101 protein-coding genes and 1 pseudogene (1 of these 102 cut by a window edge) are annotated in these 115,343 nt (G+C 42.0%); 55 read left to right on the forward strand and 47 right to left on the reverse strand.

The annotated features are described in order from the left end of the window. From E3D81_RS10750 to E3D81_RS10795, 10 genes are all read left to right on the forward strand, one after another. Positions 1–1,155: the 3' portion of an alpha/beta hydrolase family protein gene (locus tag E3D81_RS10750; RefSeq protein WP_245153201.1), read on the forward strand. It extends 690 nt beyond the left edge of the window; 1,155 of the gene's 1,845 nt are visible here — the last part of the coding sequence; its start codon lies beyond the left edge, outside the window; it ends in the stop codon at positions 1,153–1,155. A gap of 10 nt (positions 1,156–1,165) precedes the next feature. Next, complete coding sequence (locus tag E3D81_RS10755) at positions 1,166–2,824, forward strand: sensor histidine kinase (RefSeq protein ID WP_099366167.1); 1,659 nt, start codon at positions 1,166–1,168, stop codon at positions 2,822–2,824. A gap of 13 nt (positions 2,825–2,837) precedes the next feature. Then, on the forward strand, positions 2,838–3,545 hold the full coding sequence (locus E3D81_RS10760; protein WP_099366166.1) for a response regulator transcription factor: 708 nt from the start codon (positions 2,838–2,840) through the stop codon (positions 3,543–3,545). Positions 3,546–3,682: 137 nt separating this feature from the next. Further along, complete coding sequence (greA, locus tag E3D81_RS10765; RefSeq protein ID WP_099366165.1) at positions 3,683–4,156, forward strand: transcription elongation factor GreA; 474 nt, start codon at positions 3,683–3,685, stop codon at positions 4,154–4,156. Positions 4,157–4,306: 150 nt separating this feature from the next. Continuing rightward, positions 4,307–4,720: an HIT family protein gene (locus tag E3D81_RS10770; protein WP_134777372.1), complete on the forward strand. Its 414-nt coding sequence runs from the start codon at positions 4,307–4,309 to the stop codon at positions 4,718–4,720. Positions 4,721–4,730: 10 nt separating this feature from the next. Next, positions 4,731–5,387 (forward strand): DedA family protein, encoded by a 657-nt coding sequence (locus E3D81_RS10775; protein ID WP_099366163.1) that lies wholly within the window; start codon positions 4,731–4,733, stop codon positions 5,385–5,387. 8 nt (positions 5,388–5,395) lie between these two features. Next, on the forward strand, positions 5,396–5,938 hold the full coding sequence (locus E3D81_RS10780; protein ID WP_099366162.1) for an inorganic diphosphatase: 543 nt from the start codon (positions 5,396–5,398) through the stop codon (positions 5,936–5,938). Between the two features lie 7 nt (positions 5,939–5,945). Next, a complete protein-coding gene (locus E3D81_RS10785; RefSeq protein ID WP_134777373.1) occupies positions 5,946–6,566 on the forward strand; it encodes an inorganic diphosphatase in 621 nt (206 codons plus the stop codon). Beyond that, positions 6,556–7,869 carry a hemolysin family protein gene (locus E3D81_RS10790; RefSeq protein ID WP_099366160.1) on the forward strand — a complete coding sequence of 438 codons (1,314 nt, stop codon included), beginning with the start codon at positions 6,556–6,558 and terminating at the stop codon, positions 7,867–7,869. The genes E3D81_RS10785 and E3D81_RS10790 overlap by 11 nt, the downstream gene beginning before the upstream one ends. A 10-nt stretch (positions 7,870–7,879) precedes the next feature. Continuing rightward, the gene (locus E3D81_RS10795; protein ID WP_134777374.1) at positions 7,880–8,602 is read left to right on the forward strand and encodes a 16S rRNA (uracil(1498)-N(3))-methyltransferase; all 723 of its coding nucleotides are present in this window, start codon (positions 7,880–7,882) and stop codon (positions 8,600–8,602) included. 33 nt (positions 8,603–8,635) lie between these two features. Here E3D81_RS10795 and E3D81_RS10800 read toward each other — a convergent pair whose 3' ends face one another. From E3D81_RS10800 to E3D81_RS10810, 3 genes are read right to left on the reverse strand one after another with little or no spacing between them, the layout of a single operon-like run. Continuing rightward, the gene (locus tag E3D81_RS10800) at positions 8,636–9,118 is read right to left on the reverse strand and encodes a hypothetical protein (RefSeq protein ID WP_134777375.1); all 483 of its coding nucleotides are present in this window, start codon (positions 9,116–9,118) and stop codon (positions 8,636–8,638) included. Between the two features lies 1 nt (position 9,119). Beyond that, the gene (locus E3D81_RS10805) at positions 9,120–10,595 is read right to left on the reverse strand and encodes an ABC transporter permease (protein WP_134777376.1); all 1,476 of its coding nucleotides are present in this window, start codon (positions 10,593–10,595) and stop codon (positions 9,120–9,122) included. A 1-nt stretch (position 10,596) separates the two neighbouring features. Further along, entirely contained in the window at positions 10,597–11,244 is a 648-nt protein-coding gene (locus E3D81_RS10810) for an ABC transporter ATP-binding protein (RefSeq protein WP_099366156.1), read from the reverse strand. A gap of 255 nt (positions 11,245–11,499) precedes the next feature. Here E3D81_RS10810 and E3D81_RS10815 point away from each other — a divergent pair, with 255 nt between their 5' ends. From E3D81_RS10815 to E3D81_RS10825, 3 genes and pseudogenes are all read left to right on the forward strand, one after another. After that, positions 11,500–12,720, forward strand: a complete 1,221-nt coding sequence (locus tag E3D81_RS10815; RefSeq protein WP_099366155.1) for a hypothetical protein — start codon at positions 11,500–11,502, stop codon at positions 12,718–12,720. Between the two features lie 77 nt (positions 12,721–12,797). Continuing rightward, positions 12,798–15,626, forward strand: coding sequence for a TonB-dependent receptor (locus tag E3D81_RS10820; protein WP_134777377.1), 2,829 nt, complete (start codon positions 12,798–12,800; stop codon positions 15,624–15,626). A 140-nt stretch (positions 15,627–15,766) separates the two neighbouring features. After that, positions 15,767–17,287, forward strand: a pseudogene (locus E3D81_RS10825) (IS1182 family transposase); the annotation flags it as partial. Between the two features lie 220 nt (positions 17,288–17,507). On the opposite strand, the gene E3D81_RS10830 reads toward E3D81_RS10825, so the two are convergent. From E3D81_RS10830 to E3D81_RS10845, 4 genes are all read right to left on the reverse strand, one after another. Beyond that, complete coding sequence (locus E3D81_RS10830) at positions 17,508–18,890, reverse strand: nucleoside permease (protein ID WP_099365759.1); 1,383 nt, start codon at positions 18,888–18,890, stop codon at positions 17,508–17,510. A 31-nt stretch (positions 18,891–18,921) separates the two neighbouring features. Further along, on the reverse strand, positions 18,922–19,572 hold the full coding sequence (locus E3D81_RS10835; protein ID WP_099365760.1) for a bifunctional nuclease family protein: 651 nt from the start codon (positions 19,570–19,572) through the stop codon (positions 18,922–18,924). A gap of 104 nt (positions 19,573–19,676) precedes the next feature. Beyond that, positions 19,677–20,651 carry an electron transfer flavoprotein subunit alpha/FixB family protein gene (locus E3D81_RS10840; protein ID WP_134777378.1) on the reverse strand — a complete coding sequence of 325 codons (975 nt, stop codon included), beginning with the start codon at positions 20,649–20,651 and terminating at the stop codon, positions 19,677–19,679. 19 nt (positions 20,652–20,670) lie between these two features. Further along, on the reverse strand, positions 20,671–21,402 hold the full coding sequence (locus E3D81_RS10845) for an electron transfer flavoprotein subunit beta/FixA family protein (protein WP_099365762.1): 732 nt from the start codon (positions 21,400–21,402) through the stop codon (positions 20,671–20,673). Positions 21,403–21,558: 156 nt separating this feature from the next. On the opposite strand from E3D81_RS10845, the gene E3D81_RS10850 reads away from it, so the two are divergent. Together E3D81_RS10850 and E3D81_RS10855 are read left to right on the forward strand one after the other, a co-directional pair. Beyond that, complete coding sequence (locus tag E3D81_RS10850; RefSeq protein ID WP_134777379.1) at positions 21,559–21,891, forward strand: tetratricopeptide repeat protein; 333 nt, start codon at positions 21,559–21,561, stop codon at positions 21,889–21,891. A 102-nt stretch (positions 21,892–21,993) separates the two neighbouring features. Further along, positions 21,994–22,410, forward strand: coding sequence for a copper resistance protein NlpE (locus E3D81_RS10855; protein ID WP_099365764.1), 417 nt, complete (start codon positions 21,994–21,996; stop codon positions 22,408–22,410). Positions 22,411–22,634: 224 nt separating this feature from the next. Here the strand turns inward: E3D81_RS10855 and E3D81_RS10860 are convergent, their stop codons facing one another. Genes E3D81_RS10860 through E3D81_RS10880 form a run of 5 tightly spaced genes read right to left on the reverse strand, consistent with a single transcriptional unit; the run spans position 22,635 to position 27,319 of the window. Next, positions 22,635–23,768: a cysteine desulfurase family protein gene (locus tag E3D81_RS10860; protein WP_134777380.1), complete on the reverse strand. Its 1,134-nt coding sequence runs from the start codon at positions 23,766–23,768 to the stop codon at positions 22,635–22,637. A 14-nt stretch (positions 23,769–23,782) separates the two neighbouring features. Continuing rightward, entirely contained in the window at positions 23,783–25,414 is a 1,632-nt protein-coding gene (lnt, locus tag E3D81_RS10865; RefSeq protein ID WP_134777381.1) for an apolipoprotein N-acyltransferase, read from the reverse strand. 3 nt (positions 25,415–25,417) lie between these two features. Continuing rightward, positions 25,418–26,164: a PH domain-containing protein gene (locus tag E3D81_RS10870; RefSeq protein WP_134777382.1), complete on the reverse strand. Its 747-nt coding sequence runs from the start codon at positions 26,162–26,164 to the stop codon at positions 25,418–25,420. 29 nt (positions 26,165–26,193) lie between these two features. Then, positions 26,194–26,859 (reverse strand): 16S rRNA (cytidine(1402)-2'-O)-methyltransferase, encoded by a 666-nt coding sequence (gene rsmI, locus E3D81_RS10875; protein ID WP_134777383.1) that lies wholly within the window; start codon positions 26,857–26,859, stop codon positions 26,194–26,196. A gap of 16 nt (positions 26,860–26,875) precedes the next feature. Further along, positions 26,876–27,319 carry an acyl-CoA thioesterase gene (locus E3D81_RS10880; protein WP_134777384.1) on the reverse strand — a complete coding sequence of 148 codons (444 nt, stop codon included), beginning with the start codon at positions 27,317–27,319 and terminating at the stop codon, positions 26,876–26,878. Between the two features lie 342 nt (positions 27,320–27,661). Between E3D81_RS10880 and E3D81_RS10885 the strand changes: the two genes are divergently transcribed. Together E3D81_RS10885 and E3D81_RS10890 are read left to right on the forward strand one after the other, a co-directional pair. Then, on the forward strand, positions 27,662–30,451 hold the full coding sequence (locus tag E3D81_RS10885) for a TonB-dependent receptor (RefSeq protein ID WP_134777385.1): 2,790 nt from the start codon (positions 27,662–27,664) through the stop codon (positions 30,449–30,451). Between the two features lie 22 nt (positions 30,452–30,473). Continuing rightward, positions 30,474–31,532 (forward strand): phytase, encoded by a 1,059-nt coding sequence (locus tag E3D81_RS10890; protein WP_134777386.1) that lies wholly within the window; start codon positions 30,474–30,476, stop codon positions 31,530–31,532. Positions 31,533–31,703: 171 nt separating this feature from the next. On the opposite strand, the gene E3D81_RS10895 is transcribed toward E3D81_RS10890, so the two are convergent. Then, positions 31,704–32,969, reverse strand: coding sequence for a DUF819 domain-containing protein (locus E3D81_RS10895; protein ID WP_099365772.1), 1,266 nt, complete (start codon positions 32,967–32,969; stop codon positions 31,704–31,706). Between the two features lie 114 nt (positions 32,970–33,083). On the opposite strand from E3D81_RS10895, the gene E3D81_RS10900 reads away from it, so the two are divergent. Continuing rightward, positions 33,084–34,346, forward strand: coding sequence for a Gfo/Idh/MocA family protein (locus E3D81_RS10900; protein ID WP_134777387.1), 1,263 nt, complete (start codon positions 33,084–33,086; stop codon positions 34,344–34,346). Between the two features lie 49 nt (positions 34,347–34,395). Then, complete coding sequence (locus E3D81_RS10905) at positions 34,396–35,469, forward strand: Gfo/Idh/MocA family protein (RefSeq protein ID WP_134777388.1); 1,074 nt, start codon at positions 34,396–34,398, stop codon at positions 35,467–35,469. 194 nt (positions 35,470–35,663) lie between these two features. On the opposite strand, the gene E3D81_RS10910 is transcribed toward E3D81_RS10905, so the two are convergent. After that, the gene (locus E3D81_RS10910) at positions 35,664–39,713 is read right to left on the reverse strand and encodes a glycoside hydrolase family 2 TIM barrel-domain containing protein (RefSeq protein ID WP_209023056.1); all 4,050 of its coding nucleotides are present in this window, start codon (positions 39,711–39,713) and stop codon (positions 35,664–35,666) included. A 134-nt stretch (positions 39,714–39,847) separates the two neighbouring features. Continuing rightward, positions 39,848–40,471, reverse strand: coding sequence for a 7-carboxy-7-deazaguanine synthase QueE (locus tag E3D81_RS10915; RefSeq protein ID WP_134777390.1), 624 nt, complete (start codon positions 40,469–40,471; stop codon positions 39,848–39,850). A gap of 84 nt (positions 40,472–40,555) precedes the next feature. Between E3D81_RS10915 and E3D81_RS10920 the strand changes: the two genes are divergently transcribed. From E3D81_RS10920 to rplT, 6 genes are all read left to right on the forward strand, one after another. Next, complete coding sequence (locus E3D81_RS10920; RefSeq protein ID WP_167554275.1) at positions 40,556–41,131, forward strand: Crp/Fnr family transcriptional regulator; 576 nt, start codon at positions 40,556–40,558, stop codon at positions 41,129–41,131. 81 nt (positions 41,132–41,212) lie between these two features. After that, positions 41,213–41,737 (forward strand): cupin domain-containing protein, encoded by a 525-nt coding sequence (locus tag E3D81_RS10925; protein WP_134777392.1) that lies wholly within the window; start codon positions 41,213–41,215, stop codon positions 41,735–41,737. A gap of 156 nt (positions 41,738–41,893) precedes the next feature. After that, positions 41,894–43,819: a threonine--tRNA ligase gene (gene thrS, locus E3D81_RS10930; protein WP_134777393.1), complete on the forward strand. Its 1,926-nt coding sequence runs from the start codon at positions 41,894–41,896 to the stop codon at positions 43,817–43,819. Positions 43,820–43,836: 17 nt separating this feature from the next. Next, positions 43,837–44,400: a translation initiation factor IF-3 gene (gene infC, locus E3D81_RS10935; protein ID WP_245153202.1), complete on the forward strand. Its 564-nt coding sequence runs from the start codon at positions 43,837–43,839 to the stop codon at positions 44,398–44,400. A 38-nt stretch (positions 44,401–44,438) separates the two neighbouring features. Continuing rightward, on the forward strand, positions 44,439–44,639 hold the full coding sequence (rpmI, locus tag E3D81_RS10940) for a 50S ribosomal protein L35 (RefSeq protein WP_099365780.1): 201 nt from the start codon (positions 44,439–44,441) through the stop codon (positions 44,637–44,639). Between the two features lie 104 nt (positions 44,640–44,743). Then, entirely contained in the window at positions 44,744–45,088 is a 345-nt protein-coding gene (gene rplT, locus E3D81_RS10945) for a 50S ribosomal protein L20 (protein ID WP_099365781.1), read from the forward strand. A 433-nt stretch (positions 45,089–45,521) separates the two neighbouring features. On the opposite strand, the gene E3D81_RS10950 is transcribed toward rplT, so the two are convergent. Beyond that, the gene (locus E3D81_RS10950) at positions 45,522–46,286 is read right to left on the reverse strand and encodes a DeoR/GlpR family DNA-binding transcription regulator (protein ID WP_209023057.1); all 765 of its coding nucleotides are present in this window, start codon (positions 46,284–46,286) and stop codon (positions 45,522–45,524) included. Between the two features lie 144 nt (positions 46,287–46,430). Here E3D81_RS10950 and E3D81_RS10955 point away from each other — a divergent pair, with 144 nt between their 5' ends. The 10 genes from E3D81_RS10955 (at position 46,431) to E3D81_RS11000 (ending at position 59,872) form a co-directional block, all read left to right on the forward strand. Next, positions 46,431–47,711, forward strand: a complete 1,281-nt coding sequence (locus E3D81_RS10955) for an MFS transporter (RefSeq protein ID WP_134777394.1) — start codon at positions 46,431–46,433, stop codon at positions 47,709–47,711. Positions 47,712–47,787: 76 nt separating this feature from the next. Further along, positions 47,788–49,194: an FAD-dependent oxidoreductase gene (locus tag E3D81_RS10960; protein WP_134777395.1), complete on the forward strand. Its 1,407-nt coding sequence runs from the start codon at positions 47,788–47,790 to the stop codon at positions 49,192–49,194. 67 nt (positions 49,195–49,261) lie between these two features. Beyond that, positions 49,262–50,332: an endonuclease/exonuclease/phosphatase family protein gene (locus tag E3D81_RS10965; RefSeq protein WP_134777396.1), complete on the forward strand. Its 1,071-nt coding sequence runs from the start codon at positions 49,262–49,264 to the stop codon at positions 50,330–50,332. A gap of 256 nt (positions 50,333–50,588) precedes the next feature. Then, positions 50,589–51,860: an MFS transporter gene (locus E3D81_RS10970; RefSeq protein WP_209023058.1), complete on the forward strand. Its 1,272-nt coding sequence runs from the start codon at positions 50,589–50,591 to the stop codon at positions 51,858–51,860. 2 nt (positions 51,861–51,862) lie between these two features. Further along, positions 51,863–52,873, forward strand: coding sequence for a 2-hydroxyacid dehydrogenase (locus tag E3D81_RS10975; protein ID WP_134777397.1), 1,011 nt, complete (start codon positions 51,863–51,865; stop codon positions 52,871–52,873). A gap of 2 nt (positions 52,874–52,875) precedes the next feature. Further along, positions 52,876–54,324 (forward strand): FGGY-family carbohydrate kinase, encoded by a 1,449-nt coding sequence (locus E3D81_RS10980; protein WP_134777398.1) that lies wholly within the window; start codon positions 52,876–52,878, stop codon positions 54,322–54,324. Further along, positions 54,324–55,760: an FGGY-family carbohydrate kinase gene (locus tag E3D81_RS10985; RefSeq protein WP_134777399.1), complete on the forward strand. Its 1,437-nt coding sequence runs from the start codon at positions 54,324–54,326 to the stop codon at positions 55,758–55,760. Before E3D81_RS10980 ends, E3D81_RS10985 begins: the two co-directional genes overlap by 1 nt. After that, positions 55,757–56,353, forward strand: a complete 597-nt coding sequence (locus tag E3D81_RS10990; RefSeq protein ID WP_134777400.1) for a histidine phosphatase family protein — start codon at positions 55,757–55,759, stop codon at positions 56,351–56,353. Before E3D81_RS10985 ends, E3D81_RS10990 begins: the two co-directional genes overlap by 4 nt. 22 nt (positions 56,354–56,375) lie before the next feature. After that, a complete protein-coding gene (locus tag E3D81_RS10995; protein ID WP_134777401.1) occupies positions 56,376–57,251 on the forward strand; it encodes a glycerophosphodiester phosphodiesterase family protein in 876 nt (291 codons plus the stop codon). Positions 57,252–57,310: 59 nt separating this feature from the next. Then, entirely contained in the window at positions 57,311–59,872 is a 2,562-nt protein-coding gene (locus E3D81_RS11000) for a DUF3857 domain-containing protein (protein ID WP_134777402.1), read from the forward strand. Here the strand turns inward: E3D81_RS11000 and rimK are convergent. The 7 genes from rimK to purH form a co-directional block, all read right to left on the reverse strand. After that, positions 59,869–60,804, reverse strand: coding sequence for a 30S ribosomal protein S6--L-glutamate ligase (rimK, locus tag E3D81_RS11005; RefSeq protein ID WP_099365790.1), 936 nt, complete (start codon positions 60,802–60,804; stop codon positions 59,869–59,871). The two genes, E3D81_RS11000 and rimK, sit on opposite strands and share 4 nt — an antisense overlap. Before the next feature lie 29 nt (positions 60,805–60,833). Beyond that, the gene (locus E3D81_RS11010) at positions 60,834–61,265 is read right to left on the reverse strand and encodes an ATP-dependent zinc protease (protein ID WP_099365791.1); all 432 of its coding nucleotides are present in this window, start codon (positions 61,263–61,265) and stop codon (positions 60,834–60,836) included. A gap of 11 nt (positions 61,266–61,276) precedes the next feature. After that, complete coding sequence (locus E3D81_RS11015) at positions 61,277–62,455, reverse strand: AIR synthase related protein (protein WP_099365792.1); 1,179 nt, start codon at positions 62,453–62,455, stop codon at positions 61,277–61,279. Between the two features lie 56 nt (positions 62,456–62,511). Next, positions 62,512–63,243 (reverse strand): helix-turn-helix transcriptional regulator, encoded by a 732-nt coding sequence (locus tag E3D81_RS11020; protein ID WP_134777403.1) that lies wholly within the window; start codon positions 63,241–63,243, stop codon positions 62,512–62,514. A 102-nt stretch (positions 63,244–63,345) separates the two neighbouring features. Continuing rightward, on the reverse strand, positions 63,346–63,828 hold the full coding sequence (locus E3D81_RS11025; protein WP_134777404.1) for a DNA-deoxyinosine glycosylase: 483 nt from the start codon (positions 63,826–63,828) through the stop codon (positions 63,346–63,348). Positions 63,829–63,882: 54 nt separating this feature from the next. Continuing rightward, a complete protein-coding gene (locus E3D81_RS11030) occupies positions 63,883–64,539 on the reverse strand; it encodes a hypothetical protein (RefSeq protein WP_134777405.1) in 657 nt (218 codons plus the stop codon). Between the two features lie 384 nt (positions 64,540–64,923). Further along, positions 64,924–66,450, reverse strand: coding sequence for a bifunctional phosphoribosylaminoimidazolecarboxamide formyltransferase/IMP cyclohydrolase (purH, locus tag E3D81_RS11035; protein ID WP_099365796.1), 1,527 nt, complete (start codon positions 66,448–66,450; stop codon positions 64,924–64,926). Between the two features lie 69 nt (positions 66,451–66,519). Between purH and E3D81_RS11040 the strand changes: the two genes are divergently transcribed. Beyond that, positions 66,520–67,713 carry an alpha/beta hydrolase-fold protein gene (locus E3D81_RS11040; RefSeq protein ID WP_134777406.1) on the forward strand — a complete coding sequence of 398 codons (1,194 nt, stop codon included), beginning with the start codon at positions 66,520–66,522 and terminating at the stop codon, positions 67,711–67,713. A 24-nt stretch (positions 67,714–67,737) separates the two neighbouring features. On the opposite strand, the gene purN is transcribed toward E3D81_RS11040, so the two are convergent. After that, positions 67,738–68,313 carry a phosphoribosylglycinamide formyltransferase gene (purN, locus tag E3D81_RS11045; RefSeq protein ID WP_099365797.1) on the reverse strand — a complete coding sequence of 192 codons (576 nt, stop codon included), beginning with the start codon at positions 68,311–68,313 and terminating at the stop codon, positions 67,738–67,740. Between the two features lie 117 nt (positions 68,314–68,430). On the opposite strand from purN, the gene E3D81_RS11050 reads away from it, so the two are divergent. From E3D81_RS11050 to E3D81_RS11060, 3 genes are all read left to right on the forward strand, one after another. After that, positions 68,431–68,934: a hypothetical protein gene (locus E3D81_RS11050; protein WP_134777407.1), complete on the forward strand. Its 504-nt coding sequence runs from the start codon at positions 68,431–68,433 to the stop codon at positions 68,932–68,934. 254 nt (positions 68,935–69,188) lie between these two features. Further along, the gene (locus E3D81_RS11055) at positions 69,189–69,623 is read left to right on the forward strand and encodes a helix-turn-helix domain-containing protein (RefSeq protein WP_134777408.1); all 435 of its coding nucleotides are present in this window, start codon (positions 69,189–69,191) and stop codon (positions 69,621–69,623) included. Positions 69,624–69,704: 81 nt separating this feature from the next. Continuing rightward, the gene (locus tag E3D81_RS11060; RefSeq protein WP_134777409.1) at positions 69,705–70,079 is read left to right on the forward strand and encodes a RidA family protein; all 375 of its coding nucleotides are present in this window, start codon (positions 69,705–69,707) and stop codon (positions 70,077–70,079) included. Positions 70,080–70,187: 108 nt separating this feature from the next. On the opposite strand, the gene E3D81_RS11065 is transcribed toward E3D81_RS11060, so the two are convergent. The 4 genes from E3D81_RS11065 to E3D81_RS11080 are packed head-to-tail and all read right to left on the reverse strand — an operon-like array spanning position 70,188 to position 74,312. Then, positions 70,188–71,639: a serine hydrolase domain-containing protein gene (locus E3D81_RS11065; protein ID WP_134777410.1), complete on the reverse strand. Its 1,452-nt coding sequence runs from the start codon at positions 71,637–71,639 to the stop codon at positions 70,188–70,190. A 20-nt stretch (positions 71,640–71,659) separates the two neighbouring features. Further along, a complete protein-coding gene (locus tag E3D81_RS11070; RefSeq protein ID WP_134777411.1) occupies positions 71,660–72,403 on the reverse strand; it encodes a LytR/AlgR family response regulator transcription factor in 744 nt (247 codons plus the stop codon). Next, a complete protein-coding gene (locus E3D81_RS11075) occupies positions 72,396–73,439 on the reverse strand; it encodes a sensor histidine kinase (RefSeq protein WP_134777412.1) in 1,044 nt (347 codons plus the stop codon). Before E3D81_RS11075 ends, E3D81_RS11070 begins: the two co-directional genes overlap by 8 nt. Positions 73,440–73,442: 3 nt before the next feature. Beyond that, positions 73,443–74,312, reverse strand: a complete 870-nt coding sequence (locus tag E3D81_RS11080) for a LiaF transmembrane domain-containing protein (RefSeq protein ID WP_099365804.1) — start codon at positions 74,310–74,312, stop codon at positions 73,443–73,445. 269 nt (positions 74,313–74,581) lie between these two features. Between E3D81_RS11080 and E3D81_RS11085 the strand changes: the two genes are divergently transcribed. Then, the gene (locus tag E3D81_RS11085) at positions 74,582–74,920 is read left to right on the forward strand and encodes a DUF3276 family protein (RefSeq protein WP_099365805.1); all 339 of its coding nucleotides are present in this window, start codon (positions 74,582–74,584) and stop codon (positions 74,918–74,920) included. A 94-nt stretch (positions 74,921–75,014) separates the two neighbouring features. Next, entirely contained in the window at positions 75,015–77,144 is a 2,130-nt protein-coding gene (locus tag E3D81_RS11090) for a DPP IV N-terminal domain-containing protein (RefSeq protein WP_134777413.1), read from the forward strand. A gap of 231 nt (positions 77,145–77,375) precedes the next feature. Here E3D81_RS11090 and E3D81_RS11095 read toward each other — a convergent pair whose 3' ends face one another. Beyond that, positions 77,376–78,824: an IS1182 family transposase gene (locus E3D81_RS11095; RefSeq protein WP_134776850.1), complete on the reverse strand. Its 1,449-nt coding sequence runs from the start codon at positions 78,822–78,824 to the stop codon at positions 77,376–77,378. 190 nt (positions 78,825–79,014) lie between these two features. Here E3D81_RS11095 and E3D81_RS11100 point away from each other — a divergent pair, with 190 nt between their 5' ends. From E3D81_RS11100 to E3D81_RS11125, 6 genes are all read left to right on the forward strand, one after another. Next, the gene (locus tag E3D81_RS11100) at positions 79,015–79,815 is read left to right on the forward strand and encodes a hypothetical protein (RefSeq protein WP_134777414.1); all 801 of its coding nucleotides are present in this window, start codon (positions 79,015–79,017) and stop codon (positions 79,813–79,815) included. Positions 79,816–79,826: 11 nt separating this feature from the next. Next, positions 79,827–80,996 carry a 1-deoxy-D-xylulose-5-phosphate reductoisomerase gene (locus E3D81_RS11105; protein WP_134777415.1) on the forward strand — a complete coding sequence of 390 codons (1,170 nt, stop codon included), beginning with the start codon at positions 79,827–79,829 and terminating at the stop codon, positions 80,994–80,996. Positions 80,997–81,021: 25 nt separating this feature from the next. Further along, positions 81,022–82,332, forward strand: coding sequence for an RIP metalloprotease RseP (gene rseP / locus E3D81_RS11110; protein ID WP_134777416.1), 1,311 nt, complete (start codon positions 81,022–81,024; stop codon positions 82,330–82,332). A gap of 311 nt (positions 82,333–82,643) precedes the next feature. After that, a complete protein-coding gene (gene carA / locus E3D81_RS11115; RefSeq protein WP_134777417.1) occupies positions 82,644–83,744 on the forward strand; it encodes a glutamine-hydrolyzing carbamoyl-phosphate synthase small subunit in 1,101 nt (366 codons plus the stop codon). 140 nt (positions 83,745–83,884) lie between these two features. Next, complete coding sequence (gene eno, locus E3D81_RS11120; protein ID WP_099367863.1) at positions 83,885–85,183, forward strand: phosphopyruvate hydratase; 1,299 nt, start codon at positions 83,885–83,887, stop codon at positions 85,181–85,183. A gap of 144 nt (positions 85,184–85,327) precedes the next feature. After that, positions 85,328–85,636, forward strand: a complete 309-nt coding sequence (locus tag E3D81_RS11125) for an FtsB family cell division protein (RefSeq protein ID WP_134777418.1) — start codon at positions 85,328–85,330, stop codon at positions 85,634–85,636. Positions 85,637–85,873: 237 nt separating this feature from the next. Here E3D81_RS11125 and E3D81_RS11130 read toward each other — a convergent pair whose 3' ends face one another. The 3 genes from E3D81_RS11130 to holA all read right to left on the reverse strand — a co-directional run bounded on the left by E3D81_RS11130 (position 85,874) and on the right by holA (position 88,767). After that, the gene (locus E3D81_RS11130) at positions 85,874–86,821 is read right to left on the reverse strand and encodes an IS110 family transposase (protein WP_134776418.1); all 948 of its coding nucleotides are present in this window, start codon (positions 86,819–86,821) and stop codon (positions 85,874–85,876) included. Between the two features lie 326 nt (positions 86,822–87,147). Beyond that, positions 87,148–87,711, reverse strand: coding sequence for a hypothetical protein (locus E3D81_RS11135; protein WP_134777419.1), 564 nt, complete (start codon positions 87,709–87,711; stop codon positions 87,148–87,150). A gap of 48 nt (positions 87,712–87,759) precedes the next feature. Beyond that, positions 87,760–88,767 (reverse strand): DNA polymerase III subunit delta, encoded by a 1,008-nt coding sequence (holA, locus tag E3D81_RS11140; RefSeq protein WP_134777420.1) that lies wholly within the window; start codon positions 88,765–88,767, stop codon positions 87,760–87,762. Between the two features lie 72 nt (positions 88,768–88,839). On the opposite strand from holA, the gene E3D81_RS11145 reads away from it, so the two are divergent. The 6 genes from E3D81_RS11145 (at position 88,840) to E3D81_RS11170 (ending at position 94,371) form a co-directional block, all read left to right on the forward strand. Next, complete coding sequence (locus tag E3D81_RS11145) at positions 88,840–89,292, forward strand: type I restriction enzyme HsdR N-terminal domain-containing protein (protein ID WP_134777421.1); 453 nt, start codon at positions 88,840–88,842, stop codon at positions 89,290–89,292. A gap of 57 nt (positions 89,293–89,349) precedes the next feature. Next, entirely contained in the window at positions 89,350–90,048 is a 699-nt protein-coding gene (clpP, locus tag E3D81_RS11150; RefSeq protein WP_134777422.1) for an ATP-dependent Clp endopeptidase proteolytic subunit ClpP, read from the forward strand. A gap of 2 nt (positions 90,049–90,050) precedes the next feature. Next, positions 90,051–91,301 (forward strand): ATP-dependent Clp protease ATP-binding subunit ClpX, encoded by a 1,251-nt coding sequence (gene clpX / locus E3D81_RS11155; protein WP_099367608.1) that lies wholly within the window; start codon positions 90,051–90,053, stop codon positions 91,299–91,301. Between the two features lie 66 nt (positions 91,302–91,367). After that, the gene (locus E3D81_RS11160) at positions 91,368–92,186 is read left to right on the forward strand and encodes an AMP nucleosidase (RefSeq protein ID WP_099367609.1); all 819 of its coding nucleotides are present in this window, start codon (positions 91,368–91,370) and stop codon (positions 92,184–92,186) included. Positions 92,187–92,257: 71 nt separating this feature from the next. Further along, positions 92,258–93,622, forward strand: coding sequence for a pyridoxal-phosphate dependent enzyme (locus E3D81_RS11165; protein WP_134777423.1), 1,365 nt, complete (start codon positions 92,258–92,260; stop codon positions 93,620–93,622). A gap of 44 nt (positions 93,623–93,666) precedes the next feature. Then, entirely contained in the window at positions 93,667–94,371 is a 705-nt protein-coding gene (locus tag E3D81_RS11170) for an FkbM family methyltransferase (RefSeq protein ID WP_134777424.1), read from the forward strand. 360 nt (positions 94,372–94,731) lie between these two features. On the opposite strand, the gene E3D81_RS11175 is transcribed toward E3D81_RS11170, so the two are convergent. The 10 genes from E3D81_RS11175 to E3D81_RS11220 all read right to left on the reverse strand — a co-directional run bounded on the left by E3D81_RS11175 (position 94,732) and on the right by E3D81_RS11220 (position 106,868). After that, positions 94,732–97,902: an efflux RND transporter permease subunit gene (locus tag E3D81_RS11175; protein ID WP_134777425.1), complete on the reverse strand. Its 3,171-nt coding sequence runs from the start codon at positions 97,900–97,902 to the stop codon at positions 94,732–94,734. A 29-nt stretch (positions 97,903–97,931) separates the two neighbouring features. Then, positions 97,932–99,083 (reverse strand): efflux RND transporter periplasmic adaptor subunit, encoded by a 1,152-nt coding sequence (locus tag E3D81_RS11180; protein ID WP_099367613.1) that lies wholly within the window; start codon positions 99,081–99,083, stop codon positions 97,932–97,934. A gap of 32 nt (positions 99,084–99,115) precedes the next feature. Then, positions 99,116–100,447, reverse strand: coding sequence for a TolC family protein (locus E3D81_RS11185; protein WP_099367614.1), 1,332 nt, complete (start codon positions 100,445–100,447; stop codon positions 99,116–99,118). 5 nt (positions 100,448–100,452) lie between these two features. Beyond that, positions 100,453–101,031: a TetR/AcrR family transcriptional regulator gene (locus E3D81_RS11190; RefSeq protein ID WP_134777426.1), complete on the reverse strand. Its 579-nt coding sequence runs from the start codon at positions 101,029–101,031 to the stop codon at positions 100,453–100,455. A 533-nt stretch (positions 101,032–101,564) separates the two neighbouring features. Then, the gene (locus E3D81_RS11195; protein ID WP_134777043.1) at positions 101,565–102,860 is read right to left on the reverse strand and encodes an IS110 family transposase; all 1,296 of its coding nucleotides are present in this window, start codon (positions 102,858–102,860) and stop codon (positions 101,565–101,567) included. A 310-nt stretch (positions 102,861–103,170) separates the two neighbouring features. Beyond that, complete coding sequence (locus E3D81_RS11200) at positions 103,171–104,466, reverse strand: IS110 family transposase (RefSeq protein ID WP_134777043.1); 1,296 nt, start codon at positions 104,464–104,466, stop codon at positions 103,171–103,173. A 357-nt stretch (positions 104,467–104,823) separates the two neighbouring features. Further along, positions 104,824–105,249 carry a c-type cytochrome gene (locus E3D81_RS11205; protein ID WP_099366565.1) on the reverse strand — a complete coding sequence of 142 codons (426 nt, stop codon included), beginning with the start codon at positions 105,247–105,249 and terminating at the stop codon, positions 104,824–104,826. A 5-nt stretch (positions 105,250–105,254) separates the two neighbouring features. Beyond that, complete coding sequence (locus tag E3D81_RS11210) at positions 105,255–105,899, reverse strand: SCO family protein (protein WP_134777427.1); 645 nt, start codon at positions 105,897–105,899, stop codon at positions 105,255–105,257. Between the two features lie 2 nt (positions 105,900–105,901). Beyond that, entirely contained in the window at positions 105,902–106,336 is a 435-nt protein-coding gene (locus E3D81_RS11215; protein ID WP_134777428.1) for a transposase, read from the reverse strand. Between the two features lies 1 nt (position 106,337). Beyond that, the gene (locus tag E3D81_RS11220) at positions 106,338–106,868 is read right to left on the reverse strand and encodes a DUF4442 domain-containing protein (RefSeq protein WP_099366568.1); all 531 of its coding nucleotides are present in this window, start codon (positions 106,866–106,868) and stop codon (positions 106,338–106,340) included. 92 nt (positions 106,869–106,960) lie between these two features. On the opposite strand from E3D81_RS11220, the gene E3D81_RS11225 reads away from it, so the two are divergent. Next, positions 106,961–108,184 (forward strand): MFS transporter, encoded by a 1,224-nt coding sequence (locus tag E3D81_RS11225; protein ID WP_134777429.1) that lies wholly within the window; start codon positions 106,961–106,963, stop codon positions 108,182–108,184. Positions 108,185–108,430: 246 nt separating this feature from the next. Here the strand turns inward: E3D81_RS11225 and E3D81_RS11230 are convergent, their stop codons facing one another. From E3D81_RS11230 to E3D81_RS11240, 3 genes are read right to left on the reverse strand one after another with little or no spacing between them, the layout of a single operon-like run. Further along, entirely contained in the window at positions 108,431–109,069 is a 639-nt protein-coding gene (locus E3D81_RS11230) for a uridine kinase (protein WP_099366570.1), read from the reverse strand. A 13-nt stretch (positions 109,070–109,082) separates the two neighbouring features. Continuing rightward, positions 109,083–109,985 carry a LysM peptidoglycan-binding domain-containing protein gene (locus tag E3D81_RS11235; RefSeq protein WP_134777430.1) on the reverse strand — a complete coding sequence of 301 codons (903 nt, stop codon included), beginning with the start codon at positions 109,983–109,985 and terminating at the stop codon, positions 109,083–109,085. Between the two features lie 8 nt (positions 109,986–109,993). After that, the gene (locus tag E3D81_RS11240; RefSeq protein ID WP_134777431.1) at positions 109,994–110,743 is read right to left on the reverse strand and encodes a DUF4905 domain-containing protein; all 750 of its coding nucleotides are present in this window, start codon (positions 110,741–110,743) and stop codon (positions 109,994–109,996) included. 38 nt (positions 110,744–110,781) lie between these two features. On the opposite strand from E3D81_RS11240, the gene E3D81_RS11245 reads away from it, so the two are divergent. Continuing rightward, positions 110,782–112,134 (forward strand): NfeD family protein, encoded by a 1,353-nt coding sequence (locus E3D81_RS11245; RefSeq protein ID WP_134777432.1) that lies wholly within the window; start codon positions 110,782–110,784, stop codon positions 112,132–112,134. A 297-nt stretch (positions 112,135–112,431) separates the two neighbouring features. On the opposite strand, the gene E3D81_RS11250 is transcribed toward E3D81_RS11245, so the two are convergent. Further along, positions 112,432–113,988: an OmpP1/FadL family transporter gene (locus tag E3D81_RS11250; protein WP_134777433.1), complete on the reverse strand. Its 1,557-nt coding sequence runs from the start codon at positions 113,986–113,988 to the stop codon at positions 112,432–112,434. A gap of 103 nt (positions 113,989–114,091) precedes the next feature. Further along, positions 114,092–115,336 (reverse strand): hypothetical protein, encoded by a 1,245-nt coding sequence (locus E3D81_RS11255; RefSeq protein WP_134777434.1) that lies wholly within the window; start codon positions 115,334–115,336, stop codon positions 114,092–114,094. Positions 115,337–115,343 lie beyond the last annotated feature (7 nt).

Genomic DNA, 115,343 nt, shown 5'->3' on the forward strand with positions numbered 1-115,343 from the left:
AACAGAGATAAACTTGCTTTGGTCGAATTTGATGCAAGTCAAGGAAAAGAGGATAAATTACTGTTCATGGAAGAAAAGGGAGATCTATCCTCCGAAGGATATTCCCATCAGGTTCAAGAAATGGCTTTCACCTCTTCTTTTACCAATAAATATGAAAAGCGCTTCTTCAATCCCGTGTACGAAGATGTGTATAAAGACCTGAAAAAGAAATTCGATGATTCGGAAATTGGTTTTGTGGATGCAGATCAGAAACTGGAAGGTTTCATTGTACGTGTTTATAGCGACATCCATCCAGGGGAGATCTACTATTATAACCGCTTGTCCAAAACCTACAAATTATTGACAGAGGATAATCCGAAATTGAAGGATAAAGACTTCAATAAAATGGAGGAACTGGTTTATCAGACCCGTGATAATAAAACCATCCATGCCTACATTACCTATCCAGGGAATAAAACGAAAGATGTACCTGTTGTGGTATTGGTCCATGATGGACCGAACCGACGCAGCGATTGGGGCTTTGACCAGGAGGTGCAATTTTTGACCAATAGGGGATATGCAGTCTTCCAGATCAATTATAGAGGTTCTATGGGTTACGGTAAGGAATTCTGGACCGCTGGTTTTAAGGAATGGGGTGGTAAGATCCAATCGGATATCTCCGAAGGGGTAACCTGGTTGATCCATCAGGGGATTGCCGATAAGAACCGTATTGCCATTATGGGCTCCGGTTTTGGGGGTTATTCGGCGCTCTACGCTGCAGCCTTCAATCCAGGATTGTATAAATGTGCGATTTCATCCTCCGGATACAGTAATCTATTTACCTATTTTAGGGAAATCCCAGCCCATTTACAGCATTATGTGCAGTTGTATTATCGGATCATCGGAAATCCGGAAAAGGAATCCGAACTCTTCCAGGCGATCTCACCTGTTTTCCATGCGGATAAAGTAAGAATGCCGGTCCTGTTTTTCCAAGGCGGAAAAGATAAATACAGCTCCGTGACCGATGCGAACCAATTTGTGGGCAAGTTGAAAGCCAACAATGTGCCTGTACGCTATGTTTTCAAGAAGGATGAAGGGAAACGCTTTAGAAACGAGGAGAACGTAGTGGAATACTACCAGGAAATAGAGCGTTTTTTGGCTGAGAATTTGCGTTAATTAACTTAACATGATCAATAGGACCAGTAAATATCGTAAGAACTTAGGTTTATTGATAACCTTTTTCTCCTTTCTGACGATCCTATACATCGTTTCGGTCTTTGTGGCGCGACGGACCATGACGAATTTCGTGGAATCTGAATTCTTTAATAGAAAGGCCGATGTCTTTGATAGCAGCCTAAAAGCCTATAATAATTTCTTCAATAACGATATTCCGGAAGTCTCCAACTACCAAGGTTACCTAGACTCTGTACATGCCATCACCTATGCTGAAAAAATCTTAAGAAAAACCCCTTTCCTGGAGGAAGTGGTCTTCTATGATGTGTTGTTCAGTAATTTAAATGAAGGGGTACGTGGTGTGCGGTTTCAGAACCTATTGATCTATCCTCGATCTATCTTTTCCTTCCACCTGAATGAAGAGAACAAATTGATCAAGAACAGTCTGACCGAAAGCACAAACAGGCCATCTTCGGATGATTTCAACAATATGGCCATCAAAATGGTGAATTTTTTGGAGGTTTTGGATGATTCAACTTCCCTTTCCGAAAATGATATCTATCGGATTTTTTATAATACGATGCCCGGGAAGATCACCTTTTTGAACATCCCTCGGGTAAATGCCCTCCGTGCCTATAAGGGTTTGATGGAGGATACCAGCAACATCTCCCAAGCTTATGACCAGGATTTCTTTGTGTACAAGGTAAATCCGCAGAAGATAAAAATCGTCAATACCCAAGAGCGCTTGTACGAGAAGGTAAGGATTCTGCCGATCGCCAATCCAAACCTGACCGAAGAACCCTCTTATCTTACTACCGATATGCCCTTGCCAAACGCCTTATCGGATTATAAACTGCAGTTTGACTCCTCCGAACAACATCTCCGGGGCGAGATCAACCGCCGATTTTTCCCTGTAGTGTTAGGGATATCTTTAGTTTATTTTATTTTATTGTTAATAATTTACTTGATTTACCGTAATATATCCATCAACAGCAGGCTGTTTCAGCTGCAGTACGACTTCATCAATAACCTGACGCATGAGTTCAAGACCCCGGTGAGCGTGATCAAGATTGCAGGGAATAATATCAAAAGTGCGGAGAAAATATCCGATCAGGAAAGGAATATGTATGGAAGGATCTTGGATCAGGAAGCGGATAAGTTAAATAATTTGATGAATAAACTACTGTCTTTCACGCAGATAGAAAATAAATCCTTAAAATTTAAGGGAGAATACGTGGATTTGAACAGTTTTTGCGAGGAAATATTTGATGCAACACGTTTGAAGTATCCCGATTTAAACCTGAGTTATCGAATTCAGGTGGTGAATCAAATGTATACCGATCCAGTTTTATTGAATTCCGTGTTTCAGAATTTAATCGATAATGCTTATAAATATTCCGAAGTTTCGAGAAAATTTATTGATATTAGTGTTGAGCAAATCAAAAGTAATTTTGTGATCGTGTTTGCCGACAAAGGAATCGGGATTGAAAAACAAGAATTAAAGAATATATTTAAAAAGTTTTACAGAGTAAAGAATCAATTTAATCAGGGTGGCAGTGTTGGATTAGGCTTGGCATTTTGTAAAGAGATTACTGAATTTATGGGTGGAGAGATCAAGGTAAGCAGTGTAAAAGGTGAAGGAACGACATTTACCCTGGTTTTTCCAAAATAATTCGAAGCAAACTATGAATAAAGATATAAAAATTGCAGTTGTTGAAGATGATGATAACTTACGCTTCTTGGTAAGTCATCGCCTCCAGACAGAGAATTTTCAGGTTATTCAATCAAATAATGGTATAGAAGCCGAGAAGATCATCTTGGATGAGCGTCCAGACATCGTTCTGTTGGATTGGATGTTGCCGGGGAAGGAAGGTATTGATGTGTGTGAATCGGTTAGGAAGGCAGGGTTTGAGAACATCATCATCATGATGACGGCAAAATCACAGGACATTGATAAGATTGATGCCTACAGCTTCGGAGTTACCGACTACATCACGAAACCTTTCAACATGGACGTGCTGGTTGCCATGATCGAGAATAAGGTACGCTTTTTCGTGCCGAAATCGCAGAATGAAGTATACCACTTTGGCAATACCGAGCACCATCCGAATGTGCATTCCCTGATCAGGGATGGCAAGAAGATTGAGTTGACCATCTTAGAGAACCGTATCCTACTTCATTTCCTTCAGAATAAGGGCCGTGATATCACGAGGGAAGAATTAATGGAAGTGGTATGGGGCTATAGTTCCAATGTGAATACCAGGACCTTAGATATGCACGTGGTGCGTTTGCGTAAGAAAATCGAGACCAATCCGGACAAACCATTCTACCTACAGACGGTGCGTGGATTAGGATATAAATTTATCAACGACGAGGGCGAGGAAACCGCCTAAAAATTTGTTTTATTAAAATATTTTATATATCTTCGTCAGAAGAGCAAGACCATGTTGTCCTTATTTGGATAGTGTGGTCTTGTCTTTTTTTTGTTAATTAAAATTATTCATTAAAGATCGCGTAAAGGGTTAATATTATGGCAGAAGTAACGTATTACACCGAAGAAGGTTTGACCAAATTAAAGGAAGAACTTCAATACTTAAAAACAGAAGGAAGAGCAAATATTGCGAAGGCAATTGCAGAAGCTCGTGATAAGGGAGATTTGTCGGAAAATGCAGAGTATGATGCTGCAAAAGAAGCTCAAGGGCTTCACGAGGCGAAGATCGCGAAATTGGAAGAGGTTTTGGCCTCTGCACGAATCATCGATGAGTCCAATCTGGACACGTCGAAGGTGCTTGCTCTATCTTTCGTAAAGATTAAAAACAAGAAGACCGGGGCGGTGATGTCCTATCAGTTGGTTTCCGAAACGGAGGCTGACCTGAAGGCAGGGCGTATTTCGGTGAAGTCGCCAATTGCACAGGGTCTTTTAGGCCTGCAGGTAGGTGACGTCGCGAAGGTGGATGTGCCTGCTGGTCAAATGGAATTGGAAGTCTTAGAGATTTCCCGATAAATTTATTCAGGTTATGTGCGGTTTGCCATAACCGTATGTAATTTATGAGAATGCCTCCAAATCTTGGAGGCATTTTTTTTAGCGGTCAAAAAGGCAGTCGAGATGTAGAGAAAATTCTTATCTTTGTTACTCACGAAAAACGAGTAGTTTATGTCTACAATATTTTCAAAAATTATAGCTGGGGAGATCCCAGCGCATAAGGTTGCCGAAAGTAATGATTACCTAGCCTTTTTAGATGTTAATCCATTGGCCGAAGGTCATGTGCTAGTGATACCGAAAAAGGAAACAGATTATATATTCGATATCGCGGATGAAGAATATATGGGTATGTGGGTTTTTGCTAAGATCGTTGCCCAAGGAATCAAGAATGCCTTTCCATGTAAGAAAGTCGGGGTAGCGGTAGTAGGATTGGAAGTGGCACATGCGCACATCCATCTGATCCCTTTGAACAATGTTCATGACATGAACTTTGAAAAACCCAAGTTGAAACTGGAAGATCAATTGATGTCGGATATCGCTGAGAAGATTCGTGAATCAATCTCTTCCATCACAAATCCTGCTTAACTAAAAACATATGCAAGAATACTTGTTGTCTTTTCAACAATTACTAGATGCTGAATATTTATTAAGCCACGGTGGATTTTACATCGTTTGCCTTATTGTATTTGCTGAGACTGGACTCTTTTTTGGATTCTTCCTACCTGGTGATTACCTCCTGTTCCTAGCGGGCCTATTCTGTGCCCTGAATAAAATTGATGTTGACATCGTAACCCTTTATTTTGGTATCCTGGGGGCGGGGATACTCGGTAATTTCACGGGCTATTGGTTCGGTCATCGAACGGGGCCCATGCTATTTAAACGAAAGGATAGCTTCTTGTTCAAGCGCAAATATGTGATCATGGCCGAGGAGTTTTTCCAGAAATATGGCGGAACTGCATTAATCATAGGTCGTTTTGTACCTATTATTCGTACATTTGCCCCGATATTTGCTGGAGTAGTGCAACTTAACTTCAAAAAATTCGTAATCTATAATGTATTAGGGGCGCTTTTATGGGTATCCTTATTGACATTGACAGGTTATTATTTAGGAATAGAATTCCCTTCCATCATTAATTATGTGGAATATATCATCGTAGGATTGATTGCTATTGCATTTTTACCGATTGCGATCGCCCTATTGAAGAAATGGTTGAAGAATCGAAAAACGAAAGACGAAATAAACAAACAGTAGAAAATTAAATGAGTACACAACATCCTTGGCATCAAGTGTCTCCTGGTGAGGACTTACCAAATTCCGTTAATGCCATTATTGAAATCCCAAAAGGTTCAAAAGCGAAATACGAAATCGATAAAGACAGTGGTTTAATCAAATTGGACCGCGTTCTATTTTCATCCGTGATGTATCCAGCAAACTATGGATTCATTCCTCAAACGTATTGTGATGACAAGGATCCATTGGATATCTTGGTGTTATGTTCGGTAGATGTTTATCCAATGAGCTTGATCGAAGCGAAAGTGGTTGGTGTTATGCACATGATCGATAATGGTGAACAAGACGATAAGATCATCGCTGTTGCGAAACACGATATGTCGGTAAACCACATCAACGATCTTTCTGAACTTCCTCCGCATACCATGAAGGAGATTGTTCGTTTCTTCCAAGATTACAAAGCTTTGGAAGGTAAAAACGTATCGATTGAAAATCTTTACGGACGTTCATATGCTCAAAAAGTAATCATGGAGAGCGTAGAACTTTACAATACCGAGATTAGAAACAAATAATATTTTTATGAATCTTAACCTACTTTGGTCTATATGCCTAGTATTGTCAAATAGTGTTGGGATTACAGATATTCAGCAACATCCTTGGCACAGGGTTTCTCCTGGCAAGGATGTTCCTCGTTCTGTAACCGCTGTGATCGAGATCAAACAGGGAAGCAAAACGAAATATGAGATTGATAAAGAATCGGGGATGTTAAAGCTTGATCGAATATTGAAGACAAGCATGGTATACCCCACCAATTATGGATTTATCCCGCAATCTTACTGTGGCGATAAGGATCCATTGGATATTTTGGTGATCTGCTCCGAAGGATTACAGCCTGCCAGTTTGGTGGATGCACAGGTAATCGGCGTGATGCGAATGACCGATTCTGGTGATCAGGACGACAAGATTATTGCTGTCGCCAAACATGATGCCGCTGTAAACCATTACAAGGATATCAAAGATTTACCAGAACAAACCATGAAGGAAATTGTTCATTTCTTTCAGAACTATAAAACCTTGGAAGGAAAAACCGTAAAAATCGAAAAAATAAGTGGGCGAGACTCCGCACAAACTATTATCTTAGAGAGTTTAGAATTATATAAGAAAGAATTTGGTCAAATAAAACCTCATCATGGCAATTGATATATTTTGGACTATTTTTCTTGTGCTGGCTAACGGATTCTTCGTTGCCGCCGAATTCGCTATTGTAAAGGTTCGTGCCTCCCAGATCGAGTTACAGGCTAAATCGGGCTCTAAAGTGGCTCAGATCGCCAAGAATATCACCGAACATCTTGATGGTTACCTGGCTGCTACGCAATTGGGTATTACCTTGGCTTCCCTAGCCCTGGGTTGGGTCGGTGAAGCAGTGATGACCCAGATCGTTAACCAGATCTTTGGGTTCTTTAATGTGGAACTATCCGGTAAATTAGCGACTAACCTTGGCCACGTATTGGCATTTAGTATCATTACCTTTTTACATATTGTTTTTGGTGAATTGGCTCCTAAGTCGATCGCGATCCAGAAACCTGTGGCCACCACGATGAAGATTGCCCTTCCTTTGCAATTCTTCTATTATATCTTCCGCCCGATCATTTGGTGTCTGAATGGTTTTGCCAACTTCCTGTTACGCCTGATCGGTATACAGGTCAGTGGCCATGAATCAAGCCATTCCTCCGAAGAGTTACAATATTTATTGGAGAAGGGTAAGGAAAGTGGTGCGTTGAATTTTTCTGAGCACGAGTTGATCAAGAATGTATTTGATTTCAACGAACGTATCGTAAAGAACATTATGGTTCCCAGAACGAAGATCATCGCTGTTGAACAGCATGATACGGCAGAGGACTTTATCAATACCGTGACGGAAGAGGGCTATTCCCGTATTCCGATCTATGACGATAATATTGATCAGATCATTGGAGTTGTCCACACCAAGGACATTCTGCCCTTGGTCGTGAAAGGCAAGGAAGTGGTGCTGCGTAACATCATGCGGAAACCTTATTTCATCCCGGAGACCAAGAAGATCAATGATTTGATGACCGAGTTCCAGTTGAAGCGTATCCAGATCGCTTTTGTATTGGATGAATTTGGTGGTACAGCCGGAATGGTGACATTGGAGGATATTGTGGAAGAGTTGGTAGGTGAGATCCAGGATGAATACGATGAGGAGACTCCAGTTGTGGAGCAGATCTCTGAAACGGAATTCATGGTGGATGCCGGTTCCAGTGTTCATGATGCGAATGGCTATTTGCCTTTGGAACTTCCCGAAAGCTCGGATTATGACACGGTTGCGGGATTGGTGAGCCATCTGTTCGAAAAGATCCCTGATGTGGGCGATAGTACGGAAGAATTGGGTTACCGATTTACCATCATCAAAAAGACCCAACAGAATATTGAATTTGTGAAGTTGGATCTGATCGAGACGGCCAACGACGACGAAGAAGATTAATTGAATACCCGTGCATTTATTTTACACCGCAGATATACAAACTGATCAAAAGCAGTATCAGCTTTCTGAGGAAGAAAGTAAGCATGCTGTTCGGGTGCTTCGTATGCAGGTTGGAGATCAGGTGCAATTGGTAGATGGTAGGGGCGGTTTGTTCCTTGCCGAAATTTTAGACGCACATCCAAAACGAACGTTATTAACCATTCTTTCTTATACAGGAGATTTCCAGAAACCTGCTTATCATCTGCATATTGCTGTAGGACCAACGAAGAACATCGATCGTATCGAATGGTTCTTGGAGAAGGCCGGAGAGATCGGCATCCAGGAAATTACGCCATTGATCTCGGAGCATTCCGAGCGGAAGGACGTCAAGATAGATCGCTTGAACAAAGTATTGGTATCCGCCATGAAGCAGTCGCAAAAGGCTTATTTGCCTTTGATAAACGAGTCTGTAGCCTTTGATGTGTTTGTAAGGAAGATGGGGGCTGTAGAGGGCCTTTTTAAAGCTATAGCACACTGTGAGGAGGATGAGGCGAAGAAATACCTGAATCAGGAATTTCCTGCCGGAAAAGATTACTTGATTTTGATTGGTCCTGAGGGCGATTTCTCGCCATCTGAAATAGAAACAGCCCTTTCTGTAGGTTTTGTTCCGGTTTCTCTTGGAGAAGCCCGATTACGCACAGAAACGGCTGCCTTATATGCTTGTACGGAGATCGCGCTCCTGAACCGGGGTTAATTCCTCAACCGTAGGTTCTTTTTCTTGTCTTTTCTAGTTGACTAACACAGCATCCACGATCTGGATTTCTGCATTTCCTTTTAATGGTTCCGGATTGAAGACCATTTTTCCTTTTATTTTGATCGGTTCATCCGTGAACTTCACTGTTCCTTTTTTCATGAAGATCTCCACCATTGGCGGAATACCATTAGTTCCACAGAATTGGCATTGGGTGATCGGTAAGACCGAAAGCATGAAGGTGCTATGGTTTCTACCTGAAACCAAGGGAACGATATAGCCCGGAAGATCGACAATGGTGTTTTCCAGTTTCTTCAATACCGGTGGGTAGGTTGGGGTATACACCTTTTTATTACCTTGGGTGGATACCTTATACATCATTTTATCGATTGCTTCCCAGGTTTTGTTCATCATCGGGGTATGGTCAGGGATCTGTTCCCCACCAAAATTTCCGATCTGTGCTTTTGCGAATGTTACTGTTATGGTCAGCAACAAGAAACTCAATATGATTTTTTTCATGTTATTTACTTCCTAAAATACTTGATATGGTGGTACCATACGCCTTGATAGCTGGAATGATCGATGCAACTACACCAATCAGACAGGCTGTCAACAAAATTAACCATTCTTTGCTATAAATCTGGAAAGCCTGGATAAAATCAGCACTTTGACTGGTCTGCGTACTGATGAAATATAGTCCGAGATGACCTAAGATCAAGCCCAGCAAGCCTCCAATCGCGGTAATCACTAAGCCTTCGACAATCAATAAGGTGAATAGTTTAATTTTACTTGCTCCCATGGCACGCATGATGGCTAGGTCGTATTTACGGTCTTTCAACGCATTGTACAAACTGATAAAGACGCTAAGACCGGCAATGATCATGATGACATAGGCTAGGATTTCCAAAGAATCTATTCCTACGCCTAAAAGGGAGAACAATCGCGCGGTTTCCAATGCAGGAGATGCTGCCTGCATACTGGTGGATTGGTTGATCATTTTAGGGATCACGCCGATTGCGGCTGGCGTGCGGTATTTGACCAATAGCGCAGTGATCTCTAATCCTGAATCTTTCACTACATCATCTGCGATGCTTTTTACGAAGACATTCGGCCTAGGTCTTTCAGAAACGATGCTATCGTCTGCTGGAGCGGATTGAGTTGCTTCAGATGTGTGGTTATGGTCTGCGTGGTCATGTCCTTCATGACTATCTGCTGCATGGTCGTGATCCTCATGGCTATGTGCTGCGTGGTCGTGGTCATGATCTTCTTCCCTATGTGCATGGTCATGTTCCGCATGATCGTGTCCTTCATGATTGTCTGCATCATGATTATGTCCTTCATGGTCATGATGTTCGTGGTCATGGTCATGATCATCATGTTTTATGCCGTGAACATCCCATACACTTTCCAGGTTGGATAATAATAAATTATCTACTATCGATCCTGAAGGTTTCAAGATCCCTACAATCGTAAAGGGATGCTCATCATGAATATGTGCATTTTCCGCCAATCCATGTGCGCCATGAATTTGATCGCCGATTTTAAGTTTGTTCTTTCGGGCAGTTTCACTTCCGATGACCACCTCATAGCTTTTGCTCCAGATTTTTCCTTCTGCGATGGAAAGCTCATACATGGTCATAAAACTGGTGTCTGTACCGACTATTCGGTGGCCCTTGAAATTATCTCCAAGGGAGATGGGCACCGCCATATCAATCATCGGGTTATCCTTTAGTTTTTCTGCTTCGGATAAAAGGATATTGCCGGTTGGATTGTCAATATGGTAAAGTGCAGATAGAATCAATTGCAATGGACTCCCTTTTGCGCCCACAACCAGGTCGACCTGTTTACTGTTATTGTCCAATTGCTTTTCGAACGTATCACTGGTAATATATATACTGCAAAGAATCGCAACTCCAAAAGCTGTTAGGATGATACTTAACAAAGTGGAGCCCCATTGTTGGGAAATGTTTTTCCAGACTAATTGTAATGTGTTCATCTTATTGGGCTGCTAATAAATAATTATGTTGGAATTCGTCTTTTAATCTTTTGTCATGCGTGGATATCAATAAAGTACTTCCCTGCTCAGAAGCCAAAGCTTTCAAGAGCTCGATGACCAAATAGGTGTTTTTATCGTCCAAGGATGCGGTGGGTTCATCGGCCAAAAGGATAGCCGGTTTATTGATCAGTGCCCGTGCAATCGCCACTCTTTGCACCTGTCCTCGACTTAATTCATTTGGCAGCCTGGTTGAAAATGATCCTAATTGAAGTTTATCCAATAACAACATGATCGCATGTTCATCTACTTTTTCTCCTGCTAGCGATTGGGCAAGCTTGATGTTCTCCATCACGGTAAGATTTTTCAGCAGATGAGCTTCCTGAAAAATAAATCCGAGATGCTTCGCCCGGAATCTATCCAAGCTACTTTCAGAAAGTTGATAGAGGTTTTGACCTTTAATTGTTACAGAACCGGTGCTTGGATAAGAAAATCCTCCGATAAGATTCAAAAGAGTTGATTTACCGGAACCGGATTCGCCAAGGATTAAAGTATGTTGCTGATTGGAAATCTGCAGATCTTCAAAGGCAAGATTTGCTCCTTTTGGATAGGAAAAGGAAAGATCAGCAGTTTGTAGGACGATTTCGCTCATAAAATAAACTTTGTTGCAATTTAACAATTCTACTCTTTTTAAGCGAATTAATATTATTGTTGGCAATTTGCTGCTTCTTGTTACAAAAGCTATATAAAGGTTAATCGATGTAATGTGTTTTTAACAATTTTTTAGCTTTAACGACCTTATTACCGTAAACAAATCTCTTGTTAATAATAAGATAATATATCCTTAACTGTGTTGTAACACTTTGTCTCAATATTTGCCCCAACAAAAAACATAAATTTGAGATAAATGAAAAAGAAATTATTTTTTGCTCTAGCAATTGTTTCATTAGGAGTAACATTAAGCTGTTCAACAAGTGATGATCCAACTCCAAAACCTGAACCTGGGAAAGATGTAGAAAAAAGTGGATTGCTTACAGCAAATGAGACTTGGACTGCTGGGAATATCTATATCTTAAAAGGAAAAGTAGTTGTAGCAGAAGGAACTACATTAACAATTGAGCCAGGAACAATTATTAAAGGTGCTCAAGGTACTGAAGCTAACGCATCTGCATTAGTAGTTGACCAAGGCGCAAAATTAATTGCAAATGGTACTGCTGACAAGCCAATCATCTTTACATCGATTGATGATAACATCAAAGTTGGTCAAAAAGCTGGAACTAACCTTACAGAAGCGAACACTGGTCTTTGGGGTGGTGTAATTGTTTTAGGTAATGCGCCTATTTCTGTAGCGGGTGATGTGAAAACTAAACAAATCGAAGGTATCCCTGCAAACGAATCTTATGGCCAATATGGTGGTACAAATGCAGCTGATAACTCTGGTTCATTAAAATATATCTCTATCCGTCACGGTGGTATCACTATCGGACAAGATAACGAAATCAATGGTTTAACTCTTGGAGGAGTAGGTTCAGGAACTGTAATCGAAAATATCGAGATTGTTGGTAACCAAGATGATGGTATCGAGTGGTTCGGTGGATCTGTAAACGCAACTAACTTGTTGACTTGGGCAGCTGGTGATGACGGTTTAGACGTTGACCAATCTTACTCAGGTACTATCAAAAATGCCTTAGTAATTAAAGGTAAAGATAGCGATTCAGCGTTAGAGTTAGATGGTCCAGAAGGTTCTAAAGCTACAGAAAAAGGCTTTACCATGGAAAATATCACTATCAATAATAACAATAATACTAGCAAGATCGCTGATTTAAGAGACGGGTTAATTGCTAACCTTAAAAATATCCTTGTTTATAATATTGGTACTGGTTCTACAGTAAAAGTAAATGGAGCAGATTCTCAAGCTGAATTGAAAGCTGGAAGAATTACTTTCTCTAACTGGGAAGCAGTTTTACCTCAAGGGTTAACACTTGATAAATTTATCGATGGTGCAAATGGTGAAGAAGCTAAATTTGTTTCTAACGCTAAAGCCATCACTGCAGTTGCAGACGCTAAAACTGGAGCTAATGTTTCCGTATTTGGTTGGACTTACGCCAAATCAAAAAACGCATTCTAATACCCTAATAAAAAATTACATATCCGCTTTCTCTTCTGAAAGCGGATTTTTTTAAAATCCTTTTTTTAATCATTCAAATGTTTAAAGTTACTAAACTTACTTTTTTAATATCATTCTTTATTTTCATTGCGGCAGCAGCACATGCCCAATCTGGAAAAGTAAGCGGAACAATTAGAGATGATGCTGGTAATGCCCCTTTAGCAAATGCTACGATTTCGGTACCAAACCTATCATCCACCAATTCTGATTTCGAAGGTGATTATACGTTAGAATTACCAGCTGGAAATCATACCTTAACGGTAAAATATCTTGGGTATGCCCCAAAAGAAATTAAAGATGTTGTTGTAAAACAAGGTCAAGTCGTGCAAGTGGATGTAACCTTATCCGGTGAATCCAATGCGATCAGTGAGGTTGTAGTAACTGTGTCTGCTCGTAAAAATACGGAAGCATCGGTATTAAATATGCAGAAAAACGCTGGAGTCTTAATGGACGGTCTTTCTTCACAATCTATCAAAAGAAGTGGTTCTTCAGATATTGCTGCGGCAGTTAAGGCTGTTCCAGGAGTATCTGTTCAAGATGGCAAATACGTCTTTGTTAGGGGGTTAGGAGATCGATATTCAAAATCCATTCTAAATGGTGTAGATATTCCAGGATTGGATCCAGATAAGAACACAGTTCAAATGGATATCTTCCCTACTAATATTTTGGAAAATGTTATCGTTTATAAATCAGCTTCTGCTGAGCTACCTGCTGATTTTACAGGTGGGGTAGTAGATATTGTAACAAAAGATTTTCCATCACAAAAACAAATGGGAGTTAGCTTCTCGCTAGGAGTCAACCCTGATATGAGTTTTAATGATAATTACTTAAATTACAAAGGTGGTAAAACTGATTTTCTAGGTTTTGATGATGGTAATAGAAAACTACATGTAAACCCAAAAGAAGATCTTCCAAGACCAACTTCAGCAGATAATAGTGGTATTGAAGCTATTACAAAAACCTTTAATCCTTTAATGGCCCCAAAAACAAGTACTAGCTTACCTAATTTTTCATTAGGTTACTATTTTGGAAACCAATACCAGGTAGGTGAAAACAAGTTGGGTTTAATTGCTTCTATCGATTATCGTAACTCTACGGAATTCTATCAAAATTTTAGGAATGGAATCTATCAAAAACCTCAAGAACGTACAGAGTTCGAGATCTTACCTGATAGAACGCAATTCGGTAATTTAGGTTCTAATAATGTTTTATTATCTGGATTACTGGGATTAACTTATAAAACGGAAAAATCTAAATATTCCCTTAACCTTTTGAGCATTACCAATGGACAATCAAGTGCCGCGGTTTTTGACCAAGAAACTAGAATTTCTAATGTGATCAATACACAAAAGCAGAATTTGGAATATACCCAAAGAAACGTTACGAATTTGTTGTTGAGTGGAAAGCATAGTAATGAAGATGCTAGCTTTTTAACGGAATGGAAAGTTTCTCCAACCATCTCACATGTGAATGACAAAGATATTCGTTCGACTACTTTTGTGAAAAATTCAGATGGTTCCATGTCCATCAATACGGATGCTGGATTGCCTAATAGAATTTGGAGAAACCTAAAAGAAGTAAATCTTGTCAACAAAGTTGATTTTATCAAAAAACATCAACTGTTCGATAATGCTGCCCAATTGAAATTTGGTGGATTATATAGCTTTAAGAAAAGAGATTATAGTATCCCTACCTACCAGATCATGAATCTGAATGTGAACACCAGGGATTTGAATGGAGATCCAAACCAAATCTTAACACCAGAGAATATCTGGACCGTGGATTCTAATTCAGGATACTATTTTAGTGGAAGGTCACAACCACAAAACCAGTTTGATGCTACGCAACATACGTTAGCGGCTTATGTGTCATCTGAATTCAAACCAATGGAAAAATTAAGAGCCATTGTAGGTTTAAGAGGTGAAAAATATTTGACCTTATTTAATGGTACAAACAGCATGGCTTCTGAAGTTTATGATAATAAAAAAACCATTGATAAACTTGATTTATTTCCATCTGTTAACTTGATTTATGGGGTTCAAGAGAACCAAAACCTAAGGGTTTCTTACTCTAGAACAACCGCTCGTCCTTCATTCAAAGAACTTTCTGTTGTACAGATCCCAGATTTATTAACAGGAGTTATGTTTTTAGGTAACATCAATTTAGTTCCTACTTATATCAACAATTTGGATTTAAGATATGAGATGTTTGGGAATGCCGCACAGATGTTTGCCGTAAGTGCATTCTACAAAAAGTTCAAAGATCCTATTGAATTAGTGGCTTATTCATTCGAGTCTCCAGAAAACTTTACACCAAGAAATGCTCCTAGTGCAGAAGTATATGGTTTGGAATTTGAAGCTAGAAAAAACTTTGGATTTATTTCTGAAGACCTTACAGGCCTAAGCTTAAATGCGAACGTATCTATCATCAAATCTAAAATTGATATGAGCAAGGTTGAAGGCGGTGAATACCAATCAAGGCAACAATTTGCTAGAGAAGGTGAAACCATCGAAGATAGCCGCGTATTGCAAGGACAGTCTCCATATTTGATCAATGCTGGATTGAACTACAACAGCACCACATTAGGTTTGGAAACTGGAATCTTTTACAATGTTCAAGGAAAGACATTAGAAGTGGTTGGTTTTGGAAAGAACTCCGATGTATATGTTCAACCGTTTCACAGTCTGAATTTCAATTTGTCGAAAAAACTAGGTCAAGCTCAAAGAAACGTCCTAAGAGTAAGTGCAGAAAATATCTTAGGAGCTGAGAAGAAAAGTATCTATGAGTCCTATGGATCTGCTGATAAGGAGTTTTTATTTAGAGCTCCAGGAAGAACATTCACTGTAGGATATTCTTACAATTTCTAAGAAGACGAAAATAATATCGCATAAAAAAGAGGCTGTCTAAAAAGGTCTCTTAAAAGAGAACCCCGTCATTAAAAAATGGCGGGGTTTTTCTGTTTTTTGTCCTCAAGATTTTGTATCTTAAGGTGCAACCAAAAAACAATATGGCAAACATACAATTCAAAGCGCTTCCATCCAATAGTCCTAGTCTTTTTCCTGAGAATATTTTAGACCGTATCCCCTTGCACCATCCTGTTCGGTTGGTGAGCCAGGTTGTTGACCAGTTGGATCTGGAACATATCATCCGTCAGTATAAAGGAGGGGGAACGACCAGTTTCCATCCCAGGATGCTCATTAAGGTACTGTTCTACGCGTATCTGAGCAATATCTATTCTTGCCGCAAGATCGAGCGCGCCCTGCACGAGAACATCCATTTCATGTGGCTTTCGGGCAACAGTACACCGGATTACCGTACGATCAATTATTTCAGGGGAAAGCGTCTTAAGGGACAGATACAGGAGCTGTTTGCCAGTATCGTTCGGATGCTGCATGATATGGAGTATGTCAGCCTGAAAGTCCAGTATGTAGATGGTACCAAGATCGAATCGGCCGCCGGTCGTTATACCTTCGTTTGGAAGAAATCGATCGAGAAGAACAAGATAAAGCTGGAGGCGAACATCGCTTCGGTCCTTTCGGATATCGATGCACAGATCAGCCGGGACCAATCTTCATTAGGGGATCAGCAGGTCAGCAAGGCCATCGATAGTGCCCAGCTGAGGGAAAAGATCAAATCGATCAATGCCAAGCTCAAAGGAGTGGATAGATCTACCGATAGGCAGCTGAGGAAGCTTGAAGACGACTATCTGCCCCGACTGGAGAAATATGAGGAGCAACTGGAAGTACTGGGAGATCGCAATAGTTATAGCAAGACCGATACCGATGCCGTGTTTATGCGGATGAAAGAGGACCACATGAAAAATGGCCAGCTTAAACCGGCCTACAATACCCAGATCAGCACCGAAGAGCAGTTCATCACCCATTATAGCATCCATCAAACGGCCGCAGATACCACAACCCTGCCCGAACACCTGGAAGGCTTTGAGTCCCATTACGGAAAACAGAGTGAATCCATCGTCGCAGATGCCGGATATGGTAGCGAGCAGAACTACGAGCTGATGGAAGGACAGGGTATAACCGCTTTTGTGAAGTACAATTACTTCCATATGGAACAGAAGCGCAAGGATAAACAGGATCCTTTTTCGGTACAGAACCTATATTACAACCAGCAGGAGGACTTTTATGTGTGTCCGGCAGGACAGAAGCTCAGCTTTATCGGTCATGCAACCAGAGTCAGTGCCAACGGATACACTGCCCAGGTCAGCTGTTACCAGGCTCGGCGATGTGAGGGCTGCCCGATGCGCAGTGGGTGCCATAAAGCTAAAGGCGATCGGCTCATTGAAGTGAACCACAGGCTCAATAAGCTCAAGGATAAAGCCCGGGAAAGACTGCTGTCGGAAGAGGGAATGTACCATCGGAGCAAGCGACCCATAGAAGTGGAAGCTGTATTTGGTCAGATGAAAAGCAACAACAGGTTTACCCGGTTCACAATGAAAGGACTGGATAAAGTCGCTGTGGAATTCGGTTTGATGGCCATTGCCCATAACCTCAGAAAATGGGCAAAAAAGTGGAAAGACAAAGCTTTTATCGGTAAACCAGGTGGCAAAAACTCCCTATTTGCGATAAATCAAGCCATCAACATGCTGAAAAGTACAAAACATCGACTTGCAGCCTAATATTGCTCATGAAATTATAATGGAGCTCCAGAAAGCTATAAAACAGAAGAAGGTGCCTTTTTAGACACCTTCTTTTTTTATATCTATAAAATAATAAAGATTCTTAAAACCCTTAATGCCCTTTGAATTCCTCGGCTGCACTTTCCACCTCATGCTTATGCCTAAACAAAACCGCAAATAATATCGCAACAATCAAAGTATAAATCGCAAAAGCGATCCAGATATTCTGCCAATCCTTCAATTGGATAACCTGATTAAAAATCCCATTAGAAACCTCAACCCCTTTTTCCTTGATCACATTTAGCAGGGAAGGGTTATCAGGTGTAGTATCCAAAAATGAAGCTAAACTAGCGCTGTCATTAAAAGATTTTGTATAATACTTATCAATGGCCCATCCGGAAACGCGAGAGCCTAGAATCGCCCCAAAACCGTTCGTCATCATCATGAACAAACCCTGCGCCGATGAACGGATCTTATTATCCGTATTGGTCTCCACAAAAAGAGAACCCGAGATATTGAAAAAATCGAAAGCCATACCATAAACGATACAGGACAGAACGATCATCCAAAGGCCGGAAGAAGGGTTTCCATAAGCGAACAAGCCAAAACGAAGCACCCAGGCAAACATCGCAATCAACATCACCTGCTTGATCCCGAATTTCTTCAAGAAGAAAGGTATAGCCAGGATAAATACCGTTTCAGATATCTGGGAAATGGACATGATGATCGTTGAATATTTGATCACAAAAGAGTCCACATATTTGGGGAAGTACTTGAATTCGTCCAGGAATACATCTCCATAAGCATTGGTCAGCTGCAGGGCAGCACCCAAGAACATGGAGAAGATAAAGAACAAGGCCATTTTATAATTGGCAAAAAGCTTGAAGGATTCCAGTCCCAACATTTGGGTCCAGGAAGCATTCTCCCGGATATGATGCTGTGGAGGACATTTTGGTAGATTAAAAATGGAATATACCGCCAATAAGATGGATCCGCCCGCCGCAATATAGAACTGTCCTTCCGTGGCTTTGCTACCCGTTAGGTTGGTTAGCCACATAGCCACAATAAATCCGATCGTTCCCCATACCCGGATAGGAGGGAAGGCCTTGATCAGGTCGTAGTTGGCTTGATTCAATGCGGTATAGGCAATGGAATTGGATAGTGCCAAGGTTGGCATATAGCAGCACATCGCCAATAAGATCACGGTGAAAAAGCTGTCCGGATCGGGAACATGCGCCAGGGAAATCAAACAAATGGCATACAAGAAATGCAGGATAATGTAGAGTTTCTCGGCGTTTACCCATCGATCGGCAATAATCCCGATGATGGTAGGCATGAACAAGGAGGCAATCCCCATAGTGGAGAAAATGGCTCCAAATTCAGTTCCGTCCCAGTTTTTGGTGCCAAACCAATAATTGGCAATAGTGATTAACCATGCTCCCCAAACAAAGAATTGCAGGAAGTTCATAATGGTCAACCTATGTTTGATAGACATATCGGTAGATGATATTAGGTTATCGAAAAGATTATGATTTTCGTTTTTCTATTTCGTCCCTGATCTTGGCCGCCGTTTCGTACTGTTCGTTTTCGATGGCTTTTTCCAGGGTATTTTCCAATTGCTCCAAGGTAAGGGAAGCATAAGGGGATGGTTTGTTTTTGATGGGTTCGGCAGCTGCAGGAGGCTCAGGGTCCTTTTCTGCTTTAGCTGGCTCATCCTGTTTGTAGTTGCCTACATTTTCGATATTCTCCAAAAAAGCGAAATCATTGCCTTCGATCACGATTCCAGCACTGTTCATGATAAAATCGTAGGTAAAGATCGGACATTCAAAACGGACGGCCAATGCTACGGCATCCGAAGTACGTGCATCGATCTCCGTCGTGGTAGTACCATCCGAACAGATCAATTTGGCAAAGAATATCCCGTCGATCAGGTTATAGATGAGCACTTCTTCCAGTTTGATTTTAAAGGTCTCGGCAAATGTTTTGAACAGATCATGTGTCAGCGGCCTGCTGGGCGTCATTTTTTCGATCTCCACCGCGATGGATTGCGCCTCGAATCCGCCAATGATAACCGGTAACCTTCTGTTTCCTCCTACTTCTCCCAAAACCAATGCATAGGCCCCAGACTGCGTCTGGCTATAGGAGAGACCGACAATATCTAACTTGATTTTCTTCATTAATAACGCGTTAACGGAAATACAAAGATGCTAATATTAAAAGCAAAAAAAAAGTGACCTTGCGTTTTTTTGAGCAAGGCCACTCGTTCATTGTTTAGTTTGTTTTAGTTGTTTTTCAAGTTTTTGATCGCCTGAGTCAATTTAGGGACGATTTCAAAGGCATCTCCAACGATTCCATAATCGGCAACCTTGAAGAATGGTGCCTCCGGATCTTTGTTGATCACCACGATGGTTTTCGATGAACTCACCCCGGCCAAGTGCTGGATAGCACCGGAAATACCGATAGCGATGTAAAGGTTCGGGCTTACCACGATACCTGTTTGGCCTACGTGTTCGGAATGAGGTCTCCAACCGGCATCAGAAACGGGCTTCGAACATGCCGTAGCAGCACCCAATACATCCGCCAATTCCTCGATCATGCCCCAGTTTTCTGGTCCTTTCATTCCTCTTCCTGCAGAAACAACGATCTCTGCTTCCGGAAGCGTCACTTTATCCGTTGCGCGAACGATATCCTTCACTAATACATTGAAATCTGTTGCTTCGATGTTTGGCGTGAAATCCACGATTTCGGCCGAACCTCCAACTTCCTTGACCTCAAATGCATTAGGATTGACCGCAATAACTTTAACCGCCGATTTGATAACTTCAGTCGCAAAAGCCTTATTGGAAAAAGCGGTCTTTTTAATCTCCATGCTATCGCCTTGGAAGCTTGGAAGATTGATAGCGCCATCCGCCAATCCAGCATCCAATTTAGCCGCTACACGTGGTGCCAAGCCTTTTCCACTGAAGGAATTCGACAAAACCACCACTTTCGATGATTCTTGCTGTGCAGCTGATGCGATGATCGATGCATAGGCTTTGTTCACAAAATTCTTTAGGTTCTCTTGATTAGCGTTCAATACCTTGCTAACCCCATATTTCCCTAATTTTTCCAATTCCGCAGCATCCACGTTTCCAATGGAAAGTGCGGTTACCGAATCCCCTAATTGATCAGCGATTGCTTTAGCATAGGATGCTGCTTCAAAAGCCGATTTTTTTAAGGTTCCGTCTGTATTTTCGATATATACTAAAATTGCCATGATAATTTCTTTTTAAGGATTAGATAACTTTTGCCTCGTTGTGTAATAATTGAACCAATTGATCGACTTCATCTACCAATTTCACGGCTCCGCGAGGAGCAGGAGATTCAAATTTACTGATGCTCGACAATTCGGCTACTTCAATAGGCTCTACAACCTGCAAAGGCTTTGATCTTGCACCCATGATGCCGCGCATATTCGGGATTTTTGGCTCTGCAACACCTTCTGCTGTTCCCACAACAACCGGAAGAGAAACGGTCAAAACCTCTTTTCCGCCTTCGATCTCGCGATCGATGGTTGCTTCCGTACCTTGTATATCTAATTTTTTGGCGATGGATACCGATGGAAGATTCAATAATTCACCCAATAATGCCGCCACCTGCGCTCCATTGAAATCAATGGATTCACGACCGGTTAAGATCAGGTCAAATCCTTGCTCTTTGGCATATTTAGCGATCTGATTGGCTACGAACCAAGCATCACGCGGTTGGGCGTTGATGCGAACTGCATCATCTGCGCCAATGGCCAACGCCTTACGGATCGTAGGTTCTGTGGAGGCATCTCCAACATTGATCACCGTTACGGTACCTTTGCCACCTTCTGCCAGCTCCACTGCTTTCGATAAAGCAATCTCATCGTATGGATTGATGATGTATTGAACACCGTTGGTATTAAATACCGTGTTATCATTCGTGAATGTTATTTTGGAAGTGGTGTCAGGGACATTACTGATACATACTAATATTCTCATAATTCTAACGTTTTACACAAACCTACTTTTTTTTGTAAGCATTTCAAAACCTTTCCAAAACCAGAGGTCATGGAATTGTCATTTTCTATGCTAGCATAGTAATTTTATTCCTTCTTATAGCGCTCCCACGCAATTATTATTTGCTTAACTTTGGGGATGCAAACGCGATTAGATCAACTTAAAGAGTTTTTAAAGGAGTCTCCACAGGACCCTTTTTTGAAGTATGCCCTGACGATGGAGTACGTGAAAATGCAGGATAACAGCCTAGCTTTAGCCGGATTTGAGGATCTGGTAGCCGAACATGGGGATTATGTAGGGACTTATTATCATTTCGGGAAGTTTATGGAAGGGCAGGGGGAAAAGGATAAGGCTATTGAAATCTATGAAAAAGGGATCGCTGTAGCGCAATCTAAGCGGAATTTCCATGCCTTAGGGGAGCTGAAGAATGCTTTGTTGATGGCACAAGGTCTTCTGGATGAAGACGAGTAAATGAGGATGTGTTAATGTTCAAGGGGAAACGGAAATGTTAAATTTTCCTAAACAACCATTTATGGTATCTTTTTTGTTTTTTAAAAGTATATCATAAAAATCATGCGCAGGCTTACTTACATATTATTCAGTATTATCCTCTTGGTTTTTGGTTTTAGTTGTATCAATAACAAAACCAATGTAAACCAGTTGGTGGGTAATGAGGGTAATGCGTTAAAGGGTACTGGCGTGGTTGGAACCTATGAAGGAAAGCTTCCCTGTGCGGATTGCACCACGATTTCAACGGTTTTGAGCTTGGATAACAATAAGAACTACCTGATGCGGTATATGTATGTTGGGAAGAGCGAAGAGGTGTTTGAACATAAAGGAAAGTGGCAATTGGATAATGATATTCTGAGTTTGGAGAATATTGATTATAATTTCAGGATATCGAATAATCAATTGCAGCAGTTGGATTTGTCCGGAAAAGAGATCAAAGGCGACCTCGCCGAGAAGTATGTGCTCTTAAAGATTAAGTAAGGTTTTTTATTAGGAATGTAAGGTATTGCGGTTTTGCTTTTGTGCGTTTGCGCGTCATTGCGAGGAGGTACGACGAAGCAATCTTTACATTAGTAGAAAGATTGCTTCGTTCCTCGCAATGACGGGGTGAAGATTGCTTCGTTCCTCGCAATGACGGGGTGAAGATTGCTTCGTTCCTCGCAATGACGGACGCCTCGCAATGACGAATATCCTCGCAATAACGGTTATTTATGCTCGCAAATCTCCTTCAAAACACCTACCACAAAATCCACTTCCTCCTTCGTATTATACTTACAGAAAGAAAATCTCACTGATGGTCTTTTCGGATCAGCACAGATCCCCCTCAACACATGCGAACCAATATCCGAGCCCGAGCTACAAGCCGAACCACCAGAAGCCGAAACCCCTTTGATATCCAAATTGAACAATAACATATCGCCCATATTCGTACATGGCAAGGACACATTCAATACCGTATACAAAGCCTTTTCCGCATCTGTCTCCCCATTGAACTGTACCCCAGGAATCTCCTGTACCAATTTATCCTTCATATAATCCTTCAGTCCTTGAATATGCGACTGATGCTCTTCCATCTCCTCATAAGCCAATTCCAACGCTTTCGCCAAGCCCACAATACCATACACATTCTCTGTTCCTCCGCGCATATTCCGTTCCTGTGCACCCCCATAAATCAACGGCTTGATCTTATTCTTTCCATTGATATATAAAAATCCCACCCCTTTCGGGCCATGGAATTTATGCGCTGCACCCGTAATAAAATCGATCTTCAGATCAGAAAGGTCATGCTTATAATGCCCCATGGTCTGCACGGTATCCGAATGGAAAACCGCATCATACTGCTCGCATAACTCACTAACCCGTTTGATATCCGTCAAATTCCCCAGTTCATTGTTTGCATGCATAATGGAAACAAAAGTCTTTGGGTTCTTCGCCAATAATTCCTCCAAATGGTTCAGGTCGATATTTCCTTTCGCGTCCACCTTCAACAGATCCAGCTGGATCTTTCCGGCATGTGCCAGTTCTTCCAAAGTATGTAGCACTGCATGGTGTTCGATAGGAGAGGTAATGGCATGGGTAATCCCATAACATTCAATGGCACGCACGATGGCCATATTATCCGCTTCAGTACCACCAGAAGTAAAGAAAATCTCCGATGGGGAAGCATTAAGTAATTTAGCTACTGTTCTTCTTGCCTTTTCCACAATGGTCTTGGTCTCACGGCCGTGCGCATGAATAGAAGAAGGGTTCCCGAAGTTCTCGTTCAGGGTTTTAACCATTGCTTCGATAACTTGTTTATCTAAAGCTGTGGTCGCGGCATTGTCAAAATAAACTTGCATAAAGGCAAATATAATTAATCGTTAGGAGAATCGTTTGTAATTTTCTTATTTCTGACCATCATCAAACCTATTGATATCAAGCCCGTTAATAAAGCCAAATAAACGATCAAATCCTTGTTCTTCGTATAAAATGTTAATTCTTCGTTCAGGTTGATTTCCTGGGATAGGGCGGTTGGAACCCACCAGCTCGAACGCTGAACAATATCCCCACGTTGGTTGATAAAGGCCGATATACCTGTATTGGCCGAACGCACCACCCATCTTCTGTTCTCTATGGCTCTTAATTTGGCATAGAGCAGGTGTTGATCCTTGCCCGAGGTGTCGCCCCACCAGCCATCGTTGGTGATCACGGCAATGAATTGTGCCCCTTTGGCTACATATTCCGCCACGTAATTTCCCCAGATGGATTCATAGCAGATCACCGGAGCCGCGCCAATTCCGCTAGCGGAATAGAAAACCGAAGGCTCTTCCTGACTGCCATAACCCCCTGTTGTTCCGCCAAAATGTTGGAACAAGGGTTTCATAAAGGCGAGTTTAGATCCAAATGGCATCAATTCGGCACCAGGTACCAATTTTGATTTATGGTAGAACTGCAGTTTGCTGGATCCGTCGATCAGTACCGCTGCATTAAAATGGTCCTTGAATAGATTTCCGACAGGTCTCGCCGTAAAAGTACGTTGGTCATCATAAAACTGATAGCTTTCGATTCCTGAGAGTACATTTCCATTGTGGTAGGGTTCCAGGAAATCAATCACCGCGCGATACTGTGGATATTCTCGGAATTCTTCCTCGTTGATACCACCATAATTGGAAATGGCCGTTTCTGGCCATATAAAAAATTCCGTATTCAATTTCGCCACTTTCTGCGAAAGATCCATCAGCACCCTCATTTGTTCCTCAGGTGTAATCGGTCCCCATTTTCCAAATGGATCGATGTTCGGTTGAACCGTTACGACTTCGGACGGATTGATGTGTTCTTCATATTGGCTGTAGGCGATGATCGAACCTACGGAAGGGATCAATACTAATGCTGCAGTAACCGATAAAAGGATCTTATTGCTGTAAACTTCTACCTGCTCTCTTCTTTGCCAGTACCATAGGAAAACAACAACATTGACCAGCCAGATCCATAAGGTTCCTCCATAAACTCCTGTCACACTGTACCATTGTACCAATTGATGGAAATTTGAAAAACCGTTTCCAAGGGTCATCCAAGGAAAGGAAAGTTCCCAAAATTGGTGCAGGTATTCATAGGCGATCCAAAAGGAAATCAGCCCCATAAAGCTTAAAAGGATGGAGTTTCTTTTCCGCATTTGATAATACAGCCGAAACGCCAGTGCCATGAGCAATGGCCCGAGGGTATAAGGGATCAGCGCTACAAAAAGGGATGGTAGGGCTGGTAAGAATGCGTTCATCGCATTGTACACCCAATAAATGGAAGCGGTATTCCAAACAAAACCGGTAAAAAAAGCCAATCCAAAAACCTTGCTTCCTTTCCGCTTGTAGTTCCCGCGCATCACCTGTTCTATGGCAACCAAAAGTGGTACAAAACCAATGAACAGCAAAACGCTGGAATAAGGAATAGGAGGCCAAGCCAACCACAATAAAAAAGCACTTAACAGCGCCAAAAGGTAATTATTGCGCATGACTTATAACTGGCTTAGGATTTCTGCCTTCTTGGTTTCGTATTCCGCTTGGGTGATCAATTGCTTATCATACAAGCTCTTTAATTTTTTTAGTTTAGCCGTGATCTCATCTTCTTCTTCCTGCTCCACTTTAACAGGCTCCGGTCTTGCCGGTTCAGGTCTAAAAGGCTCCGACCTTACAGGCTCCGGTCTGTTAGCTTCAGGTTTAGTCTCTTCAGCCACCGTACTCGGTGTGGTATTAAAGCCTTGGAAAGTTTTCGGTGATTCTTCTTCCTTAACCTCTGGTTTAGGTGCCGAATAGACTGGCTTATTCTCAATTACAATTTTATTTTCCTTTGCTTCCAGTTTCTGGTTCTGTAGATTATCCAAAGCCGCCTTGATCAATTGGTATAATTTCCTGGCCTGCGTTTTAGGAATATAATCTATGGTCAGATTTTCTCCTGTAAAGGGAATAACGGTTACCTTCGATCCGAAGATTTCCTCTTTGAAAGCGATATCCTTCACATCCTGCCAAGAAAAGATTTCAAAGTTCGTCGCCAGTCCCAACTTGGTGAATTCGCATAAGAAGATGCGCTTGTTACTAACGGTTATCGAATCCGGTAAAAGCGTTACGGCCGGTTTCTTCTGCAGGGCAATATAATTGATGGATTCGCCAGGCGTCAGCATATCGAGGATCTTTCCGTGGATTTTCTCTACGACCTTTGGGTCCTGACCATCCTGTACATATTTGTCGATTTGATAATTTTCCATGTTCAAATTCTTTTTTAACGTCTATTTAATTAATCAAGACCAGCCACGCAGCATACAAACTCGCCTTTGATGGGATTGGTCTCGAAATGGGTCTTTAGTTCTTGCAGGGTTCCACGTACGGTCTCCTCATATAATTTACTGATCTCTCTGGAAAAGGAAGCCTGTCTATCTGGTCCAAAAACCCCAATAAATTCATCAATGGATTTGAGGATCCGATGGGGCGATTCGTAAAAGATCATGGTACGCTTCTCTTCTGCCAAGGCTTTCAACCGGGTCTGTCTGCCTTTCTTGACAGGAAGGAAACCTTCGAAACAGAAACGGTCGTTCGGAAGGCCAGAATTGACCAAAGCGGGTACAAAAGCGGTCGCACCTGGTAGACATTGCACTTCCAATCCTTCCTTTATGGCTTCGCGAACCAATAGAAATCCAGGATCAGAAATAGCTGGCGTACCGGCATCCGAGATCAATGCGATCTGATTTCCCTCCTTCAGTAATCGGATGATTTCATTGACGGCCTTGTGCTCATTATGTTGATGATGGGCAAACACCTTTTTATCGATTCCAAAATGTTTCAAGAGGGGGGCCGATGTCCGGGTATCCTCTGCAAGGATGATATCCACTGCTTTCAGCACATTGATGGCCCTAAAGGTCATATCTTCTAAATTTCCTATCGGAGTAGGTACGATATACAGCATAGGTCAAAGATAATTATTATTCATTGATTTCGAGGTAATCTGCTGCACGTGGAATTTTATGGATGATGCTCATCCATTCTTCGGGGATGTTCGTTAATTTTCGGGCTACAATATTCATCCATGCACCATCAACCACCACAACAGCTGCTTTCACGCCGTTTTCCTTGAAGATCTCATGTCGAAAGGAGAACCTGGAGTTTTTTACATTGAACTTGATGATCTCAACACTGACCTTGATGCGTTCATCCAAGCCGATTTCGCGCAGGTAGTTCAATTCCTCCCGAAAAAGAATCGGACCTATTTTCTTCTGGTTGAATTCGGAGAGGGAAAGCCCCAATTTGTTCAACATATTGCTCCTGGCCTGCGCACAGAAATCGGCATAGGCCGAGTGGCGTAAGTGTACATTGGCATCAATCTGAGACCATAAAACCTGTCCTTCGTAAAATATATTGTTTTCCATTTGTTTCGATTTATCAATATGCCTAAATTAAGCAAAAGCTCACAGAATTTCCCAATTTAGTTCGCTATGAAACTAAGGTGAAAGCATGGTGAAAGTATGTAAAATGTATGCTAAGGTTATAAAATCATGCTTTATGTATACTTAAACCTTGGTTTTGCCTCGAAAACATAGGGTTTACATAGGAAAAACATCGATTTTACACTTAATTGATAATCTTATTTGTTAATATCGAATTAATTTAATTTCTTTAAAAAGTTATCTACTTAACAAATTGATAACATTGCCTTAATTCTGGTTTTAATTATCTGCAATAGTTTTGCAAAAAAATAAAACCATTATTATATGAGATTTTCTTTACTTATTATTTTTCAATTGATTTGTTGTTTAGGATTTGCCCAGAATACGATTCTGAAAGGTAAGGTCATGGACAGCAATGATAAATTCTCCATGCCGGGAGCTACCCTTCGCATTACAGAAGGTAATAGATATACGGTTTCTGATGGAAACGGTAATTTCGAATTCTTAAACCTACCAACAGGAACCTATACATTATCTGTTGATTATTTGGGATATGAACATTACGAGCAGAAAGTGAATGTTTCTGCGAAATTGGGAACTTTAGAAATTCTTTTGGAACCTGCTTCCAGAACTTTGGATGAGATCCAGGTGATCGGAGACCAGGCAAAAGGACAGGCAAAGGCCCTTAACCAACAAAAGAACAACAGTAACATTACGAATGTAATTTCTTCCGATCAGGTAGGTCGTTTTCCGGATCAGAATATCGGGGATGCCTTAAAACGTGTACCGGGTATCACCATGCAGAATGACCAAGGTGAGGCGCGAAACATTATTGTTCGTGGTTTATCGCCGGAGTTGAACTCCGTGACCTTGAACGGTGACCGTATCCCATCGGCTGAAGGGGACAACCGTAATGTGCAAATGGACTTAATTCCATCGGATATGATTTCTTCTATTGAAGTGAACAAAACATTGACTCCCGATATGGATGCAGATGCGATTGGTGGTTCTGTGAACTTAGTGACCAGGGCTGTTCCAAATAGACAGCGTATTTCTGCGACATTGAGTGGAGGTTATGCCCCTATCCGTGAGAAAGGTGTCTACAATGGAACACTAATCTATGGTAACCGTTTCATGGACAATAAAATGGGTCTTGTATTATCGGGAACTTTACAGAGCCAGAATTTTGGTTCGAACAATATCGAAGCAGTATGGGATAAGCAAGGTGAAAACCTTTTCATCAACGAAATGGATATCCGTAAATATGATGTGAGCCGTATCCGTCGTAGCGTTTCTGCGGCTTGGGATTATGATTTCAATTCCAGAAACCGAATCGCCATCAATGCCATGTACAATTGGAGAGATGATTTGGAAAACCGTTACAGATTACGTTATAAAACCAAGTATGACGATAAAACCAATGTTTTTAATACAGAATTATCCCGTCAGACAAAAGGTGGTATTGACAACAATACAAACGAAAATACCCGTCTTGAAAGACAGAGCGTGATGAATTTCTCGATTGTAGGAGAGCATCTTTTGGCGCCAAAATTGGATTTTGATTGGTCTGCGTCGTATTCCAGAGCAGAGGAAGATCGTCCGAATGAAAGATATATCAATTATGTGTTGAAGAAACAACAGGTTTCTCAAGATCTTTCTGACACGTACCTGCCATATTTCAACGATACATTCAAGGATTATTCTAAGTTTAAGTTTGATGAATTATCGGAGAACAACGATAATACGAATGAACAGGAAATCGGTGGAAAGCTTAATTTCCGTATGCCTTTGAGTTTGATCGATGGACAAAAAGGTAGATTACGTTTTGGTGGTAGAGTGCGTTTAAAAACCAAAGAGAGAGAGAATATCTGGAATGAATATACGCCAACTACGGATTTTGGGGTATTGAGTGCTATGCCTAATGTGCAATGGGACGCTAGAACTTGGGAACAAGGAGATCGTTACGCGCCGGGAATGTTTGTGGACAAAGCTTACTTAGGTGGATTGGACTTGAACGATGCGACAAAATTCGAATCGGAGTTGAAGCCAAAAGAATATTTGGCAGTAAATTACAGCGCAAAAGAACAGATCTATGCAGGATACCTGCGTTTTGATCAGAACCTAACTGAAAATACAGCCTTGATTTTAGGAGCTCGTTTGGAGCATACCCGTATTGATTACAAAGGAAATAACGTGGTAAATGAAGAAGATTTGGAAGGGGTGATCAATACCAAGAATTCGTATACGAATATTTTACCTAACTTAACCTTGAAACATAATTTCACGGAAGATTTCTTGCTTCGCGCAGCCTATTCAACCGCTTTGGCAAGACCGAACTATTATGCCTTGGCTCCATACATCAACAGTATTCCGGAAGAAGAGGAAATCACTGCTGGTAATCCAGACCTAAAGGCTACTTATTCCCATAATTTTGATGTGATGTTGGAGAAATATTACCGTAATATCGGTTTGATCTCCGGAGGTGTATTCTATAAGAACTTAAATAACTTTATTTACAGATATAGTAATACAGCCTATAAAACCGCTGATTTTGAAAGAGACTTCCCTGGAAAACCGAATCCGATCGAAGCAGGTAAATCCTTTGACTTCTTCCAGGATAGAAATGGTGATAAAGTGAACCTTTATGGATTTGAAGTTGCATTCCAAAGACAGTTGGATTTCCTACCTGGAAAATTCCTTCAAGGATTTGGGGTATATGCCAACTATACCTATACGAAATCAAAAGCTAAAGGTATCGCTGGTGAGGACGGTGTGTTGCGTGAAGGTTTAGGTCTTCCAAGAACGGCTCCTCACATGTTGAACGGTTCCCTATCTTGGGAAAACAATAAATTTTCCGCACGTGTATCTGCTAACTATACGGCAGCCTATTTGGATGAAATCGGTAAAGATGCATTCAATGATGCCTACTATGATAAACAATTCTTCTTGGATGCCAATGCATCTTACAAAATCACACCACAGTTACGCGTATTTGCGGAAGCAAACAACCTAACCGACCAACCTTTACGTTATTACCAAGGTGATGTAGCTCGCATGAAACAATTGGAGTACTACAAGCCTAGATATACGTTAGGTGTTAAATTCGATTTGTAAAATTTAAAAAGAAGGAAAACACATGATTAAACAATTCATCTTTATATGCGGTACAGCCCTGATTTTCGGGGCTTGTACTAGCAAATTGGCTCCTGTGGCGGAGAATGCAGTAAAGCCGACCGTCGTTACGGAACAAGTTCCGAACGATACGGATGACCCAGCTATCTGGGTGAACCCGAATGATAGTACGGAAGTTATTATCGTTGGAACGGATAAGCATGAGAAGACCGGTGGTCTGTATGCTTATGATATGGATGGCAAGATTATTAATAAAGTAACGCCATTGGATAGACCAAACAACGTGGATATTGCGTACGGTTTGGAGATTGATGGGAAATTGGTGGATATTGCAGTGCTTACCGAAAGAGGTACCAATAAGATCCGCGTCTTCAGTATGCCGGAACTAAAGCCATTGGATAATGGTGGGATTGATGTTTTTGTAGGAGAGACTGAAAGATCGCCAATGGGTATTGCTTTGTATACGAAAAAGGATTCTACTGGAAATAAGATCTATGCTGTTGTAGGCCGTAAATCTGGAGGCGCTGATAATTATCTTTTCCAATATGAGTTGTCGGTTGATGCTGGTGTTGTGAAAGGAAAGAAGGTTCGTGAATTTGGGAAGTTCCAAGGTGGAAAAGAAATTGAAGCCATTGCCGTGGATAATGAGTTAGGGTATATCTATTACTCGGATGAAGGCTTTGGGATTCATAAGTATTATGCAGATCCTGCAAAAGGAAATGAGGAATTGGCCTTATTTGGACAGAAGGATTTCAAATCTGATCATGAAGGGATTGCGCTGTATAAAAGCGCGGATTCTACTGGTTATATCGTGATTTCAAATCAGCAGAACAATTCTTTTAATATTTATCCAAGGGAAGGTGCTGCTGGGAATGCGCATTTACATGAGATCTTGGCGGAAGTGCCGGTTTCAGCGGTGGAATGTGATGGTGCGGATGCTATTTCCATGCCGATCGGAACGAAGTTTCCGAAAGGGATGTTGGTGGCCATGAGTAATGGGATGGTTTTTCATTACTATGATTGGAGGATTTTTCAGGAGGCAGTGGATAAGGGGAGAATGTAGATTATAGACGATAGACCCGTCAATTTTTCAAGCCCTCATGGCGAGGAACTTTACCCGTCATTGCGAGGAACGAAGCAATCTTTACACTAATCGAAAGATTGCTTCGTTCCTCGCAATGACGGTTTTTTTGGCTACATCCAATGACGGGTTTTTCTTACCATTAATTTCCCCCTACATCGGCGCTACCATCTGCATCAGCATCGCTGTAAACCAGCCTGCATAAGTACCAACCGCATACCCAAACACCGCCAAGATAACCCCAACGGAAATCAAGGAAGGGTGGAAAGCGGCCGAAGTCACAGAAGCCGAAGCCACACCACCTACATTCGCCATACTACCTACAGCAAAATAAAAGAATGGCACTTTAAAAATCTTACCGACGATGAGTAACAATAAAGCATGCACACTCATCCAGATCAATCCAACTACCAATAATCCAGGATTTCCAGCAATCGCCGTAATATCCATCTGCATACCAATCGTCGTAATCAAAATATATAAAAACACGGTAGCTACTTTAGAAGCACCAACATATTCCAATTTCTTGGCAGGCGTAAAGGAAAGAATAATACCAATTACCGAAGCAATGAATATCACCCAGAAGAAATTACTGGTCAACGAGAATTTTGCTAGTTCTGGATGGTTGTTAGCCATATAAGCAGACAATGGCTCGGCTATCAAAGCCGATAAAGCTGTTCCTCCAAATGCCAAGGCAACAATATAGATCAAATCTTTTGTTTCTGGTGTTTTACTGTTTGCTTTAACCTTAGCATCCATTTTTTCCTTTAAAGCTTCCACGTCCGAAGACTCCGCCTTAAAGAATTTATCAAACTGCTTGGATTTACTAGCTCCATATAATAAGAATGCCATCCATAAATAGGCGACAAATACATCCACAGCAATGATGGAAGAAAAAACCTCTGGAGAGGGTTGTAGGATTTCCTTAAGGGCCACCTGGTTTGCCGAACCACCGATCCAAGATCCCGCCAAAGAACCCAGACCTTTCCAAACCTCATGTGGAGTAGCACCACCCACAACCTCTGGCGCAACCATGGAAGTCAACCAAACTGCCAAAGGACCACCAATCATAATGCCGACCGTTCCTGTTACAAACATCAATCCTGCCCTTTTCCGTAATGCCCACATCTCTTTTAAGTCCAGGTTGATCACAAACAAAATCAAACAGGCAGGCAATAAATAATTGCTTCCAATGCCTGTTAATGGGGAATTCGCGCCATCGATGATGTTTAAGGAATTGAGCAAGCCCGGTAAGAAATAACAGAGCAATAGGGGTGGGATGATATTGAAAAATCCCTTAACATATTTATTCGATAAGTTCGATGTATAGAACACCAAACCTAAAATTACCATTAGTAATCCCAATACAACAGAAGTGTTACTGATCAAAGGGAGGTTTTCGGTTTCTGGTATTTGCATAAACTTGTAATAATTGTTAATTTGCTGTGAAAATAGTTATTTCCATTGACTAATTTTTAATAATTACCCAAATTGCATGGGTAAATTCAAACTAAATCGAAATAATAACAGGTAATGGACCGCAGAGATTTTATTAAAAGTAGTGGCATTCTGGTAGGAGCCAGCACATTGGATATGCCCGATTACAGCATGGATGCAAAGAAGAAGATCAAGGTAGGATTGATAGGATGTGGCGGTCGAGGGACTGGTGCTGCCTTCCAGGCATTAAACGCTGATCCGGATGTGGAAATTGTAGCGTTGGCGGATATTTTCCAGGCACAATTGGATACCGCTTTGGCATCCTTGATGGAGGCGCACAAGGAACGAGTAAAAGTTTCGGACAAACGCAAATACGTTGGTTTCGATGCCTACCAAAAGCTGATCAACAGCGATGTGGATGTCGTGTTGTTGGCTACACCACCATGTTTTCGTCCGGACCATCTCGCTGCTGCAGTGAAAAAGGGAAAGCATGTTTTCTGTGAAAAACCAATGGCAGTGGATATTCCTGGTGTACTTAAAGTAAGGGAAGCGGTTCAACTGGCTAAAGATAAAAAATTGAATATCGTTTCAGGTTTCTGTTTCAGGTATACCAATCCTAACCGTGAATTGGCTAAGTTGATCCATGGCGGAGCCATCGGTGATATCTACTCGATCAGTACCTTCCGTTTAGGTGGTGAGCTGACCGAAAAGGTTAGACAGCCACAATGGGATGATCTGACCTACCAACTGTATAACTGGTTCTATTATCAGCGCTATTCGGGCGATATCATTGTGGAACAAACCGTACACAGTATCGATTTTATGAACTGGATGTTGAATCGTGGATTGCCAAAAGCCGTTTCGGGTACCGGTGGCCGACAAAGTAGACCTTGGGATAAATATGGAAATGTATTTGACCATTTTGCCATAGAATTCGATTATGGGGATGGGGTGAAAGGTTACCATTTCGGTCGTCAACAGAATGGAACGCAATCTCGGAACTCGGTGGAAGCTATCGGAACGAAAGGAGCAATGAATGTGAGTGTATTGAGTAAATATGAAATAACGGGTCAGAATCCTTGGAAATTCGCAGGAAAGACTGATAATATGTACCAGACACAACATAATGAGCTTTTTGCGGCAATAAAAAATAAGCAGGTGATCAATGATGGTGACTTCATGGCAGATTCTACTTTATTGGGAATCTGGGCGCGCGAAGCTGCCTATTCCGGTAAGATCATCAGTTTAGATGAGATCCAGAACTCGACCAAGGTTTATGGGCCAAGTGCCGATGAATACAGTTGGCAGATGGAAATTGATAAGGCATTGATCCCAAGACCAGGTTTGGCAAGTTCTTAAAGCCATAAATAGATATTACTTTGCTTAAACATTGTATCCTTAATTAATAATGAATCAAAAAATTAAGATTTTGGTGGTGGGTTGTGGCAATATGGGAGCATCCCATGCACAGGCCTATCATGATATGGATGGTTTTGAAATTGTAGGCTTGGTTTCCCGTGGAGCGAGCAAAGAGATTTTAAATGTGCGGCTGGAAGCCGATTATCCTTTATTCGATGATTATGCGACCGCATTGAAGGAAACTCAACCTGACTCGGTTTGTATTTCTACTTATCCGGATACCCATGAAGCCTATGCCATTCAGGCTTTTGAGGCCGGAGCGCATGTGTTTATCGAAAAACCATTGGCGGATACCGTGTTGGGTGCGCAGAAGGTGGTTGAAGCAGCAAGAAGGGCCAATAAAAAACTGGTCGTTGGATATATCTTAAGGCATCATCCTTCTTGGATCAAATTTATTGAGGTTGGAAAAACCATGGGCTATCCTTTGGTTATGCGCATGAACCTCAATCAGCAGAGCCATGGGTACATGTGGGATGTGCATAAAAATTTGATGAAGAGTTTGAGCCCGATTGTGGATTGCGGGGTGCATTATATTGATGTGATGTGCCAGATGACAGTGGCCAAACCATTGTCCGTTTCGGCTATTGGAGCGCGGCTGACGAATGAAATTCCGGAAGATAATTATAATTATGGGCAGTTGCAGATCCGGTTTGATGATGGGAGTGTGGGTTGGTATGAAGCAGGTTGGGGACCAATGATCAGTGAAACGGCATTTTTTATTAAGGATGTGATTGGACCGAAGGGTTGTGTTTCCATCGTAGCGAATGATGCTGGGAAGGCTGGGAATTCGGATTCCGTGGAAGCCCATACCAAAACGGAGTCGTTGAAGGTGCATTATGCGGATATTGATGAGGAAAATGAATTCCTTAAAAAGGATGAATGGATTGATTTAACGGATGAGCCGGATCATCAGGAACTGTGTAATCGGGAGCAGGCATTCTTTTTAAAAGCGATAGAGGAGGATTTGGATTTGGAGAAATCTATGCAGGATGCGGTGAATAGTTTGAGGATCGCAATTGCATGTGATGAGTCGGTGAAGACTGGGGAGATTGTGAGGTTGTAATTTTTCGCGTCATTGCGAGGAACGAAGCAATCTTCCCGCATGTCATGCTGAGCGCAGTCGAAGCATCTGCTCGTTTATATTCGTACAGATCCTTCGGCGATGCTCAGGATGACAAAGTTCAAAGATTGCTTCGTCGTACCTCCTCGCAATGACGCGAAGCCTACCTCCTCGCAATGACGCAGAAACTACCAATCCTAATCCGCTAAAACCGAAAACTCTGCTCCAGAGGCGAAATCCTGTCCGTTTTGCGAACTCAAAGCCGTAAAACGAATATACCTCGCCAATACAGGTTTTGTCAATATGATCGTCTTCAATTTACTGCTTCGATCAAATTCCCCTTCAGCCACAGGTTCTGACCAATTCTCCCCATCCAAACTCACCTGAATTCTATACCCTTTAACATTTCCATTCGATCCATTCTGTCTTGGCAAATACGTAAAGCCCTTGATTTTCTTCGCCATGCTGGCATCAAAGTCAATCCAATGCGGATATTGCGCGACAGTTACTGAATACATCGTATGCCAGATCGTCGATGGGTCCCCATCAATTATATGCTCGGCATTTCCTTCACCAATCTCCTGGCTGGATACAGATTTGATTTCCATCTGAATACTTTCAATCTTTGGAAAATCAACACTTGCTTTCAGTTTTTCTTTTCCTTGGTACCATGCCGTTACCTTGCCACCTTCACGTAGGTTAAAAGCGCCCTTATAAACAGAAGCTTTGCTTTGCCCAATCTGTACCATCAACGGGGAACCATTCGAATCCGTACGAACTTCCACCTTTCCAGAACGATCGCGGGTGATTGATAATGGCATATCCCCAGCCACAGCCGCTTTTGCTTGTGTTGCAGCATTATTATTTGCCACAGGACGAATAATAAATCCAAAATCATGCGCACCAGCTTTCACACGGTCCTGCTCTAATGGAGGGCCCTGTCCACAACTGTTACCACCCAATCCAGTTACCTCAGCCATCAGGTACAAATGCGTGCCAGAGCTTTTCGGTAATTGATATCCATGGGGTGCCAAGGTCATTTCCAATTCCGACCAAGGCAATGCAGAAGCAGAAAAGGTATTCTTCGCAATAAAAATAGCACCAGCGCCAGTGGCATTGGTTAATGCACACCACCTCAATTCCTCCCTGTTACCGGTAGACTGTGGTTTCGGCCAATTGACCATCTGGTCCTTTACCGAGCTTTGGTATTGTTCAATGAATTGTCCCGTTTTCCGATCCGCATAATTATTGATCGGTCCACGGCCATAATATTGGTAATTGCTATATTTCTCAGGTACCTGCATGGCAAAGCCTAAATGCGGTAATACAAAGGAACTATTGTTGGAAGTAATGTTACTTTCCAGTTCGATCGACCCATCTTTATAGATCGTCCATATATAATTGCTGGAGAATTTAAAGTCGTTCTCCCCAAATGGACGGTCTTTATGGTCTTCTATCGTATATGTTCCTGAACTTCCTCCACGGATGGTTCCGCCATTTTTCGCTTGGGATTCTACTTGGTAGATCAACACATAAGCCCCATCCTCTCGCTGATAGCTGTTTTTGGATTTTACCCTATGCTGCAATTGATGCAATCCTTTTTCGAACCACTGTTGATATGCCCAGTTATCATTGTCCAACGGAGCACGTAAAGCATCCAATTTAGGGCCTTCACCAGCACGAATTACTTCCTCTCCCTGGTAACTCAATTGATAAATTGTTCCTGTTTTATTATCAAATTTCACATTAAACCCATCACCTTTGATCTCTTGAACATCTCCATCCTCGCCTATCATCAGCTTACTTCCTTTGGCCAGATCCGCAATGGATGGAAGGAAAGTCATCGGTTTAACCAATATTTGTTCTTCCATCTGCACCTGACCTTGTTTTGCCCAAGGCATATCCTTTTTATGTACAAATTGCACCTTTAAGAAATATTCCGAGCTGGCCTCCAATTTATCGTATGCATATGGAACCTGGAATTCTTTATGCTGTCTTGCCGCAATAGCATTGGTCCCTTCCGTTGCGAAAGTACCTTTCTCCATTTCCTTACCATCTTTCCATAAAGACCAATTGATTTGATAATCATCCAAAGAGCTGAAGTAATTCTTGTTGAATACATCAATCTTACCATTTTTTATATCTACTGCCTTTACACCCACATTCTGGTAAACTTTGCGAACCTCATAGTATTGGGGTTTTGGTTCCATGTTAGCAAAGATCAGCCCGTTCATCACAAAGGTTCCATCATTTGGTTTGTCTCCAAAATCTCCACCATAGGCCAGGAATTTCTCACCTGTTTTCTTGTCGTAATAATACATGGATTGATCGATCCAGTCCCAAATTGCACCTCCCATAAAGAAATTGGTAGATTCGATGGCTTCCCAATAATCGATCAGGTTACCCGATGCATTGCCCATGGAATGGGAATATTCGGAGATATGGAATGGATATTTAAGGTTGTATTTTCCTTTTACAGCACCACGAACCCATTCAATGGAAGGGTATTGGTTGGAGCCGATATCCACGATGCTGTTGTTCCTTTCGTATTGAACCGGTCTGGAGTCATCCACTTTTTTGATCGCATCATACGCATGGACAAAATTCTTGCCCGGTCCAGCCTCATTTCCTAAGGACCAGATTACGATGGAAGGATGGTTAATGGTCGCATGTACCATTTCCAGATTTCTCGCCACGTGTGCATTTTTCCATTCCACAGGATGGGAAAGTGAAGCATCGCCATAATAATATTGATGGCTTTCGATATTGGCCTCATCCTCGAGATAGATACCATATTTATCACATAGATAATACCAATAAGGATCATCTGGATAATGCGAGTTTCTAACATGGTTGATGTTTGCCCTTTTCAATAACATGATCTCTTTTTCCATCTGATCGTGGGAAACGACCTTTCCCGTTTCCGGGTTGGTCTCATGTCGGTTCACCCCTTTAAGTTTTACCGTTTTTCCATTTACATAGAAATAACGGCCTGCCAATCCAAACTCATCATCTGCAGCTTTGGTGTCTTTCAATTCTACTTTTCTGAAACCAATATAGCTGGAAACAACCTCGATAAGCCTGCCTCTATTGTCCAACAATTCGGCAAGAAGCGTGTATCGGATTGGCTCTTCTGCTGACCATTTTTTTGGATTGCTGATTTTCAAGGTCTGTTCTACGATGCTGGTAGAATCTTTGGCAATAGGATCAATGGATCGCTGAAGATCTATTTCCTTCACCTTGGAAGAGGCATCACTGTATAAAACATTTTCGTATAGGGAATACCTTATTTTATAGCCTTTGACCGATTTTCCTTGGCTGTTTTTAACCTCGGCAGTCACTTTTAGCGTCGCATCTTTGTATTCCTGATCCAGATCAGGGATGGCAACCAAGTTTCTGATCTGCACTTTTGGCTTCGCTGTTAGGGATACGGTTCGGAAGATACCTGGCAAGCGGAACATATCCTGCGCTTCCAAATAGGAAGCATCGGAGCTGCGGTAAACTTCCACAGCTACTTGGTTCTCGCCTTTTGGATTCAGGTAGCTACTGATATTGAAAGAGGCTAGGTTCCTCGAGTTTTTGGAAAAGCCTACATATTTTCCATTGATCCATAGGTAGAAGAAGGAGTCTACGCCATCGAAATTGATGTAGATTTCTTTTCCTTTCCAATCTTTTGGAACAGAGAATGTGCGTTTATAGGAGCCCACTTCATTGCGATAGATATAGGTTGTCCAATTTTGGGGCGGCGTACGCATAACCCCGCCGCGCCAATCATCCACCTTTACCTGATGTTGGAAAATCACCGGTTGGTTCACATAGATTGGGACGCCATATTTCAACGAACCATCCTTCTGAATGCCCAGGATGTTCCAGCTCATCGGTACTGGCACATCATCCCATTTACTTACATCGAAGTTGTTCTGGTAAAAATCTTGGGGTCTTTCCTCTGGAGTCTTTACCCAATGGAATTTCCAGGTGCCATCCAAGGACATCCAATTGCTGGAGTTCGTTGGCAACACTTTTTGGGCGGAGTTGATATCATTGAAGGAAAAATGGTAGGCATGGGGAAGTTCTTTGTTCAAGGACAGTTCCTGCGGCGATTCCCATTCTTTTCCGGTAGGCGCCTGGACCTGACCATAGGCAAATCCTTCTATATTCCTGGTTACAGGTGTTTGGGCAAATAAGTGGGTTGGTTGACTAAAAATCAGCAAACCAAAACAGAGTGCTTGCGCTAGGCTACGATTCATAAATTTGGAATTAGGTAAAACAAATTTAGGAATCTTTAACCCCATTTTCCGATATTTTAATCGGTAGGAGAAGGTTAAGCGATGAAATCAAGCCTTTTCGATAAAAACAATCGTTTGTGTATTTTATATTTTACCTAAGGGATATTTAGGTATTTATGGGTTTGGAGAGAAATCTCCCACTTTGGATTATCCTTGACGTAGTCAATGATCAAAGGAGTCATCTCCGCTGCTTTGGACCATTCGGGCTGTAGGTACAGCTTGCAGGTAGAACCTACGAATTTGGCATGTTCTTCTGCCCAGGTAAAATCGCTCTTGTTGAAAACAATCACTTTCAATTCACCTGCCGCACTCAGGACATCTGGCCGAGGACCCTTGAATTTCTTTGGTGAAAGACAGATCCAATCCCAGTAACCGGTTAATGGATAGGCGCCTGATGTTTCCAAAAAGATTTGAATTCCCGCCTCCTTTAACTTTTGGGTCAAGTAGGAGAGGTTGTACAATAATGGCTCACCGCCGGTAATAACCACTGTTTTTGCCGGGAATTTCTTGGCATTTTCTACGATCGTTTCTGCCGAAGTCAATGGATGCAGGTCAGCATCCCAACTTTCCTTCACATCACACCAATGACAGCCCACATCACATCCTCCAAGACGGATGAAATAAGCCGCCTTTCCGGTGTGGTATCCTTCGCCTTGTATGGTGTAAAATTCTTCCATCAAGGGAAGCATTGATCCGTCTGCTGGAACTTGATTTGACATAACGATTAAAATAGAGCTGCAAAGGTATGGAATTTATTGTTTGAGAATTGTTATTTTTAAGTGAAAAATCTAAAAAACAAGATATTGGATTCATTGATTCGTAAGATTTCTGCCTATGTAGCTTTGACCGATGAAGATGTTGAAATCATTCAGTCGTTGTTTAAAGTGAAGCAGTTGAAAAAAAAGGAATTCTTTCTTCAGGAAGGAGAGATCGCTCGGTATGTCGGGTTTTTGGACACAGGCATTGTGCGTTATTTTGTTGATGTTGATGGCGTTTGTAAAACCTATGAATTTGGTAGGGAAGGGGATTTTTTTAGTGAATATGAAAGTTTTATAGGATTAATACCCACTACGAAAAATATTCAGGCCTTGGAGGATTGTACCTATTATGAAATCGGAAGGGCAGATCTTGACAAGCTATACGGGCTGTTGAGCCAAGGGGAACGATTGGGCCGGTTGGTGATCCAACAATTGTTTATTGATGGAATGAAAAAGCTGGCCTCCCTATATTCGGATGGTCCAGAAGAAAGGTACCTGAAATTTCGGGCGATGTTTCCCGATCTGGAGCAAAGGGTATCCCAATACCATATTGCAAATTTTGTAGGCGTAGAGCCCTCTTCGCTGAGTCGGATTAGAAGAAGGATGATCGGGTCGAAGTAAGCGTTTATGAAATGAATTTATTGACTTAGGTATATCATTTACGGATTTTGGAGCCGGAACTTTGCTGAAAACCAAATAGCAATGGGAAAAGTTCAAATCCGAAAAGTAAAGATTCTTAAATCTGTTTCAAAACATCCTTACAGTGAGATTTTGTTGCGTATTTTTCCTGGAGAAAAAACGCCTAGGCATTTCCATCGGGAATTTTCTGAAAGTTTCCGGATAATTTCTGGTGCATTGGAACTGGGTGTGGGTGATAAAACATACATCCTTCGAACAGGTGATGAAATGACCATACCAGCGGATGAGATCCATTATTTCCATAATATCTGGGGCGAGGAATGTATGGTGCAGGTAAGGGTGGAAATGGGAAATAAAAATTTTGAAAAGGCTTTATTGCTGTTGTCTTCCCTGCATGCTTCTGGATGGATCGCCAAAGATGGAAGCCCGAGACGATTCAAGGATTTGGCCTTGTTTGTTTATTTGAATAATTCTTTCAGTATTGGGGTAAGGTCTTGGTTCGAGCCGTTCTTGTGGTATGTTGCTAAGCGAGCTATCGCGAAGGGGTATCTGGAAGAACAGTTGAAAGCTCATGATGATGTTGTTTAATAATTTCAATGGATTTGGTGGGGGATTTGATTTCATTATGCGGTAATTTTTCCGTATTTTTGTAGCCGAATTAATTAAGGTGATTCCCGAAAATCAAGGTACTTGTAGACCTTGATCGGAATCATGATTTATGAACAAACACCAATCATGTTGTAAATGATTAATATTACACTACCTGACGGCTCCGTACGTCAGTATGAAAAAGGCACTACGGCCATGCAGGTTGCATTGTCAATCTCCGAAGGATTAGCAAGAAATGTATTGGCTGCCGAAGTAAATGGCGAGGTATGGGATGCCTCTAGACCTATCGAATCCGACTCTTCCATTAAGTTATTGACTTGGAATGATGACAAAGGGAAAAATACCTTTTGGCATTCCTCCGCACACTTACTGGCAGAAGCATTGGAAGCATTGTACCCAGGTATTAAATTCGGTATTGGTCCTGCCATCGAAACTGGATTCTACTATGATGTAGATTTCGGAGATCGTGAGTTTTCATCTGATGATTTCAAACAGATCGAAGACAAAATGGTAGAATTAGCTAAACAAAAGGAAACTTTTGAGCGTAAAGCGGTTTCTAAAGCTGAAGCATTGGCTTATTTCACCGAAAAAGGAGATGAATATAAACTGGACCTGATCAAAGATCTTGAGGATGGTAAGATCACCTTCTATACGCAAGGTAATTTCACTGACCTATGTCGTGGTCCACATATTCCACATACTGGAGTAATCAAAGCCGTTAAATTGACCAATGTAGCTGGTGCTTATTGGCGCGGTGATGAAACCCGTAAGCAGTTGACACGTATCTATGGGGTGACTTTCCCTAAAGCTTCTGAATTGACAGAATACCTGAAATTCATCGAAGAAGCGAAGAAACGTGATCACCGTAAATTGGGAAGAGAATTGGAATTGTTCGCTTTCTCTGAAAAAGTAGGGATGGGTTTGCCTTTGTGGTTGCCTAAAGGAACTGCTTTGAGACAGAAATTGCAGGACTTCCTACAGAAAGCACAGATTGCTGCTGGATATGAGCCGGTGATCACCCCTCATATCGGGCATAAGCAATTGTACATTACTTCTGGGCACTACGAAAAGTACGGTGCGGATTCTTTCCAACCGATCAATACTCCGGTTGATGGCGAAGAGTTCTTGTTAAAACCGATGAACTGTCCGCATCACTGTGAGATCTACAAAACGAAACCTCGCTCTTATAAAGAATTACCGGTTCGTTTTGCAGAGTTTGGAACGGTTTATCGTTACGAACAATCGGGAGAATTGCACGGTTTGACTCGTGTAAGAGGGTTTACACAGGATGATGCGCACTTATTCTGCCGACCTGATCAGGTAAAAGAGGAGTTCAAAAAAGTGATCGACCTAGTGCTTTACGTTTTTGGAGCTTTAGGTTTCGACAATTTTACCGCTCAGATTTCTTTGCGTGATCCGGAGAACAAGACGAAATACATCGGTTCGGATGAAAATTGGGCTTTAGCTGAAGCAGCGATCATCGAATCGGCAGCTGAAAAAGGCTTACCGACCGTTGTTGAATTGGGTGAAGCAGCTTTTTATGGTCCAAAATTAGACTTCATGGTGAAGGATGCTTTGGGACGTAAATGGCAGTTAGGAACCATCCAAGTGGATTATAACCTTCCAGAGCGTTTTGAACTGGAATATACAGGAAGTGATAATCAAAAGCATAGACCGGTGATGATACACCGTGCACCATTCGGTTCCTTGGAACGTTTTGTTGCCGTATTGATCGAGCATTGTGGTGGACAATTTCCGTTATGGCTTGCGCCTGAGCAGTTTATCGTCTTGCCAGTGTCAGAAAAATATGAAGAATATGCGCAAAAACTTTTGGAATCACTAAATAATTCCGATATTCGCGGTCTGATTGACTTACGTGACGAGAAAGTAGGGCGGAAAATCCGTGATGCGGAGGTGAAGAAAATACCTTATATGCTGATCGTAGGGGAGAAGGAAGTCGAAAGTGGAGCAATCTCCGTTCGTAAACATGGTGGTACCGACTTAGGGTCGATGACATCAGAAGAATTTAAAGATTTATTAATAAAAGAAATTACTGTTTAATTTAATTAAGGAAACATTTGGCAAAAAGTAACAATTTCGGCAATAGAGGCCCAATTAGAAAGAAGGAACCTGAGCACCGTATCAACGAGCATATCCGAGTTCCAGAAGTGCGTTTAGTAGGTGATAATGTAGAACAAGGAGTTTTCCCTACGCGACAAGCTTTAGCGCTCGCTGATGAATTGGAATTGGATTTGGTGGAAATTTCTCCAAACGCTACGCCTCCTGTTTGTAAGATTATCGATTACAGTAAATTCGTATACGAACAAAAGAAAAAGCAAAAAGAAATCAAGGCTAATGCTAAGCAAACCGTGATCAAGGAGATCCGTTTCGGACCTAACACGAGTGAGCACGACTTTGAATTTAAGTTGAAGCATGCCATGCGTTTCTTGGAAAGTGGTGAGAAGGTTCGTGCCTATGTACACTTTAAAGGCCGTGCGATCGTATTTAAGGAACAAGGTGAAATCTTGTTGCTACGTTTCGCTCAAGCTTTGGAAGAATACGGAAAAGTGGAATTGCTACCTAAATTGGAAGGTAAGCGTATGTTCCTGACCTTGGCTCCGAAAGCCGCCGCTAAGAAATAACAAAGTATCTAACAGATTGATATAAAATTTATAGTATTATGCCAAAAATTAAAACCAATTCCAGCGCGAAAAAACGTTTCAAATTGACTGGAACCGGTAAAATTGCAAGAAAAAACGCTTACAAAAGCCACATCTTGACTAAAAAAACAACCAAACAGAAACGTAACTTAACTACAACTAGTTATGTATCTGATGGTGATACAGGCAACGTAAAACGTATGCTTGGTATCGGTAAATAAGTTTTATACAATTTTTTTTTAAATAACAATATTTTTAACCGGGTATCGGGTAGTAAGTTTACTGAAACACGTAACACCTTATACCAAACTAAAATTTAATCATTATGCCACGTTCGGTTAACGCAGTTGCTTCTAGAAGAAGACGTAAAAGAATCCTAAAATTAGCTAAAGGCTATTACGGATCTCGTAGCAAAGTTTATACTATTGCTAAAAATACAGTAGAAAAAGGTTTACAGTACGCTTACCGCGACCGTAAAACCAAAAAACGCGAGTTTAGAGCTTTATGGATCCAACGTATTAACGCTGGAGCTCGTCAACACGGAATTTCTTATTCTCAGTTGATCGGTAAATTAAACGCTAAAAACGTAGGTTTGAACCGTAAGGTTTTGGCTGACTTAGCTTTAAATAACCCAGAGGCTTTCAAAGCAGTTATAGACGCAGTAAAATAAAGATTTTTAAACCGCTGTCAATTTGTTAGGTATTTGAAAAGCCACCCGTTAGGGTGGCTTTTTTAGTATTAAGTAGTTAGTATTTAGTAGTTAGACCTGTGGTTTGATAACCTTGTTGGATTAGGATATGATAGACTTGTTGGATAAGATAACCTTAAAAGATTTGTATATTACATCCTTATTGGGGTTAAGAATTGATTGATGTTTAAAAAGGTTTTAAATTATTTTGAGTATTAAAATTGATTCTTGGAAATGGAATTATTTAATGCATTTTAATTATTAAATTTTCAAAGAATTATAAAGATGCTATTTGTTCATAAAATGGTAACACTAAATTATTTTCTTTTAAAGCACTTATAAAACAAAAAAAAGATTTTTAAACATGGAAATGTTCAAAATCTTTTTTTAAAAAGTTAAAGAAGTAGGGTAGGTGTTAGGCGATAATGATTTTTATGCCTAAGTCTTCAATAGTTTTAACAGTGCTTTGTGATACCTTGCTGTCGGTGATGATGTAATCCACATCGACGAGTTCACAGATTTTGCCGAGTCCGCGTTTTCCGAACTTGCTGCTATCTGCCAGGATAGCGACTTTCTGGGCGGTGTTCAACATTTTTTGGTTAAGTGTTGCTTCTGGAAGGTTGCTGATGGAAATCCCGAAATCCAGATCGATGCCGTCGGCTCCTAAGAACAGGATGCCACAGCTGATCTCATCAAGGATCCGCATGGCGTATTGCCCAGCGACAGAGGAAGAGTTCGGGCGGATCAAGCCACCAAGTTGTAGCACCTCTATGTTTGGTTTGTTACTGAGTTCCAAACTTACCTTAAGTGCTGGTGTTATGACAGTTAAACCGTGTGTCACTTCCAGATTTTTAGCCAATGCAAAAACAGTCGTGCCAGATCCAATCATTATGGAATCGTTGTTTTTGATCAATTTTAAAGCTTCCTGAGCAATTCTTTGCTTCTCCTCATTGTTAATAGTTTCTTTTACGAGGATGGGCCGGTCTATGGCGTATGGGTTGCTGTTTGATGCGCCGCCCTTTATCCTGAACAACAGGTTTTTGTCCTCAAGTACCTTCAAGTCCTTGCGGATCGTGACGCTGGAAACCTTCATGGTTTCGCATAACCAATCGATACTGATCTTTCCTTTGTCTTTTAGTGTCTTGAGGATGAATTCGTGTCTGTCCGTTATATTCATCATAATTCATTTATAAGTTAACTTATGACAAATATAGCCACCTTTTAGCAAGTAATGAATTCTTTTTTTTTATTTAAAAATCTTTTTTTCTATTATTTTCCATACATTTGATTAGGCATTAGCAAATATTATAACCTAATCTTAAATATGTCCAAGTTTACTTTGTCCATCCCCGCTGAAAAGAGGCGTTGGTTCATCATTTTTGTGATTTTCCTAGCCATCGTTTTCAACTATTACGATAGACAGATCGTTTCCATATTAAAACCGATGTTGAAAGAGGAGTTCTCACTAGGTGATGATGGGTATGCGATGGTGCTGAATGTATTTACCATTTTTTATGCGTTGATGTATCCTGTTTCGGGTTGGTTGGTCGATAAGTTTGGAGAAAGAAAGGTGATGCTATGGGGTATTTTAGGTTGGTCGACAGCCTGTCTGGGGGGAGGACTTTCCCGTACATTTGGCTCTTTTCTATTTTTCAGGGGGATGTTAGGTGCTGCGGAACCGACCAATTTCCCTGCTCAATTGAAGGTGGTCACGGTTTGGTTCTCCGGAAAGTTAAGGGCAACCGCCAATAGTCTTTGTGTTGCAGGAAGCAGTATTGGGGCGATCATCGCTCCGCCTTTGGTTGCCTGGCTCGCGATGCAGTATGATTTCCATACGGTTTTCATCGTTGCGGGTATCGTAGGATTAATCATTGCGCTTTTTTGGTTTCTGATCTATACCGAACCGCCGGCTGCAATCAAGCAGGAAGCGGTAGGTCAGGATGCGGCTAAAGGAAATGAGATCGGATTTACCTGGGGGCAGCTCTGGAAAACCAAGTCATTATATGGCATCTTATTGATTCGCTTTGTGAGCGATCCGGTCTGGTATTTTTGCCTTTTCTGGTTACCTGGATATCTACAGGAGGAGAGCGGATTGACATTGGCTCAGATCGGTATGTTCGGTTGGATTCCTTTTCTAGTGGCAGATCTCGGAGCGATTGCTACATCTGCCTGGTCAGATAAAATGGTTAGAAATGGGAAAGAACCGTTGCTTGCCAGGAAGATCATGTTGAGTACGATTGCCGTTCTTGCACCCTTATGTTGTTTAACGACCTATGTCAATAGCCCCTACCTAACGATAGCTATTTTTGCTTTGGTGGCCGTTGCCTGTCTGAGCTGGCTGTTCACAATCTCTGTAGTAATTGCAGAGGCTTTTCCTGTAAAGAATGTGGCTTCGGTATTAGGAATAGCCGGTGGATTTGGTGCCTTAGGCGCGGTTCTGTTCAATTATTTTGTCGGGCAGATGATGGGGTCCTTGGGTGCTGGAACCATCTTTATCGCCATGGCGTTTATGCATCCCGTGGCTGTATTGATATTATGGACCATGGTCCGTAAAGAAAAACCTTCTGATAATGCCCATAAAACACAAGGCTTCCAGGTGAATTAACCAAGACTACAGCATAATTGATAAGAAATCCAGATAAATTAAGATTGAAAAAATAAGTCACATTTAGTTAGCAGATATGAAAGATGTTAAGACCATTTTGGAGCCTGCAAGGGAAACTCCGGTTCGTATGGAAGTGGATGTACTCGTTGTAGGCGGAGGACCAGCAGGAATTATTGCAGCACAAGCGGCTGCATCCGACGGATTGAAAGTCGCATTGATCGATAACCGCAGTTTTGTAGGGGGGAATATGACCATTGGTTTACCTATTCTAGGCTTTTTAGGCCAAAAGGGAAACCAGATCATTAAGGGATTGCCACAAAAATTTATTGATCGCCTGAAAGAAGTCGATGCTGCATCGGAACACAGACCATGCCCGCTGCACATGAGTTTGACTTTGGTCGAACCCGAAGCCGTTAAAAATATCGGTTTAAAAGTATTGGAAGAATCGGGTGTAAAAGTGCTGTTGTATGTTTTCTCTGCAGGAGTGGTGATGGATGGAGATGAGCTGAAAGGCGTGATTATCGAAAGCAAATCAGGAAGGGAAGTGATCCTGGCCAAGACAGTGATCGATTGTACTGGCGATGCGGATGTCGCCTACAAAGCGGGGGTAGCATGTGAGCAAGGGAATGATGTTGGAGGTGCTCAGCCACCGACCTTGATGTTCTGCATGGCCAATGTGGATACCGATAAATTAAGGATGTCCATTGCGGAGGAGCCTAGGACCTATCTTACCGATTTTATTCCTGCGGAATATTTCGGGCAGAACCATCAGTTTATTGTGGTTGGATTGCGCAGTGTGATGGAGAAAGCAAGGGCAGCGGGATATGAATTGCCGGTTGAGCGAACGATTTTGATCACGGGCCTTCGAGAAGGCGAGGTGTGGGTAAATATGTCGCGAATCAATGGAGTAGATGGAACCAATCCAGAAAGCTTGACCTTCGGCGAAATCGAAGGCCGTAAGCAAGTGGAGGAAATCCAACGATACCTGAAAGAATATGTTCCGGGATTTGAAGACTCCCATTTTACCAAAATGGCACCTTTCCTGGGAATCCGCGAGACCCGTCGAATCGTTGGGAATTATGTGATGACCGCGGATGATATCTTAGGATGCCGAAGATTTGATGATGCAGTGGCCGTGGCAAGTTATCCATTGGATATCCATCATCCAGAGGGTGGGGGATGTACTTTGACCTGGTGTGGCGATAGCTATGATATCCCTTATCGCAGTTTGGTGCCTACAAAGGTGAGGAATCTTTTGGTAGCAGGGCGTTCCATTTCCACCACGCATGAAGCCATGTCGGCGATTCGGGTGATGGCGCCATGTATGGCCATGGGCGAGGCGGCAGGAAGAGCCGCAAAACAAGCGGTGAGGAAAGGTATAACACCTGCTGATGTGAATGTGGATGAATTGCGTGCGGAATTGATACAATCAGGAGCTTATCTGGGTGAAAGTGTAGGAATAGATGTAACTTTACTCAAGTAAGGCTACGAAGATTAAAACTGTAAGGTTACTAAATTTTACTCCAATAAGGTTACAAAGAATTATTAAAATGGCTCCAATACCCAAATCCAGTCGAAGGGAGTTTCTGATCAAAGCAGGGCTATTCGCCAGCATCCCTTTTCTGCATCGTTTTGATGTGGAAGCAGCTGAGCATATCCTTCAGACCTCAGAAGCAGGGAAAAATTCCCTGAAAGTGCTTACTTGTAACATCCGGGTGGATCTACCGGAAGATGCTGAAAAAGGATTGGGTTGGAAGGATCGGAGACTCTCTTGTTTGCATGTCATAAAGAAACAGCAGGCAGATCTGATCGGTTTTCAAGAGGTCTTAAGAGGACAGTTTTTAGACCTCAAAGAATCGCTTCCTGATTACTTTGCCTTTGGTTTTGATGGCCCGGAAATGGATAAGTTCAAAGAAGGGTATCATGGGATTGCCAAGAACCCTATCTTTTTCTCTAAAAAGAGGTTTGAACTATTAACTGCTGGGGGATATTGGTTGTCCGAAACTCCACTGCAAGCCGGTAGTTTATCCTGGGGATCTGCTCGCGCTCGGAATGCTACCTGGGTGAGGTTGCTGGATAAGAAAACTAACAAGGAGATCCGATTGATTAATCTTCATTTGGATCATGTTAGTAATGAAGCAAAGGAAAAACAGATGGATGTGGTTTTGAGGGAGGCGGCACAATATCAAGAAGATTTTGTCCAGATCCTTACAGGTGATTTTAATATGGGGATGGATTCGAAAGTGTATGAAAATGTATTGGGGGCGGGATGGGAAGATTGCTTCGTTCCTCGCAATGACGGTCAATCTCGCAAAGGCAGTAATTCTTCCCACGACGGGCAATCTCGCAATGACGGGCAAACTAACAACGACGGTAATTCTTCCAACGAAGGGCAATCTCGCAAGTATGGCCAATATGGCCATGACGGGCAAAGAATAGAAGGAACTACCAATGGATTTAAACCCATAAACGATCCTCGACAAGCCAAAGCCAAAAAAATCGACTTCATTTTTATAAAAGGACCGGTCAAAGCGAGCAGCTCCCAAATCATCAAAGATAAATTAGGGGAAGTATATGCAAGCGACCATTATTTCGTCAATGCCGTTGTAAACTATTCCTAGATTAATATTTGCAATGATTCCGAGGAAAATATGAAATATGAAATATGAAATATGAAAAATGAAAATTGCTAAATGGAAAAATTACACTTAACTCCAAAACTTACCCTTACTCCAAAACTTAATCTAAACAACCCCAAAAAAAGAACAGCTAAAAACTGTTCTTTTTTTAACATAAAATACTTTAAAAATCTTTTTTTATATTAATTTTTATTTATTTTAGTGTAACCAATTCCTGTAATCTAAACAAAAAACTCAAATGGGAAAAGACAATTTATCCAATAAGCTTGGAATACCTGGGAACTTAACTTGGGGATATCTAGGTATTTTAATCTTTATGATGGGCGATGGCGTCGAACAGGGCTGGCTAAGTCCCTACCTGATCGAGCATGGCATGTCGATGGAACAATCAGCGAGCCTATTTACGGTATATGGCATTACCATTGCCATTTCCTCTTGGTTTTCCGGCGTACTGGCCGAAAGTTATGGACCTAGAAAATCCATGGTCATGGGGCTATTGCTGTATATCATCGGTACCATCGGTTTTATTTCCATGGGTATGGCGAAACTGGATTATTCCTCCATGTTGCTGTTTTATGCGATTAGAGGTTTTGGCTATCCCTTATTTGCCTATTCCTTCATGGTCTGGATCAATTATCGAACACCACAAAATATGCTGGGAAGAGCCGTAGGATGGTTCTGGTTTGTATTTACAGGCGGTTTGAACGTCCTAGGCGCTTATTACTCCAGCTGGGCATTGGAGCGATTTGGCTACGAAAATACCCTTTGGAGTTCCATCTTCTGGGTATTGGTAGGCGCATTTTTCGCCCTAGTACTAAACCGCGATAAGTTTGAAACCAAAGCTTCCAAAGAATCAAAGGTCAAAGAACTGGTCAATGGCCTAACCATTGTAAAAAAAGAGCCTAAGGTATTGATCGGAGGCATTGTACGGGTCATCAATACCACCGCCCAATTCGCATTTCCAGTTTTTCTTCCGCTCTATATGGCGGAACACGGTTTTGATACCAAAGAATGGCTACAGATCTGGGGCACCATATTCACCAGTAACATTGCTTTTAACCTAATTTTTGGATTTGTAGGCGACCGTTTGGGCTGGCAAAACACCATCATGTGGTTTGGCGGAATCGGCTGTGCTATCAGTACAGTACTGTTCTACTATTCGCCGGTTTGGTTCGATGGAAGTTATTGGGCCGTAATGGCTGCAGGTATTGCCTGGGGAGCCTTATTGGCAGGCTATGTGCCACTTTCCGCGCTAGTGCCTTCCTTGGTCAAAGAGGATAAAGGCGCCGCCATGGCAATCCTAAACCTAGGAGCAGGACTGCCGGTATTTGTGGGTCCGGCCATTGTTGGCCTTCTGATCGGATCGATTGGATCCGAAGGCGTCATCTGGGTATTGGCGGGTCTCTATGTCATTTCAGCCATATTGACCAAGTTCATCAATATCCCGAAAGAAGAAATCTCCCCTTTAGGAGAAAATAGCAGTTTAAAAGAAAATAGTATTCAAGCATAATTATGAAAGTATTACTTACAGCACCTTACGAGAACGAAAAGGCATTGAATGAGTTGAAAGGTCTTTTTGATGAAGTTATCTATCGATCATGGAAACCCCAAGGCCGTGCCTATAACCCATCAGAATTAAGTGAATTATTAAAGGAAACAGGTGCTGAAGCATTAATTTCAGAGCACGATGAAATTACAGAGCAAGTATTGCGTGCGCATCCAGATCTCAAATTCGTAGGGATCTGCAGAGGTACACCATCAAATATCAACCTAGCCGTAGCTACCGAATTGGGCATTCCAGTGTTCAACACACCTGCCAGGAATGCCCAGGCGGTGGCAGAAATGTTCATCGCCAATGTGATTACCTTAATGCGCAATACCCTGCCGGCCATCAGTTGGTTAGAAGGAAAGCATTGGGGCGAGGGGGCCCATACATCCTACCTGGAATTTAAGGGAAATGAACTGGCCGGAAAAAAAGTTGGAATGGTGGGATTTGGAGCAGTTGGGCAACATATTGCCCGTATGCTACAAAATTTCCCTGCAGAAATCTATTATTACGATCCCTACTATACCGATGAAAACAACGATTACAAGAAGGTGGAACTCCAGGAATTATTCGCCACATGCGATGTCGTTGGTATCCACCTTCCGGTAACACCAGAAACAGAAGGGTTGATCGATAAAAAATACCTGGATCTCCTCAAGGAAGATGCTATTTTTGTGAATACCGCTCGCGCTGTTGTGGTCAATAAAGAGGATTTATTGCATACCATTGAGAACGGTAAGATTAGAGGTGCTGTACTGGATGTGTTCTACCATGAACCACCAGATGAAACGGATTATAAAATGATATTGAACAAACGCGTATTGGCCACGCCACATATCGCTGGGGCAACCCACGAAGTGGAAGACCACCATGCCTTCATCATGAACAATAATCTCCGTGAATTTTTCCGTAAAGGAAATACAGGCATTAAACAATTGGTGAACAAAAATGTATTGGAGAGAATTTCAATTGGCTAAACATGGCAAATAAAGAAGGTTATTTAATTGTTGATATCGGCACAGGAAATGCCCGGGTTGCCGTTGCAGGAACAGACGGCGAATTATGGAGCATCAAACGCGAAAATGTACATTACGAAACAGATGCGAACTATGAGGAATCCATCTATTTCAATCCAGAGGACCTTTGGCGCCAAATATTAAAATTGGCCAAGGAAGCTTTAGCAGAGGCTCCAGAAGTGACTATAAAAGCCATTACCGCTACTAGCCAACGCGAAGGCATCGTGATCATCGATCCATCCGGTAAATCCCTTTTGGGCATGCCGAATATTGACCACCGGGGAAGAAATTGGGAAAAAGATTTGTTGGATAAAGACCTGGTCTATAACCTTTCCGGAAGATACCCAACTTCCCTCTTTTCTGCCTTTAAACTGGTGGGTGTGCGAGAGGTATATCCCGAGATGTATGCTCAGATCGATAAGTTCATGAGCATCAGCGATTGGATTCAATATCAATTTTCAGGAGTTCCTTGTTACGAGCATTCCCAGGCATCTGAAACCCTGTTGTATGATGTGGAGCATAAACAGTGGTCTGCACCTTTAGCCGCATTGTTTAATATTTCTACTTCCATTTTTCCACCTTTATATCAAGCAACTGATATATTAGGGACTATAAAACCGGAAATAGCCCATGAACTAGGCATTAATCCGGAGGCGAAGATTGTGGTAGGTGGTGGGGATACCCAATTGGCTATCCGAAGCATGGAACCATCGGCAAACGATGTGGTCATTGTTTCCGGTACGACCACACCGATCATTAAGATTGTCGGACAATATGAAAAGGATGAGGACCAACGTACTTGGACAAGCCGACATATCGATGAAAACAACTTTATCCTGGAGGCCAATGCAGGGGTTACGGGATTAAACTACCAACGCCTCAAGGAGATTTTCTATCCGAACGAGGGCTATGAGGTAATCGAAAAGGAATTAGAAGATGCTACCTATTCGCAATGTGTGGCTTCTTTAGGCTCGCTTATTGCCGATGAGGATGAGCCGCTGACCAAAGGGGGCTTTATCTTCAATGCGCCGGTATCCCATCAATTGACCCGTGGAAGTTTTGTCTTTGCGATCCTTTGGGATATTGCCTGCAGTATTTACGAGAACTATAAATTTTTGGATGCGGTCTCGCCGCATACCGAATCCTATATCTGGGCATGTGGCGGTGGAGTGGAAAGCCGCAAATTACGACAGTTCATTGCCAACCTGTTCGGGAAAAGCATCAAAATCCGCGATACCTTCCGCCAAGCTTCGGTCTTGGGTGGGGTATTTGTGTGTAATGATGCCCTAGGTGTCGCAAATAAAACCCCAGAACTATTGGAAGAGGTCTTTCCGAAAGACCACGAGGAGTTTGAAAAGTTATACCAGGAATGGAAGAACGCCAGAAAAACCTTTAAACAAGTAGCACATTAATGGATAACTATTTCATAGGTATTGATGTGGGAACCCAAGGAGCGAGGATGGTGCTGGTCGATCAAAAGGGAAACCTCATAGCATCGGATTCCAGGAAGTTTGCCCTCGATGATCGTTTTAGGGAAGAGCAATCTCCGGCAATCTGGTGGAAGGACGTGGAGGAAATGTTGGAAATCCTTTTCCATCAGCTACCTGCTACAATCCAGAAAGAGCATATTAGGGCTATTTCTGTTACTTCTACTTCTGGAACCGTTATCCCTTTAGATAAAAATAACCAACCCATCTACGAAGCGATCATGTACAGTGACCCTCGATCGGAAGAGCAGGGGAAACGCTGTCGCGGAATAGCCTTGCGTCATGTGAAGGATGGTTATACTGGTTTCAATGCATCCAGCGGCATCAGCAAGATGTTGTGGTTCATAGAAACCTATCCCGACAAAGCACAGCAATTGGCTACTTGGATACATGCCTCTGATTTTATGGTCGGTAAATTATCCGGAAATTACCATACAACAGATTATACCAACGTATTAAAATCAGGTTATGATCTCGATAAATTAACCTGGCCAGCCTATATCTCAGAAGAAATAGGTATTAAAAAAGCCTGGTTACAACAGGTGGTTCCATCAGGTACCGTTGTAGGAAAATTGGATGCTGAGCTGGCTGCAACTTGGGGGATTCCCCCCATCGATGTGGTGGTCGGCATGACCGATGGCTGTGCTACACAGATGGCTTCTGGAGCTGTGAAACCCGGCGACTGGAACACCACCATCGGAACCACCTTGGTCATCAAAGGTGTGACGAAAAACAAGGTAGTCGACCCATTAGGAAGACTATACAGCCATCGCCATCCCGAAGGTTATTGGATGCCAGGGGGAGCCAGCAATACCGGAGCTGATTGGATCTCTTTGGATTTCCAGGAGGATTTTCAAAAGCTCACTGCAGCGGCAGAGAATCTTATCCCTACAGGCGAATTAGCATGGCCCTTGAAACAGATTGGCGAACGCTATCCCATTATGGCTCCGCAGGCTAAAGGCTTCGAACCTCAAACAACTGATTGTACAACTTTATTTGCTGCGAATTTGGAAGGGGTAGCCTTTATAGAGCGTTTGGCCTATGAGATCATCGAAGAATTATCTGGCGAGAAAATAGCGGCCATTTATTCGGCCGGTGGAGGAGCAAATTCCGATCTATGGCTAAAAATAAGGGCCTCGGTCATGAATGTACCAACTTATAAATGCAAGGAGGCAAGTGGTGCTTTTGGAGCCGCTATTATGGCTGCATCCTATACCTATTACCAGTCCTTGCAGGAAGCCGCAGCCGAAATGGCTTCCATAGAAAAGAAAGTCATGCCCGATCCAATACTGCATCAGGAATATGAGAAACAATACAACGCCTTTAAACAAAAACTAAAAGATCTAAATTATATTTCATGATAACAATCTGTTTATTGCGACATGGTGAAACAGCCTATAATGCAGATGGAAATAAATACTGTGGTAGAACCGATATCCCCTTAACCGAAAAGGGAATGGCACAAGCCAATAGAATGAAAGCATTATTGAAGGATTATTCCTTTGATCAGGTTTTCTCTTCTCCCTTGATCAGGGCAAGAACAACCGCAGAGATCGCAGCCGGAAATAAGGATCTAGTCCAGACTGATGATCGACTGATCGAGGTGGATTTTGGACAGTGGGAGGGAAAAAGTTCAGAAGAGTTTAGAGCAGAAGATCCAGATTCGTGGAATAATTGGTTATCCGATCCTACGGCTTTCCGAGCGGGGAATACTGGTGAAAATGCTAGTCAGGTGTTGGAGCGTCTGAACGATTTTTATCAGGAACTTATGGATAAATACGATGGACAAACCATCTTGGTTGTAGGGCATAACGGTGTCAATCGTTTATTCATGGCGAGCCAATTGGAAATGCCATTAAGGAACTATAGAAAGATCGTTCAGGAAAACTCCGCATTGACTTTGATAACATTAGATAAACATAATGGCTTTAATTTATTAAAATTGAATGCCTAATTTCGAAACAATCTTATATTTCATGAAAAAATACGTTTCCCTAGCTATGCTTTTCCTGTTGATGATGCCATTTTTTGTGCAGGCACAACAGAAATCCAATTATCTTAATTTTCCTACCGTTCAGGATATGTATGCTTATTTCCGATATGTACCTGGGAAAAAGATCATCTCAGGCCATCGAGGTACCATGGAGCAGGGATTGCCCGAAAATTCCATTCCCGCTATGGCGGCAGTTTTGAAGCATACCCCGGCTATTTTTGAGGTGGATCCACGCTTGAGCAAGGATGGAATTCCGGTGATGGTTCATGATGCTACACTGGATAGAACAACGACGGGAACCGGGAAAGTCGCCGATTATACTTATAAAGAACTGAAGAAATTAAGGTTAAAGGATAAACAGGGAAACAAGACAAAACATAAAATCAATACCTTGGAAGAAATGATCCTTTGGGCAAAGGGCAAAACCATACTCAATTTGGATAAAAAGGATCTTCCCATGGAGATGACTGCTGAAATTATCCGCAAGCACAATGCGTATGCATGGGTCTGGGTGACGGTTCATAACGTGGAGCAGGCGAAGTTTTACTTGGACAAAAATCCTCAGCAATATTTATCTATGCACATCAAAACCGCAAAGGACCTGGAAGCATTTAAGGCTTCGGGATTGCCCTACGACCGCATGATTGTATACATTGGTCCGGAAATCAAGGAATCCAACCAAGCGATGTACGACTTCTTTAAAGAAAAAGGCGTTCTATGCATGATTTCCACGGCGCCAACTTACGACAAATTGGAAAGCAAAGCGGAAAGAGCAGCGAAATATAGAGCCGTTTTTGCGGATGGAGCCACCATTCTGGAGTCCGATCTTCCGATCGAGGTGAGCCAAGCCATTCGGTAATTATATTTCCTACGATTTAAAATAAATTAATCAGTATATTCGTATACTGATTATTACAGATGAGACTACCAATTATTATTGCAATCTGCGCAGCTTGGCTGTGCAGCTATGTTACTGCATTAGCACAAACTCCAAAAATCCAAAAGGCTAATACCCCAAATTGGTTATTGCCTTCCAGCATTAAACCCCAAGTTGTGGATCTTGACGATATCAGTTTGGGTTATTATTATGAATCGACGATAGATCAGGTCCACCTAGGACAACAAACTTCCTATTATAAGGAAGTAAAAGTAATCACCGATGATTCGGGGATTGAATATGCCGGACAAGTGAATGTCAATTTTGATCCAACCTACCAACGGTTGGTTTTTCATGAAGTTCAGATCTTGAGGGGTAACCAGGTATTAGACCGTTTGGATATTTCCCGGTTTCGGGTCCTGGCCACCGAAACCGATTTAAGTCGATTTCTTTACAACGGTACCTATACTGCCCATCTTATTCTCGATGATTTAAGAAAGGGGGATAAGATCCAAATCGCTTATTCCTTGATCGGATTTAACCCCGTCTTTGGCGGTAAATATTCTGGCGAATATTATTTTACCTCCGGGGAGCCGATGGGTAAGGCACAGGTGGTGTATATTGTGCCTGATTCCCGAAAACTTAATATCCGCCGGTTGAATGATGTTCCGGTAGAGAAAACTAAAAAGCAGGGCGGTCTCACCTATATCTATTGGGATTTTCACCCGAGTGTTTCCGATGAATATATCCCAACGACACCAAGTTGGTTTAGCCAATCAGGTAAATTGGAAGTCTCCGAATTTTCCACTTGGCAAGAAGTATCGGATTGGGCCACGAAGGTCAATCCGATTCCAACAATCAAAGCAGGATCACCCATTGCTAAATTTGTGGATGAACAATGGGCGAAAGCCAAAGGGAATAAAGAAACCTTTTTGGAGTACTGTTTAAATTTTGTGCAGGATGAAGTCAGGTATATGGGTATCGAAATGGGGGAGCATTCCCACCTTGCCCATGCTCCAGAAAAAGTATTTAATCAGCGGTATGGCGATTGTAAGGATAAATCCCTCTTGCTGGCGGCAATGTTGAAATATAAAAACATCAAGTCTTCCCTTGTTTTAGCGAATACCTACCAGGATAAAGAATTGAACAAGCGCTTACCTAGTCCATACGCTTTCAACCATATGGTCATTCGCGTGGATATGGAGGGGCATAATAAATTCTTGGACCCAACCATTAGCCATCAAGGATCTTTGCCTTTAGATCGCTTCTTTCCTTATTATGGCGAAGTGTTAGTGCTTAATGAGGGGAACAAATTAATGGAAGTTCCAAAACCAAACGGCCAAGAGATGATAGTGGAGGATATCATCCATATGATATTGGGTGATAAGGTTCGTCTGGATGTAATGACAATCTATAAAGGTAGTCAGGCGGATGAGATGCGGGCTAACCTCAAACAATCTTCTAAAAATCAATTACAGAAGGATTACGAAAACTATTATGAGGAATTATATCAGGATGTAAAACGGATTAAGCCTTTAACCATCCAGGATGATAGGAAGAAAAATGAGATCATTGTGATGGAAAGTTACGAGATCGATGATTTCTTTATCCAGGAAGAAGGTAATCAACGGAAAATGGTGCCTGCCTATGCCAAGACAATTTATGATCGTTTGCCCCAGGTAGAAAATAAGGTGAAGGCTCCAATCGCTGTCCCTTTTCCGATTAAAATTTCCCATACGGTGAAGATCATCAACAAGGATAATAAACCATTAAGTTATTTTCAGGAAAAAATAAATGGATCCAGCGATTATTATCAGTTGGATCATGAGGTGTATACCCAAGAAGATACCTTAGTTTCTACCAATATAATGGAATTCTATGATAGCTTTCTTCCAGCAGAAGAAGCATTGATCTACGCAAAAGATTATGAAAAAAGCAATATACCGCTTTGGTATAGCTTCTATTTAAACGACGATGGAAGTCTTTATGTGAATACTGTTTTGGAAGGTATAAATGTTAATTTTTGGGCGTTTGCATATTTTTTCCTGATCATTCTGCTAACGATAGGTTTTATCTACATAAAATACAATAAATCGAAACCTTTCCTTCGGACCAACGATCCTTCATTGCCGATCTATACGGGTATTGGGGGGTGGATGATCGTTGTTCTGATCGGGGTCATCCTTGCTCCGTTACTTTCCCTATCTAATCTTTTTTCGCACGATTCCGTTCTTATGGAAAAATCCTGGGCAGCAATCGAATTTCAACCAAAGGCTGATCAATTACCTTTATGGTTATTTCAAGGTTTTTCATTAACTTTTTCAGCAATAGCCCTTACCTTCACTGTCTATCTTGTTATTATCTTTTTCCAGAGACGGGATATATTTCCACAGACATTTATAATTTTTAGAATTTCCATGTTGGTGTTTATCATTATTCACCTTTTCTTTTTGTATAAATTCAAACTTGGTGCTCAAACCTATATTCCTAAATTCATTGGAGACATGATTGGGACCTTGCTTATCGTGGCATACATTTATTTTTCCAATAGATCAAGAGGTACATTTGTTGTACCTTATCTAAAAAAAGAGAGCAAGTTTTAAAGCTTGCTCTCTTTTTTTATTTTTCTTTTTACCGTAGTCGGTTTTGCTAATTGTTTGGCTTCGTATTGCCTCTCCAGATATTTGATGATCTCCGCAGCGATATCCTTTCCGGTAGCATTTTCAATACCTTCCAAACCAGGGGAGGAGTTTACCTCCAAGATCAACGGACCACGTGCTGATGGCAACATATCCACTCCGGCAACGGTTAATCCCATGGCTTTTGCTGCGGCAATGGCAGTCTGTCTTTCCTTTAACGTTAATTTTACCACTTCGGCGGTACCACCTCGATGTAGGTTCGAACGGAATTCTCCTTCTTTGGCAGTACGCTTCATAGCGCCGACCACTTTACCATCCACCACAAATGCACGAATATCAGAGCCTTTCGCCTCCTTGATGTATTCCTGGATCAGGATGTTGTTTCCTAAACCATAGAACGCTTCGATCACCGAAGATGCGGCTTTCTTGGTCTCTGCCAATACCACACCGATACCTTGGGTTCCTTCCAACAGTTTGATCACGAGCGGTGCACCACCAACCATGTTGATCAAATCGTCTACATTGGCGGCAGTCCTTGCAAATCCGGTAATCGGAAGTCCCAATCCAGCGCCGGAAAGGATCTGCATACAGCGCAGTTTATCCCTGGACCTGGTAATGGCCTGGCTCTGGTTAGCGGAAATTACATCCATTACTTCGAACTGGCGGACAATCGCTGAACCGTAGAAGGTTACCGAATTACCGATACGTGGAATAATGGCATCTATGGCAGGCATGTCCTGGCCTTTATAGTGCATGGTAGGTTCGCCTTGGCGAATCCCTACGTAACATTTGCTATGGTCTATGACTTCGCACTCATGTCCTCTGCTGATCGCAGCCTCTACGAGGCGTCGTGTAGAATATAACGACTTATTAGTCGATAAAACGGCTATTTTCACTGTTGCTTTTTGTATAAAACTTATAATGATTATATCATATTGGATGCCAAATTTTTCTTAGATACATCCACAAGAAATTTTCCTGTAATAAAGTTTCGACCTAATAACATGGGGTAGGACATGGCTGAACGGTCGCGAAAAGACAATTTAATGTCGTATAGCTCGTTAAACATGCGAACTTTGGTCAAGAAGATATAGCGGATCTCTGATTGCCCAAAAGAACTCTTTACGGTTCTCTCGCGGTGCACAGGGAATGTAAGTTTCAAAACCTGATCACTTTCCAGGTTCGGGCGGATATGCCCGATGATATACAAGTGACCTTTTCGTTTTACCACCTCCATCTGTTCACAATGAAGGACAGAGGTTTCTGCTCCCGTATCCGTTTTCGCCTCGATATTGTAAAGGCCCAACTCGGGTAAATCAATGATTTCTGTTCTTCCGATGATCTTCTTGCCCTTCACGCACAAAGATTTTACTCGTAAATAAATTCTCCGTATGGGGAGCGAATCGTCACTTGTTTTTGCGTTGATTCTTCCACACGACCGATGATCTGGGCTGGAATACCAAAGGATTCAGAAATCTGGATGATATCAGCAGCAATTGCTTCCGGTACATAAAGTTCCATACGGTGACCCATATTGAATACTTTGTACATCTCCTTCCAGTCGGTATTGGATTCTTTTTGAATCAATTCGAAAAGGGGAGGGATCGGAAATAGATTATCCTTGATGACATGTACCTTGTCTACGAAGTGCAACACTTTCGTCTGCGCACCTCCCGAACAATGTACCATCCCATCAATCTGCGAACGGTATTTGTCCAAAATCTGTTTGATAACAGGGGCGTAGGTCCGGGTAGCCGATAAAACCAATTTTCCGGCGGTCACCTCTTCACCTGTTTCTACTTTAATTTTATCTGTTAAGGCTTTTCCACCAGCAAATACCAGATCGTATGGTACTGCCGGATCAAAACTTTCCGGGTATTTTTCTGCAATATATTTACTGAATACATCGTGACGGGCAGATGTCAAACCGTTGGATCCCATTCCACCATTGTATTCTTTTTCGTAGGATGCCTTGCCATTTGATGCAAGACCCACGATCACATTTCCAGCTTTGATGCGGTGATTGGAGATTACGTCCTCCCGTTTCATCCTACAGGTCACGGTACTATCCACGATGATCGTACGAACGATATCGCCCACATCAGCGGTTTCACCACCGGTGGAATAGATACCAATACCCATTTCACGCAATTCGGCCAAGATTTCTTCTGTTCCGTTGATGATCTCTGCGATCACCTCTCCTGGAATCAGGTTTTTGTTTCTACCGATGGTAGAAGATAATAAGATGTTGTCGATGGCTCCAACGCAAAGCAGGTCATCCAGGTTCATGATGATGGCATCCTGCGCAATACCTTTCCAAACCGAAAGATCGCCGGTTTCCTTCCAGTAAACATACGCTAAGGAAGATTTTGTTCCAGCGCCATCCGCATGCATGATGTTGCACCAAGCTTCATCAGCACCCAATATATCCGGGATGATTTTACAGAAGGCTTGGGGATATAAACCTTTGTCAATATTTTTTATTGCATTGTGTACATCCTCTTTCCCTGCGGATACACCTCGTTGATTGTATTTTAAATCTGACATCTTGATGCAAAAATAAACAAACCAAGCGATTAAACCGAATGTTTTTCTATCCTGCCTTAGCGGAAATCAAAAGGGTCAAATTTATGTAAATCGGATTCCTCCTGATTGTTATTCATCAATTGGAAGGAAAAGGTATCTCCCAAACTGATCAATTCGCTTATTTTATTGATTTTAAGTTTTTTATAGATCGTTTTGCTATGCGTCTGCACGGTGGAGGTGGAAATAAACAATCGACCTGCAATTTCTTTTTTACTTACGCCATCGATCAGGAGTTGAGCAATCTCTTTTTCCCTGCTCGTCAGCTGATTGATCAGGTCTAATTTGCTGGTGCTGCCCTTTTCCGAACTTTCTTTTGCTACGGTTATTGCAAATTTCGGTTTTCCATTCTCCGTTCTGATGATGGTTTTGGAAGTCCCGATCACCAATTTAAATTCCTTGCTATGGTGAAGGAGTTTATAATCCAGGTTAAGGTAGGAAGGTTTATCCTTACGGAAGAAAGTCAGGGAATTCAATAAACTGTGGTAAGTGCTGGTATGAATGGTCTGCAGGTAATAAAGGTAATCCATGCCGGTCAACCAATTTTTTTGAAATCCATAGAACAGCCGCATGGCATCATTGATACCGATAGGCCGATAGAATTCCACATCATGAATCGTAATCAGATAGGGGGAGCTATTGATCAGATCCATAAACTCCTCCGTTCGAACACTGGAAGTATTGGAAAGATTTGCCGATTTGATCTGCAGAACAAGCTGCTCTAAGGCATCTTCTAATTCCTTAAATCTCATAATAATTGGATGTGCTAATAATGGTTTCTTGAAGTTACGTCATTATATCCTATTATGAAAAAGGTTTCCCGTATTTTTTTAACACCTAAACAATTTTCCGCATCAAATGAAAACCTTTACCCATTTTTCGTATAATTTTTCCAGGTTATAGCTGGCATTCGCTGGGCTCGTGCTCGGCAATTCATGATACTGTACGCCATCTATGCGTTCAAAAAATCGATCGTACAGATGCATCGCTTTTTTTCCATTAAAAAGTACATGTTCAATCCCCGGATTTTGCTTTAGCAAATCCAGTATATCATTAGGTACTGCCTCCTGAATCGCCGTATCCATACTCCCCACCCGAAATGCCGTCCCGCAAACATCCCAAACCGCGATATGATGCTTAAGAAGAAATCGCTTTTTATCGGCATAATCCAACATGATATCCTCCTGAAATATCATCCCCAATAATCTCCAAAACCTATTCTGCGGATGCCCATAATATTCCTGTTTCTCCAGCGAAAGATCCCCTGGCAACGAACCAAGAATCAGATACCTCGAATTCAAATCCACTATAGGCCTAAACGAACATTTTATAGCCATCTACTATTTCTCCCTAATTCCAATCCACAAACTCCATTCACTAATCCCCATTCACTAATCCCTCTCCGCTTTATAATTATTCGCCTTTATCTTCATAAACTTTTGAAACATATCCAAGTTCACCTGCGCCCTATCCCTTGTTCCCGCTACATCTTCTTCCTGATCCTTCGTCCCTATAAATTTGAAAAATTTACCATCAAAATAATAGAACCGATCCTCCCCAAACTTCTTCGTCTTATCCATATCAAATTCCGGCGCATACATATGACTGTTATAATTATACCTTTCCTCAAAAACAAAGGAAACCTTATCATCCAATAAATAATACTTCGCCAAGGTATAACCAGACTCCCCATAATAAGAAACATCCAACTTCTCCAACACATTATTTTTGAAATAATAATAAACCATACCACCTTCAGTAGACTCAAAAATTTCCGCAGAATCAATCCTATCCCAATCCCGAATTCCCTGTATCCGATCATAATTCGCCCTTACCACCTTCAAACTATCCAAATTCCCACCATCAGAATAGCCATCCTGTCCCAACACCGAATCCAACCCACTTCCTTCACCTAATCCAACAGTATCACCCGAACCAACAGATTCACCAGAACCCATCTTACCTCCTCCTTGACATCCCACCAACCCCAAAGACACGAACCCTAAAGCCACCATGCCCATAACCAATCTCAAAAATATATTCCTCATAACATCCAAATTTCTAATATCTTTAATCTAACATCTATAATCTAACATCTATCATCTATCATCTATCATCTACCATCTAACATCTAAACACGCAAATTGTTCCAATTCGGTCCGCTCTGAAACCATACTGAAAGTAACCCTAAAGTATGTAAAATGTATGCTTTCCATACTTTTCCCATACTTTAACCCTCCTTTAACCCTACTTAAACCACGTTTCTCACCCAAAATCAAACATATTTTGAACCCACAAGTCCCAAACCACCTGCAAAAAATAGACAATATTGGTTAAAAAAAAGCCGATTCAAAACATCTCTGTTCTGAATCGGCTTTATAAATTCTTTGAGCAGTGTCTAACTACTAACTACTAAATACTAACTACTCAAATTAGTGCTTGAAATGCCTAACCCCTGTAGTCACCATCGCTACGCCTTTTTCATTGGCCATATCAATGGACAGTTGATCTTTGATCGAGCCACCTGGTTGCAATACCGCGGCAACACCCGCATTTCCAGCAATTTCCACACAATCTGGGAAAGGGAAGAAGGCATCAGATGCCATGGAGCTACCTTTGATATCGAAACCGAAAGATTCCGCTTTTTCGATGGCTTGTTTAAGCGCATCCACACGTGAAGTTTGGCCAACGCCAGAGGCGATCAAGGTATTATCCTTAGCAAATACAATCGTATTTGATTTGGTATGTTTTACAATTTTATTGGCAAAGTATAGATCCTGCAATTGTGCTTCATTTGGTTTTACAGTGGTTACTGCTGTCATTAATTCAGGACCTTCCACTGTATTGTCCTTATCCTGCATGATCACACCATTCAACAAAGTCTTGAATTGCTGTGTTGGAAGTTTAACTTCTTTACGGCGAAGGATAATTCTATTTTTCTTTGCGGTAAGAATAGCCAATGCATCTTCCGAATAAGCCGGAGCGATCAATACCTCAAAAAACAGGTTATTGATTTCTTCCGCTGTTTCCTTATCCACTTCACGGTTGCAGATCAATACGCCGCCAAAGGCAGATACTGGGTCACAGGCCAATGCAGCCAACCAAGCATCTTTAACTGAAGGTCTCGACGCTACGCCACAGGCATTGGTATGTTTTAGGATCGCGAAGGTAGGTTCAGTGAATTCATCAATGATGGCCACTGCTGCATCCACATCCACCAAGTTGTTATAGGAAAGTTCCTTGCCATTCAATTTATCGAACATGCCGTCCAAGTTACCGAAGAAAACACCTTTTTGATGTGGGTTTTCGCCATAACGCAATACTTGTGCGGTTTGTTCCGACTGCTTGAAAACCTCCAAAGGTTCTTCTTGATTGAAGTAATTGAAGATAGCGGTATCGTAATGGGAAGAAGTGTTAAATGCACGTTTTGCGAAGGATTTACGTTGCTCTAGGCTAGTGCTTCCTTCTTGCGCGGCTAAGATCTCTTCCAACTCGGTATAATCATTCTTTGAAGAGATGATCACCACATCGTTGAAGTTCTTTGCTGCTGCGCGGATCAATGAAATCCCTCCGATATCGATTTTTTCGATGATATCTTGTTCAGATGCGCCTGACGCCACTGTTTCCTCAAATGGATAAAGGTCAACAATAACTAAGTCAATTTCTGGAATGTTATAAGTTTCCAATTGTGCTTTATCATCAGCCAATGGACGGCGAGAGAGGATTCCACCGAAAACATTAGGGTGTAATGTTTTTACACGTCCACCAAGGATGGAAGGGTAACCGGTTAGGTCTTCTACACGTTCTACTGGGATGTTCAGGTCGCGGATAAAGGCTTCAGTTCCGCCTGTGGAATAAAAGGTTACTCCAAATTTGTTAAGTAACTGAATTAGAGGTGCAAGGTTGTCTTTGTAATATACAGAAACTAATGCATTTTTAATCTTTACAGGATGATTCATTGCGTATTGTTTGGAGCGGCAAAGGTAACTATATTTTTTTTATTTTTGATTAGGATTAACCGTATAAACATGAATAAAGCATATTACCTTCTTTTGGGATTATTTCTGGCCTGTACCTACAAGCTTGCCGCCCAGCCTGCTGTTAGCGATTTTAAGTCTTCACAGGTTTATTTATACGATGCAGAAAAGAGGACCGCTGATGGGAAGTATCGATTTGAGATTTTTGCACCTAAGGCCAAGGATGTAAACCTATTTGCCCATTGGATCGAAGATAATGATTTTGGAAAAAGGCTGTTCAAGATGACTGCGGATCGTTCTGGAGAAAATTGGGCGGTTGAACTGGACAGTCTTCAATCCGATCTGTTGCATTATAGTTTTTTAGTGGATGGGGTTTCGGTTTTGGACATGAAAAACCCTCGGGTAATCCGTGATGGAAATGGCCTATTCAGCTATATCATACCGGGTGGAGGCATGGGGGATTATTATAAGGCCCAAAAGGTTCCCCATGGAACGCTACTTCAGACTTGGTATCCTTCAAAAACCGAACATGGGACGCGGAGGATGAACATTTATCTGCCTCCTGGCTATGAAAACAGCAAACAGAAATATCCGGTGTTATATCTCCTTCATGGCATGACGGGGGATGAGGGAGCATGGGTAGAACTTGGTAGGCTGCCTTTTATCATGGATAAGCTGATTGCTGATGGTAAGGCTAAACCCATGATCGTCGTGATGCCCAATGGCCATCTGCCCAATGATGCTGCGCCAGGTTATAACCCTAAGACCTATGCGATAAATGTTCCAGGAAAAGATATTGGTTCTGGTTTGATGGAGAACTCCTTTCCGGAGATTATCCAATATATCGACGGCCATTTCCGAACCAAAAAGGATCGCGCTAACCGGGCTATTGCTGGGCTTTCTATGGGCGGCTCCCATACCTTGTTTATTTCTGCTAACTATCCGAAGACTTTTGATTATATCGGACTGTTCTCCGCGGCTTTCAAGATGGGGAAGATGGCCGATCTACCGGTTTATACCGATTTTGATCAGCACTTACTGACCCAAAAGAAAAACGGATATAAGCTGTACTGGATGGGAATGGGAAAACGGGACTTTCTGTACCAAGTAGGGGTAGATTATCGAAAGAAATTAGATTCCATACAAATGCCTTATACCTACCATGAATCCGAAGGAGGCCATAGTTGGTCCAATTGGCGGAAGTATATGCTGGAATTTGTGCCTTTGTTATTTAAGGAAAAATAATTAATAATCCCTTCGAAAGGCTGATTAATTGTATTTCTTCAATAGGTTTTCAATAACCTTTGGGTAGTGCAGGTGTTCCAATTGCTGTCCATTGAACTTGATGATCTCCAAGGTATCTCCAGGTTCCACACGGAATTTTGCCTGATAAATAACCTCGCCCTCATCAAAATGCTCATTCACGAAATGAATGGTGATTCCATGTTCCTCTTCTCCGGCATCCAAAATAGCCTTATGCACCCGATCACCATACATGCCTTTACCACCGAATTTCGGTAAAAGGGCAGGGTGTATATTAATGATCTTATTCGGGAAAGCTTTCAGTAGGTTTTCAGGTACCAACCATAAAAATCCAGCCAGAACAACCAGGTCAATTTCCAAACGTTTTAAGAGGTTAACCACTTCATCCGTTTGATAGAAATCGTGCTTATCAAATACATGGGTTGGGATTTCGAAATTATCTGCGCGTTGAAGCACGAAAGCTTCGGGATTGTTGCTCAACACTAAAGCAACTTCTGCAGAGTCGGAGTATTTGAAATGCTCCATGATCTTTTGGGCATTGGACCCAGACCCAGAAGCAAATATGGCAATACGTTTTTTCACTCGTTTCGTTAATAGTAATGTTTAACCTGATAAAAATCAAATATAGCGTTTTTTTGTCAAGGGAATGCCTTTAATATGAATATTAGGTATTTCCGTAAGGATTTGTTAAATTGAGGTATGTTACAGAAAAAATCCTTTCTTTTTGCTATAATCCTGTTTTTTGCCGTAAAACTTCATGCACAAGTCCCTGATAGTATTCCTCCTTTCCATAAATTCAAAGATTATGAACACGGAGCAACCTTTTCGCGCGACTCCTTGAATAAAGACCATAAACAGGTGTTCATTCTCTACGATGCAGGCTGTGGCCACTGCCAGGAATTAGGGTACGAGTTCTCCAAGGCAATTCCTGAATTGGATAGTCTGGTGGATTATTATTTCATAGCCATGCAGGAGAAACCCTTGGTGGAAGGTTATATCAACATGTTTGCCAAGGATTTAAAGAATTATTCCAATGTCAAGTTTCTGCACGATCCTGAAGGGGAGTTTATCCTGAATTTCCATCCAAAGAATTTCCCGGCCACTTACATCTATGATCGCAAGACCTTTAAACTGTTGTTTCAGGTGGATGGGGAAAGCAAAGTGGTAAAAATGTTACCATTTCTGAAAAAGCAAAAACAGTAAATGTTGTTACTTTACTTAAAAGGGCTTTTATTTTCCTAATATTAAAAAATACTATTTCACTAAACAAAAATTTCCGTAGCTTTAGCTTGTCAAAGGCGAGTAGCGGAAATTCTTGCGGAATTTCCTTATTCTTTTCATTTTAGTCTACCTAAAAATAGCATCATCCCCACCTATGAAAAGAACAATCTGCCCTTAACAGCTGAGAACAGAGCTGTAAGGAATGCCTATGAGTAAAATTCAATTGATGCTATAGAATGATTAATATTTATAAAGATCTGAGTTATAGGGATGAACAGACTTTTAGAGAGATAGAAGCCTTGATCTTAAAAATAGAAGAGGGTAACAAAAAAAGGGTAGAACAATTACAAATTCCAAATTGGGTAAATACAGCAAAAGAGTATCTTCTGGAGAACTGGAACAAAACAGTGGGTCTGGAAGAATTGGCCGCTTTATGCGGTGTTCATAAGGTTACCATTTCTAAATATTTTCCCAAATATGTAGGAAGTTCGCTACGGTTATACCAAAGAAAGGTTAGGATAATTCGTGCCATAGAATTGATCCGATCCAAGAAATATTCTTTAACAGAAGTAGCTTTTCTTTGCGGATTCGCCGATCAGAGCCATTTTACACGGTTCTTTAGGCAAACTGTAGGTTGTCTACCAAAGGAGTTGCCCATTGACGAAACTTAGCCCTTACGCTAATATCGTTCTATTTTAATTTTTAAGCATGAGGTTATTTTGTAAGGGGAATGATGAAAATAATTGTTGAACATGAAAATATTACAAGGTAGTCGGATACCTAAAGCCAATGGACACTATAGTACGGCCATAGTGTCCAACCATTTATTGTTTGTTTCTGGACAGTTGCCCATATCGAAAGAAGGAAAGGACTATGAAAATGCGGAATTTGAGGAACAGTTCAATGTGGTTTTCCATAATCTGGAAGACATCCTATTGGCCTCATCGACCAACTTTCAAAAAGTAGTAAAAGTGACCACCTACCTCTCCGATGTGCAATATTGGAAGCAATTCAATGCTTTGTTTGCCGATTTTATCGGTAAACACAAACCTGTAAGAACGGTGATAATCGTACCGGAGCTGCCGCAGGGATACAAGCTCGAGGTAGAGATCATCGCGGAGGTATAAAGCACACAAATAAACCCGTATATGCTCCTGACGTTGAAACGTTAGGAGAAAAAAATAGCGGGAAGTCTGTAATGGACTTTCCGCTATTGTTTTTTATGTTGAGGTATATTACTTGGTGGTCAATACCTTTTCAAGCAACTGTATGCCTGTTTGGGTTACATCGATCTCCGAATTGGATAGGATGATCACGACCGACTTCTCATCGGGTACAAAGCCAACAAAGGAACTGGAACCCGCTGTTCCTCCATTATGCCAATAATAGGTCATGCCCTCCAACATGTTCATGTGCCATGCCATACCGATATCGGAATTTGGTGGCACAAAAAAAGTGAATTGTTTAGTGAGGTTCATCGCTTTTTGGATATCCGTTTCGGGATAGGTCAATTGCGCTATGGTATATCGCAACATATCGTTCAGGGAGGATTTCAAAGCTCCTGCACCCGCCATCGATTGAAAATTCCAAAAAGGGACTTTAGCGCCTTCCTTATTATGGGGAGGGGCAATATTCTTATTTTTCGGATCGACTTTATCGGAAGTATTGGTCATTTCCAATGGAACAAGTATGGATTCCTTGACCAATTGCATATAAGGTTTTTTCTGGATGATGGATATCAATTCGGCCAATAGTCCAAAACCTAAATTGCTGTAGGCATATTCCGTCTCTGGATCTCCCTTTGCTTGGTAATTTTTTAAATAAGCGAATAGTTGTTTCCGATCGTAAAAGGCATAAGGATCATCCATGGAGAATTTCGGACCTTTATTCCAGTTATCTGCCAGTGCTGGCAGGCCGGAAGTGTGGTTCACTAAAGATTTAAAGGTGATCTTTTTGATGTCCGGATTCTGGGCTATGGAATCAGGAAGAAACTTAGCGATGCTATCCTCCAGGTTGACCAAACCTTTGTTTACCATATCCGCCAGTAAGGATGCGGTAAATGTTTTACTGATGGATCCGATTTCAAATAGGGTGTTGGCATCAGGAAGCAGGTTGTTCCCTTTGTCGGTTTCCCCGTAAAAAAATGTATTGATCTTATTCTTATGGATAATGGCTACCGCCAGACCCTGTGCATTTCCCTGTTTGGCATAATTCCGGGCAACCGAGTCCACGAAATTATCCAATGGATTCGTTGCTTTTACATTGGAGATGATATCCTTTTTAGCGCTTGCTGCCGAGTCGGCTTTCGCATCGCCCTGGTAAGGTTGGAAGGCAAGGGTATGGTAATGCATGGTTGAATCAACCCCCAACAAAATAGTCATGGTCTCTTGTTCAAATTCCGTTTTGTAGCTGGCTACTCCACGGTTGTATTTGAAGACAGTGGCATTCTTAATTTTGCCCAAGACCGATAATTGCGTAAGAATGCCCGTTAATTGGGACTTACTGATCTGCGATTGGAAATCTTTATTCGCTAATTGATAGATGGAATCGGGCTGTTGGGTATTGATGAAATATTCAATCCGGTTAAAAACAGCCCTATTGTTTTTTTCTTCCAAAGATTGTCCTTTGGAAAAAGAGATGGTTAACATGGAGATAAGGGTAAAAATGCCCAGTATTTTGGAATTCATATCCAAAAGTACAAAACAAATTACAAACCGATAATCTGTTTTAATCTTGCATACCCTGATTTGGAGATATTGACTTTTCCTCCGCTCAAAAGGGTAGCGATATAACTGTCCTTTTCCATGGGTTCTATTTTCTGCAATTGGTCTACTTTCACGATGAACGAGCGGTGTACCCTGACGAACTGTTTGTTGTCCAGTTGTTTTTCAAATGAACTCATGGTTTTGTTCTTTAAGAACATGCCTTCGGAGGTGTGGATTTTCACATAATCATCATAGGCTTCCAGATAAAGGATCTGTTGAACAGGGATGATTTTTATTTGGGTTCCATTTTTTACCACGATCCGCTCCAAAGAGCTTTCTTCTTCCATGGACTCCTGAAGTTTTTCCGTGTCGATTTTCGGGCTACTCTTCGCTTGGAAAGAGGCTTTGAATTTATCTATCGCCTTTTGGAAACGATCCGGGCGAATAGGTTTTAATAAATAGTCGACCGCATTTTTCTCAAAAGCTTTCAAGGCATATTCATCAAAGGCAGTGGTAAAAATGATGTGGGGTTGGTCGTCCAATAATTCCAACATTTCAAATCCCGTTAATTTAGGCATCTGAATATCTAGAAAAACCAGGTCAGGTTGGTGCTGATGAATGGCTTTTACACCTTCAAATCCATCGTTACATTCTGCTAATACCTGAAATTCAGGGTACTGTTGTAGGTATTCCAGCACCATGCTGCGTGCTAAAGGTTCGTCGTCAATTAAGATGGTCTTAATCATATTGTGGGATTCTTAAAATTGAAATAAATGTGTTTCCTTCTTTTTCCGTCTGCAGGAGATCTGTTCTGCCATATAGTAAATATAGCCGTCTTTGAATGCTGGAGAGGCCGAAGCCAGTCCCTTTTTTCTGTTCGTGTTGGTCAGCTTCAAAAGGATTACTGATTTTTATGGTCAGCATTTTTTCTGCTAAAGTTAGGGAAATTTTGATCACTACCTCTGTAGTTACATTATACAAGCCAAACTTAATGGCGTTTTCTACCAAGGGCTGTAGGATCATCACTGGGATTCTGCCTTGCAGAACATCTTCTTCATAATGGAATTCTGTTTCCAGGCGATGGCCAAACCTCACCTTTTCAATATCGAGGTATAAACTTAAATGTGATATTTCCTCTTCTACAGTGGTGAATTGGGCATCATCTTTCCGCATGGTTCCCCGTAAAAAGTCGGATAATTGAAAAGTCATGTTCCTGGCCTCCATCGGCTTGCTTCCGATCAGGGCAATGATAGAGTTTAGACTGTTGAACAGGAAATGGGGTTGTAGTTGTTGGCGAAGGTTATATAACTCCGCATCCCGGACCATTTTCTCGCTCTCCTCCTTACGTTTTTTATTCCCCATCGATTCTTCTTGGATGTTCCAAAATACATTGATGGTCATCACGCAGGTGATAATCAGGAAGTTGATGACAAAACGGAAGGGTAGGCTGAAATTAAGGTATATCAATTCCTCGTCGGAAATAAACTGAACAATCAAAAAACGAGTTATTGTAATACTTATTAAGGAAAAAATGGCAGCCAGTGCGAATAATTTCCAGTAATTCCTGTTATTCGGGATGTAATACTGTAAAGAACTGAACACCAGGTACGAAATACCGGTAATGGTCAATGCACTGATCCCAGCATCATAAATAGCGACATCCCTAGCGATCTTTGACCACCATAAAAGGCCATACATGATGGCCAGGTATAAACCACAAATAATCCAAGAGGTACCATGGATTATCGATCGTTTGGATTGTTCGCTAATGGGTTTTGCCATGGCCTAGCTGTTCTTTATCGTAATGCTTCCAAAGATCGAGGTACCTGTGATGTAGATCTTCTTGTTGCTGTCGGTCGTGATCTCGAAATGTGGTCTACGATCGTCTACATCGCCAAAAATGGACGATACGTTGGTGTGTACTCGCCAATGCATCGGCACAATGATCTTGGTGCTTCCGAACAACTGGAAGGTGTCGATGACCACCGGTTGGTTCAGGTCTGCCTGTAAGAAATTCAGGTTGGTGCTTCCGAATATACTGGTGATGTTTCCGCCTAGAAAATTTTTGCTCAAAATGATCTTCTTAGTATCACTGAAGAAATTATCCACTTTGAGGTAGTTCTCAAATTCGGGCAGATAATTCTTAAAACCAGTTATCTTACGCTCTGCGTTTGGGCTTTGAGCGTAAGAATCTGATGATGTTTTTGTGGATGATTCACTGGAGGGAGTTCCCGTAAAGGTACTGTCTACCCGCTTGTCCCAATCAAATTCGTCATCCTTTGGAGGAGTAGGTGGCAATTGCGGTCTGGTTTTGTTACGATTAAGTAAATACAGACCTAAAATAATGGCTGCGGCCGGGATGATGAATCTACCGATATGTAAGCCCAATTCATTCCTTAAGAAAAATACCGATCCGATCGCTATTAATATAATAGATGATTTTTTCTCGAATTTGGAATTTACACCGATAACCAAACCAATGATGATTAAAATAGTCTCCCATCCAAATAACCAACCTGGGATAATATTACCCAAGTTCATTTGCTTCATCAATAGGGCAAAGCCTAAAAAAATGATGATAGCACCTACTATGGTTGAGGTATTGTTGTTTTTTGGAGGCCTCCCGTCGATCTCGTTTCTGTTTTGATTGTTCATTGTCATTTGTCTTTTGATTTAGTTTACTCAAAAGTATTGCGAATATAAGCATCAGCACATAGGAAATAGGTCTTTTGCCTCATTTTTTCGGTGAATGTGTGGAAATCTTCGGTGAAAATTCTATCCAGGAATTTTATGATATCTGTAGAATGAGTGAATAATTTAATTAATATAATAAATAATTTTTACAAAAATTTGGATGTTTGAGTTTAATTATTATATATTTATGACTGAAAATAGAGGATTAAACTTAAATATTAACAAATCTAATGGGAGATTTTGATAACAAAGAGCGTGAAGAGGTATTTTCAAAAAAGGTGAGAGCGGGTAAACGTACTTATTTTTTTGATGTAAAAGCGACTCGTTCCAACGACTACTACGTAACGATTACGGAAAGCAAGAAACGTTTTGAAGACGGCCAATTTATTAAGCATAAGATCTTCCTTTATAAGGAGGATTTTGAGAAGTTTGCCGAAGGCCTTCAGGATGTGGTAGAATACATTAAATCCAATCAGGAAGTGATTGAGAAAAGATATGAGCCTAACTCGGAAGATTTAGGGTATGAGAATAATGGTCGTCTGGTAGAAAAAGATGATTATTCTTTTTAAGTAACAAAGATATACCGTATAGGGAGCCACTGTAAAAAGTGGCTTTTTTTTGTTAACTTCGACATCCAATTGATAAAAAAATAATAAGAGATTTATGAATAAACTGTTTTCAGTTAGTAGTGCCGTATTTTTTATTGCGGTTTCACTGGCAAATGGTCAAACCAAGAAATTAACTTCTGCCCAAGCCTGGGGCCAAGAACAGTCCTTAACCAAAAGCATCGGCCGTTATGAATGGGCAGATGCCGATCATTATATTGAGCGCAGTGATGCAGAATATAAAGTGAACGTGAAGACTGGGAAAAAGGAGAAAATGACGTTCAATAAGAATGAAGTTCAAACACCCCAGAATTTTACCCGCGTATATTTGAGGAACAACGATATCTATATCCAAACTAATGGTGGAGAAGGAAAGCAGATTACAAATACTCCAGAAGATGCAGAGCGTAATCCGACTTTGTCTCCAGATAAGAAATATGTTGCTTTTACCAGGAACAATGACCTATATAGCGTCGATGTAGCTACTGGAAAAGAAGTACGGTATACCTCTGATGGAACCGATGTGATATATAACGGTTGGTCTTCATGGGTTTATTATGAAGAGATTTTAGGCCGTGTTACGAATTACAAAGCTTTTTGGTGGTCTCCAGATAGCAAGAAAATTGCTTTCATGCGTTTTGATGACACCAAAGTACCTATGTTTCCGATCTACGGATCCAAAGGTCAGCATGGTTATTTGGAAGAGACAAGATATCCTAAAGCCGGAGATCCCAATCCAGAAGTAAAAGTCGGATTTGTAAAAGTGGAAGGTTCACCGGTTGTATGGGCAAGTTTCAATGAAAAAGATGATCAATATTTTGGTCAACCTTATTGGAGCTTCAACAGTAGCACGATCATGGTTCAGTGGATGAACCGTGACCAGACCAACCTGAAATTTTATGAAGTAAATCCGGAAACTGGGGCGAAAAAGGAAATCTATAATGAAGAACAGAAATCATGGATCAACTTAGATCATGATGAGCGGATTACCTATTTGAAAGATAATAAACATTATATCCTGAAATCGGATAAAACGGGTTGGGCCCATTATTATCTCTATAAATTGGATGGCACCTTAGTGAATCCATTAACTTCTGGAGATTGGCAAGTAACCGATCTTACCCGTGTTGATGAGAAAGAAAAAGTGGTCTATTTTATGGCACGCAAGGAAAATTCTGCAACACAAGATTTATATCGGGTGGATTTCAATGGAAAAAACCTGAAACGTCTAACGTTCGGTGATTATACCCACAGTGTGAGCATTGCCCCTGAATCGAAATATTTCATTACTACCTATTCTAATATTCACACCCCAACGAAAGTTGCTTTGCTGGATAATAAAGGAAAAGTAATCCGTGAATTAGCAGATAGCAAATCTCCTGATTTCGCGACCTATAAAGTGGCTAAGCGTGAGTTTGTTACCATCCCATCGGACGATGGTAAATTCCAACTTCCAGCTATCATCACTTACCCAACAGATTTTGATGAAACGAAGGAATATCCGGTTATCATGAGTATCTATGGTGGGCCAGACGCAGGTACGGTTAGAAATACCTGGAAAGGTGTGGCTGGAGAATACTGGGCACAAGAGGGGATCATACAGATCGAATGTGATCACCGTGCGTCAGGGCATTTCGGTAAACAAGGGGTAGCTTGGATGCACCGTAATTTAGGAAATTGGGAATTGGTGGATTATATTACCATTGCAAAATGGTTGAAAGCAAAACCTTATGTTGCCAAAAATAAATTATTGATGACTGGCCATAGTTATGGGGGTTACATGACTTGTTTGGCGCTGACCAAAGGGGCGGACTATTTTGATTTTGGAATAGCGGGTGCTCCAGTTACGAGTTGGGAACTTTACGATACCCACTATACCGAAAGATGGATGGATACGCCACAGGATAATCCAGAGGGATATAAAAATGGTTCTGTATTAACTTTTGCAAATAAATATAAAGGCAGATTACGTATCCTTCATGGGGACATGGACGATAATGTGCATATGCAGAATACCATCCAATTGGTAGATGCGTTGACCAGTAGATCTGTACCATTTGAGTTGATGATCTACCCAGGAAGTCGACATGGGTTTGATCGTTCAAAATCTAACTATGACTTCAAAGAGCGGGCTCGTTTCTATTACCAGTACTTATTGGAGAAACCGGTTCCACAAGATATCAGATAAAAGTTAAAAAAGGCTAAGAAAATGGATGAGGGCACTGAAAAAGTCTCAACTTTTTAATGAGATTTAAAGAAATGACTGAGTACAAGATTTATCTTACTCGGTCATTTTTGTTCTAAGGATTTCTGAAAATTTGTTTTTTAATGGTTTTATTGAAGGTTTAATCGACCATGAGTGGCTATTTAGGCTTTCAGAATCTCAAATCCATTGATTTTGAGGTAATATTCCTCCTTTTTAGATCAATTTCAGGATTCTTTTCAAGTTTACCGTGAAGATGGCCATTGCACCCTGCATTTCCATATTTTTGATGCCATAGGAATCTGCTCTTCCATAACCATGGACATTCTTGAGCTCACTGTTCTTTGCCTCGATCTTATACCTTTCCTTAGACTTGCTCCGGTAATGATAGGTTTGCTGGAAAGCCATCTGCTCTTTATGGAGTTCGGATTTAATGGTTATCGAATAGGTCTTTGTTTTTGACCCATCCTTATAACATCCTTCCCTGAGAGGGCAAACTTTACATCTATCCACATCGAAGTAATACGTGTCTGCTTGATTTTTACCTATGTTCTTTTTGCCCTGACGGGCCTTCCGGATTGCTAGATGGCCAGCTGGACAGACAAACATCCCCGCATCTTTATTGTAGTGAAAGTGATCGCTTTCTTTCCTGGATCCCTGGCTGACTGCCGGTTTCAATTTAGCGATGATATCAATGTTCTGTTCTTTTGCCAGCCGTAGATTGTCCTTTCCAGAATATGCGGCATCGCCTATAATCGTGTCCACTTCCATTCCATTCTGCTGGCTGATCTCCAATAATCGGGGCAGTTCCGGACCATCACCTTTCTCGCCTGTAGTAACGACCGCTGCTGTGATGATGCGTTCCTCGGTCATTGCCAGATGTGTTTTATAGCCAAAGAAACTGCTGTCCATTGATTTATGTCCAAGCCTGGCTTCACCATCTTTTGAGAGCAGATAGTATTCCTTTGTGTCCTCGATGGTTTCCTTCAACAGGTTCAACTTCTCTTTTACAGCCGGTATTTCACTGATAGATTGATCCTGATCCAGCACTCTCTGTAATTCCCTGCAATAGGCAAGCTCTTGGTCCAGGTCGTTGGACTCGTTCTTTTGTGGTAGGCGCCCTTTGTAGTCCTCATCGATCTGATATATTGCTTTCCTCAACAGCTTGGATCGTTCCTTTAGCACTTCCTGTGCTGTGTATGGGTTCGATCTGGAATGGGTATGTGTGGCATCTACGATGATGGACCTTGATTTTATAATACCCTTTTCAAGAGCGATCGTTACGGTCTTATTGATCAACAGGTTCAATAGGTCCATGTCCTTTAACCGTAGCTTACGGAATTTGGTGAGCGAACTTGGATTGATCACATCCTCCTCAGGGGCCATTTCCAGAAAGTATTTAAAGGACATGTCATATCTGGAACGCTCAACAACATCAACATCCGAAACGGTGTAGATCGTCTTTAACAGAAGGTACTTGAACATCTTGATGGGGCTCTCTGCTGTACGCCCATTGGTCTGGCAATACTTCTCCAAAAGTTCCTCATGTATAAAACTGAAATCGATAAGATCGTTGATTTTGCGAAGTAGATTGTCTTTTGGAACAATGATATCGTACAATCCCGAATAGGAACTGAACTGAATTTTTTGTTGGGTAGAAAGCATCCTGATATCCGTTAAAGCCTACTTTAAGATACGAAAAAAGGAGCAGAAAACTGTTGTTTTCCACTCCTTTTTTTAGCCCATTCTAAAAGGGGACTTTTTCAGTGCCCTCAAATGGATTCTTAGCCTTTTTTCATGGTGTAACATATGGTACAACCAAAAAAATTATCATATTTGCACTATTAATAATACCATGCTAAATTATTTAAAAGACATTACTTTTAAGGCGAACGACGTCTTTTTAAGGGCTATAGACATTCTGATGAGGAACTATGTTTCTATTGCAGGGCTATGTTTTCTTTTGTTTATAACCTCCAACCTGTCTACCTATTTATCCAGCTACTTATCCTTTTATTCGGATTCGTATTTCATGGGCTTGAAAGTGCTCTTGTTATTGCTGTTTATAGGTTTATATTTTAGTCTGCAATTGGTACTGTTAAAAAATGCCATCGTATTGGCTAGGGGAGAAAAAAAACCGGGATTTTGGGGCTATGTACCTTCCTTTTCCCAATTCGTGAACTATATTATCGGATTGTTGTTCTATTCCCTTATTGCTTTTGTGGTTTATTTGGTGATGTATGTGCTTTGCTTTCCTTTATTGTTTTTGGGGATAAGCATGGATACGGTGCGTTCGGAGATCCATCCTTTTTTAACAGGGGTTATTATGTTGTTTGTATTGATAAGAACGACCTTCTATCCATTTTTCATTATCGAACACGGATTCAATACCTTCAAATCTTATAAATTCAGTTTGGCGATGACCAAAGGCAATGTATTTCGGTTATTGATCGTTATATTCATTGTAGCATCCACCCATTTATTGCAATTGGGCGCGGAACACTTTGGCTACACCTTGGTATCCCAAATTTTAGGTTTAGTGAATTCATTTGTTATCATCCCTATCGTGAGCATTGTGATGTCCATTGTATATGTGGATATGATGAAGTCCTATAAAGGGGGAGCAGATCCTTCACTGATCGATAATATCATCTAATTAGTTCAACATTGAGTAGAAAGAGAATCGCCATATTAGGCTCAACAGGTAGCGTAGGAACTCAAGCATTAGAAGTTGTAGCCGCTTTTCCCGAACAATTTGAAGTAACCGTATTGACCATCGGTAGGAATGCCGATCTGTTGATCCAACAGGCAAAAGCCTTTCATCCAAAGGTGGTGGTGGTCTGTGAAGAGCAGGCTTATCAGAAAGCAAAGGATGCTTTGGAACCGCTGGGCATTTCGGTGCTGAGTGGAGTGGAAGCGTTGGAAGAGGTGGTTCAGCGGGATGATATCGATGTGGTGTTGACCGCTATTGTAGGTTCTGTTGGTTTGAAACCAACGGTTGCCGCCATTAAAAAAGGTAAAGATATCGCGCTCGCCAATAAGGAAACCTTAGTGGTTGCTGGCGCATTGATCAATGAGCTGATCAAGGAGCATCAGGTGCGTTTATTGCCGGTGGATTCTGAGCATTCGGCGATATTCCAATGTTTGGTTGGAGAAGAAAGCAATCCGATAGAAAAAATAATATTGACGGCTTCTGGAGGACCTTTTAGAGGTAGAACTCGGGAAGATCTGGTTGCTGTAACGAAAGCGCAGGCCTTGAAACATCCAAATTGGGCGATGGGGGCAAAGATTACCATCGATTCTGCTTCCTTGATGAATAAAGGGTTGGAGGTGATCGAAGCCAAATGGTTGTTCGACCTATCTGCAGATCAGGTCGAGGTGATCATCCATCCGCAGTCTATCGTACATTCACTGGTGCAATTTCAGGATGGGTCCATTAAAGCACAATTAGGAGTGCCTGATATGAAGTTGCCTATCCAATATGCCTTAACCTATCCAGCTCGTTTGCAGAATGATTTCAAACGCTTCAGCTTTGTAGATTATCCAAATTTGACTTTTGAAGCACCGGATATGGAGGCTTTCAGGAATCTGAAACTCGCCTATCAAGCGTTGGAAAAAGGCGGGAACAGTCCTTGTATCTTAAATGGTGCGAACGAAATCGTTGTGGAAGCATTTCTTCAGGATCAGATCAGTTTTCTAGGGATGAGCGATGTCATTGAAGAGACATTGTGTCAGATTTCTTGGCAAGATAATTTGAAATTAGAGGATTATCTGCATTATGATGCTGAAAGTAGGAGAGTGGCACGGAGTTTAATACCTCGTTTCAGTAATAAATAGATTATATACAATTAATAAAAAATAAATGGGAATCGTCATTATGGTAGCCCAGGTGTTATTAGGCCTGTCGCTATTGATTATACTTCACGAACTTGGTCACTTCCTGGCCGCACGTGCATTTGGGATCAAGGTGGAAAAATTCTATCTGTTCTTTGATGCTTGGGGTGTAAAATTGTTCAAGTTCAATTATAAAGGATGTGAATATGGTGTGGGTTGGCTACCATTGGGTGGTTATGTGAAGATTGCCGGGATGATCGATGAATCGATGGATACCGAGCAGTTGAAAGGAGAACCACAGCCATGGGAATTCCGCTCTAAACCAGCTTGGCAACGTTTGATCGTGATGTTGGGCGGTATTATCGTGAATATCATTGTCGGTATTTTAGTGTTCTGGATGATCACTTTTAAATATGGTACCACGGATATCGATAACAATAAGATCTACGGTGTGATGCCGGGAATCATTGGTGAAAAGGTAGGTTTGAAGGAAGGCGATAAGATCCTTGCGGTCAATGGGAATAAAGCAAATCTGTTTTTTGAGGACCTGATGACCTCGGATGTTTTGATGGGTGATGCGGTATTGACCGTGGACCGTGCTGGACAGGAAGTGAAAATTACACTTCCACCGGATATTTTGAACGATGTTTCTGATCATAAGAAGAACGAGTTTGTACAGCCTATTTTTAAGATGCTACCGGTATCCAAGATCGAAAAGGATTCGAGAGCAGATCAAATGGGATTGCAGGTTGGGGATAGTATTGTCAGTATCAATGGCGTTGCTCCGTTGCATTTGAATCAGTTTAGGGATTTGGTACAAGCGAATAAAGGAAAAGATATCAATCTTGGCGTGATCCGTAATGGATCTGCTATGAACTTGACTGCGAAAGCGGATACCACAACGGCCTTAGGATTTGGAAATTTACCGATGGTGGTTCATTCTTATGGCTTGATGGAATCTTTACCTATCGGCGCGAGCAAAGCATTCTCTGTGATTACGGATAATATTAAAGGTTTTGGTAAGATGTTCAAAGGCGAGGTTCGTGCGGATAAGGCATTATCTGGACCGGTGGGCATTGCTACCATGTTCGGAACGGAAGTGGATTGGTTGCGTTTTTGGAGTTTGGTAGGGATGTTGTCCATGGCTTTGGCGTTTATGAACTTATTGCCGATTCCGGCATTGGATGGTGGACATGTGGTGTTTTTGACGATTGAGATGATTCAAGGGAAGCCATTGTCGGAGAAGTTCCTGGAAAGAGCGCAGATGGTCGGGTTTTTTATTTTGATAGCCTTGATGATCTTTGTTTTCGGAAATGATATTTTTAAGTTGACGAAGTAAAAGGTGTCATTGGGAACAAGCGTCATTGCGAGGAACGAAGCAATCTTTCGATTAGTCCAAAGATTGCTTCGTCGTACCTCCTCGCAATGACGGGTATAGTTCTTTTTTCATTTTTTATTTCGGAATTTAAAATAATTTGTACCTTTGTCTCCCAATAAAATGAAAGAAACCTTCTACCCGATAGCATCACAAAAAGTTGTACAACTTTACATCAATACATAAATTGATTAAATAGCCCATTTGGGCTTTTTTTGTGCGCCAAGGCGAAGGTCTACTCATACCCACGGATATACTTAATAAAAGAAATAAGAATGACCAACTACAGCAAATTGCCAGCAATTTTAGTCCTTGAGGATGGAACAGTTTTTCATGGAAAGGCAGCCGGAAAGATCGGTACGACCACCGGAGAGATTTGTTTCAATACCGGTACGACAGGTTATCAGGAGATCTTCACCGATCCTTCTTATTATGCACAGATCATGGTGACTACCAATGCGCATATCGGTAACTATGGTATCGATAATGAGGATGAGGAATCTAAGAAAATCCAAATTGCAGGATTGGTTTGTAAAAACTATAACATCAATTATAGCCGTAAAATGGCTGATCAATCCATCCAAAATTACTTCGAAGAAGAGAATTTGGTGGGTATTTCAGACATTGACACGCGTTCATTGGTTCGTCATATCCGCAGCAAAGGTGCGATGAATGCGATCATTTCTTCCGAGAACCTGGATGTAGAATCCTTGAAAGCAGAATTGGCCAATGTACCTTCTATGGATGGTTTGGAATTGTCTTCCAAAGTATCGACGGAAGAACCTTATTTCTATGGTGATGAAGGCGCTCCAACCCGCGTAGCAGTTTTGGATTTAGGGATTAAGAAGAACATCCTACGTAACTTTGATTCCCGTCAGGTATATGCTAAGGTTTTCCCGGCAAAGACAAGTTTTGCGGAAATGGAAAAATGGAATCCTGATGGTTACTTTATTTCCAATGGCCCTGGTGATCCTGCAGCCATGGATTATGCCATCCAAACCGTAAAGGATATTTTGGAAGCAGACAAACCGATGTTCGGTATCTGTTTAGGCCATCAGATCTTGGCTTTGGCGAACGATATCCGCACGAGCAAAATGCACAATGGTCACCGTGGTATCAACCACCCAGTAAAAAACATCATCGCCAACAAATGTGAGATCACTTCCCAAAACCACGGTTTTGGCGTAGTAGCAGAAGATATCAAGAATTCGGATAAGGTAGAGATTACCCACGTGAACTTGAATGATGACTCGATCGAAGGTATCCGTATCAAAGGTAAGAAAGCCTTCTCGGTACAGTATCACCCGGAATCATCCCCAGGTCCACACGATTCAAGATACCTGTTCGATGATTTCATCGCGATGATAAAAGGATAACATTTATAAAACATTTAATAAACCATGTATGCACCCATACATGGTTTTTTTTGTTAATTTTGATATAAGATATAATTATTGTTATATTAGTGTTATTAATACACTAAGTTAAAGGAAAAGAAAATAAACCACATACAAAAATGAGCTTGATAATTGACGTACATGCGCGCCAGATTTTGGATTCGCGCGGAAATCCTACAATAGAGGTTGATGTGACCACACAGAACGGTTTCGTTGGTCGTGCAGCAGTTCCTTCCGGAGCTTCTACAGGAGCACATGAAGCAGTTGAATTACGTGATGGTGACAAGAAGAAATACCTGGGAAAAGGTGTTTTGAAGGCCGTTGAAAATGTAAACACAAAGATTGCGAAAGCTTTGGAAGGTGTTGATGTTTTCGAGCAGAATGCAATCGATAAATTGATGATTGATCTTGATGGAACCGAGAACAAAGGTAAATTAGGAGCAAACGCTATTTTAGGAGTTTCTTTGGCAGTTGCCAAAGCTGCAGCGCAGGAAAGTCGTCAACCATTATACCGTTATATCGGTGGAGTAAATGCGAATACTTTGCCATTGCCGATGATGAACATCATTAATGGTGGAGCTCACTCTGATGCTCCGATCGCATTCCAGGAGTTCATGATCATGCCAGTAGGTGCTGAATCATTCTCTGAGGCATTGCGTTGGGGTGCAGAAGTTTTCCATAGCTTGAAGAAAATCCTTCATGACCGTAATCTTTCTACTGCAGTAGGTGATGAGGGTGGATTCGCACCAACATTTGAAGGTACAGAAGATGCGATCGAAACCATTTTGGAAGCGATCAAAAAAGCAGGATACAAACCAGGAAAAGATATCTGTTTAGCACTTGACTGTGCTTCTACAGAATTCTTCGAAAAAGGAAAATACGATTACAAGAAATTCGAAGGTAAAGGCGGTGCAACGCGTACCATCGAAGAGCAGGTAGATTACTTGGCAGAATTATCTGCAAAATACCCGATCATTTCTATTGAAGATGGTATGGCTGAAGATGATTGGAAAGGATGGAAATTGTTGACAGATAAGATCGGCGACCGCGTACAGTTGGTTGGTGATGATTTATTTGTTACAAATACCAAACGTTTACAGGATGGTATTGATAAAGGTGTTGGTAACTCCATCTTGGTTAAAGTTAACCAAATCGGATCATTGACCGAGACGATCAATGCTGTTCAATTAGCTCAGACAAATGGTTATACGTCGGTAATGTCTCACCGTTCTGGAGAAACAGAAGATTTCACGATTGCTGATTTAGCGGTGGCATTGAACTGTGGTCAGATCAAAACGGGTTCTATCTCTCGTTCAGATAGGATCGCTAAGTACAACCAATTATTACGTATTGAGGAAGAATTGGGAAGCAATGCGAAGTTCATTGGTAAGAACTTCAAATATGCACCTAAGAAATAATTTTTTTTATTTTTTGTAAGGAAGAAGCCGTGTCAATTTGATACGGCTTCTTTTTGTTAAAGAAGATAACTTTGCTTTGTTTTTTGCATTGTTGCCAAGTATATTTTATCTTTAACTGAATTTTTATTTCTTTGTTGAGCAGCTATGGAACGTTTTATCAAAACCATCAAAAATAAATACCTGATTGCAGGCATTGCCTTCGTCGTGTGGATGTTATTTTTTGATCGTTATGATGTGGCGACTCAGGTAAGTTTTCAACAGGAAAAATCAAAATTAGAAGCTGAAAAGGCTTATTATACGGCTGAGACCGAAAAGATTGGAGTATCTATTAAGGATGTTCAATTCAATCAGAGCGAGATCCAACGCATCGCTCGCGAAAAATATAAAATGAAAAAATATTCGGAGGATATTTATATCATTACCGAAGTCGAAGCCCCGAAGACATCCGAGTAATTTTTTTACGTCATTGCGATTATTTCATGGCGAGGCCCTGCGTCATTGCGAGGAACGAAGCAATCTTCCTACATGTCATGCTGAGCGTAGTCGAAGCATCTACATGTGGTACCCCGTACAGATCCTTCGACTACGCTCAGGATGACAAAGTTCAAAGATTGCTTCGTCGTGCCTCCTCGCAATGAACTGTGTATATATCCAAATAATAAATTAAATTTTCTCCAAATAATATTCTGATTAGGCCGCTTTTGCGATGTAGCCCTTTCCAGATTTTGCGATGGCGAATGCCTGTTTGATCAGTTTGTTCACCACTGCTATGATTGCGACCTTGTAGGGTTTTCCCTTTTCCATCAACCTCCCATAAAGCCCGCTGCAGGCGGTGTTGCTCCTGATGGCGGATATTGCCGCCATGTACAGCACCTTTCTGACCTGGCCCATCCCCATCTTGCAGATATGTCCCTTTCCCCTTACACTGCTGCCGGACTCGAATATCCTGGGCGCCAGTCCGAAATAGGATATCAGCTGCCTGTGCCCCTCGAACCGACTGAAACCGTCCGTCAGGATGATAAGCAGTGCTGCGCTGCGTGGCCCTATTCCGGGTATGCTCCGCAGGTTCGCATTGAGTTCCCCGTAATTCTCCATGATGATCTGCTGGACCTGCCTTTCATGTTCATTGATGTCCTGATCATAACGTTTGATCCCTTCCTCTATGGTCTTCCTGAGCGTGGGTTCCAGTGTTCCCGCATGTTCATATGCATGGAGCCTGTTCGTTAGCATGGTCCTGCATTCCTTCTGTCCCTTGATATAGCCTTCCAGGTTCCTGATCCTCAGCACATGTTCCTCCGGCAGCCTCCATTGGGCAGGTTCCGTCATGCTGGTGAACTTGGCGATGAGCTGGGCATCCTTCCTGTCGGTCTTGGTCCTGGCCAGGGTCATCTGGGAAAAACGCCTGATGACAAGGGGGTTGATGACCGAGACCCGTTCATCCCTCTCCCAGAGGAACTTTGCCAGCCGGAAGTAATAGGGACCGGTGGCCTCCATCGCTATATGGCTGCCGTGCATGTGGCCCAGGGCCTCCACAAAACCCGCTTCGTCGTTACTGAAACGACCCTTAAAAACCTCTTTCTGTCCCGATTGGACAGAAATGTCAAAATAATCCTTTGAACAATCAATACCTGTTACCATCTTTGTATACCATTTTTGTGGATTACAGCAGCTCTTATCATAACTTATCAATCGTAAAAACAGGCTCCGGGCCTAATGAACTGTCCAAGTTTATGATAGGAATAAGAGAGGGGGATTAACATTGCGAAGGGTCTCTCAAGGACCAATGACGATTAAAAATCTTACTCCCTCTCTCGCTGTATCCTAAATGAAATACAAAATTATATTCTGTTTCTTTAATTCCTATAACTTCCCTACAAACTTACGATGACGGGTAGAGGACCTCCTAGAAATGACGGTATGAACTCCTCGCAATTACGAGAAAGTGGCATCCAAGGCCGAGAATCTTACTTCAACATCAAACCCACTGTAATATGAAAACTCTGGTGTTGAAAATCTTTGTTAAAAATATTCTTGGTCAACTGCTGATACCCATAAGTCAACGCTGCTGTAAACTTCGTTCTGGAATACCCATCGTGCAAATAAAAGAAGCCCGCTTTAAAAAGCGCACCTTTATCATATGCAGGGCCAATGGCTGGTGCATATCCTGCATTAGCCATCAAACCGATCCTCGAAACATCATTAAAACTTCCGATCGGCAATCGGCCATCTATAAATATCGGAAAGGTATTGAATTCATATTTATAAACTTTCTGATTCGCCTCATGTGGATCATTTGTCTGGTAATCCCCCTGAAATTTCTCGTTACCAATCCCCAATCCCACATAAGCTCTTTCATTGAAATTCTTTCCGAAAATAAAATGGAGGTGATATCCATTGAATGCTCCTTTATAACCCTCATTGGCAAATCCTAAATTTGCCCCACCCTGGAAAATCGTATATCCAGAAGATTGTGCAAACGTAAAATGAACAAAGAAAAATAATAGAACGGTAAGTAATGAATGACGCATAAAAATATATTCTGTATTAATAAATTTGGTTTTACTTCAAGTTTGGTTTTAGTTCAAGATCTTAAAGATCAATTCCGACAACAGATCTCCGCTACTGGTCAATGGCCCTACATGCATACCCTTAGATTTCAGATCAAATTCCTTGATCAGATGGATAATCTCAAAAGTCTTTCTGCGGTTAAAATTTCGCGCTGCCAGTTCATATTCCTTCACAAAGAAAGGATGAACTCCTAGGGCCTTTGCCGCTGCTGCGGAGTTTTTCTCCGGAAGGTAATGGTATTTCAATATTTTGGTAAAATAGGTTCCTAATGTTCCGATCACCACCGGCATCGGGTTTGACTTCGGATTGGCCGCAAAATATTCCACGATCTGAAATGCTTTGAACGAATTCCGTTTTGCCAAGGCTGTATTCAGTTCAAAGGAATTGAAATCCTTACTGATACCGATATTCCGTTCAATATCCGCTGCCCCAATCTCTCGATCTGCAGGAACATTCAGCATCAATTTTTCAATCTCATTCGCCACCTTAGAAAGATCGGTTCCCAAAAATTCTGCCATCATGGCTGCAGCTTGCGGATGTATCTTTCGGTTAGCAGCTGTTAACTGTTCATTGATCCATCCCGCTACCTTATCATCATACAATTTGGCTGATTCCAAGACCACACCAGCTTTTTCAAAAAGCTTATACGCCTTCTTGCGCTTATCAAATTTGCTGTATTTATGGGCAAACACCAGAACAGTAGATGGGGTAGGCTGTCCCAGGTATTTCTGAAGCAATTCATCATCCTTCCATTTCAGGTTCTGCGCTTCCTTGACCACAATAACCTGATGGTCACTCATCATCGGATAGCGTTTGGCCATGCTGATGATACTGCTGAAATCCGCATCCTTTCCATAGACCACCGTCTGGTCAAATCCTTTCTGGGCTTCATCCAGCACCTGATGTTCGATCGCATCCGAAATTAGGTCAATAAAATAAGGTTCCTCCCCATGTAATAGGTAAACCGGACTTAATTTCTTTTTCTTGATATCGGATAAAATGGATTGGGTATTCATGCTTTACGAAAGTACGGATTTTGAGGCAATTTCCCAGATTTGGATTCGCTTGATATTTTCTTAATTTTGTAAATGTTTACACCGGTACCCTTAAATTTACCTACTTTTCCGGCGAAGATCAGAAAGAAAGCAGAACAGTATTTTATTTTTGACCAGTTGCGAAAAAAACACCTGGTATTGACGCCTGAAGAATGGGTGAGGCAACATTGGGTAAGCCATCTGCATCAGCAATACCGGTATCCCATGTCGCTAATGCATATCGAAGGCGGGTTGAAGCTGCATTCTTTGCAGAAAAGGCATGACCTGGTGATCTACAACCGATTGGGACAACGTATCCTTTTGGCAGAATTTAAAGCACCGACTGTCAAAATTACCGAAAACACCTTCCATCAAATCGCAAATTACAACTCCCAATACAAAATCCCCTTACTTTTAGTCAGTAATGGAATTGAGCATTATTATTGTAGCATAAATTTCGAAGATGGGAGTTACCATTTTCTGCAGGATTTGCCATCTTTTGAATAGGCAATCGTAAAAATTAAAATAAATATTATATTAGTAACATAATCTTTAGGAGAACAGATGGATATCAAAAAAGACGAATTCAGAAAATATGCGATCAAGCACCATAGAATAGGCTCACAACATGTCGATGGCTATATTTCAAGGTTACAGCAACAGATTCCAAGTAATTTAACACCATACATTATCGAGGAACGTCAGTTAAATGTGGCACAGATGGATGTGTTTTCACGTTTGATGATGGACCGTATCATCTTTTTAGGAGATGGAATCAACGACCAGGTAGCGAACATTGTTCAAGCTCAGTTGTTATTCTTACAATCGACTGATGCACAGCGTGATATTCAGATCTACATCAATTCTCCAGGTGGTAGTGTTTATGCGGGTTTGGGAATCTATGATACCATGCAATATATCAGCCCTGATGTAGCAACCATCTGTACCGGTATGGCAGCTTCAATGGGAGCGGTATTATTGGTCGCTGGAGCGAAAGGAAAGCGTGCTGCTTTAAGGCATTCACGTGTGATGATTCACCAACCTTCGGGTGGTGCGCAAGGGGTGGCTTCTGATATGGAGATCAACCTTCGTGAAATGTTGAAATTGAAAGAAGAATTATATACGATCATTGCTGATCACTCTGGCCAGACTTACGAATGGGTAGAGAAGTCCTCTGACCGTGATTATTGGATGCGTGCCGAAGAAGCCAAAGCGTTTGGTATGATTGATGAGGTATTGCTTCCTAAAAAAGAAACAAAATAACAATGGGTAAATCGAACAATAGAGATATACATTGCTCATTTTGCGGCATCAGTAAGAATGAGGCGCAAATGCTTATTGCGGGTGATGGTGCACATATCTGCGACAGATGTGTGCAACAGGCGGGAGAGATTTTGGCTGAAGAGCTTAAGCAACGCAAGAATAAATCTATTCAGACTGCTTTAAAACTAATACGTCCTATTGAAATCAAGGAACACTTGGATCAATACGTTATTGGTCAGGATGATGCGAAGAAAGTGATTTCCGTAGCGGTGTATAACCATTACAAACGCTTGAACCAACGTGTGGAAACGGATGAGACGGAGATTGAAAAATCTAACTTGATCATTGTTGGAGAGACGGGTACCGGTAAGACCTTATTGGCAAAAACGGTGGCCAAGATCCTGAACGTTCCTTTCTGTATCGTGGATGCAACGGTATTGACCGAAGCTGGATATGTGGGAGAGGACGTGGAAAGTATTTTGACGCGTTTGTTACAAGCTGCCGATTACGATGTTGCAGCAGCGGAACGTGGCATCATCTACATTGACGAGATCGATAAGATTGCGCGTAAGAGCGATAATCCATCCATCACGAGAGATGTGTCGGGTGAAGGTGTTCAACAGGCATTATTGAAGATCTTGGAAGGAACGAATGTAAATGTACCACCTCAAGGCGGTCGTAAGCATCCGGACCAGAAAATGATTTCCGTGAATACCAGCAACATCCTGTTTATCTGTGGTGGTGCATTCGATGGCATCCAGAAAAAAATTGCCAACAGATTGCGTACGCAGACTGTAGGTTATAAAATGAAGGATGAAGATCAGGAAATCGACCTGAACAACCTGTATAAATACATTACGCCTCAAGATCTGAAAAACTTTGGATTGATTCCGGAGCTGATCGGACGTTTACCGGTGTTAACACACTTGAATCCTTTGGATAAAGAAACTTTATTGAATATATTGACCAAACCAAAGAACGCTTTGGTAAAGCAATATGTTAAATTGTTTGATTACGAAGGGGTAAAATTAAGTTTTGAACCTGAAGTATTCGACTTTATTGTGGAGAAGGCTTGGGAATTCAAATTAGGTGCCCGTGGTCTGCGCAGTATCTGCGAAGCCATTATGTTGGATGCCATGTTTGAAATACCATCCACGAAGGATGATATAGAAGACAACAGCTTACTGATTACGCTGGATTATGCGAAGAATAAATTTGCAAAAACAGATTTCAAGAAGCTTCAAGTTGCATAATATCTAAACCCTCGCCTGCCAGCGAGGTTTTTTTGTACCCAATCTATTTATTTAAATTAATTGAACATGACGAAGAAAATTAAAGAAGTAGACTCCCCGGTGACTCCGGGATTGAAGAGCAAAGAAGATATCGTAAATAATTGGTTGCCACGTTATACGGGAAGACCCTTGGATGAATTCGGGGAATATATCCTATTGACCAATTTCAGTAATTATGTGAAGTTATTCTCGCAGATGCATGACGATGCACCTATCTTGGGTGAAGATAAACCCATGCTATCCTGCACAGCGGAAGGGATCACGATTATTAATTTCGGGATGGGAAGTCCCATGGCTGCCACCATTATGGATCTTTTATCCGCTCTAAAACCTAAGGCAGTCCTTTTTTTAGGAAAGACTGGGGGCCTGAAGAAAAAGATAGGGGTAGGAGAGTTGATCCTACCGATCGCGGCAATTCGTGGGGAAGGAACATCGAATGATTATTTTCCACCAGAAGTTCCGTCACTACCGGCCTTTGCTATGCAGAAAGCCATTTCAACAACTATTAGGGACCATTCCAGGGATTATTGGACTGGAACGGTTTATACCACCAACAGAAGGGTGTGGGAACATGATAAACAGTTCAAGAAATACCTGAAAACTATCCGGGCAATGGCGGTGGATATGGAGACTGCGACCATCTTTTCGGTTGGTTTTGCCAATAAGATACCTACCGGAGCCTTGCTATTGGTGTCAGACCAACCGATGGTTCCAGAGGGGGTAAAAACAGATGCTTCGGACGTAACGGTTACCAAATCTTATGTGGAAACCCACTTGAAGATCGGTATCGATGCGTTGAAACAGCTCATCAATAATGGCTTGACCGTGAAGCACCTGAAGTTCTAATTTCGGAGCTAGACCGCATGATTTCTAAAAATTGGCTACTTTTGTGCTAAACAAACAGAACAGAAACATCTATGTGGTATAATAATATTCTTGAAACCATAGGGAATACCCCTTTGGTCAAGCTCAATACGGTTACAAAAAAATTAAAGGGTACCATTCTAGCCAAAATCGAAACGACCAATCCTGGGAACTCGATCAAGGATAGAATGGCTTTAAAAATGATCGAGGACGCGGAAGCTTCCGGCCTTTTGAAACCTGGTGGAACGATCATCGAAGGTACTTCAGGAAATACAGGTATGGGATTGGCCATGGCTGCTGTTGTAAAGGGGTACCGCTGTATTTTTACCACCACTGATAAACAATCCAAAGAAAAGATAGATGCGCTCCGTGCCTTTGGTGCCGAAGTGATCGTATGTCCCACCAACGTTGATCCGGAGGATCCTCGTTCCTATTATTCGGTATCCAGTAGGTTGGAGAAGGAAGTTCCAAACGCTTGGAAAGCCAACCAGTACGATAACCTTTCGAATAGCAAAGCGCATTACGAACAGACCGGACCTGAAATCTGGGAACAGACCGAAGGGAAGATCACGCACTTAGTAGTGGGCGTAGGCACGGGTGGAACCATCTCTGGAACGGCTAAATACCTGCGGGAAAAGAATCCGGATATCAAGGTCTGGGGGATCGATACGTTCGGTTCCGTATTTAAAAAATACAAAGAGACTGGGATCTTTGATAAAAATGAAATCTATCCCTATATCACCGAAGGGATAGGTGAGGACTTTTTACCTCAGAACGTAGATTTTAGTCAGATCGATCTTTTTGAGAAGGTTACGGATAAGGATGCTGCGCTGATGACAAGGGATCTTGCTCGTAAAGAAGGGATTTTCGCAGGAAACTCGGCAGGTGCTGCCGTGGCGGGTTTGTTACAATTGGGGGATTCGTTAAAAGATGATGATGTGGTCGTGGTGATCTTCCATGATCATGGTTCTCGTTATATGGGTAAAATGTATAATGAGGATTGGTTGCGCGAGAGGGGCTTCCTGAAAGATGAAAAGCTGACGGCAAAAACCATCTTGAAAAGACGTGGTCAACAGGACATTGTTACGGCAGATGTGAACCAATCGGTTCTGGAAACCTTCAACATCATGAAATCGTTGAACATCTCCCAAATACCACTTACCCAACAAGGTATGGTGATCGGGAAGGTGACGGAATCAGATATTCTCTCTGCACTTTTAGAAAATCCGACCTTAAAATCATCTCCGGTGGAGGGAATCTCTACCAAACCGTTCCCTTTTGTGGATATCAACGCTTCAATCGATAAGATTTCGAGCTTGATCAATAAGGATTCCCAAGCGGTTCTGGTGGAAGATGAGTTTGGGAAAATAAATATCATCACGCAATATGACGTGATAAACGTTATCTCTGAGGGTTAATTCTTTGTGATTTTGGTTATATTTATGATATCTACCGAAATCAAATGGAAAGAAACGATAAACTTAAGCGATTAGAATATTGGTTAAAGGCTAGAATCGGAAAGATTGCCTTCATAGATATAGAAGAAAAACGGGATAAACAATGGTACGGAAATGGTTATGGTGGATTTTATGTGGATCCTACGGCTGTTCCGGAGAATGCCATTGTTTATTCTTTTGGTATAGGAGAGGATATTTCCTTTGACCAGGCCATCATCGCCAAACACGATTGTGATGTGTATGGATTTGATCCAACACCAAAATCCATCTCTTGGGTAAGCAATAATAAGGTACCGGAAAAGTTCCATTTTCATCCTTATGGTATCGGTGAAAAAACAGGAATAGTCACTTTTAATCTTCCGAAGAATAAGGAACATGTTTCAGGCTCGGTCTATGACCATAGCTTGGTGGATGAACTCAACCCTGTTGAGGTGCTTTTAAAGGAGTTTACGGAGATTGTAAAGGAAAAGGGGCATACGCGCATTGATGTTCTTAAAATGGATATAGAGGGCTCAGAATACGCGGTAATGAAAAGGATATTGGAAAGTGGTATCCCTATTAAACAGATATTGGTAGAAACCCATGAACGATTCTTCCCCAACGGGAAAGAAAAAGGCAAGGAGTTTTTTAGTTTGTTGAAATCCCATGGCTACCGAATTTTTGCTATCTCGGATACGTATCAGGAAATTTCGTTAATTAGTATTAAGTAGTTAGTATTGAGTATTTAGTATTAAGTATTAAGACCTATGGGTGCTATAGGTATGGCGACATATGCCGTGACGATGCCTTATGCGTCATTGCGAGGAACGAAGCAATCTTTCCTTTTTGTCATCCTGAGCATCGTCGAAGGATCTGTTCGGGTACCAATTCAAGATGCTTCGACTCCGCTCAGCATGACATGGTTAAAGATTGCTTCGTTCCTCGCAATGACGCAGTTTTCACTATCGGAGTTACCAATGTCATTCCTCACAATTCCAATAGCCGCCATAGGTCTAACTACTAAATACTAACTACTAAATACTGTTTCAATTGGATGCTTCAAGCCTACGGCTTAAAACATCCAATTGAAACTAGTGCGCCGAGAGGCTTTTCTTCTTTTCTTCATCAAAAGAAGCTTCCAGCTCCGCTAATTTTTTCTTGCCATATGCCAATCTGGTAATCACCACAAATAACACCGGCACAATAAATATCGCCAGGAATGTTGCTGCGGTCATCCCACCAAATACGGTCCATCCAATTGTCTGACGGGAAACTGCACCTGCTCCAGTCGACAACATCAATGGAATAATACCCAAAATAAAGGCCAGTGATGTCATGATGATCGGACGCAAACGAAGCTTTACGGCATCGATGGTTGCATCGATTAGATTCATACCAATATCCACCCTTTCCTTCGCAAATTCTACGATCAAAATCGCGTTCTTCGCGGCCAGACCAATAATGGTCACCAAACCAATCTGCGCATAAATATTATTATCCAGGTTAGGTAATAATGTAAGGGCTAATATCGCTCCAAATACTCCTAACGGTACGGATAATAAGATGGAGAATGGTACCGACCAACTTTCATATAAGGACGCCAATAATAGGAATACGAATAGAATACATAGGGCGAAGATCTGAATAGTCTTACTACCTGATTGTTTTTCCTGCAAGGTCACTCCAGAGAACTCATACGAATAGCCATCCGATAAAGTCTCTGCAGCCACTTCTTCCAACGCTCTGATGGCATCCCCCGAAGAATATCCCGGTGCTGCCTCTCCCGAGATCGAAATCGAACGGAAGATGTTAAAGTGGTTGATAATGGAAGGATTGGTGGTCAACTCATAGCGAACCAGATTGCTTACCGGAACTGGTTGTCCCTGCACATTTTTCACATATAATTTATTGATATCCTCTATATGCATCCGGTAGCTGGTATCTGCCTGTGTTACTACACGGAAGTTCCGTCCATATTTGGTAAAGTCATTCACATAACTCGAACCCAGGTAGGAGGAAATTGTGCTGTAGATATTGGATACTGGTACACCCATTCTTTTCGCCATCTCACGATCAACATTGAGTTTGTAGTTCGGTGAATTACTGTTGAATAAGGTATAGGCCATTCCGATTTCAGGACGTTGGTTGGCAGCAGCCAAGAAACCACCTACAATACGTTCAAATTCTTTGATATCCACCGTCTGACGGTCTTGGATCTCCAGGGTAAAACCTCCGGATGAACCCAATCCTGGAATCGGAGGCGGCGTTGCAGCGATGACGGTTGCTTTCGAATAGCCACGGTATTTGCCCATAATGGCACCCGTAATTTCCATAACCGTGCGCTGTCTATCTTCCCAAGGTTTCAACGATACAAATAAGGATGCACCATTCGGTTTCGCCGCCCTGTTCAATAAGTTCATACCATTGATGGAAGTCACATATTGAATTTCCGGGAAATCCTTACGCAGGTCGTTTGTCAGCTCGGTCAGTACTTCTTCCGTACGGGCAGATGATGCTCCCTCCGGAAGGTTGACCCCCATGAAGAAAATACCGCCATCCTCGTTCGGGATAAAGCCGGATTTCTTGTTCATGAACATGAAGCCTGTTCCAATGAAAATACAGATCAAAATGATCAATACCAATGGAGCCGCTTTAATTGCTTTTTTCACCCCTTTGGAATAACGGTAGGTCACTTTATCGAACCATACGTTGAATTTATAGAAGAACTTGTTCAATCCTTTCGCGTCCTTTGTTGTAGCAGAAGGCCTCAACATGATGGAACATAGTGCCGGAGTAAGGGAAAGAGCGATAAATGCCGAAAGCATCACCGAAACGGCAATGGTGATAGCGAACTGTTGATAGAGCTGCCCGACCATTCCTGGAATAAATCCAACCGGAACGAATACGGCCGCTAGGATAAGCGCGATCGCAATAACCGGAGCTGTAATATCTTTCATAGCCCTTCGGGTCGCCTCCTTGGCATCCATCTGGTAATGGTCGATGTAATGCTGTACGGCTTCCACCACCACGATCGCATCATCCACCACAATACCGATGGCGAGGACGAAAGCCAACATGGTCAGGTTGTTCACAGAGAACCCAAATAGGGTAAAGAATATAAAGGTACCTACGATGGAAACCGGAATCGCCAATAATGGGATTAAAGTTGCTCTCCAACTTTGTAGGAAGAAGAATACCACCAAGGTTACCAAGATCATCGCCTCAATTAACGTATGGATTACGGAACTGATGGATGCATTGACCACGGAAACCGTTTCATAACCTACCACGTAATCCACGTCAGTAGGGAATGATTTTTTCAATTCTTCCAAAGCCAGGTAAATACCATCCGCTGTTTCCACGGCATTTCCACCTGGAGTTTGGGATATCATCATACCTGATGCGACCTGTCCATTTACTTTATTGGTAATACCGTAGTTGAACTGTCCCAATTCTACGCGGGCTACATCTTTCAATAATACGATGGAACCATCCATATTGGTTTTTACCACGATGTTTTCGAATTGATCGACTTCTTCCAAGTCGGAGTCCATCACGATCGGGTATTCAAAAACCTGTGCATTTTCCTGCGGACGGGCACCAACTGAACCACCAGGCATTCTGGAGTTCTGCTCGGCAATCGCTGCGCTCACATCCGATGGCGACATGTTCAGGTTGGCCAATTTATTGGCATCCAACCACACACGCATCGCAAATGGCTGACCAAAAGCCTGCACATCACCCACTCCTTTGACACGCAATAAGGCATCTTTTAGGTAAAGGTTGACATAGTTGGCTAGGAAGTTCTGGTCGCGCGTTCCGTTCGGAGATACCAGGGATACCATCATCAAGATATCCGTATTCATCTTACGGGTGGTTACCCCTAAACGACGGACAGCCTCTGGAAGGACGGGTTCTGCAATACTCACCCTGTTCTGTACATCCAGCGTGGCGATATCGATATCTGTACCCACCTCAAAAGTCACGGTGATCCGGGACGATCCATCGGAGGTACTGTTCGAACTCATATAAATCATTCCGGGCGTACCATTGATCTGACTCTCAATTGGCGTGGTTACTGTTTTTTCTACGGTTTGGGCATCGGCACCCGTATAGATCGCCGAAACGGAAACCGTCGGTGGCGCGATGTTGGGATATTGACTGACCGGCAAGGTTGTGACCGAAATGATACCAATGATGGAAATCAATATCGATATGACTATGGCCGTGACCGGTCTCTTTATAAATACTTCTGAAATCATGCTTTTTTATATTTGGGATTCGGCATTTACTATTGTTTTGCTGGACCTGCTGCTGGTTGAGCTTGTTCTTCTTTGTTCACTACTTTGGCACCAGGTTTCAATGCGGTGATTCCATCGGTTACTACGCGCTCACCTGTTTGAAGGCCCTGCGAAATAACCACGCGATCGCCAAGTTTGTGTCCAAGGGTAACCGGTTTTAATTCCACGGTACTGCTATCTGTTACGGTATATACACTGAATGTTCCCAATTGCTCGAAAATAGCACGGTAAGGGATCACCAATTGTTGTTCTGTAGATGTACTAACCACATTTAAAGTCAGGTTCATGCCTGCACGCAATGCATTGTTAGGGTTCTGGAAAGTGGCTCTCACTTTCAAAGTACCGGTTTGCGGATCTACGGCACGATCGATCGTGGAGATTCTTCCGGTTGAGGCATAAGTGCTGGCATCCGGCAAGGTCAGGTTGATCTCCGTTGAAGATTTACCCGATTGCAGGTTGGCGAATTCGGTGATCTCTTTCTCGTTGATCTGGAATTCAACAGCGATTGGATTGGTAGAACTGATGGTATTCAATAAAGTGGTACCTGCAGATACCAAGGCTCCTGAACGTACCTGGGAGATTCCAACCGAGCCTGAGAATGGCGCATAAATAGTAGATCTATTCAAGTTGGTTCTTGCAGCAGTAAGGGCAGCTTCGGCAGCTTGTACCTGTGCTTTTTGGTTATTTACATCGGTATACGCATAATCCAGGGTCTGTTTCGCAATCGCATCCTTGTCGGCCAAGGTTTGATAGCGTTGAAGATCTTTTTCTACACGTGCAAGATTTGCTCTGGCAATTTCCAAGGTCGCTTTCGCCTGATCAACCGTTGCTGAATAACGAACGCGATCTATTTCATATAATTTCTGTCCTTTGCTTACATAAGCACCATCTGCCACATAGATATTGGTGATGTATCCTGAAACTTCTGCACGGATTTCTGTTTCCTGTAAAGGAACGACATTGGAAGGGTAGGAGCGTGTACCGGAAACAGTTTCCAGGTTCACCGTAGAAATGCTGACTGGGATAGCCTGTGCCTGCATTTGACCAGGACCTGCCTGTTTGGCTTTATCCTTATTGCCACATGAAGCCAGGATCAATCCAGAGCTTAATAATATTGCTGCTAATATGCGATTCGTGTTCATAACGTTAAATTTCTATGTAAGGGTTGTGCTGATTAATTGTTGATGTCTACGGTTCCCAATGCTTTTTGAATATCCAGTTTGCTGGCCAAGACCGCATATAGGGAATTCAAATAGTTCAGTTGACTCGTTTTAAGGTCTGTTTCTGCAGTCATGAGCTCCAAGTAGGTTTTCAGTCCGGCATCGTATTGTAGTTTAATGGTGTTGTACACTTCTTCGGAAAGATCCATGTTGTCCTTCGCGTTTCGCCATTCGATGGTATTGGCGCGGTAAGAAGCCATGGCTGCTGAGTATTGGGCACCAATCTGGTTTTCAAGGTTCTCCAGATCCATTTCCAATCTGGTTTCCTGCAATTCGGATTTCCTGATCTCCTGTACGCGTTTGGTACCTTGGAAAATTGGAATGGAAAGGGTCAAGCCTACAGAAGATTGGGGAAAGTTATTTCCATAAAGATCGGCGAAAGCATTATTACGGTAGTTCAGACCATAATTTGCAAAAGCACTTAGCCTAGGAAGGTAATTCCATTTCTGGTATTGGGTATTCAATTTTTGGATATCCTGTAGGTTCTTCAATTGTCGGTATTCTACCCGATTTGCAATCTGCACCAATTCTGAAGTGTCCAATAGGACATTGGCTTCCATATCCTGACCCACAAAAGATAGGTTAAGACCGTCTGTAGGATTTAATCCCAATAGGGTTTTAAGGTAATCGTATTTATATTTCCTGATTTCCAAGGCCGATTTCAGTTGGGCATTGGCATTGTTCAAGGAAATCTGCGCACGTTTATAGTCTATCTTGTCCACCAAACCGGTTTCATACCTGGCATTGGCATCCGTATATTGTCTTTGGATACGCGCTATATTTTCGTTGATGATATTGATCTGTTCCTCGCTGGTCAGAATATCATAATAAGCCTTGGAAACATCGACAACGGTATTGATCTTGGTGTTTTCCAGGTTTAGGGTATTCTGTTGTCTGATGAATTGCGCAGCCTTTGATGCTTGGAACAATCCAGGGTTGATGATTGCCTGGTCAGCTTGAAAAGTTAGGGAAGAGGTGTTTTTCTGCCCCATGGCAATATTCTGCCCGTTGATATATGCTGTTGGCAATTGAATGAAATGGGATAGATTTCCATTGGCATTGATCTGTGGAAACCATCCTGATAATGCGGAAGCGATTTCGCGTTCTGCGATCTCCTGATCGATTTTGGCTTGTTTAACCTCAATCTTGTTGGATAGGGCAAAATTGATGAGCTCGTCTAATGTCGCATTGCTGGAAAGGTTCCTGTTGTCTTGTGCCATGGCCGACCCCAAGGAAACTGCTGCAATGGATGCGTAAATGAATAAGTCCTTAAAATTGAATTTCATATATATTATTTTTTAACCCCGTTCCAGATAATGTCGACCAATTGGTCCAATTGAGATTCCTCAATCTTTGTTTTTTCGTATAAGCTGCTTCTAACTAGTGAAATAGCTGGTCCTAGATAGGCAGCTAGTAGGATACGAACATGTAGGTCCTTTAAATGCTTTTCCTCCAGTCCTTGTTCCAAAAAATGGAAGATTTTATTCCGTTCGCATTTATGTTGAAAAACGTTCTTACGGATATCTTCGTAAAATGGGGAACCATAGAATTGTTCCATAAAGCTGAAGAGGTCTTCATGGTCTTGATAAAATAGCACCACGTTTTTCCATACTGCCCGAAAGCGTTGATCGTATGGGAGGTTATCCTGTTCTTCGAGGAAGATGTGTTTATTGATGATTTCCTTGCAATACCAATACAGCTCAATGATAAGATCATCCTTTGAAGGGAAGTAATGGTAGATGGAACCCACAGCAACTTCGGCCTCTTTAGCGATCTTGCTCATGGGCGATCCGTGGAAGCCTCCAGCGTTGACCAACTGTAGGGTACTCCGAAAGATCTGTTCTTTTTTTTCTGTCAATTGAATGTTCATTCGGTTGCAAAGGTAAGGAAAGATATTTAGCAGTTGTGTCAAATATTCGTTATAAAATGGGGCTTGGGAGTGTTTTTTGGGAGGGATGAGTTTTAGAAGAGTGGCTAAATGGAGATGGGTTTTTAAAGGGATACATGGTCCGATGAAAAAAATAGTTGCAATGTTAACAAATTGTTAATTTTTCAAATTACTATTGACGGGTGTAGAAAATACACTTACCTTTGTTCTATCATAATTTAGGTTTATAATTGGTTATTAAAGGTTTTCATTCTCCCCGTTTGAAAACCTTTTTCTTTTGGTATAAACTTGTAAAATTCGTATAGGTTGGAGTATTTTGATATTTCCATTTCATTGCACTTTTCTCAGTTGTTTTCCTTCCCACTATCATTATTCTTTCCACCGTCATTGCGAGGAACGAAGCAATCTTCAAGAATGTCATGTTGAGCGGAGTCGAAACATCTGTTCGTTTGTATCCGCATAGATCCTTCGACGCAGCTACCAATGACATGTTGTATAACCTATTGTTAATCAGGTCAATGTATCTTATCTAATTTCATATCGAACTCCAGTGCCAACCTGTTTAGGTACTTTTCCTTCTGCTTTTTCAATTGTGTTTCATAGGTCTGCACCCCTTGTTCCACATAGGTAGTCCCCTTTACCATCAGTCGCCAATACTGTGCTGCCAATTTGTTGGCCATGGCCTTGATGGCGATCATAGGCCCTTTTCTGGCCCGAAGCCGTCGTCCGAATTCCCCGATCGCTATTTTCTTGCTCTGTAGGAGTCCCTGTGCAATGACCCGGAATATCTGTCCGGTCAGCGGTTTCCCCTTCCGCTTGACCCTTCTGCTACTTGTGCCCGAGCTGTTCTGCCCCGGAGATAGCCCCAGCCAACTTGTGAAATGCTTCTCCGTGGCCCATCGTTCCAGATCGTTTCCCGTCTCGCTGTAGATCTGCATCCAGGTATAGTCCGTGATCCCGGGCAATATGGTGGCATCCCTGCCCTGGAAGAGGTCCAGCAGATGGGCGCCAAGGTCCCTGATGTCCGGCCTGTTGTGCCGTATCGGTTTCCTGGGCCCTGACTGGGTCCCTTTGCCGCCATCGCCGCCCTTCTGCAGCAGGGCTTCCAGCTTATGGTCACATTCGGCAATCTGCTTCATGTAGAACAGATAGGCCTCATGGGCGATCCTTAGGGCGAACACACCCCTTTCTGTATAGAAACCCTCCAGGGCGGCAAGGATCTCCTGGGACTTGGTCCTGCGCAGCCTGGTATGGCACAGGGACAGCAGGACACCAGGATCGCGCTCGCCCGACAGGATGGCACCGATGACGGCCATACCGCTTGCTCCATGGATCTGGCTCAGTACCTCGGGAAGCCTGATGTTCATTTCCACCAGGGCCTTCTGCATGTGGTTGACATGCATGGCGGCGTTCCGCAGCAGGTCCTCCCTCAGCCTCAGGTAGCTGCGGATCTCCTTTTGGTCCCCTTCGGCCACAAAGCAGCGGTTCAGCAGTCCATAGCTGTGCAGCTGCTGGATCCATTGGCAGTCCTTTACATCGGTCTTCCGTCCGGGGACCTGTTTGGTCTGGCGGCCGTCGACCAGCCAGACGTCAAGCCCTCCGGCGTGGAGGATATCGTAAAGGATGAACCAATAGGAACCCGTGGCCTCCATCGCAACGGTGTCCACACCATGGGAGAGCAGATAGTCCAGGGCTTCGCGAAAGTTACGGGTAAAAGTGGCGAAGGAAACGACCTCCTGCCCCTGGACGGAGATGAAGATTCTGCGTGAACCGATATCGATCCCCGCAGCATGATCGTGAATGATTTTCATGGCACATCAATTAAAATGTGAAACCATTAAGCCCATAGAGGAAAAATAAACGGCAGGCTACCATACGGACAATCTAAAAGATGTACCAAACTCCAATGCCTCAATCTATGGAACCAAGCTCAGGGACAGGCAAGATGCACTATACGATAGTCCGGTCAAACTGCAGAATGGTCAATGAACTAAGTTACTAAATGTCATCACCTTCCGATAAATTTAGTTCAAATTTTTAATTCTCAGGATGATAAAGGTTAAAGATTGCTTCGTCGTGCCTCCTACCAATGACATGTTGTATAACCTATTGTTAATCAGGTCAATGTATCTTATCTAATTTCATATCGAACTCCAGTGCCAACCTGTTTAGGTACTTTTCCTTCTGCTTTTTCAATTGTGTTTCATAGGTCTGCACCCCTTGTTCCACATAGGTAGTCCCCTTTACCATCAGTCGCCAATACTGTGCTGCCAATTTGTTGGCCATGGCCTTGATGGCGATCATAGGCCCTTTTCTGGCCCGAAGCCGTCGTCCGAATTCCCCGATCGCTATTTTCTTGCTCTGTAGGAGTCCCTGTGCAATGACCCGGAATATCTGTCCGGTCAGCGGTTTCCCCTTCCGCTTGACCCTTCTGCTACTTGTGCCCGAGCTGTTCTGCCCCGGAGATAGCCCCAGCCAACTTGTGAAATGCTTCTCCGTGGCCCATCGTTCCAGATCGTTTCCCGTCTCGCTGTAGATCTGCATCCAGGTATAGTCCGTGATCCCGGGCAATATGGTGGCATCCCTGCCCTGGAAGAGGTCCAGCAGATGGGCGCCAAGGTCCCTGATGTCCGGCCTGTTGTGCCGTATCGGTTTCCTGGGCCCTGACTGGGTCCCTTTGCCGCCATCGCCGCCCTTCTGCAGCAGGGCTTCCAGCTTATGGTCACATTCGGCAATCTGCTTCATGTAGAACAGATAGGCCTCATGGGCGATCCTTAGGGCGAACACACCCCTTTCTGTATAGAAACCCTCCAGGGCGGCAAGGATCTCCTGGGACTTGGTCCTGCGCAGCCTGGTATGGCACAGGGACAGCAGGACACCAGGATCGCGCTCGCCCGACAGGATGGCACCGATGACGGCCATACCGCTTGCTCCATGGATCTGGCTCAGTACCTCGGGAAGCCTGATGTTCATTTCCACCAGGGCCTTCTGCATGTGGTTGACATGCATGGCGGCGTTCCGCAGCAGGTCCTCCCTCAGCCTCAGGTAGCTGCGGATCTCCTTTTGGTCCCCTTCGGCCACAAAGCAGCGGTTCAGCAGTCCATAGCTGTGCAGCTGCTGGATCCATTGGCAGTCCTTTACATCGGTCTTCCGTCCGGGGACCTGTTTGGTCTGGCGGCCGTCGACCAGCCAGACGTCAAGCCCTCCGGCGTGGAGGATATCGTAAAGGATGAACCAATAGGAACCCGTGGCCTCCATCGCAACGGTGTCCACACCATGGGAGAGCAGATAGTCCAGGGCTTCGCGAAAGTTACGGGTAAAAGTGGCGAAGGAAACGACCTCCTGCCCCTGGACGGAGATGAAGATTCTGCGTGAACCGATATCGATCCCCGCAGCATGATCGTGAATGATTTTCATGGCACATCAATTAAAATGTGAAACCATTAAGCCCATAGAGGAAAAATAAACGGCAGGCTACCATACGGACAATCTAAAAGATGTACCAAACTCCAATGCCTCAATCTATGGAACCAAGCTCAGGGACAGGCAAGATGCACTATACGATAGTCCGGTCAAACTGCAGAATGGTCAATGAACTAAGTTACTAAATGTCATCACCTTCCGATAAATTTAGTTCAAATTTTTAATTCTCAGGATGATAAAGGTTAAAGATTGCTTCGTCGTGCCTCCTCGCAATGACGAAAATATGCCTCCTCGCAATGACGCAAAATTTTCCTCCTCGCAATGACGGAGTGATTACCTTCCGCCTTAATCTTACCTACAATCCTTCAGCATCTGAATAACTTCTTCCTGCGTAAAATGCGTTGTGCTATTTCCAAAATACGTCGTGATATAAGTCAGCACATATGCCACATCAATATTCGTTAAACTAGGAACCCCCGGCATGGCCTGGTTAAATTTTTCCCCATTCACCACAATCTCCCCAGCCATCCCGTTCTTTACAATACAGGCCAGTTTATCCCTATTTTCTTCTAAAAACTTCTGATCGGTTAGCGGTGGATAGAGCTTACCCAATCCCTCGCCTTTGGCACCATGGCAATTTTGGCAATGTTGAACATATAGTTTCTGCCCAATCGTAGCATATTGCATAGTCTGAACACTCAATTTATTATTACAGGAGAACAATAAATTAAGCGCTAAAATCAAGGTCAATATACCTGTGAGGTATTTATAGATCATATTATCTACCTGTATTCATTAAGGATCACGTCCAGATCTTCCAATAACTTGGTTACCTGTTCATCATTTGTCCCATCATATGCTCCACGAAGTCTGCGTTCAGGATCAATGATCACCAAATATCCCGAATGGTCATAGCCTCCAGGTACACTGGCATCTTCCTTGGTATACACCAGATATTTCTCCGAAATACCATAAATATCTGCCTTGGATCCCATTACGAATTGCCATTGATCATTATCAATCCCTAATTTGTTCGCATAATCCTTTAATACATGGGGTTGATCGTATTTAAAATCAATACTATGGGACAAGAAAGCAATTTTTGGGTTGTTCTTATATTTTTCATAAGCCTTCAGCAGGTTTCGTTGCATGGTAGGGCAAATGCTTGGACAGTGGGTAAAAAAGAAGTTGGCCACATAGATCTTATCCTTGAAAAAATCCTGCGTGATATAAACGCTATCCTGATTCAAAAACTTAAAATCCGGAATGGTCGGGTAGATGGAGTCAATGACTTCCTTACCATCAACCATTTTTTTCTCTACCGTAGCTTCGCCTAAAATAGGCAACTTTCTTTCCGTATTATCGCAGGATTGGAATAAGAGCCCAGCAAACAAAGTGAAGGAGGCTAATCCAACTATTTTTTTCATGATTATCTATTAAATGGTGCCAAAGTTGTTTTTGATAAGGCAGCAGCATCCTCAAATTGCTTTTTCATTTCAACTACTCTATCCAACATTTTTTGTTGATAAGCCTGGTCTTCATTCACCGGATCGTAATCCTTCATCCATGTCATCATATTATCCGTTGCAGCTTCCAGATCACTTTTTAGTTTCACCAATTCGCTGCGGCTGTTCGTGGTATCCAATGCGGTATTGGCCGTTTTGATCTTGTCCAAATTCGTCAAGATCGAATCGATGATCACAGTATTCTTATCAAAGGTTGAAATTTGAGGCATGATCTCATCATGGATCTCTATGGCTTGCTGCGAGATCTTTTGGTCTTCCGTTTCTTTTGCAGCTTGATTATTCCCACAAGAGCTCAATAAAGCTGGGATGGCGACACTAAGTACTAACAGTTTTTTCATTTTAATAAAGTTTTGATTGTTTGTTTTCCACCTCTTCCGAAGTGCTTAATTTATTGTAGGTCTCAAAATCAAAATCGAGATCCCGGATATAGATTTCATTGTGGGCTACGGCGCACAAGGTCCCTTTTTTATCGAAAACCTGGGTCTGGAAAGTTTTCACCACCTTACCCTCATGTTTGATGGTATGCAAGGCTTCTTTTAGGACTTCCTCTTTCAGACGAAAGGATACCAATAGATCCATTCTTCCGGGTTTGATGTAATCAATATGTGCCGTCTTCAACCAGGCTACGGTCCTGAGGATTCCCTGATGTTTGAAATATTGATCCAAGAGGATGGGATAGAAAGGGTCAATGGCCGAAAAGATAGTTCCTCCAAAAATAGTCCGATTGGAATTCATGTTCAATAAGGACTTATTAATCCTGACATCAGCCCCCAGGAAACTATCTAGAATGCTGATGACCCAAATCCGTTGAAAAAAGAATGGTGGATATAAGCGCAAGCCCCATTTCAAAGTGTTTGGAGAAACTCTCATGCCGGTAAAAATACGGCTAATTTCCAATATTCTATCGGTAACTGTTGTAATAAAAAAGGAACTGTATTAAATTAACGTCATATTTCTGAAAAATGACTAACCATCAAACTTCAAAGAACATCTGGATACTAGTGTTCGTAGCAGCCTTAGGCTATTTTGTGGATATCTATGACCTGATTATTTTTTCCATCGTTCGGATAAAATCCTTTACAGATATTGGGGTGCCTATAGCCAATATGCGAACTGAAGGCGAGTTTGTGCTCAATATGCAAATGGGAGGCTTATTGATCGGAGGAATTATATGGGGGATACTTGGCGATAAATATGGTCGATTGAAGGTGCTCTTCGGTTCAATCCTGTTGTATTCCTTGGCAAATATTGCTAACGGATTTGTACAGGATGTAACAAGTTATGCCATAATCCGATTTATTGCTGGCATTGGCTTGGCTGGGGAGCTGGGGGCAGGTATAACTCTGGTAAGTGAAACCATGGATCGCAAAAACCGAGGTTACGGGACGATGATCGTAGCAGGTGTAGGAGTCTTAGGGGCTATACTAGCTTATTTTATATCGGAATGGTTCAGTTGGCGGACAGCCTATTTTGTTGGTGGAGGAATGGGGCTCCTGCTTCTTCTGCTTAGAGTAGGTGTTTTTGAATCCGGCATGTTTGCTTCCATGGAAAAAACAGGGGTTCAAAAGGGAAGAATCATGATGCTCTTTGAAAATAAAGAAAGATTCTGGCGGTATTTGTACTGCCTTTGTATTGGTCTGCCCATTTGGTTTGTGGTAGGTGTATTGGTTACCCAAGCGCCAGAAATCGGCCAAGCCTTACAGGCTGAAACGGTGCTGAGTGCTGGAAAGGGAGTGATGTTTACTTATATAGGGATATCATTAGGGGATTTTCTGGCTGGTGTCCTAGCTCAAATCTTCAAATCCAGGAAGAAAGTGGTCTTGGTGTATCAATTGTTGATCCTCTTATTTTCCTGTATATACCTCACCAGAAAAGGCATCACAGAAACTGAATTCCTGTGGTTGGCTTTTTTGATGGGCTTGGGAGTTGGATATTGGGCAACCTTCATCACCATTGCTGCAGAGCAGTTTGGGACCAATATCCGTGCTACCGTTACAACTACAGCACCAAATTTTGTGAGAGGGGCATTAATTCCTTCTACGATAGTGTATGGGGTATTGGTAAATTATGTAGGGATATTATGGGCAGCTATTATCATGCTTGTGTTCTTGACCGGAATAGCCATTTTTGCCCTAAGTAAATTAAAGGAAAGCTTTGATAGGGATTTAAATTTTATAGAAGAATAGCTTAATTCTGAATGAAAGGAGGCTATGTAGATATGAACGCGCAATTAATCCACCCGGCCTGGACACTTTTTACAGCGTTTACCTTTTTTATACTTTTTGCAACATTTTTTGAATACCACATCCCCATTATCTGAGAATGGAGAAAGCCCTTTTTTATCCTCAAAAGGCATATTATCCAATATTTGCAACCTGATCATCGACTCGAACATGTTGCAAATATAGGTAATTTAGATTGATTAAAAATAACTAACCAATTCTTTTACGTAATTCTTTTGCAATATCATTGGTGAAGGTTTGGATAACCAGCGGGTCATCCACATTGTTCCTGATTACCAGGTCGCATTCCTCCTTATGCGGAAGCAGGTATTCATTATAGGATGGTACAACATGGTTGATCCATTTGTACATCACATCTTCCTCATCATAACCACGCTCTACCAAATCCCGCTTAAGTCTTCTCCGAAGAGCAATGGGTTCATCAGCATCCAGGAAAATTCGATAATCCAATAATTGATTGATCTCTTCGTAATGAAAGATAAATAAACCTTCTACCACGAGGATATGGGCAGGTTTGATTTCCAACATCTTTGGCTTCAGGTCGGGATTATTGAAAGTATATTCTTCCTTAAAAACTGTCCTGCCTTCAAATAAATCACTGATATGTTTATAAAAAGTTGCTCTATCGATAGAAGTTGGAAGATCGAAATTATATAATCTGTTTTCTTCTTTTGTTTTTGTATTGGCAGGGATATAATAATCGTCCTGAGAAATTAAAGTGATCTCATCCTCAGAAAAATGATCCAGAAAACTTTTTAGGAAAAATGTTTTTCCAGAACCACTACTCCCTGCTATTCCTATGACATAGGGTTTGTCTATTTCGCTCATTCGTTCTTGTAAACTAATTTATGGGGGCACCATAGGTGATCTCGATCAGAAAGCGTTTGTCAAAAGCCCCAATATTGGAAGCAGCTGACTTGGAAAGGATGACTATGGCATCTTGACTTTCTGCGGTATCGGAGAATTTTCCTACAACCTTGGCAAAGGTAATACTTTTTGTCAATGGGTTGGTAATTTTTAGGATGGTGCCAACCGGTGCAGAACGATGCAAGGCAAGGTTGTTTTTGCCGCCAGATTCCAAGTTTTCCATCCATACGGCAATACCCTTTTCTTTTTTCTCCATAATTCCATACTTATTGGCTTCAAAAGCGATCTCTTCCTTGGATTGCTCGGGAACAGGTAATCTTGCCGTAGTAGATTCTACCGTTGGTTTCGGATCTGTAACAGCGCCATCGGGAATTTTCAGGGTTTGACCCGGTTGTAAGGTGTCCGAAGAAAGGTCATTCAACCTTTTGATGTTATCTACCGTGGTGGCAAATCTCCGTGCAATGGAATAAAGGGTTTCATTATCACCAACCTTATAGGCCGTAAGGATTTTAGCTGTTGCGGTATTTTCAGGCTGACTTAGGCCAGCAACTTCCTGCGCTTTATTATTATCCGTGGTAGGCGCAATGAGGGCATTGGTCGATGGAATGTTTACCGTATCGCCAACCCTTAAGTTTTTCTTATTGTTGGCATTCATGATATCCTGAGCAGGAATACCATAGGTTCTGCTCAATTGATAATACGTGTCTTTGGAGGATACTTGATGCACAATAAAAGTACGACCGTTAATAATCGTAGTTTTCTGGCTTTTCTCTGAAGTTTGGGCATAGGTAACCGCTACAGTTCCCATTAATATACAAGTAGTAAATATAGTAAGTGTCTTTTGGAAAGACTTTTTAATCATTCTTTTATTCATCATTTTTGCAATTATACTAAATAAGAGACAATTTCTCGCTTATTAAAGGTCATAAAGAAGACCTGTCTTTCTAATTGAAAGTAGGGTTGAGGAATCATTTTGTTCATATTGTTTAATATGACTTGTTTATCCAGCAAACGGTTTAAATCGCTAATCGCTAAAATCAGGTCAAAGCCCGATGCTGTTTTTTGGTGGTAACACCAAAGATAAATCTGTCCGCATTTACTGAGCCATAATGGGCCAGTGCTATCCTCATTTTTTAGGAATTGAGGAATAGGGGAATAGGTGATGGGATATTGGATTTTATTGAGGCAGATTTCAAACTTATGCTCTAAAGCAGGACTGTATTTCCCGCTGTGGATATTGATGGCGATGGTTTCACCGGAGGAGATGGAACGATGTCTGGCATGCACAAAGCCACAATATACATCCAACAAAATAAATTCATAAGAAGTAAATACCACCTCATTTCTTTCGATATTGATGATCTTGATTCCTTCTTGGATAGGGGTATGCTCGCCAATTCTTTTTAAAATCAATTGTCCATCCTGCACAGAATCTAAGGTCCATTCCTTACCGTCCGCCTGACAGGGCGACATCAAACAATTGCCTGATAGATCAAATGCATGGAAAGAAGCTTCTGTCGAATCCATATTACGTGTTTCCACAGCGATAATAGGCTGGATAGAGTCAAGCTCGATTTTCCAGATATTCGATGGCAGGGCTTTCTCGAAAACTTTATTTATCGTATATTTAGTCATCCGAGTCGAATTTGATTTCGGTAAAAAAGACTACGTTTATGAACAAATTTACAAAATACATTTTAGGAATTCTCGTACTATGTATCTTGAATGTCTTTTCAAGCTCCGCACAAAGTGTGTATTCCGTTCAGATCAAAGAAGATATCGGTCCTAACTCCTGGCGGACATTAAAAAACGCCATTAGGGAAGCTAAAAAATCAGATGTTGATTATCTTTTTTTAGAATTAAATACATTTGGTGGAGCCTTAAACTTCGCAGATTCTATGCGCTCTAATTTATTGAACGAAAATAAGTTCAAATCTATTGTGTTTGTTCATCATAATGCCGCCTCAGCGGGCGCATTGATTTCATTAGCAGCAGATTATATTTATATGAGTCCCGGTGGAAGTATCGGTGCTGCTTCGGTAGTCAACCAAAGTGGTGAGGTCCTGCCGGAAAAATATCAATCTTATATGCGTGGTTTGATGCGCGCAACGGCGGAAGCGAAAGGCCGGGACCCAAAGGTTGCTGAAGCGTTTGTGGATCCTTCCATTTCCATTCCGGAATTAAAAGAAGACGGAAAACTGCTGACCTTGACAACGGCGGAGGCTGTTAAGATTGGATTGGCAAAGAAAGAGGCGAAAAGCGATGTAGATATATTTTCCGATCTGGGTATCATTAAACCGGCAGTACAACATCATACCTTGACCTGGGTAGATCATCTGATCGCCTTTCTGATCAATCCTCTGGTTAGTGGAATATTGATCATCGGAATCATCGCAGGCATTTATTTTGAAATGCAGACCCCAGGAATCGGATTTGCCCTTTTGGTGGCTATTGTTTGTGGCGCCTTGTTTTTCGCGCCTTTATACCTACAAGGATTGGCAGATCATTGGGAAATAGCCATTTTTATCCTTGGTGTGATTTTGATAGCTTTGGAAATCTTTGTGATTCCAGGGTTTGGTGTGGCAGGGATTGCAGGGATTATTTTGATGTTATGTGGTTTGGCTTTCTCGATGGTAGCCAATGATTATTTAGATTTTAAACTTACTCAACCTGGATTATTAATGAATTCATTTATTATTGTGGTGGGTGCAATGGTTTTGGCCATTGTACTGATGGTTATTTTTGGCAAGAACCTGTTGGAGTCTTCTACCTTTAAGAAATTGGTGTTGGAAGATGAACAAAAGGCTGAAAGTGGATATACTTCTTCTGTGACCAAAACAAATATGATCGATAAGGTTGGAGTAGCAAAGACTGTTCTGCGACCTGCTGGAAAGATTGAGATTGATAATGTGTGGTATGATGCCGTGGCACTTGATGGTTTTATTGATGCCGGAGATGAGATCTATGTGGAGAAGCACGAGAATTATAATCTTTTTGTGAGAAGGACTTCGGAGAGAAAAGGATAAAATCGTCATTGCAACCCCCGGTCTTCGCGACCCACCCCCGTCATTGCGAGGAACGAAGCAATCTTTGAACTTGTAATGCTGAGCGTAGTCGAAGCATCTGTTCGTTTACTATCGTACAGATCCTTCGACTACGCTCAGGATGACAAAAAAAGAAAGGTTTAGAGCTTATTCTAATCGAAAGATTGCTTCGTCGTGCCTCCTCGCAATGACGCAGAAGCACAATTACACAGCAATGTAATGACGTAGCAAAGCCATGACATACTAACACAATGCCCCAGCCGCAAAAAGACAACAAATCTAAAACTTCACCCCCAACGTCATTACCACATTAGTCCTACTATTCTTGATTTCTGCTTCCGGAGCAGGAGATTTCCAGATATCATCCAATGAATACGTCACATCATAATAGGTCGAACTTTCATACTGCATGGCCGTTAAATCAATATACATCGCGTTAGGGAAAATATATCCCAATCCCAACGATCCAATATAACTGCCTTTGCTTGTATCCTCATAAGGCGAGCCCAAATAATTAAATCCTGCCCTACCTGTAAACCTATCCGTAAATACATACTCCGCACCAGCACGGAAATTAAAATTACTTTTGAAAATATTCTTCAGATCCAAATTGATAGCATGCTCATCCGCAGCATTCGCATTGTAAGCCTCATTTATATACTTCACATTATCATATCCCACAAACTCCAAATCCGCAGATATCAAGCCCCTTCCAAAAAACTTGGTTAGTCCAATAGCTGTTTTCCATGGAGAAATAATAGAATAATCCCGACTTTCTCCACCTACTTCAGAAATATATTTCGGACGGATCTGATTCGTTGATTTATCATCTTGATAATATTCCGCTTGGGTATCCAAATAATCATCAAATTTAATCGTAGTCCAAGTAGGAGAGGTAAAGGTCAAACCAAAGTTCCAATCCCACGATGGCTTTAAGATCATCCCGATATTAAAATTTGCACCATATCCAGTAGATTCGCTAGAATAACGATCGGTTAGCGCATAATTAATATCCGTATAGGAATTCTGAACCGATCCTGGCCTTAAGAACGGAGAATCTGGGTTGTCCGGACTGATCTCTTCTGTAGTCTTAGTCCATCCACGTTCATACACGTCCCTGCTATAGGAGTTCTGATAGGCCAATAACCCAACACCTGCTCCGATATAAAAATTATGGCTGTAATTCGCACCAATAGAAAAGTTGCTTAGGTATTTATAGCCACCAGATAAAATATCCACCTGTTGCCCCTTCGGATCTCCTTCCAAAGCAATCGGAAAATATTCTTTTGGATTATCTCCGAAGGCTTCTACTAAGTAAGATCTTCTAAAATCATTGGTAAATGAGGGCGATCCAAACATCGCATCCGTAAGGGATTGTACTAAAGTGTTTTCCGAGTTAATTCCACTATAAACCACCTTATCGTTATAGTTGTTCTGCCTATTAACACTTAGTCCAATGTTAAAGTTCTGCCAACCCACATCTTGATTATAAGCAGTTGGAAATGCCAAAACAACACCGGCATTATCAACCCCAAATTTGGCGAAATTCTTATTTTGGTTCTGACCATAAAAACTGGTCTTGTTGTTATTGTTCAACATGTTGAAAGATATCGACGCATCCGACTGTCCAAAAAAACCTAATCCGGCAGGGTTGCCAGAAATCGAACTGATGTCACCTCCTAAGGAGGTATTCACACCGCCTAATGCCTTGAAACGTGCTGTACCATTAGATTCATCCAATGATAGAATTTTTGCATCATCAAAAATGGATTGGCCAAATGCCGACTGAACAGATAATAAAGTTAGAAAAGCGACTGGAAGTATATATTTTTTCATAGATATACAATATCGGTTTGATAAAAAGAAAATTCGGGTTAATAGGATAAATATATAGCCAATATAAATCTATATTGGCTATATGTATATATGTTAAGTTTGATTAACGTCTGCTGCCTCCGCCGCTTCTTCCGCTACCTGAAGAGGATGAAGAAGAACCGCCACCACTTCGGCCGCTGCTCATGCTTGAGCCTGAAGAACCGCTTCCCATGCTGCTTCCTCTGTCAAAACTACCTGATGAACGAGATGGCTCTGAACTTCTGGAAGTAGGTTGAGACCTATTAGAGGTGCTCGGTGTTTGACGAACGCCTTGAGATCTACTGGTTGGTGTTCTATCTACTGTACCTCTGGATGATGATGGCTGTGTTCTGCCTACATTTCCTTGCGGTCTAGTAGTAGGGTTTGATCTATTGATCCCTTCCGATCTAGATGAAGTACCTCTGGTAGTAGTTCCTTGAGAACGTGTAGTCCCTTGTGTACGGGAAGTGGTTCCTTGAGAACGGTTGGTAGAAGTTGTACCTCTGATACCTTCTGAACGGGAAGTTGTACCTCTATTGTTGTTGATTCTATCGTTGCTTCTGCTCACGGTACCTCTTTCACCAGATCTTGATGTAGATCCTACGCGGGAGCTTCTATCTGTAGCCGCACGACCAGTCTGGATTCTTCCTGAACGGTCTCTTGCAATTACGGAAGAACGACTTCCACCAGCATTGCTATAGATACGTTGGCTACGGTCAGATGGCGTACGATAATTTCGGTTGCCATTGTTTCTTACGTTATAGTAAGGATTTCCCCATTGGCTGTAGTAGGAGTTATATCCCCAGTATCCGCCTCCATAGTAAGAGCCGTATCCATACCAAGGGTTAGCCCATCCGCCATAATACGGATAGTCCCATCCATAACCATAGTAGGGTCTGTTCCATCCCCAGCCGTATCCATGCCAAGGATATCCCCATCCCCAGCCCATGCCAATGCTCCATCCGAAACCGGAGTTCCATCCGAAACCAAGGCCATAGCCATACCATGGGTCAAAGAAAGGATCATAATATCCCATTCCTGGCGTGTTATAATAGAATCTGTTGATGCGGTTTGCATATTCCAATTCTTCGAATTCGCCATCAGCGTATGCTTCGTCAGAATATTCATCCGCATAGTATTCCGATTCAGCGATGGTCTCACCACCTACTTCATCGGTATAATAATAGTCTGGGCTCTGGTATACACCACGTGTATCCCGGTTATTATAAACATCGTCGCGATACACTGTCCGTTGGCTTGTCGAACAGGAGCTTAAGAAAGCAACGAATGCTAAAGCTAACCATCCCATTAATATCTTCTTGTTTTTCATGATGCTA

It is taken from the genome of Sphingobacterium sp. CZ-2, assembly GCF_004526235.1.
In the GTDB taxonomy this organism is placed as follows: Bacteria; Bacteroidota; Bacteroidia; order Sphingobacteriales; family Sphingobacteriaceae; genus Sphingobacterium; species Sphingobacterium tenebrionis.

What these genes read in the sequence shown, in the direction of transcription:
- E3D81_RS10755 (WP_099366167.1), top strand. Translation starts at nt 1,166, where the DNA reads ATGATCAATAGGACCAGTAAATATCGTAAGAACTTAGGTTTATTGATA.
- E3D81_RS10760 (WP_099366166.1), top strand. Translation starts at nt 2,838, where the DNA reads ATGAATAAAGATATAAAAATTGCAGTTGTTGAAGATGATGATAACTTA.
- greA (WP_099366165.1), top strand. Translation starts at nt 3,683, where the DNA reads ATGGCAGAAGTAACGTATTACACCGAAGAAGGTTTGACCAAATTAAAG.
- E3D81_RS10770 (WP_134777372.1), top strand. Translation starts at nt 4,307, where the DNA reads ATGTCTACAATATTTTCAAAAATTATAGCTGGGGAGATCCCAGCGCAT.
- E3D81_RS10775 (WP_099366163.1), top strand. Translation starts at nt 4,731, where the DNA reads ATGCAAGAATACTTGTTGTCTTTTCAACAATTACTAGATGCTGAATAT.
- E3D81_RS10780 (WP_099366162.1), top strand. Translation starts at nt 5,396, where the DNA reads ATGAGTACACAACATCCTTGGCATCAAGTGTCTCCTGGTGAGGACTTA.
- E3D81_RS10785 (WP_134777373.1), top strand. Translation starts at nt 5,946, where the DNA reads ATGAATCTTAACCTACTTTGGTCTATATGCCTAGTATTGTCAAATAGT.
- E3D81_RS10790 (WP_099366160.1), top strand. Translation starts at nt 6,556, where the DNA reads ATGGCAATTGATATATTTTGGACTATTTTTCTTGTGCTGGCTAACGGA.
- E3D81_RS10800 (WP_134777375.1), bottom strand. Translation starts at nt 9,118, where the DNA reads ATGAAAAAAATCATATTGAGTTTCTTGTTGCTGACCATAACAGTAACA.
- E3D81_RS10805 (WP_134777376.1), bottom strand. Translation starts at nt 10,595, where the DNA reads ATGAACACATTACAATTAGTCTGGAAAAACATTTCCCAACAATGGGGC.
- E3D81_RS10810 (WP_099366156.1), bottom strand. Translation starts at nt 11,244, where the DNA reads ATGAGCGAAATCGTCCTACAAACTGCTGATCTTTCCTTTTCCTATCCA.
- E3D81_RS10815 (WP_099366155.1), top strand. Translation starts at nt 11,500, where the DNA reads ATGAAAAAGAAATTATTTTTTGCTCTAGCAATTGTTTCATTAGGAGTA.
- E3D81_RS10820 (WP_134777377.1), top strand. Translation starts at nt 12,798, where the DNA reads ATGTTTAAAGTTACTAAACTTACTTTTTTAATATCATTCTTTATTTTC.
- E3D81_RS10830 (WP_099365759.1), bottom strand. Translation starts at nt 18,890, where the DNA reads ATGTCTATCAAACATAGGTTGACCATTATGAACTTCCTGCAATTCTTT.
- E3D81_RS10835 (WP_099365760.1), bottom strand. Translation starts at nt 19,572, where the DNA reads ATGAAGAAAATCAAGTTAGATATTGTCGGTCTCTCCTATAGCCAGACG.
- E3D81_RS10840 (WP_134777378.1), bottom strand. Translation starts at nt 20,651, where the DNA reads ATGGCAATTTTAGTATATATCGAAAATACAGACGGAACCTTAAAAAAA.
- E3D81_RS10845 (WP_099365762.1), bottom strand. Translation starts at nt 21,402, where the DNA reads ATGAGAATATTAGTATGTATCAGTAATGTCCCTGACACCACTTCCAAA.
- E3D81_RS10850 (WP_134777379.1), top strand. Translation starts at nt 21,559, where the DNA reads ATGCAAACGCGATTAGATCAACTTAAAGAGTTTTTAAAGGAGTCTCCA.
- E3D81_RS10855 (WP_099365764.1), top strand. Translation starts at nt 21,994, where the DNA reads ATGCGCAGGCTTACTTACATATTATTCAGTATTATCCTCTTGGTTTTT.
- E3D81_RS10860 (WP_134777380.1), bottom strand. Translation starts at nt 23,768, where the DNA reads ATGCAAGTTTATTTTGACAATGCCGCGACCACAGCTTTAGATAAACAA.
- lnt (WP_134777381.1), bottom strand. Translation starts at nt 25,414, where the DNA reads ATGCGCAATAATTACCTTTTGGCGCTGTTAAGTGCTTTTTTATTGTGG.
- E3D81_RS10870 (WP_134777382.1), bottom strand. Translation starts at nt 26,164, where the DNA reads ATGGAAAATTATCAAATCGACAAATATGTACAGGATGGTCAGGACCCA.
- rsmI (WP_134777383.1), bottom strand. Translation starts at nt 26,859, where the DNA reads ATGCTGTATATCGTACCTACTCCGATAGGAAATTTAGAAGATATGACC.
- E3D81_RS10880 (WP_134777384.1), bottom strand. Translation starts at nt 27,319, where the DNA reads ATGGAAAACAATATATTTTACGAAGGACAGGTTTTATGGTCTCAGATT.
- E3D81_RS10885 (WP_134777385.1), top strand. Translation starts at nt 27,662, where the DNA reads ATGAGATTTTCTTTACTTATTATTTTTCAATTGATTTGTTGTTTAGGA.
- E3D81_RS10890 (WP_134777386.1), top strand. Translation starts at nt 30,474, where the DNA reads ATGATTAAACAATTCATCTTTATATGCGGTACAGCCCTGATTTTCGGG.
- E3D81_RS10895 (WP_099365772.1), bottom strand. Translation starts at nt 32,969, where the DNA reads ATGCAAATACCAGAAACCGAAAACCTCCCTTTGATCAGTAACACTTCT.
- E3D81_RS10900 (WP_134777387.1), top strand. Translation starts at nt 33,084, where the DNA reads ATGGACCGCAGAGATTTTATTAAAAGTAGTGGCATTCTGGTAGGAGCC.
- E3D81_RS10905 (WP_134777388.1), top strand. Translation starts at nt 34,396, where the DNA reads ATGAATCAAAAAATTAAGATTTTGGTGGTGGGTTGTGGCAATATGGGA.
- E3D81_RS10910 (WP_209023056.1), bottom strand. Translation starts at nt 39,713, where the DNA reads ATGAATCGTAGCCTAGCGCAAGCACTCTGTTTTGGTTTGCTGATTTTT.
- E3D81_RS10915 (WP_134777390.1), bottom strand. Translation starts at nt 40,471, where the DNA reads ATGTCAAATCAAGTTCCAGCAGACGGATCAATGCTTCCCTTGATGGAA.
- E3D81_RS10925 (WP_134777392.1), top strand. Translation starts at nt 41,213, where the DNA reads ATGGGAAAAGTTCAAATCCGAAAAGTAAAGATTCTTAAATCTGTTTCA.
- thrS (WP_134777393.1), top strand. Translation starts at nt 41,894, where the DNA reads ATGATTAATATTACACTACCTGACGGCTCCGTACGTCAGTATGAAAAA.
- rpmI (WP_099365780.1), top strand. Translation starts at nt 44,439, where the DNA reads ATGCCAAAAATTAAAACCAATTCCAGCGCGAAAAAACGTTTCAAATTG.
- rplT (WP_099365781.1), top strand. Translation starts at nt 44,744, where the DNA reads ATGCCACGTTCGGTTAACGCAGTTGCTTCTAGAAGAAGACGTAAAAGA.
- E3D81_RS10950 (WP_209023057.1), bottom strand. Translation starts at nt 46,286, where the DNA reads ATGATGAATATAACGGACAGACACGAATTCATCCTCAAGACACTAAAA.
- E3D81_RS10955 (WP_134777394.1), top strand. Translation starts at nt 46,431, where the DNA reads ATGTCCAAGTTTACTTTGTCCATCCCCGCTGAAAAGAGGCGTTGGTTC.
- E3D81_RS10960 (WP_134777395.1), top strand. Translation starts at nt 47,788, where the DNA reads ATGAAAGATGTTAAGACCATTTTGGAGCCTGCAAGGGAAACTCCGGTT.
- E3D81_RS10965 (WP_134777396.1), top strand. Translation starts at nt 49,262, where the DNA reads ATGGCTCCAATACCCAAATCCAGTCGAAGGGAGTTTCTGATCAAAGCA.
- E3D81_RS10970 (WP_209023058.1), top strand. Translation starts at nt 50,589, where the DNA reads ATGGGAAAAGACAATTTATCCAATAAGCTTGGAATACCTGGGAACTTA.
- E3D81_RS10975 (WP_134777397.1), top strand. Translation starts at nt 51,863, where the DNA reads ATGAAAGTATTACTTACAGCACCTTACGAGAACGAAAAGGCATTGAAT.
- E3D81_RS10980 (WP_134777398.1), top strand. Translation starts at nt 52,876, where the DNA reads ATGGCAAATAAAGAAGGTTATTTAATTGTTGATATCGGCACAGGAAAT.
- E3D81_RS10985 (WP_134777399.1), top strand. Translation starts at nt 54,324, where the DNA reads ATGGATAACTATTTCATAGGTATTGATGTGGGAACCCAAGGAGCGAGG.
- E3D81_RS10990 (WP_134777400.1), top strand. Translation starts at nt 55,757, where the DNA reads ATGATAACAATCTGTTTATTGCGACATGGTGAAACAGCCTATAATGCA.
- E3D81_RS10995 (WP_134777401.1), top strand. Translation starts at nt 56,376, where the DNA reads ATGAAAAAATACGTTTCCCTAGCTATGCTTTTCCTGTTGATGATGCCA.
- E3D81_RS11000 (WP_134777402.1), top strand. Translation starts at nt 57,311, where the DNA reads ATGAGACTACCAATTATTATTGCAATCTGCGCAGCTTGGCTGTGCAGC.
- E3D81_RS11015 (WP_099365792.1), bottom strand. Translation starts at nt 62,455, where the DNA reads ATGTCAGATTTAAAATACAATCAACGAGGTGTATCCGCAGGGAAAGAG.
- E3D81_RS11020 (WP_134777403.1), bottom strand. Translation starts at nt 63,243, where the DNA reads ATGAGATTTAAGGAATTAGAAGATGCCTTAGAGCAGCTTGTTCTGCAG.
- E3D81_RS11025 (WP_134777404.1), bottom strand. Translation starts at nt 63,828, where the DNA reads ATGGCTATAAAATGTTCGTTTAGGCCTATAGTGGATTTGAATTCGAGG.
- E3D81_RS11030 (WP_134777405.1), bottom strand. Translation starts at nt 64,539, where the DNA reads ATGAGGAATATATTTTTGAGATTGGTTATGGGCATGGTGGCTTTAGGG.
- purH (WP_099365796.1), bottom strand. Translation starts at nt 66,450, where the DNA reads ATGAATCATCCTGTAAAGATTAAAAATGCATTAGTTTCTGTATATTAC.
- E3D81_RS11040 (WP_134777406.1), top strand. Translation starts at nt 66,520, where the DNA reads ATGAATAAAGCATATTACCTTCTTTTGGGATTATTTCTGGCCTGTACC.
- E3D81_RS11050 (WP_134777407.1), top strand. Translation starts at nt 68,431, where the DNA reads ATGTTACAGAAAAAATCCTTTCTTTTTGCTATAATCCTGTTTTTTGCC.
- E3D81_RS11055 (WP_134777408.1), top strand. Translation starts at nt 69,189, where the DNA reads ATGATTAATATTTATAAAGATCTGAGTTATAGGGATGAACAGACTTTT.
- E3D81_RS11060 (WP_134777409.1), top strand. Translation starts at nt 69,705, where the DNA reads ATGAAAATATTACAAGGTAGTCGGATACCTAAAGCCAATGGACACTAT.
- E3D81_RS11065 (WP_134777410.1), bottom strand. Translation starts at nt 71,639, where the DNA reads ATGAATTCCAAAATACTGGGCATTTTTACCCTTATCTCCATGTTAACC.
- E3D81_RS11070 (WP_134777411.1), bottom strand. Translation starts at nt 72,403, where the DNA reads ATGATTAAGACCATCTTAATTGACGACGAACCTTTAGCACGCAGCATG.
- E3D81_RS11075 (WP_134777412.1), bottom strand. Translation starts at nt 73,439, where the DNA reads ATGGCAAAACCCATTAGCGAACAATCCAAACGATCGATAATCCATGGT.
- E3D81_RS11080 (WP_099365804.1), bottom strand. Translation starts at nt 74,312, where the DNA reads ATGAACAATCAAAACAGAAACGAGATCGACGGGAGGCCTCCAAAAAAC.
- E3D81_RS11085 (WP_099365805.1), top strand. Translation starts at nt 74,582, where the DNA reads ATGGGAGATTTTGATAACAAAGAGCGTGAAGAGGTATTTTCAAAAAAG.
- E3D81_RS11090 (WP_134777413.1), top strand. Translation starts at nt 75,015, where the DNA reads ATGAATAAACTGTTTTCAGTTAGTAGTGCCGTATTTTTTATTGCGGTT.
- E3D81_RS11095 (WP_134776850.1), bottom strand. Translation starts at nt 78,824, where the DNA reads ATGCTTTCTACCCAACAAAAAATTCAGTTCAGTTCCTATTCGGGATTG.
- E3D81_RS11100 (WP_134777414.1), top strand. Translation starts at nt 79,015, where the DNA reads ATGCTAAATTATTTAAAAGACATTACTTTTAAGGCGAACGACGTCTTT.
- rseP (WP_134777416.1), top strand. Translation starts at nt 81,022, where the DNA reads ATGGGAATCGTCATTATGGTAGCCCAGGTGTTATTAGGCCTGTCGCTA.
- carA (WP_134777417.1), top strand. Translation starts at nt 82,644, where the DNA reads ATGACCAACTACAGCAAATTGCCAGCAATTTTAGTCCTTGAGGATGGA.
- eno (WP_099367863.1), top strand. Translation starts at nt 83,885, where the DNA reads ATGAGCTTGATAATTGACGTACATGCGCGCCAGATTTTGGATTCGCGC.
- E3D81_RS11125 (WP_134777418.1), top strand. Translation starts at nt 85,328, where the DNA reads ATGGAACGTTTTATCAAAACCATCAAAAATAAATACCTGATTGCAGGC.
- E3D81_RS11130 (WP_134776418.1), bottom strand. Translation starts at nt 86,821, where the DNA reads ATGGTAACAGGTATTGATTGTTCAAAGGATTATTTTGACATTTCTGTC.
- E3D81_RS11135 (WP_134777419.1), bottom strand. Translation starts at nt 87,711, where the DNA reads ATGCGTCATTCATTACTTACCGTTCTATTATTTTTCTTTGTTCATTTT.
- holA (WP_134777420.1), bottom strand. Translation starts at nt 88,767, where the DNA reads ATGAATACCCAATCCATTTTATCCGATATCAAGAAAAAGAAATTAAGT.
- E3D81_RS11145 (WP_134777421.1), top strand. Translation starts at nt 88,840, where the DNA reads ATGTTTACACCGGTACCCTTAAATTTACCTACTTTTCCGGCGAAGATC.
- clpP (WP_134777422.1), top strand. Translation starts at nt 89,350, where the DNA reads ATGGATATCAAAAAAGACGAATTCAGAAAATATGCGATCAAGCACCAT.
- clpX (WP_099367608.1), top strand. Translation starts at nt 90,051, where the DNA reads ATGGGTAAATCGAACAATAGAGATATACATTGCTCATTTTGCGGCATC.
- E3D81_RS11160 (WP_099367609.1), top strand. Translation starts at nt 91,368, where the DNA reads ATGACGAAGAAAATTAAAGAAGTAGACTCCCCGGTGACTCCGGGATTG.
- E3D81_RS11165 (WP_134777423.1), top strand. Translation starts at nt 92,258, where the DNA reads ATGTGGTATAATAATATTCTTGAAACCATAGGGAATACCCCTTTGGTC.
- E3D81_RS11170 (WP_134777424.1), top strand. Translation starts at nt 93,667, where the DNA reads ATGGAAAGAAACGATAAACTTAAGCGATTAGAATATTGGTTAAAGGCT.
- E3D81_RS11175 (WP_134777425.1), bottom strand. Translation starts at nt 97,902, where the DNA reads ATGATTTCAGAAGTATTTATAAAGAGACCGGTCACGGCCATAGTCATA.
- E3D81_RS11180 (WP_099367613.1), bottom strand. Translation starts at nt 99,083, where the DNA reads ATGAACACGAATCGCATATTAGCAGCAATATTATTAAGCTCTGGATTG.
- E3D81_RS11185 (WP_099367614.1), bottom strand. Translation starts at nt 100,447, where the DNA reads ATGAAATTCAATTTTAAGGACTTATTCATTTACGCATCCATTGCAGCA.
- E3D81_RS11190 (WP_134777426.1), bottom strand. Translation starts at nt 101,031, where the DNA reads ATGAACATTCAATTGACAGAAAAAAAAGAACAGATCTTTCGGAGTACC.
- E3D81_RS11195 (WP_134777043.1), bottom strand. Translation starts at nt 102,860, where the DNA reads ATGAAAATCATTCACGATCATGCTGCGGGGATCGATATCGGTTCACGC.
- E3D81_RS11200 (WP_134777043.1), bottom strand. Translation starts at nt 104,466, where the DNA reads ATGAAAATCATTCACGATCATGCTGCGGGGATCGATATCGGTTCACGC.
- E3D81_RS11205 (WP_099366565.1), bottom strand. Translation starts at nt 105,249, where the DNA reads ATGATCTATAAATACCTCACAGGTATATTGACCTTGATTTTAGCGCTT.
- E3D81_RS11210 (WP_134777427.1), bottom strand. Translation starts at nt 105,899, where the DNA reads ATGAAAAAAATAGTTGGATTAGCCTCCTTCACTTTGTTTGCTGGGCTC.
- E3D81_RS11215 (WP_134777428.1), bottom strand. Translation starts at nt 106,336, where the DNA reads ATGAAAAAACTGTTAGTACTTAGTGTCGCCATCCCAGCTTTATTGAGC.
- E3D81_RS11220 (WP_099366568.1), bottom strand. Translation starts at nt 106,868, where the DNA reads ATGAGAGTTTCTCCAAACACTTTGAAATGGGGCTTGCGCTTATATCCA.
- E3D81_RS11225 (WP_134777429.1), top strand. Translation starts at nt 106,961, where the DNA reads ATGACTAACCATCAAACTTCAAAGAACATCTGGATACTAGTGTTCGTA.
- E3D81_RS11230 (WP_099366570.1), bottom strand. Translation starts at nt 109,069, where the DNA reads ATGAGCGAAATAGACAAACCCTATGTCATAGGAATAGCAGGGAGTAGT.
- E3D81_RS11235 (WP_134777430.1), bottom strand. Translation starts at nt 109,985, where the DNA reads ATGATGAATAAAAGAATGATTAAAAAGTCTTTCCAAAAGACACTTACT.
- E3D81_RS11240 (WP_134777431.1), bottom strand. Translation starts at nt 110,743, where the DNA reads ATGACTAAATATACGATAAATAAAGTTTTCGAGAAAGCCCTGCCATCG.
- E3D81_RS11245 (WP_134777432.1), top strand. Translation starts at nt 110,782, where the DNA reads ATGAACAAATTTACAAAATACATTTTAGGAATTCTCGTACTATGTATC.
- E3D81_RS11250 (WP_134777433.1), bottom strand. Translation starts at nt 113,988, where the DNA reads ATGAAAAAATATATACTTCCAGTCGCTTTTCTAACTTTATTATCTGTT.
- E3D81_RS11255 (WP_134777434.1), bottom strand. Translation starts at nt 115,336, where the DNA reads ATGAAAAACAAGAAGATATTAATGGGATGGTTAGCTTTAGCATTCGTT.